Raw genomic sequence first — 115343 nt, 5'->3', positions numbered from 1 at the left:
CGCCGCCCGGGACGCGCCGACCACGCCGCCCAACGCATCAGCCAGCTCCTTGAGCATCGCGAAGGCCGCCGGTCCGCCCAGTCCGCGCCCGCCGGCGACAATCACCTCCGCCTCCGCCAGGTTGACCCGGTCCGTGGCGGCGATGAACTCCAGCACCTCCGTGGCGATGTCCTCCGGAGGAATCTGCGGCGGTACGGTGATAATCTCGCCGGTGCGCGAAGGATCCCGCGGCAGCGCTTCGAACACCCCGGCTCGCGCGGTGGCCATCTGCGGCTTGAACTGTTTGCACAGGATGGTGGCCAGCATCTTCTCTGAGAACGCGGGCCGGCTGGCCAACAGCAGGCGGTCCTCGTCCACGTCGAGCATCGTCGAGTCCGCCGTCAGCCCCGTCGGCAGGTGGGTTGCGATGGCGCCGGCGAGATCGCGCCCCGTGTAGGTGGCACCCATTAGGACAATCTCCGGCTTGAAGGTGCGGATCACGTGCAGACACACGCGGCTGTACGGCCGCGTGCGGTAGTCCCGGAGCTCGGGCGAATCGCACAGGTACACGCGATCCGCGCCGTAGCAGATGGCCTCCTCTGCGAGGTGCGCCACCTGGTGTCCCATGACCAACGCCAGCAGCGGCGCATCCAGCTTGTCGGCCAGCCGGCGTCCCTCGCCGAGGAGCTGCCAGGACACGGGCTTGGCGACGCCCGCCCGCTGTTCCACCACGACTAAGACGCCCCGGTAAGAGGACCAATCCACGTCTCCCTCCGGCTGCAAGCCGACCATCGGCTTGCGCCGTTTGGGATCCCGCCTCGGTTCGCCGCGCTGGAGTTCCGTCTGGGTTCCGTCGCTCATGCTCGCACCCCCTGCACCCAGCCCAGTTTTTCCGCGATGTCGCTTGCGAACAGCCGTTCCACCAGGGCTTCGGCGGCCGCCTCCGGCGGATCCGCCGGGATGTACTCGGTGTTGACCTTCCGCGGCTCGGGCACCCACGTCTTGGCGACGATGGTCGGGGACCCGCGCAGGCCGATCTTACTGCGATCCAGGTCCGGAAAGTCGTTGGTCGTCCACACCATCGGTTTGTACCGGGCCGCTCGCAGGACGCCCGGAAGGCTGGCCCGGCGGGGTTCATTCAGTTCGGCGAGCGCGGTGATGAGCACCGGCAACTTCGCCCGCACCCGCTCGACCCCGTCCTCCAGGTGCCGATGCACGATGATCTCCCGCCGCTCGAGGTCCAGGTGCTCGACCTTTTCGACGTACGTCAACTGCTCCAGGTCGAGGCGGCAGGCGACGCCCGGCCCCACTTGGCCCGTGTCCCCGTCGAGCGTCTGCTTGCCGCAGAAGACGATGTCCACCGGCCCCCACTCTTCCTCCGCTTTGCGGATGGTCATCGCCACCACGTACGAGGTGGCGAGGGTGTCCGCCCCCGCGAACGCCCGGTCACTGACCAGGACACCTTCGTCCGCCCCCATGGCGATGCACTGCTTGAGCGCCTTGTCCGCGGACGGCGGGCCCATCGTCACGACGGTGACGCGCGCCCCATGCCGGTCCTTGATGCGCAGCGCCTCCTCCAGGCCGTGCAGGTCGTAGTAGTTGACGATGGCCGGCACACCCTGCCGGATGAGCGTGTTGGTCTTCGGATCGATGCGGATCTCGCGGCTGTCCGGCACCTGTTTGATGCACACCACCAGGTGCAGCATTCGGTCCCTCCTCTCTCAGCGCTCCCCCATCGGAGATCCGATGCGGATCCGCTTCCATCGCGATGCCAGCGTAAGCGCCGGGTTCTATGATCTGAATCTTATCATAATTGCGCTTTGACAGACAGCTGGGCGCCCCATTTTCCCCGCGTCATCCGGCCAGGAGGTGGACACCGTACCCGAAGAGAATGAGCGCTCCCGCCAGTTCGCCGATGCGGCCGATGTGACCCCCCGCCTTGCCCCCGATGTAGAGGCCGGCCAGACACAGGATGCCGCCGGCGATCCCGAAGGCCCCCGCCGAGACCAACCCGTAAGCGGTGCTGCGCAGCCCGAGGCTGAAACCGACGGACAGCGCGTCGATGGAGACACTCGCGGAGAACGCGAGCAGGGCGATGCCGCCGGTGCCGGTCATCGCCACCTGCTGCGGGGCAAACACACTGGTGTACAGCATGTGCAGTCCCATCCCGCACAGCAACAGGGCGCCAAACCCCTGCGCGACCGCACCCAGCAGCCCCTGCATGGCCAATCCGATGTACAGGCCAGTCAGGGTCATCAGGACGTGAAACACCCCGATGGTCCCGGCCAACCGCAGGGCAGCCTGCCGCCGAATCCCGTGCAGGCCGATGCCGATGGACAGCGAGAAGGCGTCCATCCCGAGCGCCATGGACATCATCAGGATTTCAAACAAGTCGTGGATATGGTCAGCCACCCGCCCCCTCCTTCCGGCCCCTTCCTGAATCTATGCGCCTGTCCCGCGGGACATGATGGACCATCCGCTTGCCTCCCGCGGCCCGCGCTACATACCATGGAGACAAGAAGGTGGAAGGACGGGTGAAGGATGGACACGCAAGACGGCCTCACGACAGGAGACAGGACAGTCCGGAAACGGCATGGACGGACAGGCCGCGTGCGATGGCGGGGAAGGCGTGGCTGGCTCGGACGACTCGCCGCGGCCGGCATGATGGCCGGCGCCGTGTTGAGCGGGCCGGCGCAGCCCGCCTCCGCCGGTTCGGCCCCCACGCCGGCCCCAGCCCCCGCCCCCGCCAAGGGCGGCACCGGCCGCGCCCTCGCGCCTGGCCAGCGGCTGGTGGCTCTGGGCGATTCCATCCCGTTCGGGTACGGCCTGCCCGGCGCCGAGGCGTCTCCCGGTGCGCGGACACTGGCTGACCTGCACCCCGCCCCGGGCGCTTACCCGTTTCTCGTCGCCGGGGACAACGGCGCGCGGGTGACGGATTTGGCAGTGCCCGGCTGGACGTCGTCCAACCTGCTGAACGCGCTCGGAACGTCCTCGTTCCAACAGGCGCTGCGCACGGCGAACGTGGTGACCATCGAGATCGGCAGCAACGATCTCCTGAACGCCGTCCCCGATCTCGCACAGGCGGCGGCAGGCGGCACCGTGCAAATCAATCCCGCCCGAATCCAGGCGGGCATCCGGCAACTGAGCGCCAACCTGCCCCGCATCCTCGACGCGGTGCGGAAGCAGACGAGCGCCCCGGTGATCCTCTTCAACCTGTACGATCCGTTCCCCGCCACCACCCCTCTGCACGGCGAGGCGGAGGCGGCCATCCGGGCGGCCAACGACGCCATCGCGGCCACAGCCGCCCAGGCCGCCGTCCCGGTGGTGGACGCGTATCGGGTGATGGATGGGCGGCAGCAGGACCTCATCCGGATCCAGGCGCGCGACATCCACCCGAACGCCGCCGGCCAGCGGGCGTTGGCACAGGCGCTCGAAGCAGTGCTGATGCGACCCCTGTGGTACACCCCGGCGTACTTCGTGACCGCCCCCAAAGGCGCGCCGGTGTACAGCCGGCCGGCAGCCGGTCCCTTCGCCATCTGGTGGCTGCACGGGGACACCGCCCTGTTGGTGACGGGGCTGAACGGCGACTGGCTGCAGGTGGTGACCCCCTTGGGCCAGACGGGATACGTCCGGCGCGACCAGGTGTCTGCGGCGGTGCGCTGGCCGTGAGGCGAGGGAGGAGATGAGCGCGCGGAAGGCCTGACATGGGAAGCGCACCGCATGCCGCCATGGGCGGAACATCCTTTATAATAGTGCCATATTGAAGATTTGGCGCCTGGTTTGAACAGGAGGGAAACCACCATGTTGGTCGTGACCACTGAACGGATCCCGGGCTACGAGGTGACGGAGGTATTGGGTCATGTGTTCGGCGTGATTGTCCGCAGCCGCGGCCTCGGCGGCAACATCGCGGCGGGTCTGCGGAGCATCATCGGCGGGGAGATTCACGAATACACCGAAATGTTAGAGGATGCCCGCAAGGACGCCATCGACCGCCTGGTCCGCAACGCGCACGCCATGGGCGCCGACGCCGTCGTGATGATGCGGTTTGACTCCAGCGAGATCGGCCAGACGATGTCGGAGATCGTCGCCTACGGCACGGCGGTCCGGTTGCGCCGCGTGAGCCAGGCGTGATCCTCCTGTTCGGATGGTTGTTGATGACCGCCGTGGTGGCGGCGCTGGCCTTCGCGTACACCAGCCAGCGGCGGCGGGAACGCGTCCGCCGGCAGGGCGCCGTCCCGCACGGTTTCGTGCGCACGGACGAGGTGAACATCGATCCCACCACCGGCGTCCGCCAGCGTGTCTGGTACAACCCGTACACGGGCGAACGCTACTACGAGACGTTGGATGAATGAACCGCCGCGTCGTACGCATGCGTCCCCCCGTCCGCAGGGCTCGCTGGGACCCCGCGGGCGGGGGCTGAGGCGTGCTCCGGCGGGTCGCGTACCGCCGTGCCCGTACGATATACTGTGTCTATGGAATCCTCCGTCTCTTGTTCTGCAGCGTCGCAACCTTCCGATCCTCTGTGGCAGAATCGCGACTTTCTCAAACTGTGGATCGGACAGGCCCTGTCCCAGATCGGCTCCCGGCTGACCCGGGAAGGGCTGCCGATAGGGGCGGTGTTGGTGCTCGGCGCGAGTCCCGTCGCCATGGGCTGGTTGGAGGTGGTCGGCACCCTGCCGGTGACCATCCTCGGCCTGGTGACCGGTGCCCTGCTGGATCGCCTGCCGCGCCGGCCTTTTCTCATCGCCACCGACCTGCTCCGCTTCCTCATCCTGATGTCAATCCCGCTGACCGCCTGGTTCGGCGACCTGTCGCTGTGGCTCCTGTTCGTGGTCAAGCCGCTGGTGGACATCCTGTCCTTGATCTTCAACACGGCCTACCAGGCCTATCTGCCGCGCTTGGTGGGCCGCCATCACCTGCTCGACGCCAACGCCAAGCTGAACCTCACCCGCTCCTTCGCGGAGTTGACCGGTCCGGGCCTGGCGGGCGTCTTGGTGCAGACGCTGTCGGTGTCGGTCGCCATCTTCCTGGACGCCCTCTCGTACCTCGTGTCGGCCCTTTCCGTCCTGTGGATCCGGCGGCGGGAACCCTCCTCCACCAGCACGGGCCGGATGGAACCCGGAGACGCGCCGGCCGATGCGGGCGGCTTGTCATCCGAAACCGAGACGGGCGCGTCCCCCGTGCCACCTGCGGCACCTGCGTCCCCCGCGGCACCTGCAGCGCCGGTGAGACTGGACGCCGGGGCCATCGCTCGGGAGATCCGCGACGGGCTAAGGATGGTCTTCCGCCATCCCGTGCTGCGAGCCCTGACCCTGACGGTGGCCATGTCCGGGCTGTTTCAAGGCATCCTGTACTCAATGGACGTCCTGTTCGCGTTGCGCGTCCTGCACCTCAGCCCGGGGCTGTTCGGCATCACCGTCTGCTGCGGCGGCCTCGGGGCGATGATCGGGGCCGCGGCGGTGCGCCGCCTGGGCGAGCGGCACGGATTCGGCCGATGGCTGATCCTGTCGCGCTTCGGCTTCGGGGCGTTCAACCTGCTGCAGCCGCTGGCGCACGGACCCGCCTGGATGGCGGCCCTCTTCCTGATGGGCGCGCAGGTGATGGGCGACGGCTGCGGCGTCATCGCCGAGACCTTGGAGACGAGCCTGCGCCAGTGGACGGCGCGGGACGAGGAGCTGGGGCGGGTCAGTTCGGTCTACAACCTGCTCGAGAACATCCTGGCCTCTGTGGGAGCGGTGGCCGGGGGGTACATCGCGGCGAGCTTCGGTCTGCGCACCGCGATCGCGGTGGCGGCCGTCGGCATCACCCTGTCGGCGGCATGGCTGTTCACGGCGCCCATCTGGCGGATGACCTCGCCTGCGGCGGACGGGGGAGACCCCTAGGAAGGGAGTATGCGTATGTCGGTGGGGCGTTTGATGTGGTCGGTCAGTCTGACCGGTCTCTTGACGTTGGCGATTGGGTGCGCTCCGCAGGAGACCTCCGTGAACCGGGGCGAAGGATCCGCCGGCGTGGAGCCAAAGATGGCAAACGCAACAGCAGGAGGAAACGCCACGGGGAACGCTGAGGAGACGAACGGGATCGATTCCGCTGAAAACCCTCAAGCCCCTTCCCCTGGTGCGTCTGCAGCTTCCTTTTGGCCAGCGGACGAGCCCTTCACGGCGACCATCGAGGGAGTGGCGGGCGCGCTCTACACCACGGCCGGCTGGCTCACCGGCGAGATCGAGACCACGGCGCCGAGCGGTGGGAACGATGAGACGAGCGATGTGCGGACCGTGGCATTTACCTGGGACGGATTCACCCTGGCGGGCGTCCACTGGCGCTGGCCGTCGTCCGATCCGGATCCGGCCCACTACATCGTCACCCCGGCGGTAATCGACGGACAGCCGTACGTGGTGTGGTGTCACCTGGCCGCCGAGCAGCGATCGGCGGACGCCCCGCAGTTGGCGCTTCCCGGAGAATTGGATCTCTGGCTGCGCCCCACGGGTCCGGCGCAGCTGTGGATGACACCATGGCGGCGAACCGGCGGCATCCTGAGTGAACAAGCCGTCCTCATCACCGACGACGTGCCACCGGTGTGGGCGTACGGGCAGTGGTGGTTCTCCGCAGACATGAAGGATTCGTCCCCCGCCGCGTTGGCGGGCGGCGCGTGGACCGGCTGGTTCCACTGGGGCCATGTTTCATCCCCGTTCCACCCTTCTGTCGTCCCAAGCCCCAGTGCGCCGGTGGTCGCACGTCCGTCGCGGATGTATCCGGCCCCGGACGGCATCGTGATGGACATCCAGACGCATGTGCTGGGTGCGCCGCAGGGGTCGGCTTCCAATCTGTTTTACCTGGATCTCAGCCGGCATCGTGTGACGGGCCTGGCCAGCCTGTCGGAAGGCGGCGGGCTGTTCTGCGATGCGCGGGTCTTCCCCGGCGTGGTGCTGACGGGACAAGCCACGACCACGAATGCCAGTGTGCGGGGCGTCGCGTTCGCTTTCGATGAGGTGACCGGAGCTCGAGTAGCGGTGGCGGGGCCAGGATCCGGTGGTGCGGATACGGAATTCACCGGCCGATTCGATGGGTGGAGCGTCCGCGATGGGCGCGTCTATGACGGCCAGGGCCGAGCCGTGGCGGATTTCAAATGGAGGAACCAGGTGCCGTCGATGCCCTCGGCGGAATCGTTCGGGGGATGAGCGATCCAACGCGCCGAATCCCCCAGCCCCATGACCCACAAGCCGCGCCCGAACCCCTCACACCCGGTACACCCGCCCCTCGGCCGCCTTCTCCAGCCGGTTCATGACCGCCAGGCCGAGCCCTTCCGGGGGCACCCCTTCCACCAGGATCACATCCGCCTCCTGGCGATCGAAGGCGCGCAGCAGCCGGTACAGGTGTCGGCTGAGGGCCGCAGCGTAGCCGTCGCGCGCGCCCGCAAGGTCCGCCGGCCTCCGCTCCTCCGATGTCCGCTCCTCCGGCGTGCCGCCGGGATCCCCGTCCACCGCCGGCGTCCACACCCACGCCGGGTCCCACCCGGGCGGTACCGTCCCCGGCCGCGCAATCAGGGCGATCCGCCGGTCCCCGTCGTCTCCAACGGACGCCCCGTGTGCCGCTGCGAACCGCGCCACCTCCACGCGCACCCGATCCTCGTCGCCCCACCACACGTACACGCGGGCCCGCGGCGCGTAGTGGCGGTACTTCATCCCTGGCGACGCCGGCGCCTCCCCGGCCGCCGGCCCCGCCGCCACGCGCACCGGGAGACCGGTGACGCGCGCGAGATCGTCCGGCGTCACCCCGCCCGGCCGGTAGATGACCACCTCTTCCTCGCCAATCCGGGCCACCGTCGACTCCACGCCGATGCCGCACGGGCCGCCGTCGACGATGCCGTCAATCTGGCCGCGCATGTCCTCCGCCACATCCACCGCCGTCGTGGGGCTCGGCCGGCCGGAACGATTCGCGCTCGGCGCAGCCACCGGGCAGCCCGCCGCACGGATCAACGCGCGCGCCACCGGGTGCGCCGGCATCCGGACCCCGACCGTGTCCATCCCCGGCCGCACCGCCGGCGCGATGCGCGGGTTCGCCGGCAGAATCAAGGTCAACGGTCCCGGCCAAAAAGCGTCCATGGCCCGCCGCGCCGCGTCCGGCACATCCTGCGGACGGTCGATCACGCCGGCGAGATCGCCCACCTCCGCGATATGTACAATGAGCGGATTGTCCGCCGGCCGCCCCTTGGCCGCGAACACCCGCCGCGCCGCCTCGTCCAGCCAGGCGTTTGCCCCCAGTCCGTACACGGTCTCCGTCGGAAACGCGACGAGGCCGCCGCCGCGCAGCACGGCCGCCGCCTCCGCCAGCGCCTCCCGAAGGACCGCCTCCTCCGGCCCCTGTGCCGCTCCCTCCGCCGCGGACGCACCGCCCGCCGCACGGCCGGCCGCGACCACAGGCTGACCCATGCCTTCCGCCGGAATCCGCCACCACTTCATCCCAGAGCCACCCCGTCCATCCGATTTTTCACCCACCGCCACAGCTCCTCGCCGTAGTCCAGCGACGCGAGCCGCACTTGCACCTGGGCCGTGCCGCCGTCCATCGTCGGCATGTCGATGACCTCGAGCGGCGGCAGGTCCGGGAACTCGCCCGTGTTCGGCACCGCGTCTCCGTCGGCGATGTCCACAAAGCACAGCGGCGGGAACAGCACGCACCACCAATTCTGCCCCTGGCCCGCGCCGAGGGTGATGCGCAACGCCTCGTAGTTGCCGGCCGGGTACACCTGGTTTCCGTACAGCTTAGTCGGGAACGGCACCACCCCGACGTCCGCGCGCACCGGATAACCGTACCCGTGTTGGCGGGCGACGTCCGCGGCGGTGCGCTGGATGTCCGGCAGCGCTGCCTGCACCCGTTGACGCGCTTCGGCGGCGTCCTTCGATCCCGCCACCAGCCTCGCCACCTGCACCACCACGGCGTCCCGCACCTCGCGTTTGAGCGCCTGGTCCTGCGGGCTGTCGCTGTTGGCGAGGATGCGCAGCCGCAGGGCGTCCTGCGGAATGGGCGCCGCGTGCGGCTCGGCCGGGTTGTAGAGGGCCGACGTCACCAGATCGGCCGCCGTTGTCCCCGTCGCTGCACCCGGCGTCGCTTCGCCGGCTCCGAGCCACGCCCGGCACGCGCACACCACCACGGCCACCACTGCCAAAAAACCGAATATCCGCCTGACCACCGGTTGCCCCTCCCTGCCGTGCACCGATGTCCCGGTGCTCTAGCATGACTAGCAACAGTGTGGCCAGTAGGAGATAGAATTAAACCTCGCTCGACTCGCTCGTAAACGCCGCTGCCATCCGTCCGGGCAGCCGCCCGCAACCCGGCGTCCACCCCATGGCTGTCCGGGCGCCCCGCGGGCCGCCGGGGTCCGCCCGGTCCTCACGCCGGACGCTCCCCCCACACCACCCGCAGGACGCCGCGCAGATCCGGTTCTGCGCCAAACCGCCAACCCCGCCAGCGCCCGTCGTCCCGGAACAGCGCCATCACCGCCTCCGCCTGGCCCATGCCCACTTCCAAGAAGAGGGCCGCGGGGCCCGCCGGATGGAACACCCCCGGCCCGGCGCCCGCCAAGGCGCGGTAGTACGCCAGCCCGTCAGGGCCGCCGTCCAGCGCCTCGCGCGGCTCCCAGTCGCACACCTCCGGCGCCAAGCCGGCGAGGTCCGCGCTTGGGATGTAGGGCGGGTTGCTGACCAGGAGGTGCGGTGGCGGAGGGCCGGCTGCCCCCCGGAGCCACGCCAGGCCATCGCCGCGCGAGAACCGCACCGGGGCGCCCAGACGGCGGGCGTTTTCCTCGGCGATGGCGAGCGCGTCCGCCGACACGTCGATGGCCCACACCTCGGCCTCCGGCACTTCGAGAGCCACCGTGACGGCGATGACGCCGCTGCCGGCGCCGAGATCGCACACCCGGCCCGACGGGCGATGCGTCCGCAGCCACGCGACCGCCCGCTCCACGAGCAGCTCCGTCTCCGGGCGCGGGATGAGGCACCCGCGCCGCACCCTGAAGAGGCGGCCGTAGAACGGCGCCTCGCCCGTGATGTACTGGAGCGGCTCCCCCGCCGCCCGGCGCGACACCGCTGCCCGAAGCGCAGACTGGACCGCGTCGGGGAGCGGATCGGCGAGGCCGGTCAACACCTGCAGGCGGGTGCGGCCGCTCGCCCACAGCAACAGGGTCTCCGCCTCCGCGCGCGCCGCCTGGTCGCGCTCGGCCGCCGGGAGGGTCTGCCAGGACGCGCCTGCGGCGTGATCGCACAAAAACGAGGACACCCAGCGCAGGGCATCCCCGTACGTCTTCCATGGCACCGCCGTCACGCCTCCGCTGCCTCCAGCATCTGCGCCCGCTCCGCCACAATCAGGCCTTGGATGATCTCGTCCAGGTCCCCGTCGAGCACCGCTTCCAGGCGGTGCAGGGTGAGGCCGATGCGGTGATCGGTGACGCGGCTCTGCGGGAAGTTGTAAGTCCGGATGCGCTCGCTGCGATCCCCCGTCCCGACCTGGCTGCGCCGGTTCGCGGCCAGCTCCGCCTGCTGCTCCTGCTGGTACTTCTCGTACAGGCGGGCCCGGAGGACCTTCATCGCCTTTTCGCGGTTCTTCAACTGCGACTTCTCGTCCTGGCAAGAGACCACGATGCCCGTCGGCAGGTGGGTGATGCGCACCGCGGACTGCGTGGTGTTCACGCTCTGCCCGCCCGGGCCGGTGGAACAGAAGGTGTCAATCCGCAGGTCTTTCTCGTGGATCTCCACCTGGATGTCCTCCACCTCCGGGAGCACTGCGACCGTGGCGGTCGACGTGTGGATGCGCCCGCCCGACTCGGTCACCGGCACCCGCTGCACCCGGTGCGTCCCGCTCTCAAATTTCAACTGGCTGTACGCCCCACGGCCGGCGATGGACAGCGTCGCCTGTCTCAACCCGCCCATGTCGGTGTAGCCCGCGTCGATGAGTTCCACTTTCCAGCCGTGGCGCTCCGCGAAGCGGGTGTACATGCGAACGAGGTCGGCCGCAAACAGCGCCGCCTCCTCGCCCCCCGCCGCCGCGCGCACCTCCAGAAACACGTTTTTGTCGTCGTTCGGGTCCTTGGGCAGCAGCAGGATCTGAAGCGTATGCTGCAGGTCCTCGAGCTGGCGGGTCTTGTCCTCAATCTCGCTCTTCACCAGCTCCCGCAGCTCCTCGTCGAGCCGCTCCTGCAGCATCTCCCTGGCGTCCTGCAGCTCTTGGCGGACACGCTTGTAGGAACGGTACGCCTCGACCGTTTCGCTGAGGTCCGACTGCTCCTTGCTGTACACCCGCAGCTTGTCCGGGTCCCGGACGATCTCCGGCTGGCACAGCAGGTCTTCCAGCTGCCGGTACCGCGCCTCTATCGCTTCGAGTTTATCGAACATCGTCTCCAGCATGTCATCTCCACGCCCCTGTTCCTCCAGTATACACCGACGCGGGGCCGGATGGTCAGGCACGGAAGGCGGACCTGGAGAACGCCGGGCCGCCCGGGTGCGCAACACCCGGGTGCGAAACCGGCTTCAACGCCACGGCACCGGCTGCATCTGCTGCATCAGGGCGGCGATGCGATGTTGATAGGCACTGAGGGGCTGGCCGCTGCGCAGGCCGTCCGCGATCCGGTTGATCTCCCGCACCTGTTGCGGATCGCGCGTCACGTACACGTAGCGGAACTCGGGCGCCTGGGTGAGGATGCGGCGGCGGATCTCCTTCTGAATGTGCGTGAAATCCGGCTGCGGGGAACCGCCCGGCGCCTGCGTCCGCGCGAGCCCCACCCCCACCAGAATCACGCGGCCCGACGCCACGGCGGCCGATGACCCCACGTACGGGATGTTCAGCGCCAATTGCGCGACCCGATCCGCTTCCGCGTTGCCGGAGTACCGCCCGTGGGTCAGGTTGGTCCCCGCCCCGTGAGCGGGCGACACGCTGCGCGGGTCCGGCTGCGGGTTGTTGGTATCGTTGTATCCGGACAGTTTGGCGCGATCCGCGTCCCCGTCGACGTCCACATCGCGCCGATCCAGTTGTTGTTCGACGCTCCCGGCCGCTTGATTCGTCTGCAGCTTCGGATGCTCGCGGCAGCCGCCGAGGGCCAACAGCCCCAGCACCGCGAGCGCACCAATCCACCCCGTTCGCTTTCGCATGAACCCACCTCCCGAGGGTAGGTTCACCAACGGGATCGCGCTCCATGTACGATGAGTGGGGCGCTCCGCTCCGCTTGTGCTTTTGCGTGGGCATTTCACTTCGTTTGTGCTTCGCAAGACACTTCGTGAAATGCCCACGCGGCCTATGAGGATATGAAGCATGGCACTCCGTTGATGAAATGCCCGTCGTAGAACGCCAAACAGGTGAGGGAGTGGGGCGCTCCGCTCCGCTTGTGCTTCGCAAGCCGCTTCGCGGAGCGCCCCACTCCCATAAAAATAACGGCGCCTGCCCAATCGGCAGGCGCGGCGCTGCGTCTTCGGATCACTCTTGAGCCGGTTTGAGACCGTACTTCTTGTTGAACTTCTCCACACGCCCGCCGGCATCCACCAGCTTCTGCTTGCCGGTGAAGAACGGGTGGCACTTGGAGCAGATTTCAACGCGCAGGTTCTGCTTGGTCGAACCGGTTTCAAACGTTTCTCCGCAGGCGCAGGTGACGGTTGTCACATGGTACTCCGGATGAATCGCGGTCTTCATGTGGTTCACCTCGCTTTGCGGTGCAATGCGATGCACCCTGTTTCGACACTGTCGTCCAGTATATCATAAACCGCCCCGCGTGTCATACCGGACAGGTAATCTGCCACAAACCGGATTTACAGGGTGCCCGGGTCTCCATCCCTAAGTCCGCGGCGGGCGCGGCGTTGGGCCGGATTTTTTGTTGATGGCCCCGCCTGGTGGCTCGGTCGCGGAGCGGACGGTTGCCTCGTGTCAGCTCGGTCAATCCTGAAATAGATGGTGGCGTCGATGGATGGACATGTACACACGAGGTGGAGAAAGTGGAGCGAATCGCAAAGATACTGTTTTGGACATCCGTAGGGATTGGTGCGTTGTCCCTATTCCTCAACCCGGAAAAGACATATATTGGTGGAATGCTTTTGGCAATCTTCTTCATAGGATGCGGATGTTCCATGGTGTTCGCGTCGTTCAGTTATGATAAGGAATCCCACAAAAAACAAGAGTATGCCAAACGTTCCCTTCGCGCTGGCACACTGTCCGACTGGATTCTCGGCAAGATTTTGGACCTGACCCCGTGGTGGTTGTTGAAAATGGTTTATTTACTGCTAGGCGTTTTATTCATGTGCTTTGGGATTTTCTTGATGACCCTGAACTAGAACCGTCGCCCCGCCATGAATCTGTCGCCAGCGAGGCAAAGCCACCAGCACAGGGTCGATCCCGCCGAGCAGGGTGCGCATTCCCGCGAACAACGTCACCCTGCGGCTGGACAGCCAAGGCCGGGATCTACTGGATGCCCGTCCTCCATCCCTGCGTCCGCGGCCGGCGCGGTTCCACCCGCCGGTTGACCAGCCAGATGCTGGCGATGATCAGCACCAGCCCGAGCAGCAGGGACGTGTTGAAGGGTTCATGCAGGAACACCACGCCGCAGGCCACCGCGATGAGCGGCACCAGGAACGTGTTGGCCACCACCCGGCTCGCCTCCCCCGATTGCACGAGCCGGAACCAGGCGATCCACGCCAGGGCGACACCGAACACCGCGCCGTACAGCAGGCCGAACACATACTCAGGTGTCCAGTGGATATCCGTCCAACGCTCCGTGCACAGCCCGAGTCCGGTCAACACCCCGCCCCCCAGGATGAACTGGATGGCAATCAGCCACAACGGGTCCACCTTTCCCTGGATGCGCTTCAGGTACACCGTACCCACCGCCCAGCCGGCCGCGGTGATGAGCGCGATGGCGATCCCGGTGAACGACGCCCCCGCCCTCAGATTCCCTGCGCTGGCGGCGGCGACGCCGGCGAATCCCAGCAACAGCCCGACGATCTTCACCGCCGAAATCTGTTCACGCAGCCACAGCCACGCGAGCAGGCCGACCAAGACGGGCTCCAAATACACCAGGACGGTGAACAAGCCTTCCGGCAAAAAGGTCAATCCGACCGTCTGCAGGCCGAAGAACAGGATGACGTTGAACACGCAGGAGATCACGTACATCCCCCGGCACGCCCGCCACCGGATCTCCCGCCAGCGCGGCAACGCCACCAGCGCCAGGCCGATTCCGCCGAGCAGGGTGCGCATGCCCGAGAACAACAGGGGCGGCGTGTCGTTCAGGGCCAGTTTGTACACCGGCCAGGTGGTCCCCCAGACCAGGACGAGGAAGGCGATCAGCGCCAGCGATCGAAGCTGCGGTGTACGCATCCCACCCATCGCCTCCTTCGCACTCACCAAGTTGGATTCTTGCGCGTCGTCACCGCCTCATGCGACGGCCGGACCTGGAATGACAATCTGGAATGATATTGTAATCCACTCCCATCGTCCCTGGGGAGGGGGTCCTCTGAAAAAGATCCTGTCCACCCAGACGAAAAGCCGGGCGCGGCCGGCGGCCCGTGGCCGCGGTCACGCCCGGCGCCGCCATTCCGGCGGAGGCACGTGTGAGAACGACCCGATCTCAATCCCCGGGACCTCGGCGCGGAAGATGTCCATCACCGCGCGCATGCCGTACAGTTCCCCCCGTTGGGACGGGATGCGGCTGAGATAGTACTCGGGATCGATGTTGAGATTCCGCATCTGCACCAGATGGACTCCCGTCCGGCGCAGGAACGCCACCATCGCCTCAATCTCCTCTTCCCGGTCGGTCACCCCCGGGAATACAAGATAGTTGATGGAGGTGTACACCCCGTGGTCGGCCGCGTACCGCAGGGTCGCGGCCACGTCCTCCAGGGTATAGCCGCGCGGCCGGTAGTAGGCGTTGTAATGGTCGTCGATGGCGCTGATGATGCTCACGCGCATCAGGTCGAGGCCCGCGTCGACCACCACCTGCAGCGGCTTGGTCAGCCCGCCGTTGGTGTTGATGTTGATATACCCGTCTCGCGTCTCGGCGCGCACCGCCCGGATGGCGCGAACCATGTCCACCCAGCGCGTGGCGGGCTCCCCCTCGCAGCCCTGGCCGAAGCTGACGATGCCGTGCGGATTGCGGCGGATGTGCGTCATCATGACGTCCACGAGCTCTTCCACGCTCGGCCGGAAATCGAGCCGCACCTGCGGCGACGGGAACGGCGCATCGTCCGGCTGTTCCGAGATGCAGCCGACGCACCCGGCGTTGCAGGCCGACGAGACCGGCAGCGCAGCTTCCTGGCGGCCGAGAAACGTGTTCTTCGCCGTCATGCAGCCATAAGTCAGCGCGCAGTGGGACAGATGTTCAAACAGGCGGTTGTCCGGGTGCCACCGAAGCAACTCCCGGACCGCCCGTTCCACGTCCTCTTCCGGCACCGCGGCCGGGTTCCACATCGAGGGATCGTCGGTGGCGTCCGCAGCGACGTAAAACCGGCCGTCATACCACCCCACGGCGGTGTAGCCGAACAGCGGCAGCGGCTCGGCGCCCTTCCGTTTGACATAGCCGGGGAGCAACAGACGCGTGAAGCCCTGGGGTAACAGCGCGCCGACCGCATACGCGTCCCCGTCCAGATGGACCATTTCCCCCGACCCGGGATCCAGTCCGATGGCCCGCGTCCCCGGCAGCCAGACCAGGCTTGCCCCCTCCGGCAGCGGGATCCACTCCTCCGGGCGCACCTCGGTCAGGTACGATCCGGTTCTGCCCACCGGCTGCAGACGATGGTGATTCATGACCTGTCCCTGGTGATCGGCGAAGACCAAGAGAGGTTGGATGTCGGTGTTCAAACTTACGCCTTCTTCTCCTTGTGCAGCTCCAGGCTGTCGAGGAATTCCTGGTTGGTCTTGTAATGCTTGAACTTGCGGATGAAAAGCTCCGTGAAGTCGGGATTGTCCCCCATCGACTTGCGGATGGCCCACACCTTCTCCAGCGTCTCGCGCGGGAGCAGCAACTCCTCGCGGCGGGTGCCGGAGCGGCGGATGTCGAGCGCGGGAAACACCCGCTTTTCCGCAAGCCGCCGGTCCAGGTGCAATTCCAGGTTGCCCGTTCCTTTAAATTCTTCGTAAATCACGTCGTCCATGCGCGAGCCGGTGTCAATCAAGGCCGTCGCCAGGATGGTGAGGCTCCCGCCCTCTTCCACCTTGCGCGCCGCCCCGAAGAAGCGTTTGGGCCGGTGGAAGGCCGCGGGATCGATCCCGCCGGACAACGTCCGCCCGCTCGGCGGCACGACCAGGTTGTAAGCGCGGGCCAAACGCGTGATGCTGTCGAGCAGGATCACGACGTTGCGCTTGTGTTCGACCAGCCGCAGGGCGCGCTCCAACACCAGCTCCGCCACCTTGATGTGATTGTCCGGGACCTCGTCGAAGGTGGAGGCGATGACCTCTCCTCGGACGGAGCGCTGCATATCCGTGACTTCCTCCGGGCGTTCGTCAATCAACAGCACCATCAACGTGGCTTCCGGGTAATTGGTGGCGATGCTGTGGGCGATTTCCTTCAACAATACGGTCTTCCCGGCCTTCGGCGGGGCCACAATCAGGCCGCGCTGCCCGAACCCGATGGGTGCGAACAGGTCAATCAGGCGGGTTGCGATTTTGTCCGGAGTCGTCTCAAGAACGACGTGCTGTTGAGGAAACAAAGGAGTGAGTGCTGGGAAATGCAGGCGTTCCGCGGCTTCTTCGGGGCTGACTCCGTTGACGGCTTCCACGTGGAGCAGTCCGAAGTACCGTTCGTTTTCTTTTGGCGGCCTGACCTTGCCGGATACCAGGTCACCGGTCCGAAGGTCAAATCTTCGTATCTGGGAGGCCGCCACGTAGATGTCTTCGGCGCTCGGCAGGTATCCCACCGGTCTCAAGAATCCGTATCCGTCGGGCATGATTTCGAGAACGCCTTCTGCAAACATGAGTCCGTCGCGCTCTGCCTGCGCCTTGAGTATTGCGAAGATCAACTCGCGCTTTTTCATATTCCCGTAGGACGGGATCTGGAACTCACGGGCATACTTGTACAGCTCCGTGAGCTTCTTCGACTCCAATTCACGGATGTCCAATAGGCGTCCCCCACATTCTTCTTTCCCGCTTTGCGGGCGTTCGGCCCTGAAACCGTCTGCATTCGTGCCGTTTCCAAGACCGCTCAGGCTGAGCCCGGATGCGGTTTACCTCGGCCATTATAACATGTTTACCCGCTGGATCCTATCCTATGCTGGGTTCGGCGGTTCTTTCATAGAGGCGTGTGTGTGGCGTTCCCGCCGGCCCGTGTCCTCAGGACACGGGCGCGATGTCGGGAAGGGGCTTGCGGGAGAGATCATGTACCGCTTCGATGAAGCGGACCGTCCCGGTTTTCGCGCGCATCACGATGGAGTGCGTCTTCGCCCTGGACTTGCCGATGAAGCGGACGCCGCGCAGCAGCTCCCCGTCGGTGACACCGGTGGCGGCGAAGATGGCGTCGTCCCCTTTGACCAGATCATCCATCATCAGCACCTTGCGCACATCCTCAATCCCCATCGCCCGGCAGCGCTCCAGCTGCGCCTCGTCCTCGGGCATCAGACGGCCCTGCAGCTCGCCGCCCAGGCACTTGAGCGCCGCCGCCGCCAGGACGCCCTCCGGCGCCCCGCCCTGGCCGAACAGGATGTCCACGCCCGTCTCGTCGAAGGCGGTGTTGAGCGCCGCGGCCACGTCGCCGTCGGAGATCAGCTTGATGCGGGCTCCGGCCGCCCGCACCTGTTCGATGATGTGCTGATGCCGCGGCCGATCGAGGATCACCGCGACCACGTCGGAGATGTCCTTGTCGGTGGCCTCTGCCACTGCGCGCAGGTTCTCTTCGATGGACGCATCCAGATGCACCCGACCCTTGGCCTTCGGGCCCACGGCGATCTTGTCCATGTACATGTCCGGGGCATGCAACAGCGATCCCTTCGGCGCCACCGCGACCACGGCCATCGCATTCCACAGCCCTTTGGCGAGGATGTTCGTGCCTTCCAGCGGATCGACCGCCACGTCCACCGCCGGGGGCGCCCCGGTGCCGAGCCGCTCCCCGATGAACAGCATCGGCGCCTCATCCATCTCGCCCTCGCCGATGACCACGGTCCCGTCCATCTGCACCGTGTCGAACATCGCCCGCATCGCGGAGGTGGCCGCCTCATCCGCCTCGTGCTTCTTGCCCCGCCCCATCCAGCGGGCGCAGCTGAGAGCCGCCATTTCCGTCACGCGGACGATCTCCAGTGCCAATTCGCGATCCAAACGCATCCCCACCCCGCAGTGATCTTTGCCTTTAACAGTATAGCACGATGCGAGGAATGGGCCATACGAATACGGGCGTTTCCCCTCTTCCATGTTTCTCTTCCCTGCGGATAGATCCTATGCGCAACGTCATGGAGGGTGCCACCCTCCGGTATAATGGACTGGAACAACTCTCCGGAAAGCGGGCGAAAGCAGACCATGGAACACCTGTTGAACCCACGCGTGAAGAACATCCAGATCTCCGGCATCCGCCGGTTCTACAATCTGGTCAGCCAATACCCGGGCGCCATCTCGCTCACCATCGGACAGCCGGACTTTCCCACCCCGGAGCATGTCAAGGAGGCCGCCATCTCGGCCATCCACGCCAACCACACCAGCTACACGCCCAACGCGGGCATCCCGGCCCTGCGCCAGGCCGCGGCCCGGTTCGTGGCCGATCGATACGGTCTCCACTACCACCCGGACGATGAGGTGCTCGTCACCGTCGGGGCCAGTCACGCCATCGACATCGCGCTGCGGACGATTCTGACGGAAGGCGCCGAGGTGGTGCTGCCCGCCCCGGTCTATCCGGGGTACGAGCCGGTCGCGCGCATCTGCGGCGGCAAGGTGCTGTTCGCGGACACCACGCGCAACGGTTTCAAGCTGACAGCGCGCCTGCTCGAACCGTATCTCACCCCGCGCACTCGCTGCGTGATCCTGCCCTACCCCTCCAACCCGACCGGCTCCGTGCTGACGCGCGACGAGCTGGGCGAGCTCGCCGAGCTCCTGCGCCCGAGGGATCTGATTGTGCTCTCCGACGAGATCTACAGCGAGCTCGTTTTCGACGGGCAGCACGTCTCCATCGCCCAGTTTCCGGGGATGCGCGAGAAAACCATCGTCGTCAACGGCCTCTCCAAGTCCCACTCGATGACCGGGTGGCGCATCGGGCTGTTGTTCGCTCCGGCCGAGATCACGCGCCACATGGTCAAGGTTCTGCAGTACAGCGCCATGTGCGCGACCTCCATCAGCCAGTACGCGGCCATCGAGGCCTTGACGCAAGGGGCCGACGACGCCCGCCCGATGCGCGAAGAGTACCGCTGGCGGCGCGACTACGTGTACGACTGCCTCGCCGCCATGGGACTCGAGGTGACGCGGCCGCAGGGCGCCTTCTACATCTTCCCGTCGATCCGCCGGTTCGGCCTGTCTTCGCTGGAATTCGCGACACGGCTGTTGGAGGAGCAGCGGGTGGCGGTCGTCCCGGGCGACGCCTTCTCCCGTTTCGGCGAAGGATATGTGCGCATCTCGTACGCGTGTAGCCGGGAGGACCTGAAGGAAGGCCTGGACCGGCTGGAGCGGTTTGTGCAGACGCTGGAGGGGCGTCAGTGAGCGTCGTCGTGCCGGTCGGAGGCCTGGACTCCGCGCGGCTGAAGGCCGCCGTCGGTGAGCCCTTTGCGTGGTAAGAAAAAATTTGAGGTTATCATCCGGCGGCGACAGAACGATACGCACGATTTTTATGTTATGGAAATCGTCCACAAAGCGGGGGCCCGGCCTGGGCCCCCTGACTGGTTTGAGCGCGATCGCGACGGAAACCCCAACCGGGCCTCCTACCGCGCCGACTTCCACGTGATGTACTCCGTCACCACGCGAACGGCCACGCCGATGGCGTCCTCGCTCGGCTCGAGCTTGGCGTGGTGCAACCCGTACGGCGTGTCGACACCGAGCCAGAACATGAAGCCGGGAATCTCCGCGAGAAAATAGCCGAAGTCCTCGCCGGTCATCGCCTCGCGGCACTCCACCAGCTCGGCCGCCTGCCGCTCGCGCACGAAGGCCATGAACTCCCGCGTCAAATCCTCGTGATTGTACACCTGCATGTAGTTGGCCCCGTAGTCAATCTCCGCGCGGCACTGAAAACCTTCTTCAATCCCGCGCACCAACGCCTCGATGCGCGCCTTCACGCGCTGCATCGATTCGCGCGACAGGGTGCGGATGGTCCCCTCCAGGCGGGCGCGCTCGGCGATGATGTTCTGCTTCGTGCCGCCGGTCAGCTTGCCGATGGTGACGACCGCGCTGTCGAGCGGATCGACATTGCGGGCCACGATGCTCTGCAGCTGCGTCACCAGGTGCGCGCCGGCCACCACCATGTCGTTGGCCCGGTGCGGGTAGGCCGCGTGGCCCCCTTGGCCGATGAGATCGATGAAGAGCTCGGACGTGTTGGCGAAGAGGATGCCGGGCCGGGTGGCGATGGTGCCGACCGGGTACTCGGGCGCGATGTGCAGGGCCAGCATCAGGTCGGGCTGCCAGCGGCGGAACGCCTCGCTCTCCAACATCGGCAGCGCGCCGCCGGGGCCCTCCTCCGCCGGCTGGAACACCACCAGGACGTCGTCCGGGACCGGGTGACGGGCGAAGTGGTCGAGCACCGCCAAGGCGATGGTCATGTGCAGGTCGTGGCCGCAGGCGTGCATGTAGCCCGGATGGCGGGATCGAAACGGATACGACGTCTCCTCGGCAATCGGCAGCCCGTCCATGTCCGCCCGGTAACCGATGACGCGCGGTTTTTCCGCCGCCGATCCCGCCCGACGCCCCGTCCCCCGCACCCGCACGAGGATCCCGGTGCGCCACGTGGCGACCTCCAGCCGGTCCTGCGGCATCCGGGCGATTTGGTCCAGCAGGAACCGCTGCGTCTCGACCTCCTCGAAGCCCGGCTCCGGGATCTGGTGCAGGGCGCGGCGGATGGCCACCCACCTCGGGTCCGTGGTCACAGTTGGCGCAGCTCCTGCTTAATCTCGACCTTGGCCTGCGTCTTCTCGTCAATTTGCTTGATCACGCGCGCCGGCACGCCCGCCACGACGACGTTCTCCGGCACGTCCTCGATGACCACCGCGCCCGCCGCGACGACCGAGCCGCGTCCGACCCGCACACCCTCCAGGATGACCGCGTTCGCCCCGACCAGGACGTTGTCCTCGATGACCACCGGCTTGGCCGACGGCGGTTCGACGACGCCTGCGATCACGGCGCCCGCCCCGATGTGGCAGTTCTTCCCGATGGTCCCGCGCCCGCCGACGACGGCGTTCATGTCAATCATCGTGCCCTCGCCAATGACGGCGCCGATATTGATCACGGCGCCCATCATGATCACCGCGTTGTCGCCGATGGTCACCCGGTCGCGGATGATGGCGCCGGGCTCAATGCGCGCGCGGAGGTTCTTCGTGTCGAGCAGCGGGATGGCCGAGTTGCGCCGGTCGCTCTCGACGACAAAGTCCTGGATTTTGTCCTTGTGCTGCTCCAACACCGGCTGGATGTCCTTCCACTCGCCGAACACGACGCCCACGCCGCCCGTGGCGAACACCTTCGCCCCGGGGCCGAAGTCGATGCCGTCGAGATCGCCTTTCAGATAGACCTTCACCGGGGTCTTCTTCTCGCTCGTGCGGATAAACTCGATGATCTCGTGCGCGTCCATCTCTTTCACCTGACTCATTCTGCCACTCCCTACGATTTGTGGTGGGGGCGTGTCGCTCGTTGGGTGCGTTCGTGCTAACGCACGAACTGCTACGCTTCTTGCGCTAACGCGAGACGCTTCGCGCAACGCACCCAACCTCTATCACGTCTGCTCAATGGTGTGGACGCGTCGCGGAACGGCTCGCTTCAGCGCAGGAGTGGAGCGACGCGTCCACACCATCCTACTTCTTCGCCACCGTGCTCCAATCCGCCAAGAACCGCTCAATCCCCTGGTCGGTCAGGGGGTGTTTGATCATCCGATCAATCACGGCGTACGGACAGGTGGCGATGTGCGCCCCCGCCTTGGCCGCCTCCGTCACGTGCATGGGATGCCGGATGCTCGCGGCGATGATTTCCGTCTCGATGGCGTGGATGTCGAAGATCTCCGCGATGTCGCGGATCAACGTCAACCCGTCAAAGCTGATGTCGTCAAGCCGCCCGATGAAGGGGCTGACGAACGACGCGCCCGCGCGCGCCGCCAACAGGGCCTGGTTGGCGCTGAACACCAGGGTGACGTTGGTGCGTACCCCTTTTTTCGCGAACCGGTGGACGGCCTTCAACCCTTCGGCCGTCAACGGCACCTTGATGACGATGTTCGGGTGGATCTCCGCCAACCGCAGCCCTTCGTCGACCATCCCGTCGGCGTCGAGGCTGACCACCTCGGCACTGATGGGCCCGTCGACGATGGTGGTGATCTCCTTCAACACCTCGATAAAATCGCGGCCCTCCTTGGCGACGAGAGACGGGTTGGTGGTCACTCCGCTGAGGATCCCCATCTCGGCCGCGTTCCGGATCTCCGCCACGTTCGCCGTGTCGATGAATATCTTCAAGGCGCCATGCCTCCCTCCAGATTCCTCAAGGTCATCATACCATGCTCGCCGGCCGCAGGCGGCCACATCCCGGACGCCCGCCGGCCACCCGCCGCCGCGCGCCCGGCCCTGCCGGCGCCCGAGGGCGGTCCTTCCGCACCCGCCCCGGCGCCGTCCGCTGTCAGCCGGCCCGGCGCGGGATGCCGAGGATACGGCGGGCCTCGTCCGGCGTGGCCAAAGGCCGGTCCAACTCCCTGGCGATGCGCGCCACCCGAGCGACCAACTGGGCGTTGCTCTCCGCCAGCTCCCCTTTGCGATAGAAGATATTATCCTCAAATCCGACGCGCGCATGTCCGCCGAGGATCACCGCCAGCGCGGCCATGGGCAACTGGTGCCGCCCGATGCCCGCGACCGACCAGGTGGCGCCTTCCGGCAACAGCTCGGTCAAAAACAGCAGGTGTTTCGGCGTCGCCGGCATCGCCCCCGGGACGCCGAGGACGAAGTCGAAGTGAAACGGCGGCTCCACCAGGCCCTTGCGCCACAGGGAGAGGGCGTTTTGGATCATCCCCGCCTCGAAGATCTCGAACTCCGGCCGCACCCCGTACGCCTTGAGCTCGCGGGCGAACCGTTCGAGGTCACCCGGGGCGTTGAGAAAGACCGCGTCGCCGAAGTTGACGGTGCCGCAGGTCAGGGTCGCCATCTCCGGACGCAGCGACACGGGCTGCAGCCGCTCGTCCGCGGACATCCCGACCGCGCCGCCCGTCGACACCTGGATGATGATGTCACAGCGGCGCCGGATGGCCGCGATGGTCTCCCGGAATCGCTCCCGGTCCTGCGTCGGCATCCCGTCGTCCGTGCGCACGTGCAGGTGGCACACGCTCGCCCCCGCCTCCCGGCAGGCGTGCGCCGCCTCCGCAATCTCCTCCGGCGTCACGGGCAGATTCGGCTGCTGGGCGCGCGTGGTTTCCGCGCCCACCAGGGCGGCGGTGATGATCAACTTCTCCATCCGCCGTCCCTCCCGCGCTGGCGGTCCTTCGGCACCACGCAGGTCCCCTCGGCCTCACACACCAAGAGCGGAGGATTGAGGACCTGAGCCCGTGAGGGCGCAGCCGGATCCCGGCTCGCCGCAATCACTTTGTACGCGGCAAACACCATCCGGCGCGACGTGTCGCCGATCTTCGTGATGCGCCCGCGCGCCTCAATGTAATCCCCGGCGTACACCGGGGCCCGGAAGGCGACGTGGTGGTACCCCGCGAACAGTCCCTCGTCGCCATCGCAGCGAATCAACAGCTCCGTCGCCACGTCGCCGAACAAAGCCAGCATCCGCGCCCCATCCACCAGGTCGCCGCCATAGTGGGCGTCGTGCTGGCTCATCCGCACGCGGATCAGCGCTTCCCCTGCGTATGTATCCGTGCCATCCGTGCCGCCGCTTCGCAGCCCGTCCTCCGCCATCCTCATCCCTCCGGCCACATCAGGTGAGCGTTGACCGCCTGGCGAAGTTCGTCGATGTCGAATGGCTTCGTGAAATGCGCCAAGGCGCCCATCTCCATCGCCTCTTGAATGAGGTCCAGCTCGCCGTAAGCGGTCATCATGATGACCTTGCTCTCGGCGCCCATTTTGCGCAGGTTGCGTAAGATCTCTAATCCGTCCATGCCGGGGATCTTCATGTCGAGCAAGATGAGGTCCGGTGATTCCTGTTTCACAATCTCCAGGGCGGTGGGGCCGTTGGCCGCTTGGAACACCTGGTAGCCTTCTTGGAGAAGAACTTCTTGGAGCAGTACGCGAATGCCGAATTGGTCGTCAACGATGAGGACTTTTTTTGCCAACCTGGTACCCCCTCCCGCCGTCCGCCCCGGCGACAGATGCCAGGGCGGCGGCGACCCGCTGTCCGATCATGCCTGATGCCAGGCAAGAAATTCGCCGCGGGAGAGGGAAAATCCTGCTTGTTGGGCGGCGGCGTCAGCCGCGCCGGTGTCTCAATGTCGCCCGGACGAACTCGCGGAACAGAGGCTGTGCCCGATTGGGCCGGGAGGTGAACTCGGGGTGGAACTGCACTCCCACGAACCACGGGTGATCCGGGATCTCCACAATCTCCACCAGGACGCCGTCCGGCGAGGTGCCCGCGATGCGCAGGCCCGCCTCTTCCAGGCGCGCTCTGTAGTGGTTGTTGAACTCGTACCGGTGCCGATGCCGCTCGCGCACCTCGGTCCGTTCGTACGCCCGGGCGGAGATGCTGTCTGGTTTCAACACGCATGGATACGCACCCAGGCGCATCGTGCCGCCCTTTTGCTCAATCCCCTGCTGGTCCGGCATCAGGTCGATGACCGGGTGAGGCGTCTGCGGATCGATCTCGCTGCTGTGCGCCCCCGCCAGTCCGGCCACGTGGCGGGCGAACTCCACCACCGCCACCTGCATGCCGAGGCAGATGCCGAAGTACGGGATGCCCTGCTCGCGGGCGTATTTGGCCGCGACGATCTTCCCCTCAATCCCCCGGTCGCCGAATCCGCCCGGGACCAGGATGCCGTCCACGTTCGCCAACAGCTCCGCCACGTTTTCCTCCGTGACGTCCTCCGACAGCACCCAGCGCACGTCCACCTGGGTGCCCGTCTCATAACCGCCGTGCTGGAGCGCCGCGGTGACGCTCGCGTACGCGTCGGGCAACGATACGTACTTGCCGACAATGGCGATGGTCACCGATTCGCGGAGCCCCTTGATGCGCTCGACCATGTCCGTCCACTCCGCCAGGTCGGGCGCCGGCGCCTTCACGCCCAGGTGACGCAGCACGGTGTCGTCGAACCCCTCTTGGTGCAGCAGGAGCGGTACCTCGTACAGCACGTCCGCGTCTCGCGCCTCAATCACGGAATCCACGTCCGTGTCGCAGAAGAGGGCGATCTTCTTCTTGACTTCCATCGTCAGCGGCACCTCGGTGCGGCAGACGATGATGTGCGGACTGATGCCGATGCTGCGCAGCTCGGCGACGCTGTGCTGCGTCGGTTTGGTCTTGACCTCTCCGCTCGCGCGCAGGTAGGGAATGAGGGTGACGTGGATGTACAGGACGTTCTCCCGGCCGACGTCGCTCTTCAGTTCGCGGATGGCTTCGAGGAACGGCAAGCTCTCGATGTCGCCGACGGTGCCGCCGATCTCCGTGATCACCACGTCCGTCTCCGGCGTTGCGGCCTGGAGGATCCGTTCTTTGATCTCATTGGTGATGTGCGGGATCACCTGCACGGTGCCGCCGAGGTAATCACCGCGCCGCTCCTTGGAGATCACCGACCAATAGATCTTGCCGCTGGTGACATTGTTGGCGGCCGTCAGGTTGTTGTCGATAAAGCGCTCATAATGGCCGAGGTCGAGGTCGGTCTCGGCGCCGTCCTCTGTCACGAAGACCTCGCCATGCTGGTACGGGCTCATCGTGCCCGGGTCCACATTGATGTACGGATCGAACTTTTGAATGGTCACACGCAGGCCACGATCTTTCAACAGGCGCCCCAGGGACGCCGCGGTGATGCCCTTGCCCAGGCCGGACACCACACCCCCGGTGACAAAGATGAATTTCGTCATCGCCGTCCCCCCTAAAGCCAAGCATGGCACACAAAAACAGCGTTCCGGTGGGTGCACCAGAACGCGAAATGCGCGACCGGCGTTCGGCCGGGCATCAATACTCGTCTTCTTCGTCCGTGTCCTCCGGCTCTTCTTCCGCCAGCTCGTCGCCGAGAAGGTCCTCCTCCGGCTCCTCCTCGTCCACGAACGGGAGTTCCTCCTCTTCCTCGGTGATATCGCCGTCGAACTCCTCGTCCGGTTTGGCCTCTTCGTCGAGGCCCTCCTCGACGATGCCATCGAGCTCGGCCTCGTCGACATCCTCCTCGTATTCGTCCAGGTCGTCGTCGTCGGAGAAGGCGTCGCCGCTGGCGCGGACGAACCGCTTGCTGGTCTGGCTCCGCTCATCGGTCTTCTCCGTGCTGTACCACCGCTTGAGTCCCCAGACGTTGCGGCCGATGCAGACGAACCGCCCGTCGATGTTGATCTCGGTGTACAACCGGGCGATGACGTCCATGACCTCTTCGTCCGACATGCCCCGCAGTTCCTGGATCTCCTTCATGAGATCGCGAAAATAGTACGGTTCCCGGGTGGTGCGCAGGATCTCCCACGCCAACTCCACCAACGGGAGCTCGCGGATCTCCTCCGGCGTCTTCGCAATGGTGACCGCCATCTGGCGATATTCCCCCTTCGACCGGCACGATGCCACTTCTCAGACGCCGCCCGGCCGGATCCTGACCATGCGGCGTGGTTCCCATCATTGCCGTCCGTTACAAATACGAGGATTATATCACAACCCGCGGGCCGAGTCACATGTCAAGGCGAGGCAATCGAGCCAAGAGGCGGTCCGCGGCCTGATACGGATCCAACCCCCGGTGGTCAGCGAGCACGACCCGCCACTCCGGATCCTGCCGGGCGCGCCGCAGGAGCTGCTCCCGCACGGCGGCTTCCACCAACCGCAGGGTCTCCCGCTCATGCCGGCGGCGCCGGCGCGTCTCCCAGTGCCCGTGCGCCTGGATGTGCGCCCGATGGGCGGTGACCGCTTCCCACACCTCGGCGAGCCCCTCGCCCCGCGCGGCGCTCGCCTTGACCACCGGCGGACGCCAGTCTTCCCGAAACGCTCGTTTGTCGTGCAGCATCATCCAGATCTCCCGGACCACCGCGTCGGCACCGGGCAGATCGCTCTTGTTGACGACGAACACGTCGGCGATCTCCATGATGCCCGCCTTGGCGGTCTGCACCTGGTCCCCGGCACCGGGCGTCAGGACCAGCGCCACCGTGTCCGCCACGGACATCACGTCGAGCTCCGCCTGCCCCACGCCAACAGTCTCTAATAATACCACATCACAACCGTATGCCTCCAGGGCATACATCATCTCTCCGGTCGACTTCGCCAGCCCGCCGAGACTTCCCCGGCTGCCCATGCTCCGGATGTACACGCCCGGGTCGCCGCTGTGCCGCAGCATGCGCACGCGATCCCCGAGCAGCGCCCCGCCGCTGAAGGGGCTCGACGGGTCCACCGCCAACACGCCGACCCGCAGGCCCAGTCCTCGCACATGGGCGATCACGCTGTCCACCAACGTGCTCTTTCCGGCTCCCGGGGATCCGGTGAACCCGACCACGTGTGCCCGCCCCGCGTACGGGTACAGGCTCTGCAACAGCTCCCGCTTGTCCTCGGCGTCGTTCTCCAGCACGGTCAAGGCGCGCGCCAAGGCCCGGACGTCGCCGCGGACCAGACGTTCCGCCAACGGATGCACACGCTTCCCCCTCTGCCCCAACGGCCGGACGCCCGTTCGCCCGCCGGCCACGGCGGTCCCGCACACCGTCACCGCTGCGCCTGCAGAATGCCGCGGGCAATCACGAGCCGTTGGATCTCGTTGGTCCCCTCGTAGATCTGCGTGATCTTCGCGTCACGCATGTACCGCTCGACCGGATACTCGCGGATGTAGCCGTAGCCGCCGAAGATCTGCACCGCCTCCGTCGTCACCCGCATGGCGGTGTCGGACGCGAACACCTTGCTCATCGCCGACGCCTGCCCGTACGGCAGTCCCTGGGACTCCAGCCAGGCGGCCTTGTACGTCAACAGCCGTGCCGCCTCAATCTGCGTGACCATGTCCGCCAGCTTGAACTGGATGGCCTGCTGCTCCGCGATGGGCTTGCCGAACTGGCGGCGGGAGAGGGCGTAGTCGCGCGCGTGATCGAACGCCCCTTGCGCGATGCCCACCGCCTGCGCGGCGATGCCGTTGCGTCCGCCGTCGAGGGTCATCATGGCAATTTTAAACCCGAATCCCTCGTCGCCCAAACGGTTTTCCACCGGGACGCGGCAGTTGTCGAACACCAATTCCACCGTCGTCGACGCGCGGATGCCCATCTTCTTCTCCTTCTTCCCGATGGAGAACCCGGGCATCCCTTTCTCCACGATGAACGCGGTGACACCGTGCGCGCGCTTCTCGGGATCCGTCAGCGCGAACACCACGTACACGTCGGCGGGGCCGCCGTTGGTGATGAACACCTTGCTGCCGTTCAGGACGTAGTGGTCCCCCTCGCGGCGGGCCGTCGTGCGCATGCCGGCGGCGTCCGATCCCGAACCGGGCTCCGTCAAGCCGTAGGCGCCGAGCCAGCGGCCCTCGGCCATCGGGCGCAGGTACTTTTGCTTCTGCGCCTCGGTGCCGAATTTGTAGATGGGCCAGCCGGCCAGGCTGGTGTGCGCCGACAGGCACACCCCCATCGACGCGTCCACCCGGGAGATCTCCTCCACGGCGATCACGTAGGCCAGATAGTCCATCCCGGCGCCGCCGTACGCTTCCGGCCAGGGGATGCCCGTCAGGCCGAGATCGGCCATCTTGTCGAACAACGCGCGATCAAACCGCTCCGCCTCATCTCGCTCCGCAGCCCCCGGCGCCAGCTCCCGCTCCGCGAACTCGCGCACCAGCGCGCGGAGCTGTTCATGCTCCTTGTCCAACACAAAGTCCATGGATCCGCTCTCCTCTCCTGGAGGAGGGTGCGCCGCTCCCTTCCTGCGTCGAAGCGAGCCGCTCCCCGGTTGCCGTGAAGCGAGCCGCCGTGCGGCACGCCCCCCTCGTTATGCGCGCGGCAGATGGCGCGCGATGACCATCCGCTGAATCTGATTCGTCCCCTCGTAGATCTGGGTGACCTTGGCATCCCGCATGTAACGCTCGACCGGATACTCCTTGACGTAGCCGTAGCCACCGAACAACTGCACCGCGTCGGTGGTCACCTGCATGGCGGTGTCGGTGGCGAACAGCTTCGCCATCGACGCCTCCCGCGTGCATGGTTGCCCGTTCTGACGCAAAACTGCCGCGTGGTAGACCAGCCAGCGCGCCGCCTCAATCTTCGTCGCCATGTCGGCGAGCATGAACTGCACGCCCTGGAATTGGAAGATCTCCTGGCCGAACTGCCGGCGCCGCCGCACGTACGCGTGCGCCGCGTCGAAGGCGGCCCGGGCGATGCCGAGCCCCTGAGCGGCGATGCCGATGCGTCCGCCGTCGAGCAGGCGCATGGCGATGGAGAACCCCTCGCCTTCCTGGCCCAGCCGGTTCTCCGCCGGGACGCGCATGTCCTCGAACACCAGCTCGCAGGTGCCCGACCCGTTGAGCCCCATCTTCTCCAACTTCCGCCCGATGACGAGCCCCGGCGTCCCGCGCTCCACCAGAAACGCGGTCAGCCCCCGTTTTCCCCGGCGTGTGTCGGTGACGGCGAATACGCAGAACAGGTCGGCATCGCTCGCGTTGGTGATGAACACCTTGTTGCCGTTGATGACGTAATCGTCTCCGTCCCGCACCGCGCGCGTCCGGATGGCCGCCGCGTCCGATCCCGCGTCCGGCTCCGTCAACGCGAAGGCGGCCACCCATTCTCCGCTCGCCAGTTTGGGCAGATAGCGCTGGCGCTGCGCATCGGTGCCGAAATACAGGATGGGGAACGTCCCGACGGACGTGTGCACCGCCAGGATGACCCCGACGGCGGCCGAGGCGTACGAGATCTCCTCGATGGCGAGGACGTACGACAGGTAATCGGCACCCACCCCGCCGTACGCCTCCGGGATGGGCAGGCCCATCAGGCCGAGTTCCCCCATCTGCCGGATGAGATCTCGCGGGAACCGGTCGGTCCGGTCAATCTCCGACGCCCTCGGCGCGATGACGTCGCGGGCAAAGGAGCGCACCAGTTGCCGCATCTGCGATTGCTCGGCGGTGAGCGTGAAATCCACGAAGCCGCCCCCTTTCTCCGATGTCTGCACCGCGGTGGACGAATCCCAGAGGGGAGGGTGTCTGGCACGGACGCCCCCGCCGGTGGCTCAGGTGTATCCGCCGGACGCAGGTGTCTCCGGTGGACTCAGGTGTATTGGTAGAATCCTCGCCCGGTCTTCTTGCCCAGCCAGCCGGCCTGAACGTATTGGCGCAAGAGCGGGCAGGGCCGGTACTTCGGATCGCCGAAGCCCTCATAGAGGACCTCGAGGATGGCCAGACAGGTGTCGAGCCCGATGAAATCCGCCAGGGTCAGCGGCCCCATCGGGTGATTCATGCCCAGTTTCATCACCTGGTCGACATCTTCGACGGACGCCACGCCTTCGTACACGCAGTAGATGGCCTCGTTGATCATCGGCATCAGGACGCGGTTGGACACAAAACCCGGGAAATCCCGCACCTCGACCGTGGTCTTGCCCATGCGTTCCGCCAATGTCTTGACCGCCTCGTACACGGCGTCCGCCGTGGCGAGGCCGCGGATGACCTCGACCAGCTTCATCACCGGAACGGGGTTCATGAAGTGCATGCCGATGACCTGCTCCGGCCGTCCCGTCACCGCCGCGAGTTGCGTGATGGGCAGCGACGAGGTGTTGCTTGCGAGGATGGCGTGAGCCGGCAGGATCTCGTCCAACCGGCGGAACAGATCCAGCTTGACCTGCAGGTTTTCGGTGACCGCCTCGATGGCCATGTCGCACGCGGCGGCCTGATCCAGGTCGGTGGACGTCCGGATGCGGCCCAGCACCTCGTCCATCTCCGCTTGTGTCAACCGGCCCTTCTCCACGCTGCGGGCCAGATTCTTCCGGATGCCCGAGAGCCCCCGTTGGGTGAACTCCTCCGCGATGTCGTACAACAGGACCTCCAGGCCCGCCTGCGCCGCCACCTGGGCAATCCCGCTGCCCATCTGGCCAGCGCCCGCCACGAGCACGTTGCGAATGTCCATGCCAGCCGTCTCCTCCTCTTGCGCATGTCCTGACGAGCCCGGTCCTGGCCGCGCGGGCCGAGCCGGGGTCAGCCCGGCACCTCCACCAACACGGCGTCTCCCTGGGCCGCGCCGCTGCAAATGGCCGCGATGCCGCGGCCGCCGCCCCGGCGGCGCAGCTCGTGGATCAGCGTGGTGAGAATTCTCGCCCCACTCGCCCCGATGGGATGTCCCAAGGCGATGGCCCCGCCGTTGACGTTCACCTTGCTCTCGTCCCAACCGACCATCTGCCCCGATGTGAGGACGACCGCCGCGAAGGCCTCGTTCACTTCAAACAGGTCGATGTCCTTCAGCCGATAGCCGGTTTTGTTCAGCAATTTTTGAATCGCGAGCCCGGGGGTGGTCGCGATGTACGCCGCCTCGGCCGCCACCTCCGCGTAGCCGAGGATGTACGCCAACGGTGTCCGGCCCGTCTCCCGGGCGTAGTCTTCCGACATCACCACCAAGGCCGCGGCACCGTCGTTGACGCCAGGGGCGTTGCCGGCGGTGATGGTGCCCTCGGGATCGAACACGGGCGGCAGCGCCGCCAGCTTCTCCAGCGAGGTGTCCGGCCGGGGCGCCTCATCCTCGCGCACCACGTACGTCCCCTTGCGATCCTCAACGGTCACCGGGACGATCTCCTCCGCCAGCCGGCCCTCCTGGATGGCCGCCACCGCCCGCTGATGGCTGCGCAACGCCCAGGCGTCCTGCGCCTCGCGGGAGATGCCGTACTCCTTCGCCACCCGGCTGCCGAGGGCCGCCATATGCACCTGGTGGAACGCGCAGGTCAACCCGTCATGCGTCATGAGATCAATGACCACACCGTCGCCCATGCGCAGCCCCTTGCGCGCGCCCGGGAGCGCGTAGGGCGCGTTCGACATGCTCTCCATGCCGCCGGCGACGGCGGCGCGGATGTCGCCGGCCCGGATGAGCGCGTCGGCCAGAGTGACCGCTCGAAGACCCGAGGCGCACACCTTGTTCACCGTGATCGACGGCGTCTCCCAAGGCAGCCCGGCCAGGCGGGCCGCCTGCCGCGACGGGATCTGGCCCGCGCCGCCCTGCAGGACCATGCCCATCAGGACGTGGTCAATCTCGCCGGGATCCACCTGTGCCCGCTCCATTGCCGCCCGGATGGCGATGCCGCCCAGCTCCACGGCCCGCTTGGGCGCCAATACACCTTGAAACCGTCCAAACGGGGTTCGGATAGCGCTTACAATGGCCGACCTTGCCATCGTCCATTCCTCCTCCCCGAGGGGGGTGGGCGGCGGCTGCGCAGCCACCGCCTCTGGATCTTGTGCGGCCGCGCACGCGGCTCACACGGCCAGTGACTCTGCCAACAGCTCAAGGACGTCGAACGTCTGCAACCGGTCCTCGGCCCCGTTGGCCTTGGTGCCGTCAATCAACATGGTCATGCAGTACGGACAGGCGGTGCCGACGATGTCGGCCCCGGTGTCGAGGGCCTGCTTCGCGCGCATGACGTTGATGCGCGTTCCGGTCTCCTCCTTGAACATCCCGCCGCCGCCCGCGCCGCAGCACATCGCCTTGTTGCGGTTTCGTTCCATCTCCACCAGCTGGACGCCGGGGATGGACTGGAGGATGTACCGCGGCGCGTCGTAGATGCCGTTGTAACGGCCGAGGTAGCAGGAGTCGTGGTAGGTGATGGTCTTGTCGATCCGCTTGACCGGCTTGATCTTGCCTTCCTCCAACAGCTTGGCGGCGAATTCGGTGGCATGGTACACCTCGGCCTCGAAGCCGAAGTCGGGATACTCGTTCTTGAACGTGTTGTACGCGTGCGGGTCGGTGGTGATGATCTTCTTGACGCCGTACGTCTGGAAGATCTCGATGTTGCGCTGGACGAATTCCTGATACAGAAACTCGTTGCCCAGGCGGCGCGCGGAGTCGCCGTCGCTCTCCTCCTCGGCGCCGAGGATGGCGAAGTCGACCCCGGCGGCCAGCAGGATCTTCGCGAAGGCCTGGGCGATCTTCTGGTTGCGTTGATCAAAGGAAGCCGCCGTGCCGACGAAGTACAGGTACTCGGCTTGGCCGTCCACCTCGGCCATCGTCTTGACCGGCAGGTCCTTCGCCCACGCGGCGCGCTCGCGCCGGTTGATGCCCCACTCGTTGGACTGGCGCTCGAGATTGGCGAACACCTTGTTGACCTCCGGCGACGCCTTGCCTTCCGTCAGCACCAGATAACGCCGCATGTCGACGATGGCCTGCACGTGCTCGTTGGCCACCGGGCAAGCTTCCTCGCAGGCGCGGCAGGTGGTGCAAGCCCAGATCTCCTCTTCGCTGAAGGTATTCACGAACAGCGACTCAGACTGCACGTTCTCCGCGCCCGCAGCCATCTGCGCCAACATACCGGGACCCTGGGCGACCAGGGACTCTTTCATCTTGATGATCAGGTACTTCGGCGACAGCGGCTTCCCGGACAGGGTGGCCGGGCAGGAGACGTGGCATCGGCCACACTCGGTACAGGCGTACCCGTCGAGCAGTTGCTTCCAGGTGAACTGCTCGATGCGGCCCACGCCGAACTCCTCGACGCTCTCGTCCTCCAGGTCGAGTTTCCGGAGTTTGCCCGGGGGATCGAGCTTGCGGAAGTACCAGTTGAACATGGCGCCAATCATGTGCAGGTGCTTCGACCGCGGGATGAAATACAGGAACGTCGAGATGCACAGGATGTGGATCCAGAAGCAGACCTCGGCGATGGCCAACAGGGCGCCGGGAGACGACCCGGCCAGGCCGCCGGCGATGGCGTTGACAACGGGGGACCACCACCCCGGCGAGACGCCGTCCAGAACGAGATCCGCGGCCGTCGCCACGTAGTACGTGAGGACGATGGTGCCGATGAGCCCCAGGATGAGCCCCGCCTCGAAGGAAGCCTCGACGCGCATCGGGCGCATGGCATAACGGCGAATGAGGCCGAGCACGACGGCGACGAGGACGAAGGCGGAGAACATCTCCTGGATGAACAGGTACACGGGCGATGTGGCCCACGGCAGATGCCAACGGGTCAGATGAAAGACGATGAAATCGAGATCGCCGAAGACGAGGACGAGAAAGCCCCAGAAGATGAAGAAGTGGGCAATGCCCGACGGTTCGGCCAACACCTTGCGCTGGGCGAGCACGAATTCAAGAAACCCGGCGAACCGCCGCCCCGGATCCTGGGTGCGGGACTCCTCTTTCGCCCCCAACCGCAAAAACCGGTAGCGATCCCAGATGGCTTTGCCGAACAGGTAGAGCGCGGTGCCGAAAACCAGGACGAACACCACACCCTGCACAATATACCCAGTGGTCGACACTCTCCGTCTCCCCTCCCCAATCCACCGGCCCGCAACAACCTCACCACACGAACGCCGGTGACACGTACCGTCCCTACCGACCGGTCGGTACGATGAGCTTTACAAAGAACGCGTGTGAGAGACTTCGGCATCCCGTCATGCGTTCATTCTACCATGAGGGCCTTGCGGTCAACCATATCTGGTTTTTCCTGATCTTCCGTACCGCCGCTTCAGTGTAAATTCCGTACTGCCGGTCAGTGCAAAATCGTCGCCCTCATGTCGTCCACCATCTGGCTTGGCAGCTGCGCCCGCTGCGCGATCCACTCGATGCGGCGCGCAAACGAAGGATGCGTCTGCAGCCGCTCGTCCCAGCGGTGCAGGCGTACAGTCGCCTGGTTGAGCCGGGCGAGCTTGAGCAGCGCGGAGATGAACACAGGCGCAGGGATGCCCAACTGCAGCACGTACGCGTCCGCCTGCCGCTCCTGAACGCGGCTCACGTAGCGGACGGTGAACCCGAAGTAGACGAAAAACAAGAGCAAGAGGACCCCCACCGCAGCCCAGTCGGGTGCATCCGGCGCGTAGGTGTCCCCAAGCCATCCGATGGCCTCCACCAGCGGCACCCAGCCCACCACGAGCAACAGGCGAATCCACAGGTGATGCCGCTTCACGTGCCCAATTTCGTGGGCGATGACGGCCTCCACCTCCTCCTGGGTCAGGTGATCCAGCAGGTAGTCGGCCAGGTAGATGTGCTTGTGAAGGTAACCCGACACCAGGGCGTTGGCCTGGCGTCCCCTGCGGGAGGACCAGACAAACAGCCCGACCTTGCCCAGGCCCGCCCGGAGGGCGAATGCCTCCAGCGCGTCGCGGAGCCCCGAAGCGGGCATCGGGCGGGCGCGCAGCGTCCACCTGAGGAACAACGGAAGCAACAGGTTCAGCGCCGTCACGAACACCAACGGCAGCAGCAGGCTCATCAGGCGATTGTTGTCGAGCGCGTTCTGAATGGAATCGGGAATCCACACCACGGCCAGGTTCCACAACACCACCGGCACCAGGATCAGCGCCAGCCAGCGCAGCGCCTGCCCCGCCTGCTCTCTGCGCGTCTCGGCTGTCTGCCGGATCTCGCGCAGCACCGGGTGTTGGATGGCCTGGTGCGCCAGCGTCAATCCAACCACGACGAGGGCCGACAACACCACCGCGATGGCGCCGCCCGCATGGCCAAGCGGCCGCAGATAGCGAACCATCGACAGCGGCGCGGCGATGCACGTCGCCAGCATGACGACGCCGAACACGTACTGCGACAGCAGCCGGTGCCGGTACAACGCCTGCTCGGCAGACCCCAGACGCCGGAACAAACGCCGCGTGTGCCGGGCAATCCACACGGACAACCCGAGATTCAGCGCCACCAGTCCGATCCCGCCCACGACCGTCATCCATCCCGTCCACATACGCGCCCATCGCTCCGTTCCGTGTGTTCGATCCGGCTCTCCGCCCGCTCCCAGCCCAAACGCCCGGCGCGGTGCTCCCGGCCCAATCCCGATCCGGCCGGGAGCGAAGCACCTGCTCCTAACGATAGAAGGCTTGTGCCGTTCCATCAAGCCCCATTTCAAGCTGTGGTATTCTGGAAGTGAAGACGGGAAGGGGTGCGTACCATGCCCGAATTGGCAAGACCAAGAGCCCAAGAATCCCGGCATGGCCTGCGTGTAACGGCGGGATCGAGCGTCACGGTGTTCGATCGGACGGGGCGCTTCCTGTGGTTGTCGGACGGCAAAACAGTGATTCGGCGTGGTCTGGACAACCGGTTCGTACGAGTGGATGCGCACCCGTCCGCTCATCCGGTGGACCGCCAGTACCGGAGGCTCACTGAGACGGAAGCGCAGTCCACGGTGGAGGCCGCGTACGAAAACGCCCGAAGGGCGCTGGCGAACGAGTTGGAGCCGACGCGATCGCGTTGGCAAGAGAGGCTGGCCTCGTGGACATGGGATCGGCTGGCGGAGGACGGGCCGCGCTTTCGGGCGGTGTACCGGCCAGTCAGCATCCTGCCACCGGACGCGTATCGGACCGTCGTGGTGCAGATCGCGGAGGGATGTTCTTACAACCGGTGCCTGTTCTGCGACTTCTACCGGGATCGGCCGTTTCACATCAAGAACCAAGAGGAGCTGGACCGGCATCTGCGCGAGATCCGCGCGTTCTTCGGCGAACGCCTGATGGACCGCACGGGGGTCTTCCTGGGAGACGGAAACGCGCTGGTGATCCCCACGCGGAGAATTCTGTCGGGGATAGAGCAGATTCGGTCCCATCTGGGCGATTGGGTTGAGGCGTCCGGGGAATGGTCGACGTTCATGGACACCTTTCATTCGGACACCAAGGACGTCGAAGAACTGGCCGCGGTGCGCCGGGCGGGTCTGTCGACGGTGTACATCGGGCTGGAATCCGGGGACGACGAGCTGCGGGCCTTCTTGGATAAGCCGGGCAAGGCGGCGGAGGCGATCCGCGTGATCGAGCGGTGCAAAGAAGCCGGCATGCGCGTGGGCGTGATTCTGTTGGTGGGCGCAGGCGGCCACCGGTTTGCTGACCAGCATCTGGAACACACCGCCGAGACACTGGCGGCCCTGCCGCTAACGGAGGGCGACGTGGTGTACCTGTCTCCCTTCGTCGATCCGCCGCATCCGGCCTACCGGGAGCGCCTGCTGGCGGCGGGCTCTGCGTCGATGACCCGAGACGAGCTGAAAGCGGAGTTAAATCGGTGGATGCGGACGCTCTCCTTCGTGAAACCGGCGAAGGTGACGTTTTACAACATCCAGGAACACCTGTACTGATGCAGGCAAGCAGGCGGGAGCTGAGGCTGCGGATCGACCAGTGCGACGTGGTCCGCACCGTCGGCGTGGCCTCCGTCCCGCTTCAAGAGGGCCGCGGGCGGAGCCTGCGGATTGACGGCGGCGTACCGGAGGCAAAGCGAGCACTTGGGCTGCTTCAATGGAGCCGCAGGCTGCGCCTGCGGATCGACAGTGGATATCGTGTACGAGAGCGTCATCACACCAGGCCCGCTTCAATGGGGCCGCAGGCTGCGCCTGCGGATCGACTTGGCAGCTTCGCGCACCGTAGCCGCCTTCTGTGCGACGGCTTCAATGGGGCCGCAGGCTGCGCCTGCGGATCGACGCCATGTATCTGTTCGAGCACATGCGGACGCCTCGGCTTCAATGGGGCCGCAGGCTGCGCCTGCGGATCGACAAGACTGGGCAGTTGGTGTATGTCGGTGAGCGTTCGTTCGTGCTTCAATGGGGCCGCAGGCTGCGCCTGCGGATCGACTGGAAAATGCGTGGAAACCGATCATCCTCGAGGAAGGAATGCTTCAATGGGGCCGCAGGCTGCGCCTGCGGATCGACGTCGAAATGATGTCATCCGAGGAACGCCGTCTCCTTGCTTCAATGGGGCCGCAGGCTGCGCCTGCGGATCGACTCGTGCGTATCTGGCCAACATTGAAGCCGGGCGAAGCTTCAATGGGGCCGCAGGCTGCGCCTGCGGATCGACCTTATATATTGTCCGGTCTGACCAGTGCGGGACGTGTCCGCTTCAATGGGGCCGCAGGCTGCGCCTGCGGATCGACTCTTCCACCTTCAGCCCTGCAGCCGCGTGAACTGATTTCATTTTTGTGCGAACCAGGCAGAACCGCCATAGCATCCACGTTTTCCAGTGCTTCCATTTTAATCTGCAAGGCGGCGGAAATCCAGATGGGACGCGGGTTCCATGAGATGCGCGAACCTCCTGGGATGTGACCATCACATGGGGTTCGCGCAGCAGATGGATTCGCCGCCCGAGACCGGAGCACCGAGCACTGCGGGTGTCGCCGCACCGAACATCCGGTGCGACGAACATACGCGCCGCAGGTTCCCCGACGAAAACCGAGTTCCATCAACGCGTAGAGGAGGCCACCTCTTCCTCCGCCTTCTTCAGGAATTTCATGAGATCGTGTTTCTCGTCACCGCGCGGAAGACCGGTGACATGAATGTGCCCGCGCAGACGGGTGTCGACCAAAGCGGCAATCTGGAGATCCGCAAAACGCACGCCAGGCTTGCACACGCATGCGGCCACCTGCGCTGCCAAACGGGGCTGCGTTTCCATGGTGATGGTGACCACGGGTTCGTACCGGCGTTCCGTGGCCTTGCTCACGACCCGGGTCGATCCCGTCCACGTGAAACGGGGACCGTCTTGGGTGAATGGTTCGGGGTGATCACGCAAAGCCCGCTCGATGATGGTCTTGAGCACATCCAGACGAAGCACGCATTCGGGGTCTCGGTTCGTGGCCGAACCCCTTCCTCCTTTGCACGCAATCTGTGGTCACCGGGTTGCCGGAGACACCAGCCGTCTTATTCTAGCAGGCTTGGCACCGTTCATCCAATGGATCGAACCGCTTTTCCGGAACGTGAGCGCGAAAACCCGCATCGACGCTTCCCGGTCGTGGCGGACAGCAGGTGGCCGACGACGGTAACATACGTTTTGTACTCAATTCATCCCTGAGCTCATGGATTGCGACCGAATTGCATCTAACGATCGCCCCCAGCGACGAATTACTGTCAATTTTGCATTCAGTGAGCCGTTGGATGGGGGCCCCGCCTCGGATTAAACAAGCTTCTGATGCTATCCAATCCATCGGGGATGCCGATACTCCCAATTTTGCGTCTATGGTTCGGATTCCGAGTACAGTAACGACAATTTTGCATTAAGGCCCCGAAGCACCCTCGAACCACTCCCGAACCAACCGCCCATTAGACGCAAAACCCGGGTAAACGCGCGACGCAAACGGCCCCCGCCCCACCCTGCACAGCCACCGGGCCCCGCCATCCCGCACAGCCTCGCCACCGCGCCTCCCGCAGAGCCCACCGGGCCCCCGAGCCGCCACACCCCACACCACCCCTCGCCCCCACGACCCACCTCACGCCAACCCCCGCCGCACCATCTCCTGCACGATGAACGACGCCACGTCCGGCGCCAGCGTGCCCGGGCCGAAGCCCGCGTCGTAGCCCAGCTCCAACGCCAGCTCGTGCGTGATGCGAGGACCCCCGCACACCAGCACCACCCGCTCCCGCAGTCCCTCGGCCTCCAACAGGTCTGCCAACGCCGCCAGGTTGTGGATGTGCACGTCTTTCTGCGTGACCACCTGTGACACCAGGATCGCGTCCGCCCCGACCTCCACGACTTTGCGCAGCAGATCCTCGTTATCCACCTGGCTGCCCAGGTTGTACGCCTGGATCTCCGGGTAGCGCTCCAGCCCGTACTCGCCGTGGTAGCCCTTCATGTTCATGATGGCGTCGATCCCGACGGTGTGCGCATCCGTCCCGGTACATGCGCCGACGACCGTGATCTTGCGGCCAATCCGCTCGCGGATGAAGCGGTTGATCTCGTCGAACGTCATCCGCGGCGCGTCCACTTTCGGCACCTGTATGTGCGCGTAGTCCACCGTGTGCGTGCAGCGACCGTACAGGATGAGGAACGTGAACCCCTCGCCGATGTCCTCGTGGTGCACCACCACCGGCTCCGCCAGCCCCATTTTGGCCGCCAGCTGGCGTGCCGCCTCCACTGCCTCCGGCCCGTCCGGTACCGGCAGCGAGAAGCTCAACTGCACCTTGCCGTCGTCCATCGTGTCTCCGTAGGGGCGTACCCGTGTCAGGTCCACCTTGGCGATCTCGCTGCGCCAATTCCCCATCACACCTGCACCTCCAGCCCCAGCCGTGCCCGCAGCAGCTCCTCGAACGGGTTGAAGTACGTCGGCCCGCGCATCACCACGCCCGAGAGACCGCGGCCTCCCGCCGGCGTGCGCCGGACGTCGGCGAACACCCCATCCGCCAGCGCCTCCAAGAACCCCATCCGCTCGATGCGCTCCAACAGATCCACCGCCTCCCGCAACACTTCCCGGGCGCGCCGGGCGATGCGCCCGTCCGGGCGGAAGACCACCTCATCCCCCAGGTGCCTTGCGTTGCGGAAGATGTACTTCGCCGCCTCCAGCGACAGGTGCCGGTCGGAGAGGAGCGGCGTGTGGATCTGCTCCGTCATCATGCCGAGCAACTGAATCCCCTGCTGCGTCAGGATCCCCGCCAGGTTGAAGAGCGCGTCCTGCACGTGGCCGCGGAAGATGTTGCCCGTCATGTGCTTCGTGGGCGGCATGTATTTGAGCGGCGCCCGCGGGAAGATCTCCCGCGCCATCTGCGCCTGGGCCACCTCCAGCAGGAAGCCGTCCTCCAGCGCCGGGTCCATCTCAAAGGCGTGCCCGAGCCCCATCTGTTCCTCCCGCAGCCCGGCGCGCAGGGCGAACTGCTCGTTGATGAACTGGGACGCGAGCACCGTGTGGGCCGCCTGCACCGCATCCGCGGTGGTCAGGTAGTTGTCCTCGCCGGTGTTGATGATGACGCCCGCGTACGCGTTGATCATGCGGGAGAACATCTGGTCTACCAGCGTCCGCTGCGGGTTGATGTCGCGAAACAGGATGCCGTAGAGGGCATCGTTGAGCATCACGTCGAGCCGCTCCAGGGCGCCCATCGCCGCGATCTCCGGCATGCACAGCCCGGAGCAATAGTTGCACAGCCGGATGTAGCGGCCGATCTCCTCGCCCACCTCGTCGAGCGCCTCGCGCATGATGCGGAAGTTCTCCTGCGTCGCGTAGGTGCCGCCGTACCCTTCCGTCGTCGCCCCGTAAGGCACGTAGTCGAGCAGGCTCTGGCCCGTGCTCCGGATGACGGCGATGATGTCCGCCCCTTGGCGCGCCGCCGCCCGCGCCTGCACCACGTCCTCGTAGATGTTGCCCGTCGCGACGATCACGTACAGCAACGGCGCCGGCCCCTCGTCGAGCCGCTCCAGCAACGCCTCTCTGCGCCTGCGGTTGGCGGCGATGCGATCGAGCGCCCCCTCGGCCCACCGCAAGCCCGCCTCCCGCACGGCCGACTCATCCATATCCGGCAGCTCGTCCAGGCGGACGCTGCCGTCCGCCACAGCTTCCGCCAACGCTTGCGCCGACAGCCCTGTCGCGAGCATGCCGTTCACGAACGGCCGCGCGATCCCGCCGGCCAGCCCGCCCGCCGCCTGCACCGCGTCGACGATCACGTTCGGCAACGGCACCCCTTCCGCATTCACGCCGTCCACGCCGAACAGGCGCAGCACCGTCCGCTCCACCGCCACCGTCGTCCGGGCGGACGTGAACGCCTCCATCCAGTCGGCGATCCGCCCGGCTGCCGCGCGCCCCCTCGCAATCCATGCCTCATCCAGGTGCAGTTTGGGGGTCATCCTCGTCCCTCCTCGCCCTTCGGCACCGGCCCCATGCGCTCTCCCGCCGGCGCGTCCGCCGGACCCTCCGGCGTCATCCGTTCCCTCGCCAACGCCGCCCGCGCCCGCCGCAACACCTCATCCGGCAGCCCCAGCCAGGCGGCCACCGCAATCCCTTCCTCCGGCACACCGCCGCCCTCGACCCGCTCGATCCGGTAATCGATGGCCTCCGCCAAAGCGCGCAGCCCCGCCTCCGAATCGCCGCCCCGCGGCTGGTCAGCCGGCGGATCGCACCCCTGCGGACCGCCTGCCGGCGGCGGCAACCGGTCCAGCCGCACTCCCCGCACCCGGTGATGCGCCACCCCCGGCAGCGCGGCCACGCGGCTGAAGTGGCTCGCCATCACCGCCGTCACCCGCGCCGGCCCGGCTTCGCGCAAGGCCTCCGCCCACGCGACGGCCATCGCCTCCCCCTCGCGCGGGTTGGTGGTCCGCCCGGGCTCGTCGAGCAGGACGAGCGCAGGATGCGGGGCCATCGCCCGCATGTCGTGCCAGATCCGGGTCAACCGCGCCACCTCCCGCCCGAACGCGCTCAGCCCGTCGATGTCCGGCCGCTCCGGCTCCGGCCCCCAACGGACACACGCGAAGAGGCGCGTGCGAAACCCGGCCGCCGGCACCGGCAACGCGTGTTGTGCAAGCGCCTGGCACAGCGCGACAAGCTGCACCGCCGCCGTCTTGCCGCCCATGTTCATCCCGGCGATCACGTTGACCCCCGCCGCCACCTCCACATCGATGGGGGTCACCCGCCCACCGCGCGCGGCCAACCGCTCGCCCAACCCCGGGTGCACGCCCTGGCGCAGTTCGATGGACGGGAGATGCCCGGACGCTCGGCCGCCCGCGGGCCCCGTGTCCAAATCGCCATCGGCGCCGGCCGCCTCCGGCGCGCACCCGCCCCAGCGGCGGGCCAGCGCCACGCGCGCGAGGCGCAGATCCAGCGACGCCACGTCGTCCACCAACCTCCGCCACACAGGCCCCTCCGCCCGCAACCCTTCCGCCAGCCGGGCCATGCACCGCTCCTCCGCCTCCGCCAGCGCCGCGCGGCACGACGCCACCTCGGCCGTCCAACGGACGACGTCTGGCCCAGGCAGGCACTCGAACACCGACTCAAACGGCGTGTCCTGCCGCCAGCGCACCCCAGGCTCCGCCTTCAACCGCTCCGCCACTGCCCGTCCCGCAGGCACCGGGATGCGAAGCAGACCGCTCGCGTCGGGGCGCACCCCCGCCTCTTTCCGCCAGCGCTCAGCTTCCCTCTGCCGCTCGCGCGCGAGGCAGACCGACGCCTCCGCCAAGCGACGGCGCAGGAGACGGTACGTGTCGTCGGCGACGGAATCGACGGAAAAGGACGCGCCCGCGTCTCCGAAGGGCTCGAGCAGGCGATGCCAGGCCGCCGCGTGCGTCCAGCGCAGGCGCTGGAGATCCGGGTCGCGGGCGAGATCGCCCCCGACGCGCAGGAAGGTCTTGAGCGCCAGCGCGGCACGGGCGGCCAGCGGCCGGCCCCGCAGCAGAATGTCGAGGTCGGCCGCCACGTCCGGAAGCGCCCGCAGCCCCTCCCGTGCCCGCCGCAGCGGATCGTCCGCGACGGCCGTGAGGTCGGCCGCCAGCTCGGTCAAGGCGGCCTGCCACGCCTCCTCCTCGCCGGGCAGAAACGGCCTGTGGGCCGCTTTCGCCCGCAGCCCGTACGGGGTGACCGGCGCCCACGCCGCCCACACCGCAGGCCAGCCGATGGAGGACGCGGTGATGTCGTCGAGAAACGGGATCGTCCGCATCGTCACGCCTCCTCCGCACACGCGTCGATCACGGGCACATCCCCTGCCACGGCCTGCAGCGCCTCGATGAGCGCCGCGCGCGGCAGGTCCCAGCCGAGGATGTGATGCGGATTGGCGGCGATGGCCAGCAGCGGGAGCGGGGTCCACACGCGCAGCGCGTGCCCGGCGGCGTACCAGGCCGCCACAGCGCGGGTGGTCGCGAACAAGTGCGCCGGGTGATCCGCCACGAGGTAGAGCGGCGCGGGGTGTCCCCGCAGCCCCTCGAGCAGCCGGTCGGTGACGGCTCCCGGCACGTACACCACGCGCGCCCCGGCGGGCCAACCGGGCAGCGCGGAAATGAGCCGGTGCATCGCGGCCCGGGCGGGATACCCCCGGGTCTCCCCATTCAGGCACCACGCCCCGATCTCCCCTCGGTCCCGAACACCCGTGAGCGCGGCCCGCGCCGCTGCCTCCCAAGCCTCACGTGCCTCGGCCTCCGCCGCTTCCCCCGCCAGGGCGGGCAGCGCGAACCGCGCCACCATCGGCGCCACCGCCTCCGCCACCAGCGCCGGCGTCCGGCCGAGCACAGGACTCACCGCCAGCACGGCTGCGTCCACGAGGCCAGGGATGGCGGCAGCAGCGCGATCGAACGCCCCGTCCACCAGGCAAAGCTGCGCGCCGTGCGCGGTCAGCCGATCGAGCACCAGGCGCACGTGCACCCGCTGGCGGACGCCGGCCAACATCACCCGCCCAGGCTCCAGCACGCGCACGATGGCCACGTCCCCCAACGGCGATCCGATGGGCAGCACCTCCAGCCACTCCAGCGGCGCGTCCGACTGGGCAAGGGCCTCTTCGGCAGACGCGACCAGGGCACCGGCCGGCACCACGATGTCCGGTTTCGGCACGCCGAGGACGGTGTCCAACCGCTCCCCGTCGAGGCCAATGCTGCACAGGCCGACGGTGAGCCCCCCGGCCCCGGTGTGGCGTTCCTCGAGAGTCGCCGGGTCCCGCCCGGCCGCCTGCGCCTGGCGGATGACGAAGTTCACGGCGGTCGTCTTGCCGGCGTGCTTGCTGGCGCCGATGAACGCGATGCGCCTCCAGCCCCGCATGAGCGCGCGTCCGACCAGATCCACGGACATCCCCTTTCCTCACCGCCGCTTCCGCTCGGTCCGCTTCAGCCCCTTCGGCTCAAGCGAGAGCTGGACGTCGTTCAACAGCCGGGCGACGCCAATCAGATTCTCCGCGTCCTGCGACTTGTCGTGGGTGCAGCTGGGCGGACAGCCCTGGTCCTCATAGATGGGCTCGTGGTAGGTGGAGATGACGCCCTCGAAGTTGCGCAGCACCACCTTGCCGTGCCCCTGCGAAATGAGGTACTGCGGCCCGACCGGGATCTTGCCGCCCCCGCCCGGACAGTCGACGACGAAGGTCGGGATGGCGTAGCCGGAGGTGTGCCCGCGCAACTGCTCCATGATCTCGATGCCCTTCGCGACGCTGGTGCGGAAATGCTCAATGCCCTCCGACAGGTCGCACTGGTACAGGTAGTACGGGCGGACGCGGATCTTGACCAGCTCGTGCATCAACTTCTTCATGATGTGCGGGCAGTCGTTGACTCCGCGGAGCAACACGGTCTGGTTGCCCACCGGCACGCCGGCATCGGCGAGCTTCTCGCAGGCCGCGGCCGCTTCCGGCGTGATCTCGTCCGGGTGGTTGAAGTGGGTGTTGAGCCAGATCGGGTGGTACTTGCGCAGGATCTGGCACAGGTTGTCGGTGATTCGCTGCGGAAATACCACGGGCGCGCGCGTCCCGATGCGGATGATCTCGACGTGCGGGATCGCGCGCAGGTTGCTGAGGATGTACTCGAGAATGCGGTCGTTGACGAGCAGCCCGTCGCCACCCGACAAGAGCACGTCGCGCACCTGGGGTGTGCGACGGATGTAGTCGATGCACGCGTCCAACTGCGGCTTCGGCACGGCGTGGCCAACCTGGCCGGAGAAGCGCCGGCGCGTGCAGTGGCGGCAGTACATGGAGCACTGGTTCGTGATGAGGAACAGCACCCGATCCGGGTAGCGGTGCGTCAGCCCCGGCACCGGCGCGTCGCCGTCCTCGTCGAGCGGGTCTTCCATGTCCCACGGGGATCGCTGCATCTCGTTGGAGAGAGGCACCGCCTGCATGCGGACGGGGCAGCTCGGGTCATCCGGGTCCATCAGCATGGCGTAGTAGGGCGTGATGCGCAGCGGAATCGACTCCCGGACGCGCGCCACCCCCGCCTCCTCCTCCGGCGTCAGGTGGATGACCTTCTTCAGGTCCTCCAGCTTGTTGACCGTATGCGTCAACTGCCACTTCCAGTCGTTCCACTGCTCGTCGGTCACGTCTTTCCACAGTTCGATCTCGCGGAAATGCCGCTGCTTCTTCCCGTACCGATGGATCAGTTGAGATTCCGCCACGCTCATGGATGATCCCTCCTCGATTTCCATTGACCCCGTCCTCAAGCGCCGCCGTACCGATCGCGAAACCACACCATCAGTTCGGGGGTCTCGCGCAGCAGGTGCAGCGCGTGCTCAGCGTGCCCGCGGCAGTACCCGTTGCCGATCTCCATCCGCACATCCTTGCCCACGCCCTCCGCCCCGAGGGCCGCCGCCGTGAAGCTCGTCGCCATGCCAAAGAAGTAGACCGTCCCGCCTTCGCGGGCGCACAGGATGGACGCCAGCTCCGTACCGGGAACGCTCGCGCAGTTGATCACGACGTCCGCGCCGGACGCCGCCCCCGCCGACTTGCACAGGGGACCCGACGCGAGCACCGCCTGGACCTCCTCCATGACCACCAGCGGATCGCGCGCGTCCAGCGGCAGTACCGCGTCCGCCCAGCCCCACGCCCGCAGCCGCTGGCACGCCCCTTCGTCCGGCTCCACCGCGATGACCCGGCCGGAACCCGCCGACAGGCGGGCCTGGCGCAGCACCAGCGCCCCCGACTTGCCGCCGGCGCCGAGCACCACCACCGTGTCCCCCGGCCGCACCAGGCGCGCCGTCTGCGCCGGCGCCCCGCACACATCCAACAGCGCGAGCGCCACGCGCTCCGGCACGTCCTCCGGCATCCGGGCGTAGAGACCACTTTCAAACAGCACCGCCTGGCCCGTCACGTCCACCTGGCCCGACCCCAGGTCGACCCGGTGCACCCGCTCCAGCCACAGCGGCGTGAGCGACAGCGACACGAGCGTGGCGATCCGCTCGCCCACCCGAGGCCCCCGCCCAGACTTGGCCAGCGCCTCGCCCACCTGGGCCACCCGGCCGATGAGCATTCCGCCCGATCCGGTCACCGGGTTGTGGAGTTTCCCCCGCTCCCGCACGATGCGTTCCACGATGGCCGCGACGCCCGCCGCGTCCCCGCCCGCCTCCGCCCGCATCTGGGCGAAGGACGCGGCGTCGACGTTGAGCGTCTCGACGTCGACGAGGATCTCGTCCTCCCCGCAGACGGGCGTGTTGTCGACCCGCCACGCCGGCTGCGGCAGCGCCCCCTTTGGCTCAAGCACCCGATGCGCTCCGTAGGATCGCCCGCGCACCCCGCTCACCTCCGTCCATCCGGGTTGCGATCCCGCCGCCCCTCGTCCCCTCGCATCGGGACCGTCCACGGCCCCGCCGGGTCGAATCGCGTTCGGGTCCGCGCCACCCTGTTCTCGTATCTGCATGGAAACCAACAGCAATTGGTGTGCCAACTGGAAATCCGGGGCGGCAGACGCGAACGGACCTCCGTACGGCGCTGTTCCGGACCCGGCGTGCCGACTTTTCGGCACAAACAGAAAACGGTGTGCCCACATCTCGGCACACCGCTGTGCTGAATTTTCGGCACGGACTGTTCTGTAGTCAGGTGGATATAATAGACTTGGAAGATATCAACGTCCTCCCAAGGGAGGGAAAGCTTTGTTCACCGAACTGCACGTAAGAAACTGGAAAAACTTTCAACAAATCCATGTTCGGAACCTCGGCGCACGGATCTTCTGTGTCGGCCCGAATGCCTCCGGGAAATCCAATCTGTTGGACGTCTTCCGATTCTTACACGACCTGTGCCGGACAGGGGGCGGATTCCAAAGCGCCGTGCTCAACCGAGGCGGCGTGTCCAAGGTGAGGTGTCTATCCGCACGGCGCCATTCCGACATCGAGATAGACGTGCGCATGGACCTCAAGGGCGTACAATGGGAATACTTCCTGTCTTTTAACCAAAACAATAATCAGATTCCGGTTATCCGGCACGAACGAGTGTGGCGGGATGGGGAAATGCTCCTGGATCGCCCGACGGAGACGGACCTGGAAGATCCCGTTCAACTCACGCAGACCCAATTGGAGCAGCTGACGGCCAATCGCGCCTTTCGCGATGTCGCCAATTTCTTGGATTCCATCGAGTATCTGCATATCGTTCCCCAATTGGTCCGCGAACCGGAACGTTCCGTCGGACGCGTGCAGGACCCGTTCGGAGGCGACTTTTTGGAGCAGGTGGCGAAGACCCATCAACGGAACCGGGACATGCGGTTTCGCCGCATTGAGACCGCACTAAAGGTCGCCGTGCCGCAGTTGGAGGAACTTAAGCTGGACCGGGACGCCAAGGGGACCCCACACCTGTTCGGGCGATATGTGCATTGGCGGAAGAACGCGGGTTGGCAGACGGAAGACCAGTTTTCGGACGGCACCCTGAGGCTCTTGGGGCTGCTGTGGGCCATGCAAAGGGGATCGGGGCCCCTGCTTTTGGAAGAACCGGAACTCTCGTTGCATCCCGCGGTGATTCAACGCCTACCGCAGATGTTTGCCCACGTCGTCCGGCAACGTCGGCAGGTGATCATCAGCACGCACAGTCCCGACCTTCTGAGCGACACCGGCATCCGGCCAGAGGAAGTGTTGGTTTTGGAACCTTCCCCGGAAGGGACGACGGTAACCCACGGCAGCGAGGATGAAGCGATTCGCATCCTGGTCGATTCGGGGGCCACGGTGGCGGACGCCGTCTTACCTCGCACCAAACCCAAGCACGTGGAGCAGATCAGCCTGTTCGGGGCGGATCTTCCGTGAAACGGAACGCCTGGATCCTTCCCGCAATGGTAGTCGTGGAAGGAATCGCGGACGAAGCCATCGTGAACCGGCTGCTCGCGCACATCGGGTTAACCGACGGTTGGTACCGGTTATGGAACACTGGGGGAAAAACCAAGATCCTGAGCAAGCTTCAAGCGTACAATCTCGCCGCCCGAAGACAACCGTGGTTCGTTTTGTTGGACTTGGACTCTGCGGCGTGTGCACCGACCTGGCTGAGCGAGACACTGCCCGTCCGTAGCGAAGGCATGTGCCTGCGCTTGGCAGTTCGACAGGTGGAATCCTGGCTCCTGGCGGACAAAAGAGGTGTCTCGGAGTATCTCGGCGTCCCGAGTGACGTCATCCCTGAACGCCCGGACGATTGTGCCCACGCAAAACGAGAGATGTTGGCTCTTGCTGCTCGGGGAAAACACCGACGCTGCAAGGAAATGATCATCAAAAGGCAGGGCGCGATTTTGGAAGGACCATTGTATACGTTTCATATCCAACAGTTTGCCACTGACCATTGGGATATTGATCTCGCCTCAACACGCTCCGAAAGTCTTTCCAGAGCCCTTGCGGCACTTCGCCGGTGGGTGACCCTCTGGCACCTGGAGACGGGGGTATGACAGCGCTCTCCACCCGGGCACTAAAGCCTCCGGGTCCCGGCCAACCCGAGCTGGCGCAGCCGGTACTGCAGCGTCTGGCGCGGGATCCCGAGCCGCTGCGCCGCCAACTTGACATTGCCTCCGCTTCTCGCCAGCGCCCGCTGCAGGACGATGCGCTCAAACGCCGCCTGGATGGCCGGCCAGGCGAGCGCCCCCGTCCCCCCGTCCAGTCGCGCCCACAGCCCGTCCATCCCCGCCTCCCGCAGCGACGACACCCAGTTCGTGTCCGGCCGTTCCCCCTGCCCCGCATCCTGAGGAACCCTGGGGGTGGCCCGCACCCCCGCGTCGAGTCCCCGCGCATCGGGCGCCCCCGCATCGCGCACTGCCTCATCGCGCACCTCCGCTGCCGTTCCGGCCCGCGGGGACAAGCCGATCCCCGGCTTGGTCCGTTCGCCCACGCCGGCCCGCTGCCCTCCGCACCACTCGCGCAAATGGGCAGGCAGCGCATCCATGGGAATGTCGCCGCTCGTAACCAGGTTCATCGCCGCCTCAATGGCGTTCTCCAGTTCCCGCACATTCCCCGGCCAGGGGTACTCCGCAAAACGCCTGGACACCTCGGCCGTCACGCCCGTCACCTGGGTCCCGAAGCGCCCGTTCCACTTCTCGACGAAGTGCGCCACCAACAGCGGCAGATCGCCCCGCCGATCCCGCAGGGGCGGCAGGTCCAGGCGCACCACGTTGATCCGGTAGAACAGGTCCTCGCGCAACCGCCCTTCCGCCACCTCCTGCTCCGGCCACCGGTTCATGGCGGCCATCACGCGGACCTGGACGTGCCGGACGCGGGTGTCGCCCACGCGCATGAATTCGCCCTCTTGGAGGGCGCGCAACAGCTTCGCCTGCAGTTCCAGCGGCATCGACTGGATCTCGTCCAAAAACAGCGTCCCGCCGTCGGCCAGCTCAAACAACCCCGGCCGATCCTCCGCCCCCGTGAAGCTGCCGCGCACTGTGCCGAACAGAATCCCTTCCAACAGGGGCGCCGGCAGCGCCGCGCAGTTGAGCGCGAGAAACGGACTCCCCCGCCTGGGCCCCGCGTTGTGGATGGCCTGCACCAACAGCTCCTTACCCGTCCCCGTCTCCCCGTACACCAATACCGGAGACGTGGTGGTAGCCGCGCGCTGCGCCCGCCGCTTGATGTCCGCCACGCGCGGGTCCTGGCTGATGAAATGGGAGAATTGGTAGACGGCGCCGCCCGGGCGCTCCCCGGCGTCCCCTGCGCGCCCGGCGCCACCCGGCGCACGCGACCCGGGGTCCCTCCCGGCCCCCCGGGTTACGGCCCGCCGGTGGCCGCTCGCCACCTGGGCCTGAAGGTCCAACACCTGTTCCGATAGCCGCTTGACCTGTGTCAGGTCCTTGGCGATCTCGAGCGCCCCCACCACCTCTCCGCCGGAGACGATGGGCAGGGTGGTGTTGACGGTGTGCACCTTGAATCCCAGGTAGTTGGTGTAGGTCTGGGCGCGGTTGCGAATGGCCCGGCCCGTTTCCAGGACCTGCAGCAACGTGCTGGTGTCGTGCCCGAGCGACGGAAACGCTTCCAAGACGTGTTTGCCCAACACGTCCTCGGGCGCCAAACCGTCCAACCGGCCCGCCGCCCGGTTGTAGAGGATGGTGATCCCGTCGCGATCGACCGCGTGGATCCCCTCGTCGATGGTCTCGAGGATGTGCAACAGCCACTCGTGCGTCAGCGGACCCGCGGGCATGAGCGTTCCTCCTCGCCGCCGGCGGCGCCGGCCCATGCGTTCCCATCCGGATCTTACACCGGAACCGGATATGGACACAATTTTCTGTCGGATCGATCCGCCCCCGGGCACGTGCGCCGCCCGCCGCCAGCGGCGTCCATGCCGTCACGCGCGCCAGGTGATCAACAGCCGCACCGATTGCGTCCACCCGCCCAGGCTGAGACGGTACCGGCAGCGCACGGCGCCCCCCTGTTCTCCGATCCTCACCAGGAGGCGTTCGGTGTGCACCTGTAAGGGTATGTGCCCCGAACCCGCGTGGATGGAGGAAGCCGTCTCCCGCCCGGAGGCAAAGGTGTGATGCCACGCGATCTCGCCGAAGCGCGACAGCACCACCTGGTCCGGCTTGAGGCGCAGCGTGGTCTGATCCGGGCGCCTACCGTCCCCGGGCCGGTCGGCGGGATCGGCGTAGGTGAGAAAATGGGTGCCGGCGCGCTGTACCCAGACCCCGTCCGCCTTGCAGCGCTCCACCTGCACCTCAGCCGTCCCCAAGTCCTCCGGGGACGCCACGGAATCCACCTCGGACACCCGGCGGACCCAGGACACCGTCACCGGCTTGCGGAAATCGTCCGCGGCCAACCAGTACATGTCGCCCCTCCTCCGCAAACCGGGGCGGCCATCCGGCCGCCCCTCACCGCGCCTTCACCGCACGAACGCAAGCAACGCCTCGCGCACCAGCTTCGCGGCCAGGATCTGCGACAGCTCGCTCGGGTCGATGACCGGCGCCACCTCGACGATGTCGAAGCCGACCACGTTCAGCCGGCTCAGTAGTTGCATCGCCCGGAACCCTTCATGCGGCGTGATGCCCCCGTGCTCCGCTGTACCCGTCCCCGGGGCGTACGCGGGATCGAACACGTCGATGTCCCAGGTGACGTACACCGGACGGCCCTCCAGCTCGGGCAGCACCCTCTCCAGCGGCTCCGCCACGTCGAACGGGAAGAAATGCGTGTGCTGGCGCGCCCAGGCGAACTCCTCCCGGGTCCCCGAACGGATGCCGAACTGGTACACCCGGTCCGGGCCGATGGCGTCGCACACCTTGCGGATCACGGTGGCGTGGGAATACGGCTCCCCTTCATAGTGTTCGCGCAGGTCCGTGTGGGCGTCGATGTGGACGACGCAGAGGTCGGGATACTTCTCCCACGCCGCACGCATCGGCCCCCACGAGGCCAGGTGCTCTCCGCCCAGGCCGAGCGGGAACTTGTCCGCCGCGAACAGCTGCCGCACGAAGGTGTACAGGGCCTCCACGCTCTTCTGCGGGTTGCCGAACGGCAAAGGCACATCCCCGGCGTCGTGGTAGCGGATGTCGCGCAGGTCCCGGTCGAGGTACGGGCTGTACTCCTCGAGGCCGATGGACACCTCGCGGATGCGGGCCGGTCCGAGCCGGGTGCCGGCCCGGAAGGACACCGTCCAATCCATCGGCATGCCGTAGATCACCGCCTGGGCGCTGGCGAAGTCGGCCGTCGCCCCGATGAAGAGGTCGCCGCTGTAGGCGCGATCGATCGCGGGGATCCAGCCCCCGGCCGCCGCCGCGCCGGCACCCCCCGCCCCGCCGCCGGTGCCATCGGGGACGCCGCGCAGTACGCCGGACCGCCTCATCCCTTCAAGAGCTCCTCGACGAAGCGGGGCAACGTGAACGCCGCCTCATGCACCGCCTCCGTGTAGTACCGCGTGTCCGCGGTGCGTGCCGGCTGGCGATCCCGCAGGGGATGGTACCGCTTGCTGCCCATCGTGAAGCTCCACATGCCCGTCGGATACGTCGGCACGTAGGCCAGGTACAACTCGGTGATGGGGAACACGCTCTTCACGTCCTGGAAGACGCCGCGGACGAGGTCCTGGTTGACGAAGGGGGACTCCGTCTGCGCCACGAACAGCCCGTCCTCCTTGAGCGCGTTGTACACGGCCTGGTAGAAATCGCGCGCGAAGAGGCCCGCCGCGGGCCCCACCGGATCGGTCGAATCCACGAGGATGACGTCGTACTCCCCGGGATGCTCCTGCACGTGCCGGATGCCGTCCGTCACCTGGATCTCGACCCGCGGATCGGAGAACCCCTGCGCAATCTGCGGGAAGTACCGCTTGGCGTTCTCAATCACCCGCTCATCGATCTCCGCCAACACCGCCTTTTCGACGCTCGGGTGTTTCACGACCTCGCGGATGGCGCCGCCGTCTCCGCCGCCGACCACGAGGACCTTCTTCGGGTTCGGGTGCGTGTGCATCGGGACGTGGGCAATCATCTCGTGGTACACGAACTCGTCCTTGTCGGTCGTCATCACGCACCCGTCGAGCACGAGCAGGTTGCCGTACTGCACCGTCTCGACCACGTCCAGCGTCTGGTATTCGGTCTGTTCCGAATGAAGAATCTTGCGGATCCGCAAGCCAATCGTCAGGTTGTCGTTCTGCCGCTCGGTGAACCAAAGCTCCGCTGGCACCAACTGAATCACCTCCGAGTCTCCACAAACACGCTGTATTATACCAAACCAACCGCATGGGTAAACGAGAGCGCATCCCCATCCGGCGCCCTGCATTTCTATGGATGTTCCGGTGCATACTACCGGAAAACATTGGGCAACCGCCCAAATCAGCCCTGCCAGGAGGGAAGCGGATGGCCTTCGAGCAGACGCCCGCCGGACGCGCGCAAGCGGGCGGGGGCGCAGCGCACTGGTGGCGAAAGACCCCGTGGTGGACCAAGTACCTGGCGATCCCGCTGGTCGGCGGCTTCGCCGGCATGACCGGGCTTTTGCTGATCCTCCGGACGGCTCCGCTGCCGGACCAGAGCTTCGTCCACCCCACGCACATCGACGCGGCGGACGGGACGCGCCTGGCCGAGTGGACCCCCAAGGGGGCCCGCGCCGGCCACGTCCTGCTGCAGGACATCCCCGCCGCCCTGCAGGAGGCGACCCTCGCCGCCGAGGACCAGAAGTTCTACCAGCACCACGCGTTCAATCCGAAGTCCCTGCTGCGCGCCACATGGGTCAATCTGCGCCACGGGAGTATCGTCCAAGGCGGGTCGACCATCACCCAGCAGTTGGCGAAAAACCTGTTCCTCACCCAGGACCGGACCCTCGGGCGCAAGGTGCGGGAGGCCCTGTACGCCCTGCAACTGGAGCTGCACGAGAGCAAGTCCGCCATCCTGGAACAGTACCTGAACACCGTCTACTACGGAGAAGGCGCCTACGGCGTCGCCGCGGCGAGCGAGGTGTATTTCAACAAGCCCGTCCGGGACCTGTCCGTGGCCGAATGCGCCCTGCTCGCCGGACTTCCGAAGGGCCCCGGTCTGTACTCCCCCGTCGCGCACCCGGAGGCCGCCGTGCGCCGCCAGCGCGAAGTGCTCGACCGCATGGTGCAGGCGGGCTTCCTCACCCGGCAGGAAGCCGAAGCGGCCGCGCGGGAGCATCTCTCCATCGCGCCGGTCCAACGCCGCCCGCTCGCCGCCCCGTACTTCACGGCGGCGGCGGTGCGGGAGGTGGAGCGCCGTTTCCACCTGGCCCCCGAGGATCTGGATCAAGGCGGCATCCAAATCACAACGACCCTCGATCCGATGCTGCAGCAGGCCGCCGAACGGGCCATCGCCAGCACGCTGCCACGGGGAAGCGGCATCCAGGCGGCGCTCGTCGCCCTCGATCCGCAGACGGGCGCCATCCGCGCGCTGGCCGGCGGCCGCGACTTCGCGCAGAGCCCTTACAACCGCGTGTTTGCGGAGCGCCAACCGGGATCGACCTTCAAGGCGGTGCTGTACGCGGCCGCCCTCGAGCACGGCTGGACGCCCGACCGGCAGGTCGCGAGCGAGATGACCACCTTTCTGTACGACCAGGACAAGACCTACACGGTGCGCGATTACGGCGGCATCTACGCACACCGGCCGCTCACCCTGCGCGAGGCCCTGGCGAGATCGGACAACGTGTACGCGGTCACGGCCAACCTGGAGCTGGGGCCGGAGGCCGTCATCGAGACGGCGCGGAAGATGGGCATCTCCACACCGATGCAACCCTACCCGTCGCTCGCCCTCGGCGTGTTCCCGGTCAGCCCGCTGGAGATGGCGGCGGCGTACGCCGCCCTCGCCAACGGTGGATTCGCGGTCACGCCCTACGCGGTGGAAGCGGTGCACGACGGCCGCCAGGGGCGCGACTTCGCCACGGCGCCCAGCCGCCGGCGGGCGGTGCCGGAAGCGGTGGCGTTCCAGATGACCGACCTGATGCGCAGCGTCCTTGAGCCGGGCGGGACCGGCTACAGCGTCCGCCACTACCTGCATGGGACGGCGGCAGCCAAGACGGGGACGACCAACACCGACGCCTGGATGGTCGGCTACACGCCGCGCCTGGTGTGCGCGGTCTGGGTGGGTTACGACGACAACCGGCCGCTCGGCCTCGCCGAGTCCCACCTGGCGGCGCCCATCTGGGCCAAATTCATGGGCACCGCCCAGCAGCGGCTGCCCGGCCCCTGGTTCTCGGCGCCGGCGGGCCTCGTCCGGCGCACCATCGATCCGGTGACCGCCAAGCTCGCCACCAGCGCCTGCAGCACCACGGAGACGGACTACTTCGTCCCGGAGACGGAGCCCTCGGCGTTCTGTCCGCTGCACACTCCGGTCCCGGACCGGCCCGGCGCGGCCGGAGCGCAGTGGTGGCGGCGGTGGTGGCCGAACAAAAGATGAGCCGTGCCGGGGTTTGGGCGGTTGTGATACAATGGCCACAACAATGGATAAGGAGCGTGGCACATGGAACAGCGACTGTCCAGCCGCGTGCGGGCCATCGCGCCGTCGGCGACGATGAGCGTGGACGCCAAGACCAAGGCCCTCATCCGCGAGGGGCGTCCGGTCGTCAACATGAGTGTGGGCGAGCCGGATTTCGACACACCGGTCCCGGCGGCGTTCGCGGGCATTCGCGCCATCACCGGCGGCAACACCCGGTACACCCCGTCTGCCGGGACGCTTGAGCTCCGGCAAGCCATCGCGGCGAAATTGATGGAAGAGAACGGGTTGCCGTACAAGCCCGAGCAAATCGTCGTCTCGAACGGCGCCAAGCACTCCCTGTTCAACGTGTTTCTGGCCCTGTGTGACCCGGGAGACGAGGTCATCCTGCCTGCGCCCTACTGGGTCTCCTACCCGGAGCAGATCCGGCTCTCCGGCGCCACACCGGTGATTGTGCCCTGCGACGAATCGACCGGATTCAAGATCACGCCGGAGCAGCTCGAGCGGGTCATCACCCCCCGCACGCGCGCCTTCCTGCTCAACTCCCCGAGCAACCCGACAGGAGCGGTCTACTCGGAAGCGGAGTTGCAGGCCCTCGGCGAAGTGCTGCTCCGCCACGACATCTACGTCGTCGCCGACGAGATCTACGAGCGGCTGGTCTACGGGGTGAAGCATGTCAGCCTGGCGGCCGTCGTGCCCGAGCTGATGCCCCGCACCATCGTCGTCAACGGATTCTCCAAGGCCTTCGCCATGACCGGCTGGCGCCTCGGGTACATCGCGGCGCCGCTCGACATCGCCAAGGCCGTCGACAGTCTGCAGAGCCACAGCACCGGCAGCCCGTCGACCATCTCTCAGGCCGCGGGCGTGGTCGCTCTGCGGTCCTTTGACCCGCAGATGGTGGCCGAGTTCGAACGCCGCCGCAACCGCCTGGTGCAGGGATTGCGCGAGTTGCCGGGCGTGGAATGCCTCATGCCCGACGGTGCGTTTTACGTCTTCCCGAACGTGTCCAAGCTGCTCACCGCCCGTTGGGAGGGGCAGGAGATCGGCACCACCACGCGCCTGTGCGAGCTGCTGCTCGAACAGGAATTGGTCGCGACCGTCCCCGGGGAGGCCTTCGGCGCGCCGAACAACATCCGCCTCTCCTACGCCACGGCGTACGAGAACATCGAGACGGCCATCGAGCGCATGCACCGCTTTGTGCAGCGGCTGCTGTGACCCGTGAACCGCCGGACCTGGCGCACGGCGCATGTGCCGTGGCACAGGTACCCGCAAGGGGCCCCGGAGAACCGGGGCCCCTTGTCTGCATTCGTCAGCCGAGACGCCTTGCCGCCATCCGGATGAATCCCCGCACGCGCCTCCTTTGCACACGGAGCACGGCGCACCCATATGATACGTCAGGTACGCACACCGCAAGGGAGGTGTGACCACACATGGGGACGAACCCATCTGCGCAACGCCAGGTGTACGCCAAGCGCCTGCGCCGGCTGCGCCACCGGCTGCAACACCTGGACAAGAGCGCATCCAGCTACCCGCGCCAGCGTGAGGCGCTGTTGCGAGACATCCAATTGGCACAAGCGCAGTGGCAACGGGCAAGCCGTACCGGGTCCCGCCGGCCGGCCAAAGCAGCCACCCGCCCCAGATCCGCTGCGCCGGCCCGCAAAGCGCAGGCGCGGCGCGGCAACCGGGCGCCAAGCACCCCCGAAATGGCCGGGCGGCCCCCAGGCCGGCGAAACTTGGCCAACCTGTTGTCGCCGCAGGGCATCCAGCAGACGCTCAAGTCCGTCACGAATCTGAGATCGATGGTCAAGAATTGGCTGGGCTACCTTCAGCAGGCGGATCAACTGCTCGACACGCTCCACTCCACCACCCATTCGCTGCGCGAGACGGGTGTGCTCGACAAGTTGATCAAATACAAGGGCAGGAACCTGACGACGGACGATTACACCAACATCCTGATTGCCTTGATGAACTCGCCCCTCGGCAACCAGCTCCTCAAATCGGCCGGTGGCGGGAACCAGGACACCACGCCCCCCGCGGCCCCCTCTCCCGAGCCGAACCCCGTCCCGGCCCCCGGGCCCATGGGCGGACCGGGACTGCAGCAGCCCAACTGAACAGACAGCCTCCACGCGGTACGCGTGGAGGCTGTTCCCTGCCAGGTCACTTGGTCTTTGGGACGAATTTCTTGATCTCCTTCAACGTCTCGTCGTCGACATGATGGCCGTACTTCTTAACCAGCTCGTCGACGTTCGGGTTGGGCCCGTTTTTGGTGGCGTCCTTGTACGCGGCGACGAACTGTTTTATCCGCTGGTCCGGGACGGGCAGGCCCAGTTTTTGGGCAAACCCTTTCGCCAACTGCTCCACCTGATTGGGGTCCTGCCACTGCTCCGGCTTGACCTTCTTGACCTCGTCGAGGATCTCGAAGATGGCCTTTCGCTTGCCCGCGAGGTTATGCTTCAACGTGTTCAGCGGGGAGCCCCCGCCCTTCGGCGCAGCGACCGGAACCGGATTGGCTGCGGGCGGCGACTGCTCCGTGGCCGCCGGCTTGGAAGCGCGGTCCTGGCGTTTTCCGGCACTCTTCTTCAACGTCTGTTTGCGCACGCGATTCCCTCCCTTGCCGAAAACACTCCTTGCGGAGCCTCACCATACTGTATGGCCGAGGAGGGACGGTTGCGCCTCGCAGGAAGGAAAACGGGCACCCGAAACCGCGTTTTGGGTGCCCGTCCCGCCTCAACCGCCAATCAACCGGATGTACCACTGCATGTTGTACTGCACGAAGGTCACGTGATACTGGTGGTGTTCCACCGGCTGGCCCTTGTACTGGATGTCCGCCTTGACCAGCGCCGTAAAGTTCTTGTTGTCAATGGGCTGGACCTTCTGAACGTCGATGGTGTAGTGCTCCACCGGGTGCGCGAAGTCCACGCCTTGGGTCGCCATCTGGCCCACCACGGACGACAGGCCGGGCGAGAAGAACCGGTTCAGGTCGGCCTTGTAATCCGTCAAGCTCTTGTCATTATGAGACTGGATGTACATCTCGACCAGGTCGTAGGCGGTCTTTTTCATGTCGGCGTCGGTCGGCGCGGCGTCTGTGTCGTCCCCCGCCGTGTTGCCCGCCGCTCCGTCTGCACCCGCCGCGTTGGCTTCCACCGCGTTGAACGGTGTGGTGGTCGCCGCCGGGGCAGTCGCCTTCGGCCCGCATCCCGTCGCGAGGATGAGCAGCGCCGCCATCCACCAAATTCGTTTCAAAAGGCTCACTCCCTCTTCGTGACGTGGACCGCTGCCTATGTCCTATAATGTATCACAGACTCCGCATTGCGCTCTTGCACAATGTCTAGCAATCGGGTTTCCGGGTGATCCGAAGATTTCGCCGTACGGGAGGTCGTGTATGTCCGCCGTCATCGCCCGTCATGCGCCGAATTGGGCCGCATGCCTGCTCAGATCGTCCGTCTACGCCGCGGCCGCCGCCTTGCTGACGGGACCCGTGCTGCGCCACTTCGGCGACTGGTACATCGGTTGGCCGGGCGATCCGCAACAGTTCATGTGGTACCTGGGCTGGGTTTGGCACGCCCTGCTGACGGGCCAAAACCCCTTTTACACGCAGCTCATCAATGCGCCCGCGGGCCAGAACCTGATGTGGAACACGTCCATCCTCGCCGAGTCTGCGTTGTTCGGTTGGCTCATGACCTGGCTTCCCGGTGCGGCCCTCTACAATCTGCTGTGGCTGATCAACTGGATGGCGACGTGCCTCCTCGGCGACGCGCTGCTCCGCCACCTCGGTGTGCGGCCCTGGCTGGCCGCCGCCGGGGGGCTCTTTTTCGGCGGCATGCCGTATTTTACCGCGCAGAGCCTGTACCACTTGCATCTGTGGGCGACGAGCGTCCCCTTGGCCCTGGCGCTGGTCCTCCTGCGCGCGCTGCGCCACCTGCCCCGCCGTCCCGCGGCGTGCGGGATCCTCATTGGCGGGCTGGCCGCTTTCCAGTTCTACACCTCCATCGAGATCGCAGCGACCTTTGCGCTCACGCTCGCCATCGGCGCGCTGTTTCTGATCCTCACGTTGCGATCCCGCGCACAGCAGGCCTTCCGCCTCCCGTTACGCACGGTGGCGACGGCGCTCCTGACCGCCATCGTCCTCGCCGCCCCCGGGATCTGGACGCTTCTCCACGGCTCCGCCCGTCCGCAGGGCAAGCTGTTGCCCTCCGAGGCCTATGTGAACGATCTGCTGAATTTCGTGCTGCCCACGCCGGTGTACGCGCTGCACAACGCGTGGACCACGAATCTATCCCTTCAATACACAGGAAACTTCTGGGAAAACAACGGGTATCTCGGCATCCCCGGGCTGCTGTGGCTGGTCTTTGCCGCCGCACGGCTGTGGCGAATCGCCGAAGCCCGCGCGGCGGCGTACACGTTCGCGGCCATCGCCGTGCTGTCCATGGGGCCCAATCTGCACATCGCCGGCCGGGTGACCCATGTCCCTCTGCCGTGGCTGCTGCTGGAACACGTCCCTTTCATCGACAGCGCGCTGCCCTCGCGGTTGATGCTGTATGGCGACGGGATTGCCATCGGACTGGGGTTCCGCGCCTTGGAGGAGCAGTTGCGACGGTCCTCACGGCCAGCCGCGGCGCGGGCGCTGGCGGGCGCCACGCTGCTCTGCGTCGGTGCGGCCTGGTGGCCGGTGACCCCGTACTTCCATTCGCCCACGCCGGCCGCCGCCCGGGCACTCACCCAACCCGGACCGGTGCTGGACGCCGTGGCCGGCCGCCCGACCTACTTCCTGTCCACCGACACGCCGGACGTCATGCAGGCATTGGCAGACGGAGGATATCGCGTGCCCATGGTCAACCCGTACGGCTACACCGGCAACCCGCCGCCGCGCCGCACGGCGTTGGCCCAGATGACATCCGTCCTCAACCCGAATGTGCCGGAATCCGACATCCGGGCCGCCGCCGCTCGAGCGCTCCCGATTCTCGGCGCCGAGCGCTTGGTGTATTATCCGGTTCAGGACGGCCAACGCCTGCCTGCCGCCGCGGAACGGGCGCTCACCGCGCTCCTCGGTCCCCCGGTCGCCGAGGCGGACGGCGTCCAGGTGTGGCAGGTGCCAAACCCGCTGCCGCATCCCTGAGAAGGACGAGCCACCGGCCCGTGGATTGCCTTCGGAGATCCCGCCGTCCGATACCGCCTGAAAGGAGAACGCCCATTGCCCCACGTGGACCTGGCATCCGCACCGACCCGAGGCCGCAGGAGCTGGCTTGCGTGCGCCGGCGTGATTGCCGTCGCGCTGCTGGTCCGGCTCGCCTGGATTCAATTTGTCCACCCCATCCCGGCCACCGACTTCGCTTGGTACCAGAGTCAGGCGGTCCATCTGCTGCGCGGGGAAGGGTACCTGGTGGACGGGCACCCCACGGCGTATTTCCCGATTGGTTACCCGCTGTTTCTCGCGGGGGTGTATGCCATCGCCGGGGTGCACTGGCTCAGCGGCGTTCTGGCGAATGTGCTGCTCAATGCGCTGACGGCGGGATTGGTTTGCCGGATCGGGGAACGGCTGCACGGACTGGGGACGGGGATCTGCGGGGGACTGGCCTTGGCCCTCTACGTGCCGCACGCCGCCTGGTCGAGCGTCCTGTGCAGCGAGATGTTGTTCACCTTCCTGTTCACGCTGACGGCCCTCCTGTGGGTGAGCCGGCCAGGGGCGCGCTGGGGATGGCCGTTGGCCGCTTTGTCCGGCGCGGTGACGGGGCTCGCCTGCATCACGCGCCCGGTGGCGCTGCTGCTGCCCGGCGCGCTGTGGCTGTACCTGCTGTGCGCACGGGCCGGCTGGCGGCGGGCGACGCTGTGGACGGTGACGGCAGCGGTGGCGATGAGCCTGGTCATCGCGCCGGTCACGGTACGCAATTGGGTGCGCCTGCACGCCTTCATCCCGGTGTCGACCAACGGCGGGGTCAACCTGTGGCAGGGCAACAACCCGCACGCCAACGGGGCGTACTTCTGGCCGCTCGACCCGCGCGACAACCCGTTTCTCAACTACGTGCATGACGAGGTCAACGAAAACCGTGCCGCGCAGCACATGGCCGTTCAGTACATCGAACAGCATCCCGGCCGGACCCTTCAGCTCGCCCTCGTCAAGTGGCGCAACCTCTTTCGCGGCGTGGACAACGCCTTCTTCTGGTCCGTGGGCCACGCGCAGCCGCCCGTGTCCGAGCGATTCCGCCGCACCGCGTACGCCGCAGGATTGTGGGAGTACCGCGCCATGCTGCTGCTGGCGCTCCTCGGGGTGATCCGCCAAGCCGTGTGGATCCGGCGCACCGGGGATCGGCGTCCGCTGGCCCTGTGGTGGATGTTCGCGTATTACGTCGGCCTGTTCTTCTTCTTCCCGGCGTGGGATCGCATGCGCGTCCCGATTGATCCGTGGCTCAGCCTGTGGTCGGGCGTGGCGCTCACGGCGGGCCTTCGGCGCCTCCGCACCTGATGAGATCCTACGGCATCCACAGATTTTTTGTCCCACTCTCGGGTTCAGGCCTCCGCCGCCCGCGAAGAAAGTGGCGCCCCCGCACGGGCCCGGACAAACTGGACCAGCCGCACGGTCAGGTCGTAGCGCAAGAACGGCGTGACCAGGTAGATGCCGTTGAAACAATGCATCGCCTCATCCAACAACGTCTCCGCGATGGAAAGCCCCTCTTCGGCCGCCGCCTCCGGCGCCGCGGCCTCCATCCGGCCGAGGATCTCGTCCGGGATGCGGATACCCGGCACCTCGTGATGCAAGAAGCGCGCGTTGCGGGCGCTCGTGAGCGGCATGACCCCCGCGAACACGGGCGCGCCGAACGGCTCCGCCGCACGGGCGATCCGCTCGAACATCCGCACGTCGAACAGCGGCTGCGTCAGCACGAAGTCCGCCCCCGCGTCGAGCTTGCGGCGCAGGCGATCCATCGCCTTGTCAAAATTCGCCACGTGCGGATTGAACGACGTGCCGACCACGAACCGGGAGGGGTGTTTCATCGGCTGGCCGGAGAACGCGATCCCTTGATTCAGACGCTTCACCATCTTCGTCAGCTCGATGGAGGAGACGTCGTACACGGAGGTCGCCCCCGGCAGGTCGCCGAAGCGGGACGGATCGCCCGTCACCAAGAGTACGTGGTGAATGCCCAGCACATGCAGGCCCATCAGGTGGGACTGCTGGCCAATCAGATTGCGGTCCCGGCACGTGACGTGCACCAGCGGCTCCACCCCCGCCTGCTTAAGCAGACTCGCGACGGCCATGTTGCTGACCCGGACCTGACCCAGGGAATTGTCCGCCAGCGTGATGGCGTCCGCCCCCGCCCGCTGCAGGGCGAGCGCCCCCTCCAGATACCGGCGCACGTCCAGGGTGCGCGGCGGGTCCAGCTCCACCACCACCGTCCGGCCGCGCTTCGCCCGTTCGGCGAGCGATCCCGCCGGTGCCCACGGCCCGGCTTGGACGCCGCGCTCCGCGGCTTCGCCCCGCCCGGCAGGGTCCCCCGCGCCGACGGGCGTCCGCCCCGGCCGCCCGTCCTCGGCGGTCTCCCCAGACGGGCGCGCCCGGACCTGCACCCGCTCGGGCGCCTTCAGCCCCTCCTGAGCTCCGTCCGGTCCCGCCGCTTCCCGCGAACATTCCCGCGAACATCCGTCCGGGTCACCGGCTGCGGCCCCTGTCCATTCGGCGGCCTGAAGCCGTTGCTTTACCTTTCGGATATGCGCCGGGGTCGTGCCGCAGCATCCCGCGATAACGCGTACCCCCCAGCGCACGAGTTGTTCGCCCACGGCCGCGAAGTAGTCCGGATCGCCTGTGTAGGCGATGTCCCCATCCACCAGGTGGAGCATGCCGGCGTTCGGCGCCGCCGAATACACGACCCCGGGCTGTCTCGCCACCCCTTCGTAGGTGCGCAGGACGCCGTTCGGGCCCAGGCGGCAGTTCAATCCCACACCGTCCGCCCCCGCCTTCAGCAGCGCCGTGAACGCGTCCTGCACCGGGACGCCGTCCCGGGTGATGCCGACGGCATCGGGGGACAGGTGGGCCAGCACGGGCCCTTCGGTGAGCCGGCGGACCGCCTCCAGCGCCAGCAGGAGCTCCTCCAGGGCCGGGAACGTCTCCAAAAGCAGGCCGTCCACCCCGGCCGCCAGGAGAGCTTCCGCCTGCTCCTCAAACAGCCCGCGCAGCCACGCCCGGTGGCCCGCCTCCATGCCGCCGGGGGCGACGAGATCGAGCGCCGGACCGATGGTGCCGAACACCGCCACGGGCCCGGTACGCCCCGTGCGATGGGCACCGTCCACACCGCCGGCATCTGCACCGACCCTTGCCTCCGCGGCGTGCTCCACCGCCCGTCGCGCCACGCGGACCGCCGCACCGTTGATCTCGCGCACCTGGTCCTCCATCCCGTACCGGGCGAGCGCGGCCCGGTGCCCACCGAAGGTGTTGGTCTGGATCCAGTCCGCGCCAGCCACCAGGTACGCGCGGTGCACCCGCTCCACCAGCTCCGGGCGGGAGACACAGAGCGCCTCGCAGCAGGCGCGAATGGGCACCCCCATCTGATGCAGTTGGGTGGCCATCGCCCCGTCGCCGACCAAGACGCCCGCGCGGGCTCGTGCCCGCCACGACTGTCCCACCGGTGTCATCCGTGCCCCCTCCTCACTCGACATTGAAATAGCGCGCTTCCGGATGGGCGAACACCATCGCCGACACGCTCGCCTCCGGGTCCATCATGTACCCGTCCGTCAACCACACCCCGATGTCCTCCGGCTCCAGCAGCCGGAAGAGCGGCGCCTGGTTCTCGAGGTCCGGGCAAGCGGGATACCCGAACGACACCCGAATCCCTTGGTAGCGGGCGATGAACCGCTCGCGCATCGTCATGTCCGGCGGATCCGGGAAGCCCCATTGGTCGCGCAGGATCTGGTGCAGCCGCTCCGCGAACGCCTCCGCCATCTCCAGCGCCAGCGCCTGCAAGGCGTGGCTGCGCAAGTAATCCCCGTCCCGCTTCCACTGCTCCGCCCGTTCGCGCACCCCCCGCCCAGCGGTGACGGTGAAAAACGCCACATAATCGAGGACGCCGCTCTCCTTCGGCCGGACGAAGTCGGCCAGGCACAGATAGGGCGGCTTCTGCTGGCGCGGGAACGGGAAGCGTTCGAGGACGCGGGCGGGATTGTCCGGATCGAAGACGAGAATGGCATCCCCGTCCGCCTGCGCCGGGAAAAACCGGTACACGGCGTGGGCCGTCAGCCACCCTTCGCGATCGCACTGGTCCAACAATTCCTCCACCATCGCGAGCAGCGACAGAGCCTTTTCGTCTCCCTCGGCAATCCGCTTCTCCACGTTTCCGGGAAGCCCCAGGTGTTTCCCGAGGAGCATCTGCAGATTCAGGTACGGCCGGATGTGGGACAGCGGGTAGTGGCGCAGCACGTGCCTGCGGCAGTCGGGCGGCACGAACACGGGCGCGTCCCGGCGCACGCCGGACACACGGCGCCCCTGCCCCGCATCGAGGTCGGCTTTGGGCGCCGCGCCGGCCTGCATCTGCGCCTGCACCTGCGCCAACTCCTCCCGCAACCGGTCCCGCTCCGCACTGCCCGCGGCCAGGCGGTTGGCATACTCCAGCCCCTCCATCGCGTCCTTGGCGTAGATCACCGTCCCCTCGTACGCCGGCTGGATCTTCGTGTACGTGAACTTGCGCGTCAGCGCCGCCCCGCCCACCAGAAGCGGCACGTCGACACCCGCGTGACGCAGGTCTCCGGCGGTCAACACCATCTGCTGGGCGGATTTGACGAGCAGGCCGGAGAGACCGATGATGTCCGGCTTCACCTCCCGGTACGCCTGAATCAACTGTTCCGGCGGCACCTTGATGCCCAGGTTGACGACGCGGAACCCGTTGTTCGACAGGATGATCTCGACCAGGTTCTTGCCGATGTCGTGCACGTCCCCTTTGACGGTGGCCAGCAGCACGGTGCCCTTGGTCGCCGTCTCCTGCTTCTCCATGTGCGGCTCCAGGTAGGCGACGGCCGCCTTCATGACCTCCGCGCTCTGCAGAACCTCGGCGACAATCAATTCGTTGTTGTTGAACAGGCGCCCGACCTCGTTCATCCCGTCCATCAGGGGCCCGTTGATGATGTCGAGCGGCGCGTACTTCTGCAGAGCCTCGTCCAGGTCGGCGTACAGTCCCTCCTTGGAGCCGTCCACGATATGCCGGACCAACCGTTCCTCCAGGGGCAGCGACGCGGCGGGCGGCTTCTCCGCCGACTTTTTGGACCGGTAGAACGCCGTGAACTCGGCCACCACCTCATCGCTCGTCTCAAACAAGAGCCGCTCGCACAGCGCCCGCTCCTCGGGCGGGATGGAGGCGTAGCGCTGCAGCCGCTCGGTGTTGACAATCGCGTAGCCGAGCCCCGCCTTGGTGCACTCGTAGAGAAAGACCGAGTTCAACACTTCGCGCCCGGCCGGAGGCAGGCCGAAGGAGACGTTGCTGATGCCGAGGAGGGTCGGGCACTCCGGCAGGTGTTGGCGGATGAGCCGGATGCCCTCGATGGTCTCCTTTGCCGATCCGATGTACTTCTCGTCCCCCGTGCCGACCGGGAAGGTCAACGGATCGATCACGATGTCCCGCGCGGCCAACCCGTACCGGTTCACGAGCAAATCGACGCTGCGCAGAGCGACCTCCAGCTTGCGCTCGCGGGTCACGGCCATGCCCCGCTCGTCGATGGTCCCGACCACCAGCGCCGCCCCGTAGCGGCGTGCCAGCTCGGCGAAGCGGGCGAGGCGCGGCTCGCCGTCCTCCAGGTTGGTGGAATTGATGATGGCCTTGCCCTGCGAAAACTTCAACGCGGCCTCCACGACCGCGGCGTCGGTGGAGTCAATCATCAGCGGCACCTTGACCTTTTTCACCACGTGCGGCAGGAACCGGACCATATCCGCCAACTCGTCCCGGTCAGGGTCGGCCAGGCAGATGTCCACCACCTGCGCCCCGGATTTCACCTGCGCCCGCGCGATTTCCGACGCCGCCTCGTACTCGCCCGCCGCAATCAACTGGCGGAACTTGCGCGATCCGATGACGTTGGTACGCTCGCCGACGAAGATGGGCCGGTTGTCCTCCTCGAGGAACACGGCCTCGAGGCCGGAGACGGCGTGTCCGTGCGGCGGCGCAAGACGGCGCGGCGCCCGGCCGTCGACCACCTGGCGCACGGCGCGGATGTGCTCGGGCGTGGTGCCGCAGCAGCCGCCGACGATGTTGAGCCATCCCTGGTCGATGAAATCGGCCAGCTTCGCGGCGAAGCTCGCCGGGGTCTCGTGGTAGTGACCCTCCTCGTCGGGCAGGCCGGCGTTCGGGTAGCAGCTGACTCCGCAGGATGCGAGCGAGGCGAGGGCGCGAACGTGATCGCGCATGAACTCGGGACCCGTCGCGCAGTTGAGCCCCACCGCCAGCGGCTGGAGGTGCTCGACGGCCAGGTACAACGCCTCGATGGTCTGCCCCGCCAGGGTGGTGCCCATCGGCTCGATGGTGCCGGAGATGAGAATGGGTACCTCCCGCCCGGTGTCGGCGAACGCCTGCCGGATGCCGAGGCTGGCCGCCTTGACGTTGAGCAGATCCTGCGCCGTCTCGACCAGGAGCACGTCGACACCGCCTTCCAGGAGGCCTCGCGCCTGCTCGGCGTACGACGCGACCAGCTCGTCGAACGTCGCCCCGCCGGTGACGCTGAGGCTCTTGGTCGTCGGCCCCATGGAACCCGCCACAAACCTCGGCCACGCCTCCGTGCTGAACCCGTCGGCGGCCTGGCGGGCCAGCGCCGCGGCTGCCCGGTTGATCTCCCGGGCCCGGTCCGCCAATCCGTACTCCGCGAGCACCAGCGGCGTGCCGCCGAACGAGTTGGTCTCGATGATGTCGGCCCCGGCCTCCAGGTAGGCGCGGTGGATGGAGAGGATGACATCCGGCCGCGTCAGACACAGGTACTCGTTGCACCCGTCGTACGCCCTGCCGCCGAAGTCGCGTTCTGTCAGGTTCTGCTGTTGAATCATCGTCCCCATGGCCCCGTCGAGCACCAGGATGCGTTCCTGCAGGGCACGCTGAATGCTTCGTGTCATGGCGCCTCCCCCATCCACGGAATGGAAACGAAAAGCCCTTCTCACCTGAGAGAAGGGCACATGGCATCCAGGTCTGCGATGCTACATGCTTCTCATCTTCGGATCCGCTTCCGCGTTCCTCTGAAATTGGCACCGGGCAGCCCGCCCGCCGCATGGGTGATGGCCGCTGGTTGCCGAAGCGTCACAGGGTCAGTCCCTCAGCTTCTCTCGATAAGAATCACGTGAGCCGCTATGAAATTTACGACTAGTGTAGACAGAGGCGCTCTGGTTGTCAATGGCCGGGACCTTCCATGAGCGCCTCACGCCCGCGTCCGGCCACGCGGGAGACGCCAGCTCATCCAGAACACCCACGCCGCCAGCGCCGCCAGCACGACACCGAGCACGCGCAGCCGTCCGGTGGTCGGCGAGGCCCCGAACACCAGGCCGAGCAGAATGGACGAGAGGATGGTGCCGAGGTATCGGGCGGTCATGAACAGTCCCGAGGCGGTGCCGATGATCTCCTTCGGCGCGCTGGCGAACAGGGCGGCCTGGAGGCCCACGTTGTTGAAACCGTTCGCCAGCCCGAGCACCGAGAACACCACCACCAGCCAGCCCACCGGAGAGGCCTCGTGCACCGTGGTCAACAGGATGGATCCGGTCGCCATGATGACCCCGGCGAGCATCAGCGGGGGGCGCGAGCCCGCGTGATCGATCCAGCGCCCCGCCAACGGCGACACGACGACGCCGAAGCCCGCGATGCAGAGCATGAGCAGGCCGGTGGTGCGCGCGTCGAAATGGCAGACTTCCTCCAGGTAGGTCGGGATGCCGAAGAAGACGCTGTAGAAGATGATGTTCACCACGACGAACTGGATGTGCACCCAGGTGAACATGCGGTTGCGGGCGAACAGGCGAAGGTCGATGAACGGCCGGCCGGCTTTTCGCTCCCATACCGTGAACAGCGCCAGAGCCGCGATGCCCGCCGCCCCCGGGACCCAGCGCACACCCGTGCGGATGGACAACAGCCCCATCAACAAGCCGACGATGCCTATGGAGAAGAGCGCAACGCCGAGGGGATCGATGGCCCGGAGCACCTCACCGGCCCGAGCGCGGGCCTGCACCCGGTTCGCCGCCCCGCCCGCTCCCGGCAGCACCCACAGCGCCAGGAAGAAGCTCGTGAGGATGAAGGGAAAGTTCACGAAGAAGATGGCGGGCCAGTCACGCCAGTGCAGCAGCAGGCCGCCGATGGTCGGGCCGAACGCGGCCGATCCGGAGGAGAACACGGCCAGAAACGCCAGCGCCCGGGCCTGCCCCTCGCTGACCGTGCGGCGGATGATGGCCATCCCCGCCGGGTAGATGGCGCTGGTGCCGAAGGCCTGCACGATGCGAAACGCAATCAACCAGCCGAACGACGGGGATGCCGGCGCCAGCAGACACGACACCGCCACGACCACCAGGCCGGTCAGGAAGCTCCGTTTGGGGCCGAAGAGATCGGCCAGCTTCCCCATGACGGGCTGTCCGATGGCACTGGCCAGATAATACGTGGAGATGATCCACGACACTTGCTCGAAGCTGAGCCCATAGACGTCCTGGAAACGCGCGATGGCCACCGAGATCATCGACGAGTTCAGCGGATTCAGCAGCATGCCGAGGGCCAGGGTGACCAGCAAGAGGTACCGGCGCTGTGCCAATGACGTCCCTCCCCCGCCGCAATTTGACGCCCCCTATGATACCCCTCGGAAGCCGGCACCACAAACCCTGCCTCCGGCATAGGCTGCCATCCAGGAGGATTCAGCGCATGGATGGAAAGTGGATGAACACCGCGCATGACATTGCAAAACCGGCCGCCCGGCGGCCCTGCGTCGGCCTCGCCCTGTGCGGGGGAGAGCTGTTGGCCACCGTGCACGTCGGCGTCCTGCAGGCGCTGCACGACATGGGCGTCCAGCCCGACCTGGTGGCGGGCACCAGCGCAGGCGCCTTGGTGACGGCCCTGTACGCGCACGGGTACAGCCCCGGAGCCTGCCTGCGCCTGGCGGCCCGCTTCCCCGGGATCCGCCTCTTCGATTACGCCTTTCCCATCACGCGCAGCGCCTGCCACGCCGTGCTTCGGCGCGTGCGGCCCGATCCCGATTGGATCGCACCCGGTCTCTTCCACGGGCGGCGGCTGCAGCGGTGGTTGGCAGAATTGCTCCGGGATCGCACCCCGCGCATGCCCTTTGCCGTGGTGGCGGCGGATCTGGTCAGCGCGGAGCCCGTCGTCTTCAGCACCCACCCCGCGCTGTGCCAGTCGGGCGTCGCCGTTCGGCCGCCCCACCTCGACCTCGCCCTGCTCGCAAGCTGCGCCATCCCGGGCGTCGTCACGCCGGTGCGCATCGCGGACTGGGTGTTGGCCGACGGCGGCCTTCGCGATCTCATCCCGGTCCGCGTCCTCCGCCAGGCGGGCTGCGACCGCATCCTCGCGGTCAACCTGCACCGCCTCCCCCCCGGCTGGCGGCCGGATTCCGTGTTCCGCGTCCTGCGCCGCTCCGTGGAGGTGATGCTGCAGGAGTCGGTGGATGCCGATCTGGCGGGCGAGGATGTCCTGCCCCTGCAGCCCGCCTTTGGCCCGGCCACGTGGTGGTCCAAACGAGGACTGCTGGCCAACGCCGCCATGGCGCGGGCCGACGTGTGGGCGCATCGGGATGAGATTCGGGCGTTTCTGGCGGCGTCCGCATGGATTCCCCGAGGGGCTCCGCCAAGGAATAACTTCCCAGCGAGCGGGTCATAACAGGAGGTGGAGGTGGCCCGTGTGAACGATGCACAGCGTGCGGCGAACCGTGGATTCAAGCCTGCGTCGCTCCGCCCCGACCTGGTGGAGCGCATCCGCGAATGGGAACGTCAACTGAGTGCGGAGACGGCCGGGGAGATTGTGCTCGTGGCGTACGACCACGAGAACCGGAACCGCACCTAGGACACGGACGGGCGCCCGCCACGGGCGCCCGTGCGCTTCAGATGAAAGCAAACTCTCCCGCGTCGCGCCACTCGGCGACGAACTCCTCCAGCACCTGGTGTAGCGCCCGGCCGATGGTGCGATACGCGCCGTCGTCCAGGTTGGCCAAGGAGACGCGCACCGACCAGCGCGGTCCGTAAAATCCCCCGCCCGGCAGCAGAACGATGGCCGAGCGCTCGGCGAGCCGACAAAGCACCTCCTGGGGCAGGTGACGTGAGGTCAGGTACTGCGTGAACGCCCGCCCGTAGTGGCGGTTCGACCACTCCTCCAGGTCGAACTCCGTGTAGTAGTCCGCGTCCAGCGGCAGCATCGGCTCCGGCATCCCCAGCCCCTCGTACAAGAGGCGCATGCGCCGTCTGCAGATGGCCTGGGTCTGACGCTTGTATGTGTCGTCCTCGTCCAGGAGCGCGAAGACCGCCATCAGCGCCATCTGCACCTGCTGAGGCGTCGACAGCCCCGCTGTGTGACGAAGAGCCACCTGGCGACTATCGGCCACCAGGCGATCGACGAAGCGAAGCTCGTCCACACACGGCGTCAAGGAAGCGTACCGCGCAGCCAGTTCACGTCGGACCTCCTCCGGATGCGTGCGGAGAAGGCGGTCGAACACATTGTCCCGATGCACGGCGATCACCCCCAGGCGCCAGCCGGTGACCCCGAAATACTTCGACAGCGAGTACACCACCGCGGTGTTGTGCGGCAGCACGGCGAGCAGCGAGCGGAACCCATTGACGAATGTGGCGTACACGTCGTCGGTGATCATCATCAGGTTCGGGCGATGCTCGTGCACCAGCTTCACGACCTGGCGAACCGTCTCTGGCGCCATGGCCACCGACGGCGGATTGCTCGGGTTGACGAGGAAGAACGCCTTGACCGAGGGATCGGCCAGTTTCTCCACTTCTTCCGGCGGGTACTGCCAGGTGTGGAGTCCTTCCTCGTCCCTGCCCGTGGCGCGGACCTCCACCACATCAAAGTGATAGCGACGGAGTTGCGGGATCTCGACGTACGGCGGGAAGATCGGTACTCCGACCGCCACCCGGTCCCCCCGCCTGAGCAGCCGGTTGGCCACCAGAGTGTCAAACAGGTAGCACATGGCGGCCGTCCCGCCCTCGGTCGCGAAGAGATCGAACGGCCCGCAACCTTCGTCCCCCTGGCAGAGCTCCTGGATGAGGTACTGGTGCATCACCCGTTCCACCAAGGGCAAGATGCGGCCCGGGGTCGGGTAGTTGTCCCCGACAATCCCGTCGACGAGCTCATACAACCATTCCTCCTCCGAAAATCCGCAGCGGTCCACACCCCACTGCACGATTCGACGCAGCAGCTCGACCCCGGGTGTGTCCCTGTGTGCAGCGGCGAACGCCTTAAAGCGCGCCCCCATCCCGTCGCAGCGGGGTTTGCCCGCCAGATCCCCCTCGTTGCAGACGCGCCGGCACTCCGTCATGGCGAACTGTCCGAGTGCAAAAAACGCCTCGCGTGGTGCAGCGGCCACCCAGTTCGGGTTGCCCCGCCCGGCGTCCAGCATCACCCGCATGCTCTTGCGCTCGTATTCCCGCGCCAGTTGAATCAGTTGGTCCTTCAGTTCAAACGGACTGATGTCCGGCTCCGCCCGAACCTGACCGGGCCCGGCCGGTACCTTCGGTTCCTGGGTGCGCTCCATCCCCACCGCCTCCTTGAATTCCTTGTCATCCTCCATGATGGGCGGCGGCAGGGATTGTATGCGCCAAGATTTCATCCAACCGAGCGCCCCGCCGCCCACCACCGCCACAGGACCCCGATGGCGAGAATGACCGACGCCACGGCCGCCCGCTCGGCCAGCAGCGGCAGGTCCTGCGCCATCAGGTGCCAACGGATATCCGGCAGAATGAGCCCCGCGGCGGCCCAGGCCATCATGCCTGCGCCGAGGACGAGGATCCACCGGTGCCGCTCACATTGGGCCGACAGAAACAGGGCGGTCACGATGAACAACGGGAGGGTCGCGACGGAGAAGAAGACCAGCCACAAGGATTGCCCTTTCCACTCCGCACCCAACCAGATCATGTTGTCGAGATTGCCGACCACCGTGTAGAGGAGAACGCGCCAGACCTGACCCCACGCGGAACGGCCGCGTGCAGAGGACGGCATCATCGCCAGTGTCCGTGCACACATCCAGATCAGCATCAGGGTCACACCGATGCGAAACGCGGGCTGCTCCAGCAGGTGGCCCACGCCGATGGCCAGCAGGATCTGCACCATGGCGAGCGCCATCCCCGCCGCGGTGATGATGACGGGTTTTTGCCGCTCCGGCGTCCAGGGCACAATCATGCCGGCCAGCAGCGCGTTGTCGATGGCCACCACGGAGCTGACCAGCGCGAGCGAAATCAGTTGGCTGTCCATCGGCCACCTCCACAATGAGACTCCCCCCGGCGGATGACCATGGCGGCGCGCCGCCGGGCAGGAGTCATCAGTCTGTCTGGCAGACGGTTGTGGCGAGCCTCATCGCCGATTCGCGTGGATCTTGTTACACGGTATGCGTGCGCGGGACGAGGTATGTCGTGCGTCACGGACCTGCGTCGGGCGTCCCCGGCGACACGGCGGGCACGGCCGCCTGGTCCGGGGATTCGGACGCGGGTTTCCCGGGAAAGAAGAACGTCTGGGCGATGAAGGTGGGAATGAGCGCGCTGAGGATGGCGACCGTGACCAGGGCGGTGTCCTGCGCCTCGGTGATGATGGGGTGGTTCAATCCGTACAAGGACGCAATGGTCCCGAAGGTGGACTCCACGGTCACCGGAGGCACCGTGACGCCCCGGACGCCCGGATCACTTGTGATACGGAGCACCTGAGGCAATCCGGATGCCGCGGTAGATCTGTTCCAATACCATGATACGCGCCAGTTGATGCGGAAATGTCGCGGGACCGAAACTCCATCTCAAATCCGCGCGGGCCAGCAGGCGCGGATGCAGCCCGTAGGAACCGCCGACGATGAACACGAGCCGCCCGAAACCGGATTGCAGCAGGCGCGTGTACTCGCCGCTCCACTGCTCCGACGACAGCATCCGGCCGGCGATGTCCAGCACCACCAATCCGTCCCTGTCCCGAAGGTGCCGTTCCAAGCGCGACGCCTCGCGATCCAGCGCGGCCAGCCGCTGCGCGTCGCTGGCCGAATCGGGAGCGGGTTCATCCTCGACCTCGCGGATCTCCAATTGGACCGTTCCCGAAAGGCGCTTGGCGTACTCCGCCTGCGCCTCCCGCCAATACCGCTCTTTCAGCCGGCCGACGGCCAGGAGGATGAGCTGCATGGCCGCCCCTCAGTCCCCAAATGGATTGGGCAGCCCGAACGGGGTCTCTGCGACGGCACCGCGCCCGTCCTCGCCCGCCGCGCTGCTGTTCTGGGACGGCATCTCCCCCAACTGCACCGTCAGGTCCAGCTGGCGGCTGCCGCGGTACACCCGCAGCGTCACCTTGTCCCCCGGCTTCTTCTGAAAGAGATGGGTCCGCAGGTCGGCCATGTTCTTCACGGTCTTGCCGTCTATCCCGACGATCACGTCTTGCGGCTGCAACCCGGCCTGCTTCGCGCCCGCGCCGCTGACGCTGCGCACGAACACCCCGTAGTCGACGGGCACATCGGGCCACCACTGTTGAGGAAGCGAGGACAGGGAATAGCCGCTGATCCCCAAGGCCGGATGGGACGCGTGCCCCGTCTTCATGATCTCCTGGGCGGTGGCGCGCACCGCGTTGGCGGGAATCGCAAAGCCCATCCCTTCGAAGTTCGGCGCCACAATCTTGCTGCTGTTGATCCCGATGACGTCCCCGTGGATGTTGACCAGCGGGCCGCCACTGTTGCCCGGGTTGATGGCGGCATCCGTCTGAATCACCGCTTGATAGTCGAGCGTCTGGTGCGTCTGCGGCTCTTCCACGGGCATGATGCGCTGTTTCGCGCTCACGATGCCGGCGGTGACGGTATCCGCGAAATCCAGCCCCATCGGCGTCCCGATGGCGATGGCCGGTTCCCCGACCTCCACCTCATCGGAGTTCGCGAACTGAGCGGGCTGCACGTTCTGGAACGGCGCCAGCGGCACACGCAGCACGGCCAGGTCCGTGTACGGGTCGGTGCCGACGACGTTGGCCAGCACGTGTTTGCCTTGCTCCAGCACCGCCTCCACCTTCGCCGCCCCTTCGACGACGTGATTGTTCGTGACGATGAAGCCGTACTGAGCGTCCTTGTGAAACAGCACGCCCGTGCCGACACCAGTGGCTTCCAATTTCGACGTCTGCGTGAAAAAGTCGGACACGCGCGCGTAGTTGACCACACCGACGACCGCCGGCTCGACCCTCTTGACCGCCTCGGTGATGCCATCGGCCACCGACACGCTGACCGAAGTCACGGTTTGCCCGACGGGGCTGGGGGCCGGTTCCCGTGACACCGCTGGAACCGCCGGCTGATCCAGGCCCGTGCGCGCCAACGCAGGCAGGGCGGCGAGCGTCGCACCGGCACCGGCCATTGCGGAGACCACCACGGTGGCCACCCACCGCAGGGCGCCTTGGGCACGGGGTTTCCCGGGGGTGTCGGGGTTGTAGTATCCCATTCGCCTCGACCGTCCTTTCTGTGTCAGGTGTAGCATTGCCAGATCCCGGCACCCGTATGCCGGAGGCGGCAGACCGTCCACCTGGCGCTCAGACACCGTCACAGCGCGGTCAACGGAGTCGGCTGGGTCCGGCTCGTTCGGTGCAGACGGACCAGTTCGCCGTACAAGGGACGGCATTCTTTCAGAATGGTGTGGACCGTGAGTTCCGCCAGATCGGGCAGGTTGTTCTCTTCGCTGAGGTGGGCCAGATACACGTCGATGGCACTGTCCCCGACGATGTCCGCCAACGCCACGGCCGCGTCCTCGTTGGACAGGTGGCCTTTGTCCCCGAGGATGCGCCGCTTGAGATGCCAGGGATAGCGCCCGGTGCGCAGCATCTCGACGTCGTGGTTGGCCTCCCAGACGTACGTCTGGCATCCCTGGACAACGGATTTGATGGCGTCGCTCACGTAACCGAGGTCGGTCAGCACGGTCAGCGCGGACCCGCCCGCGTCAAACCGGTATGCCACCGGCTCCTCGGCGTCGTGCGAGACGGCGAAAGGCGTCACTCGAATGTCCCCGATGGTGAAGGGCTCCCCTGCCCTCACGGTGTGGTGCCGTTCCGCCGGCATGTGATCCGCCACCGCGCGGGCCACGTGATGCCAGGTGCCCTCCGTGGCGTACACGCGCGCCTCCGTCTGTTTGACCACCTGCGGAAAGCCGCGAATGTGATCGACATGCTCGTGCGTCAGCAGCAGCGCGTCGAGGTCGTGGAAGACATCGGCGCCCGCCGCCCGCATGCGATCCCGGATCTGCCGGGCGCTGATTCCTGCGTCGAGCAGGAGGCGCGTGGTCTCGCTTTGTATGTATACGGCGTTGCCAGAACTGCCGCTGGCCAGAATGCTGAACTGCAACACGGCGTCCTCCCGTAAACGCGGGCGAAGCCTACGATTCCGCGGCGACCTCGCCCGTAAATGCGTTGATATAGTAGGTGTGATGGATGGTGACGACTCGCCAGACCGGGAACCAGTAGTTGGGCGCCGGCATCTCCTGCGCGCCCGCCGGCGATTTGGGGACCTTGTGCACATACCCCAGAGTTACACTCAGAATTTTATTATCCGTGCCGCTGGTCGATTTGTCCACCGCGCTGGCCAGACTGTCCAACGCGTCCATCGCGCTGATGGTCGGCTTGGCGTCCCCCACGGGGCTGATGCCCGTCAGCCATGTCTGCGTAAATCCGGTGGCGCGGCCCGCGGCGACATCCACTTGCACCTGTGCGTCGAACACCGGGAAGCCCGCCGCGGTCTGCACGAACACGCGGACGCCATTCGCGGAACCGCCCGTTTTCCCGGCCGCGCTGGCCGGGGTATGCCCGGCGTCCGGCTGGTACTGTCCAGCCTGCCACACGCCCGGCAGGTTGGACAAGCCTTGGTCTGAAATCGGCACGGGAGTGGCGTAATGGACCTGCCATTGCCCTTGGCCGAGGGTACGGATCTCCCCTTGGGTGCCGCGTACCACCCCGGCCTGCTTATCCACCTGCAGCGAATTCGACTGTGGGAACGCCGCCTGCCCGAGATCCGCCAGGGGGACGCTGCCGAATTCCGCCCGGACGAACGCCATGTTGGGGTGTTCCGAGGGAACATTGGTGTCCAAGATGAACCCGTGCTCGGACAGGATGGTCTTCGTGTTGGCCAGCCGGTCGGAGGCGGAGGCCACATAGCCCAGCATCTCCCGCCGGCTCTCATACACCTGCCAGCCGAGGAACAGATCCAGCAACAGAAACGCCGCCAACAGCCAGTTTTTCGCCACTTCCCAGTTCATTGCGCACCCATCCCCTGCAGCACCCGCCCGTTCACCGCATCAATCACCCACAGGGACAGCCCGCTCTGGGTGACGAAGAAAGCCGGCACAAGCCGCGCCTCTCCGCCCGTGGCGGAGGACAGCGCGTAGCCGAGCCGCACCTCCAAGGTATCCACGGGCGTCGTCGGCATCAGATTGCGCAACACCTTTTCCAGCCTGTCCGCCCCCATGGTGGTCACCGTCCCCTCGGGTTTCGGGGTGTCCAGATTCGCCAGCGGCCGCCGGTAAGAGACGACGCGTCCGCCCTGCAACTCCAGTTCGCTGGCCTCCCGGTCCGTGAGAACCGGAAACCCGTCCACATAAGGGTGCATCTGGTAGACGTCGGTCTCCCCCGCCGTATCGCTGCCGTCGATCATGCAGAACGGTTCGGCACCGCCGTGGCCGCGAACATACTGCAGGACCATCGAGACGTCCTGAATGTCCCCGTCCGCCTGCGGTGGCGAGTTCGGATCGGTGTACGAGAGTGTGTTGTTCCCTTGGTCCCACCACACCACCCGGCTGCCGTCGGTCCACAACACCGTGTGGCGATCTTCGTCAATTCGGGTGAGCGCCATGGGATTGACGAAAAACGAGTGCACCAGCGGGATGGTCTGCGCCGGTTGCCAGCGGACGCTGAACGTGCGCATGTGCTCCCCGGCGCGGGGGACGTAGCTGCCCGCCGCGTCGTTCCAGACCACCCACTCGTCCCCTGCCACCGCCGCCTCCAGGTCCTTCTGGAAGGCTGCGGGATCGACATCCGTGTCCGCTCCGTACACGCTCGATCCACTCGCCAACAACAGCCGGACCGGTTTTCCGGAAGGCGGGGTGTAGAAGGTCACCGTCTGCGCCGCACCGAGCATGCCCAGGCTGCTGAGCCCGGGCATCCAATGGGACAGGATACGAAACGGCAGCGCGGTCCCGAACTCGACGCGCGCAGCCAGGCCGCTGGTCTGGGGCGCAGCGGAGAGCGGGTGCAGATTCTCCACGCGCACGGAGCGAAGCAGTTGCTGCCAGTGCGTGTACGCGGCGCTGCCGGGGACGAAGACCGAGACCCGTTCGGGCTTGGGGGTCATGAGGACCCAGCGGACGGGGGACAGCGCCGTCTCCAGACGGGGATCGTCCGCGTTCGTCAGGGTATCCCCCTCGCTGTACGCGACCTCGCTCGTCTGCTGCCAACGCCCGCTCCACAACAGATAGCTGAGGACCATGCTCAGGGCCACCAACACCGCCAGCAAGGCGGTTTTCAACCTCGATCCGGTCACAAGCATCCCCCCTCCTCCAGCGGGAGGGACACCACCACGGTGGTGCCTTCACCGACGCGGCTGTCAATTCGAATCCTGCCGCCGTGCCGCTCCGCGATCTCGCGCGCCAGCGCCAAGCCGAGCCCCGTGCCCCCCCGGCGCCGGGAACGGGCCTTGTCCACGCGGTAAAACCGTTCAAAGACGTGCGGCAGGTCCTCCGCCGGAATGCCGATGCCGGTGTCCGCGACCGTGACCCGCAGACACCCACCGTCCCGTTCGGCGCACACGGTCACCCTTCCGCCGCTCGGGGTGTATTGCAGGGCGTTGCTGACCAAATTGTCGAGCAGCCTGTCCAGCAGATCCGCGTCTCCCCACAGGCAGCCGCGCGCGCGGGCCTCCACCTGAAGCTGGACGCCCTGGGACTGGGCTGATAAGGCGAAGCGCCGCTCGGCGCGGTCCAGCCACTGGACGATATCGACCTGCACCTCCTGGTACGAGCGTTCCCCCGACTCCAGGCCCGACAGTTGCAGCAGGTCCTCGGTCAACCGGACCATGCGGTCCGCCTCATGCTCCACCACGTGCAAAAACTGTTCCCGCGTCTCGGGATCCTGCTCGCTCATCAACAGCGCCTCCACGTACGACTTGATGGTCGTCAAAGGCGTCCTCAGCTCGTGCGACACGTTCGCCACGAAATCGCGCCGCGCCCGCTGCAGTTTCTCCTCGCGGGTGACGTCGCGAATGAGCGCCACGTAACCGTCGATGGCGCCGTGCCGGCGGATGGCGGTCACATGCACATGGATGAGGGCATCGTCAAACTCCCGAATGTACGTCCGCTCGCCCGCCCCCTCGGGCAACGGACCGGGAATGCCCAGCAGCTCGGCTACATCCTGCTTGGCCACCCCGGACAGCAGGCGTTGCGCGGCGTCATTTTCGAACAATGGCTTCAGGTGGGCGTCAAAGGCGACGACTCCGTCTCCCATGTACTTGAGGATGGCCTGCAGGCGATCCCGTTCGCGGGCGTTCGCCGCGATGGCGTCCTCCAGCTTCTCCGTCAGGTCGTTGATGGCCGCCGCCAGGTCCCCGATCTCATCGTCGCTCTTCACGTCCAAGCGCTGGCTGTAATCGCCGGATGCCAGCTTACGCGCCTGGCGGGTGACCGCCACCACGTGACCGGTCAACGTGCGCGAGAGCGCGATGCCGAGCAGAGCGGTGAGGACGAGGACCAGGACACTCGAAGTGTAGTAGATGGTCGTCACTTGGCGGATGGTGTCATAGGTCGATTGGATGGGCACGACGTTTTCCACGATGCCCATGAACTGTCGCTGCCGAAACACGGGCACCGCGACGGCGAGGAGGTGCTGTTGAGTCAAGGGATCGAACCGAATGGCCGTGGTGGTCTTCCGTTCGACCAGCGCCTGGGTGGCCACGGAATCCACGCGTTTCTGCCCAATGAGCGCGCTCCCGGCGGTGGTGTCCTTGACCACGCCCTGCGGATCGAGGACGTACACCGCCCCGTTGAACAGGCGCGGCAGCGAGCCGAGCACGGACGGGGCGTCACCCGGCTTGCGATCCTGGGCGTCGAGCTCCGGCGCGACGATGGTGGCGGTGAGCTGGGCCTGGTTCTGGACGGCCTCCGTGTTGGTCCGGATCAGGGACGCCGTCAGGGTGCGCACGAAATACGCCCCGATGAGCTCCAGCGCGAACAGGATCAGGAGCACGAAGAGGACCACCAGCTTCGTTCGGATGCTGTGCACAATACCGCTACCGCGTGGCAAAGTACCCCACACCCCGCCTGGTCAACACGTACACCGGGTTGCTCGGATCATCCTCGAGCTTTTCGCGCAGGCGCCGGATCGTCACGTCGACGGTGCGCTCGTCGCCGCCATACGCACTGCCCCACACCTGACGCAACAGCTGTTCGCGCGTGAAGACCACGCCGGGATGGGAGGCGAGGAAGGAGAACAGTTCGAACTCCCTGTGCGTCAGCGGGATGATGCGTCCCCGCTTGGAGACGGTGTACGTGTCGAGATCGATGATCACGTCGCGGACCTGCAGGGAACCTCGCGCCCCGTCCGGTTGGGCCACCTCCTCCAGCGCGGTGCGCCGCAGATTGGCCTTGATGCGCGCGAGCAATTCCCGCGTGCTGAACGGTTTGGTGACGTAGTCGTCCGCACCGAGTTCCAGTCCGAGCACCTTGTCGACTTCCGCATTGCGGGCGGTCAGCATGATGACGGGGGCGGTGCTGAACGACCGAATCTCGCGGCAGACCTCAAACCCGTCCTTTTCGGGCAGCATCACGTCCAGCAGGACCAGGTGCGGGTTGAGCCGACGCGCCAACCGCACCGCCTCCACCCCGTCGAAGGCGGTGTGCACCTGGTACCCCTCCCGTTCCAAGGCGTATTTGAGAATGTTCGCAATCGGCTCCTCGTCTTCCACCACGAGGATGGTGGCCACGGCGCATCCCTCCCCTTCCGCGCTCCCCTTCCGCGCGCCTGGCGGTGGCATGAGCGAGCGTGTGATCGTCCACACTAGGGACCAAGCCGGAGGTGGTCACATGGCGGAACGTACCGTGTTGTCCTCGTTTTACAGTGAAGCGGACGCCAAGCGGGCGGAACAGCAGATCCGGTCCCTCGGCATCGAGGTGACGCAGGTGTCCGAACTGCACGCGTATCCCGGCGACAGGCCGGACGTGCGCGCGTTTCCTGTCAGTGGCAAGATTCCGGGTCTGGCGTCCCTGACGCTGAACACCGACCCGTCTTCACGCGACGCCAGCGTGCTGTTGGCCACCGATCCCGCGGCCAGCGGCATGACGGACGGCGCCGGCAACGTCACCGGGCGAAACTTCCTGCTGACGGTGGTCTGCCCGGAGGCGCAGGTGGAACCGGTCGTGGGCATCATCCAAGATTGCGGAGGCTATACCTGAGATCACGGCGATTTTTCGACCCACACAATCTCCGGATGCACCACGACGTCCTGATACCGGCCGAGTTGGGCGATCATCCGCTGCCACGGGTTGGCTTCCCACAAATCCGGCTCGGACGCCGGCGGGCCATAGGCGCCCAAGTCAAACAGGGGCGGGCCAAACCACCACGGTTTGACCGTGACGTACGCCCTGACCCCGGTGAGCACCCCCTGCTGCGCGTAATCCGGGATGTCGTAGACGAGGGCAAACTTCGCCCAGAACGCCGTTGCGGCCAGGCCTGCGAACACCATGCCTGTACGCGTCCAGAAGCGCAGGCTGAGCAGCGTTCGCAGCAGACGCAGGCGCCGGAGCCGGGCCCGGCGCCGTTTGCGGCGCCGCCTCCGCTCACGGGCCAATCGCTCCTGATGGCGCCGGCGGTTCCCGTCGGGGCGGATGACCGGCAACTCGCTGGATACGCCGGTCATCCTGCATCATGCACTCTTTCCAGGTTCACGAATTTGTTGAAGTTCTTCAAGAAGACCAGTTCCACTTTGCCCGTCGGGCCGTTCCGCTGCTTGCCAATCAGGACCTCCACCACGTTCTTCTTCTCCGTCTCCGGATCATAATAGTCGTCTCGATAGAGAAACGCGACCACGTCCGCGTCCTGTTCGATGCTGCCCGACTCACGGATGTCCGACAGCATCGGCCGCTTGTCCTGGCGCTGCTCGACCGACCGGCTCAGCTGGGCGAGCGCCATCACCGGCACGTCCAACTCCCGGGCCAACTGTTTGAGGGAACGGGAGATGTCCGAGATCTCCTGCTGGCGGTTCTCCGATGCCATGCGCCTGCCGTGGATCAGCTGAAGGTAGTCGATCACGATGAACGACAGGCCCACCTCCGCCTTCAACCTGCGCAGCTTGCTGCGCATCTCCGCGACGGTGATGCCGGGCGTATCGTCGATGTAAATCGGTGCATTGCTGAGCGTGCTGACGGCCATCGACAACTTCGGCCAATCGTCGGCGTCGAGCGTCCCGTTGCGCAACTTGTGCCCGTCGATGAAGGCCTCCGCGCACAGCATCCGCTGAACCAACTGTTCCTTCGACATCTCGAGGCTGAAGATGGCCACCGGCAACCCCGCCCGGACGGCCACGTTCTGCGCGATGTTGAGCGCGAACGCCGTCTTTCCGACCGACGGCCGGGCCGCGACGATGATGAGATCCGAACGCTGCAACCCGCTCGTCATCCGGTCCAGTTCGCTGTATCCGGTGGGCACACCGGTCAGCTTCCCTTCGCTCTCGTACAGTTGCTCGATTTTCTCGAAGGTCGCCTCGAGGACCTCGGAGATGTGGGTGAAATCTCGGACGCGCTGATTTTGTGCCAACTGCAGGATGATCCGCTCCGCCTCCGCCAACACCTCGGCCGCAGCCACATCGGCGCTGTATGCCAACTGCGCGATCTCGCCCGCCGCCTGAATCACCCGCCGGAGCGTCGCCTTCTCCCGGACGATGGAAGCGTAGTGCTGGACGTGCAGCGCGGTCGGCATCGCTGCTGCCAGATTCGCCACGTACTCGGCGCCGCCGACGCTCTCCAACGCGCCGTCTGCGGCCTGCAGCGCGGCTGTGGTGGTGATGACGTCCACCGGCTGCCCCTGCTCGTACAGATCCGCCATGGCCTGGAAGATCACCTGATGCGGCCTGCGGTAGAAGTCATCGGCCGTTAGAAGCTCCGTCGCCAGCGCCACCGCGTCGGGCGAGATCAACATGGCGCCGAGCACCGCCTGCTCCGCCTCGATGTGTTGGGGCGGAAGCCGGAACTCCGCCCCCGGTGCGGAACCCCAATCCGGCTTCACGTCCTCCCGCAATGTTCCCTGCGCTTCCATGATGGAAGCCACCTGCCTCCCGTCTTCTTCCACGGCTTCTTCGGTTGCAGGCGCCTCAGGGCGACTGCTCGACGAACACGGTGACGGTCGCGGTCACCTCAGGATGGAGTTTGATGGACACGCGGTACCCGCCGAGCGCCTTGATGGGTTCGGGCATTTGGATTTTGCGGCGATCCAGGTCGAATCCCAGTTTCGCCAGCGCCTCACCGATGTGTTTCGTCGTCACGGCGCCGAACAGACGCCCGCCTTCTCCGGCCTGCGCCCGGATGGACACCTTGAGATTGTTGAGTTGTTCCGCGAGCCGGCGGGCGGTGGCCAACTCTTGAGCCTCCTTGCGCGCCTTCGCGTCCTGCTGGGCCTTCAGTTGGTGAAGATTGGCGTCGTTCGCCTCCACCGCCAGCTTGCGCGGAAAGAGGAAGTTGCGCGCGTAGCCTTCCGACACGTTGACGATGTCGCCCTTTTTCCCATGGCCTTTCACGTCGGCCATCAGGATGACCTTCACAAGACCCCCTCCTCTCGACTGTCAACCCAGCCTCCGCCGGGAATGATTCATCACGTCAATCACGCCGAGCACGATGTAGATGCTGCTCACGGGCCGCAACAGCGATCCGGCCAGCATCAACACCAGCCACAGGTGCTGGCCCGTCCGCCCACGCACGCGGCGCCAGAGAAACGCAACCCCCTGGACGCCGAGAAAAAAGCCCGCCAAAAACGCGGCATTGTTGACCAACTGCCACCCGAACGGGATCTCCTTTGGCCAGCCCAACAGCACGGCGGCCAGCGCCAGCACGTAGACCAGAACGACCGAGCTCGGCAACCGCACTGCGGACAACAGCGGTTTCGGCGCGATCCGGTGGCGAAGCAGCCAGCGGGCCGCGACCAGATTCACGCCGGCCAACAGCACGGAGACGACGCTGATAACCGAGGGGAACATCAGGCGGATCCACTGCGCCACGTCGGCCGCCAACGTCCGCACCGCCGCGTCGTCGAGCCCCATCATCCCCTGCTGTTGGCGAAGAGAATCCTCCAGGTCGTGCACCAATGCGTCGAAGATGTCGATGCCGCTCCAACGAATGAGCGCCAGCACCACCAGCTCCATCATGATGAACACCAGCGCCCCGGTGATGATGGCGGCAAACGGGGACTCGACCGTGCGCATGGACTCGGCCATCACATAGGAGACGAACCCCACGCCGAGCGCCATGAAGACGCCCGCCAGGCCCATACCGCCAGCCCACAGCGCCAACGCGACAATGCCCGTCAGCACCATGGCCGCCCGCCTGTGGCCGAGCCGCCAGAAGACAATCAAGGGAACCGGCAAGAGCCAGGCTGTCAACAATGTGAACGGCGGCACCAGGGTCATCCCCAGGAGGACGAAAAAAACCACCGCGGCCGTCCTGGCCTCGCGGCTGAATTGCCCGCCTTCGTTCATCCACTCACCTCGAGCTACTTGAAGCTCAGGTACCTCTGTACGTGTTCGAAACCGGCCGCGTGGTCCGGGTCTTCTCCCAGCGCACGGGGCAATGTGGTGCATGCGGCGCGGTCGATGCCCGCCAGGTCCACACCCAACTGTTGGCCGAGCAAATACGCGACGGCGACGACCCCGCCCAGCGATTCGGCGATCTCCCGCTCATTGCCGCTCTGGATGACGCGGAACACCTCCGCCACCTGGTACACCAACGCCGTCTTCGCCGTCTCGATGGAACGCAGCTTCCGGGCGATCCGCATGGGTCCATCCGCCTGCGGCATCGCGCAGCCCCCCTTTCGCCAGGCGCCGCCGCGCCGCTCGCTGTGCTGTCTGATGATATTCCACGCCTGCCGGAAAGAATCCTGCCCCAGGGTATGGCAAAAAGCGAGAGACCCCCGTCTCCCGCTTTTTGCCCGTCACCGCCCCGCCGCCGGGGCAGATTCCGCATGCTGTTCGCGCATCCCGGCCGGAGATGCCGGCCGGCGGTCACTCGGTCGTGTAGGCGAGCAACGCCATCTGGCGCGCACGCTTGATGGCCACCGTCACCTGACGCTGATGGCGCGCGCAGTTTCCGGAGATGCGCCGCGGAATGATCTTGCCGCGGTCCGTGAGAAACTTGCTCAGGCGCGCGACGTCCTTGTAGTCGGCCTGATCGATCTTCTCCACACAGAACTGGCAGACCTTGCGACGCTTGCCGCCACGTCCTTTGCGAGGCATGTCCATCCCTCCTCGTCGTATGCTGAAAACCGGCAGTATCGCGGAAAGGGTCAGAACGGCAAATCGTCATCGGAGATGTCGATCATCTGACTGTCATCCGCGAATGGATCGTCCTCAAAACGAGGGGCAGGTGCCCGCCGAGATTCGGGTGCGGCAGCCGGCGCCGGACGCGCCGCCGGAGCTGTCGGTCCTGCAGATGCGCTCTGGTCACCCCGGTCCAAGAAGCGGACCGTCTCCGCCACCACTTCCGCGACGCGGACCTTCTGGCCTTCGCGGTTTTCATAGGTGCGGATCTGCAAGCGGCCATCCACCGCCGCCAGACGGCCCTTGTGCAAATACTGGGCGCACAGTTCAGCCTGTTTCTGCCAGACGACGATGTTGATAAAATCCGTCTCGCGTTCCCCGGCCTGGTTCGGACGCGGGCGATCGACCGCCAATCCAAACGACGCCACCGCAGTCCCAGAATTGGTGTAGCGCAACTCCGGATCCTGCGTCAGCCTGCCGATGAGTACCACCCGATTCAACATGGGCACTCCCCCCAGACGGTTCTATTCGCCTACGCGCACGGTGAGATACCGAAGCACGTTGTCATCGATTCTCATCATGCGTTCCAGCTCGCGGGTAAAATCCGTGTTGGCGTTGTACTGCATCAACACGTAATAGCCTTCGCGATGGTGATTGATCTCGTAGGCCAGACGCCGCTTTCCGATCTCCTGGAGCTGGGTGATCTCACCGCCGTGCTCGGTCACGGCCGCTTGGTACTTCGCGACCAACTCCGCAGTCTTCTCCGGTTCAAGGTCCGGCTTGAGGAGATACATCGTCTCATACTGGCGCATTCCGGTCACCTCCTTTTGGTCTGAGGCCCTGCTTCTGGCAGAGCAAGGGGTGCGCATGTCTGATAAAAACATGCCAAGTACTGATGTTACCATGAAGCGCCCGGATGCACAAGAGACGCGCGCCATCACGCGGCGGTACGCTCACACGTTGAAGCGAAAGTGCATCACGTCGCCATCGCGGACCACATAGTCTTTGCCTTCCAACCGCACCTTTCCTGCCTCCCGCGCGGCCGCGTAAGAGCCTGCGGCGACCAGGTCTTCATAGCTGATGACCTCAGCTCGGATGAAGCCGCGCTCAAAATCCGAGTGTATGACGCCGGCAGCCTGCGGGGCTTTTGTCCCCTGGCGGATGGTCCACGCGCGCACCTCCGGCTCCCCTGCGGTGAAGTAGGTGATGAGTCCGAGCAGTCGGTACGCGGAACGGATGAGCCGGTCGAGGCCAGACTCATGCAGGCCGAGGTCGCGCAGGAACGCCTCGCGATCCTCTCCTTCCAATTCAGCGATCTCCGCCTCCAGTTGAGCGCTGATGACGACGACCTCCGCCCCTTCCGCCGCCGCCTTGGCGCGGACCGCCTGCACATGCGGATTCCCGTCGGGGTCCGCTGCGGAAGCCTCGTCCACATTGGCAGCATACAACACCGGTTTGGTCGTCAACAGGTGCAGGTCGCGCAGGAGCTCCCGGGCCTCCTCAGGGAGCGCCACGCTGCGCGCTGGGCGACCGGATTCGAGGGCCGCCTGCAGGGACTCCAGCGCGTCCACCTCGATCGCAAACCGCTTCTCGCCCGACTTCATGTTGCGCCGTGCCTTTTCCAGCCGCCTTTGCACAGACTCAAGATCGGCGAGGATCAGTTCGAGATCGATGACCTCGATATCCCGAGCGGGATCGACGGAACCGCTGACGTGCGTGATGTCGTCATCCTCGAAGCAGCGCACGACGTGAACAATGGCGTCGACTTCCCGGATGTGGCCGAGAAACTGGTTCCCCAACCCCTCGCCTTTGCTGGCACCGGCCACCAGTCCCGCGATGTCGACGAATTCGAAGGTGGTGGGTACGATTCGACGCGGATGGACGATGGCGGCGAGCCCTTGCAACCGTTCGTCCGGCACCTCCACCACACCGACATTTGGATCTATCGTACAAAATGGATAATTCGCCGCTTCCGCGCCCGCACGGGTAATGGCGTTGAACAACGTGGACTTGCCGACATTCGGCAGACCCACGATCCCAGCCTGCAGTGGCATGTGGACACCTCTCTCCATGTGCTTGCGGCCTCATTATAGTGGAACGTGCGACCGAGCAACAATGACGTTCAGAAAGAAAACGTGTGATTTTGCAAGCGCCGTCCATCTTGGCGCGACCCTCGGGCCGCTCCCGGACGATTCGCCGTCAGACCCGCGTCTTCCGGCGTGGATAGTTTGACGCGTTTATGGCACACTAAAATCGGTTCCCGAATGTGAACGAGGAGGTGTACCCGATGCTCAAGCGACTGATGCGCAAACTCAAGGTGCGCAAACTGTCGACCAAGGCGCTGGCCATCGAACTGATGCCGCATCAGAAGTCTTCCCACCTTGCGATGTCCGCGTAAGAAAAACGGCGCGGCATGCAGCCGCGGCCGTGCATGATTGTGCCACTCGGCATTATGGATCTCATCCCTAAACCAGCCCGTCCCGGGCTTTTTTTATTGGCTGTCGGACGCCCAGCGGCTGGCGCGGAAAGGGGAGAGATCATACGGGATCTCCTCGTGTTCCACCATGCGGGCCAATATGTCTCCCATCACGATGGCGAACTTGAACCCGTGACCTGAAAATCCCGCACCCACCGCGACATGTGCATACTCTGGATGCGTGTCCACCACGAAGTGTTCATCCGGAGTCATCGTGTACAGGCACACGCTGCCGCGCTGAAACTCGTTGGCGTACGGCAGGAAGCGCCCGAGGAAATCGCGCAGCACCTGTTGATCCTGCGGGCGGGCGTGAAAATTCCGGTTGACGGATTCCATGTCGCACGGCTCTCCGCCATCGTGCCGGCCCACCTTCACGCCTTCTCCAAAATCAGGAAACCCGTAGTACGTCCCTTCGTCGGTCTCCACCAAATAGCCCGGGAACCCGTCCGCTCGGTAATACGGCGCATCTGACGGGCCGCGATGGGAGCAGCGAAACCAGGCCACCGTCTTGCGAATCGGCTGCACGGGGATGCGCCACTCCGGAAACCACCGTCTCAGGAACGTGCCCGCGCCGGCCCCAAGGGTGATGACGAGATTCTCCGCTACCAACCGGCGCCCTTCCCACTCCAAGACCACTTCACCAGGTCGCACCTGCAACTCCCGAACCGGACCACCGATGAGCAACGTGGCTCCCTGCCTGAGGGATGCCGCCTTCAGCGCCTCCAGACAGCGCTCGCTGAACAACACGCCCCCGAGCGGGTCAAACAACGCCGCATATTCATCCGGCAGGCGCAGGCCCGGCCAACGCTCCGCTGCCTCGGCGGCCGTCAACCAGTGGTGCGGGATCTAGTACCGGATCAGGCTCTCGCGCACCCCGCGCAGCAGGTTCGCATCCGGTCGAGCCGCGTTCAGTACCCCGGTCTGGGCGAACAACGGCAACGCCCCGCGACCGGACTCCGAAGACGTACGGGCCTCCAGCTCCAACCACATTTGCCGCGCGTCCTGCAACAGCGGAACGTATGCATCTCCTTCCGCATACGCCATCCGAAACAGGCGCGTCTCTCCGTGATGGCTGCCAAACGTATGCGGTGGCATGTGCCGATCCAACAGCGCCACCTTCCGCCCCCGCCGGGACAGAGCATAGGCTGTGGCGAGTCCCATGCTGCCGGCCCCCAGGATCACCGTGTCAATACGGAAACTCCCGTCAACGTGAACCCCCGTCGTCCAGGATTCTTGGGTCTTTTGTGCCATTGTCCTCCCCCTGCCTTTCGAAGCCGCGCCCGGCTCACTCGTGCCCACAGTGCGAGAGATGACATCATCGCCTGTTCCCGCTCTCTGTGTCTCTCGGACGCCATGCGGGTCCAACATCAGGATATCGCCACTTCCCCATGACATCTTAACCTTCCGACTTCTTTCTCGCCCATACACCCTGATCTCACTCAGCGCCGGGATGATGAAGCGCATCCCAAGCCGGGGATGGCGGCACCGCAAGCGCCGGCCATCCCCGCTCACGCCGTCTCTTCAGGCTCCCGCCGGGCCAGATAAAGGAGCGATGCTGCACACACAGTCGTATTGAGCGGTCTGACGGCCAAAATCAGCCTCGTGGGCCTTGGTCAGGTGGTTGATGGTGATGCCCTGCCCCCACCATCCGGAATCCAGCCGGATGGTGCCGGGGTGGCCGCCCGGCCTCACCTTCACCCGCACCACCAATTCGGCCTGGTCGTTCCAGATTCGCGCCAACTGTCCATCCTGCAAACCTTCGCGGTCAGCGATCTCCGGCGGCAATTCGGCGACCGGGTGCTCGGGAAGACGGGGAGCATCCCGGTGCTGAGAGTTTTGCGACAGCCGGGGATGAATGGTCAACAGGGAGTACGCCTGCGCCGAGGGCGTCTCCTGCCTCGGGATGTAGACCGCGTGACCTGGGTGGCCCTCCGCGACTGCCGTGGCCGAGAAGAATTCATACTTGCCGCTCGGCGTGAGGAAGCGCCGGTCCGCCCATGGCACCTCTGGCACAGGCAAGCGGACCGTCCCCTCCTCGCGAAGCCGCTCCAGGGTGACTCCGTGTTTCTCCGCGGGGGCCAGGGCCAGCCGAAACCATTCGTCAATCGGTTTCCGCATCTGGTCTCCAAACCCGAGCCTGTCCGCCAGTCGCGCGAAGATCTCCCAGTCTGGCAGGACGTCTCCCTGCGGCGCCACAACCCGATGCATGTAGGTGACGTACCCGTGCCACATGGAGGAGTACACCAAATCCTCATCCTCCAGGGCGTGCGTGCAGGGCAGGAAATAATCGGCCATTTCCGCTGTCCTCGTCAGAAACTGATCCACCACCACCTTGCACGGGATGGTGGCGTACGCCTTTTCCAAGGCCGCTGTGTCCGGCACTTGCGTCAAGGGGTTGGTCCGTGTGACGAACAGCATCCGAATGGGCGGGTCGGCCGACAGGATTTCCTGTGCCTGCGTCCCGCGCGAAAATTCTCGAACCCGTGCGCGGCTGCGGCCGGTCATGGCGTCCACGTCGAAGAACTGCGACATCGCCCGGTTGGCATACTGCACACCGCCGCCAGGCAACCCAATCTGGCCCGTGGCCGCGCACAGGGCGTCGATGGCCCGGATGGTGTTGCCTCCACCGGGATAGCGCTGCATGCCGAGGCCCAACAGGGTGGACACGGGGCGGGTCTGACCGTAGAACGCGGCCAACGCGCGGATGGTCTCCGCCGGAACGTCCGTCATGGCCGCGACCGTCGGGAGATCGAACGCGTCCAACGAAGCCGCCAAGCGCTCCCATCCGACGCTGTGTTCGGACAAAAACTCGACATCCAGCCAACCTTCATCACGGCAGACGCGGAGCGCGCCGAGCGCCAACGCCCCGTCGCTCCCTGGCCGCGGATGGACCAACAGATCCGCCCGGGTGTCGAGGTCGGTGGGCAGCGGATTGACGACGGCCAGCCGCGCCCCCTTCGCCAACGTCCGTTTGAGGAACGGCATCATGTGAATGTTCGTGACGCTGACGTTGCGCCCCCACACGACCACCGCCGCGGCATTCTCCAGGTCCTCCGGCGCGTTGCTGCGCGCCTGCCCGAAGTCGTACCGCTGCGCCTCGATCCCCGCTTCCCAGCACAGGCTGCCCACCGTCTCCGTGCATCCGCCGAGCAGGTAAAAGAACCGCTGGTTCAGGTTCTTGAGCAGCGTTCCCGAGCCCCAGTCATACGCGTGCAGGATGGCGTGGTGGCCGTGATGGTCCAGGGTGTCCCGGATGCGATCCGCAATCTCGTCCAGGGCCTGCTCCCACGTCACCCGCTCCCAGCGGCCATTCACTTTCTTCAGCGGCTGGCGCACGCGATGCGGCGCGTACAGTCGCTCGTGCAACCGGCGCCCTTTCGTACAGAGGAATCCTCGCGTGATGGGGTGATCCGGATCCCCGTCCAGGCGCACCACGCGCCCGTCCTCCACTTCCGCGAGAATGCTGCAGGTGTCCCAACAGTCCAGCGGGCAAGCCGTTTTCACCTTCATGTCGTCGTCCCTCCCGTCTCCGGCCGGGCCAGGACTTTGCGGACCAGCCGTTCAAACCGGCTGCGCGGGATCAACACGCTGTGTCCGCAGCGGGCACATTTGACCCGGATATCCATGCCCATGCGGATGACGACCCACTCATTGGCACCGCACGCATGGGGTTTCTTGAGTTGCACGGTATCTCCCAACTGAAACGGGATGGTCACTGTGGACGCCCTCCTTCCGTCTCACGGGCGGCGGTGCCCACGCCACTCCCCGCGGACATCGGGTTGTGCACCTAGATCTCGCGCTGCGACGAGGCCAGGGGGATGCCGGCGCGATCAAACGCTTCCTTGATGCGCAGCCGACACAGCCGTTCCACCCCAAATTGGTTCATCGGACGGCATTCGGCGGTCGCGCGCAACGTCACCTCGGTCTGCGTGATGGCCTGTACACCGAGCACCTGGACCGGGCCGACCACGTCCTCGCTCTCGGAGGCCACGTCCCGCATGACCGACTCCATCACAGCCATCGCCTGCTGAAGGTCGGCGTCGCTGCGCACGCCGACATCGACGACGGCGAGGGAATTGTTTCTGGAATAATTGGTAACCTGTTGAATCTTGCCGTTCGGGATGATTTCGATCTCGCCGGTCCAGGCGCGGATCCGGGTGACCCGCAACCCGATGCTGTCCACGGTCCCCGTGAAGTTGTTGATCTTCACATAGTCGCCGACCCCGTACTGGTCCTCGAAGAGGATGAAGAGACCGGTCAACACGTCCTTGATCAGGCTCTGCGCACCGAGACCTACGACCAGACCGGCCAACCCCGCGCCGGCGAGCAACGTCTGCACGTGAAAGTTGCACAATTCGAGAAAGATGAGAAAGTAGATGAAATACAGCGTGTACCGGACGACGTTGTCCAGCAGCGAGGTCAAAGTGCCTCGTCTGCGTTCGTCCATCTTGACAGCCGGTGAATTCAGCAGTCGATGCACCGTCCGCACGCCGATCCGGATGGCGATGCGGGTGAGGATGAAAAACCCCACGATGCCGATGATCCGGCCGGCCACCGTCCGCGCCGCTCCAGACAGGAACAGGTCCCTGGCGGCGGATTCCAACGTGTGAATCATGATCCCCACCTTGTGGCCAGAATGCGCCGACTCCTATGATAGCACAGGCGCATCCCGGACGCCGCACCGCAGGTATGCCGGAGGCGCGGCGCCAGGAGACCGTGGCCCCGGGGGACGATTCGATCACGTGTATCTTCGGAGACCCGGAAAGCTCAGGACAGCCCCCGCCAATCGGCCATCGCTGCGAGAAGACGCACCGCCCACGATTGCTGCATCTCCACCCCCACCCAGTGAAACGCGTCCAACCACGCGAGGTTAGCCAAGGTAACCGCGAGCAGACCCGCGACGTAGACGCCACACAACGCCGCGCAACCGGTGGACGCCAGGCGCTCCCGCCATCGGGCAGCAGCCGCGCGCCGGTCCCACAGCGCATCGGACAACCGGGCGCTGACGACAAACAGGGTGAAGACCGCGCAGGTGACGCAGGCCGTGAACACCACCTGCACCACGTGCCCGGCGATCCATTGCGTGTGCGTCAGAGTGGCGCTGGCCGGTTCCGGAGGGAGCCATGACGCGAGGGCCATCACGCTGTCAACGGGGTTCCGGATGTGCCGCTCCACCCACAGCATGGCCGGACTGGCCGGGGAGAGCCAGTGGGTCATGACCCAGCCGGAGGTCTGCATGCCCGCGTAACCGCCCGCCAACACACCACCGGTGTAGGCGAGCACCTCGTATATCCCGCGCCCCGCCAACAGCAACGTGCACCAAGCGGCCACCGCCAACAGGGCGACGTCGACCATCGTCCTCCCCCTTCCTGCCGAGACGTCCAGGTATAGTCCAAGGTACGCCTACGTATACTAGGAATATTCCGGTTTAGGAGGATTTCCTGTGCGCGATGACGCGTCTCGACACAACGCATGGACGAGGTCGTTCCCGGGCTTCCGAATCCCCTTTGATGACGAACTGGCCGTTCCACGCTTGAGCGCGGCGTTGGACCAGATGTTTGAGCGCGCCGATGGCCGCGAGATTGTGGTGGTGTGCGTGGGGACGGATCGGTCCACCGGAGACGCCTTCGGTCCCATCATCGGTACAAAGCTCCTGCACGCCACCGATGTGACGGTATACGGAACCCTTGACGAGCCCGTTCACGCCGTCAATCTGGGCGCCACCTTGGAGCGGGTGCAAAAGAAGCACGGCCGGCGGCCGTTCGTGCTGGCCGTCGACGCGTGCCTTGGCAGATTTGATCACGTCGGTCAGATCATCCTCGAAGAAGGCCCCCTTCGCCCCGGGGCGGGAGTCAAGAAATCGCTGCCGGAGTTCGGCGACTTCACGTTGACCGGCGTCGTCAATGTCTGCGGGTTCATGGAATACTTCGTCCTCCAGAACACCCGCCTCGGTGTGGTGATGCGGATGACGGACACCGTCGTCGAGGCACTCCGCAACAGCCTGTACCGGCTGCGCACCCGACAGCGGATCATCGAGTCGGTGCAGGGTCATTGAGTTTCGCGGGGCAGGCAGACGCGCAACAGGTCCGACCGGCATTCCATCTCGACCGGCCCTCGCCCGGACACCTGCTCCCCGTCGAATTGCCCCCGATACGTGTCTGCGTCAAAATCGAGCACGATGCGCTTTGCCCGGCCCATGAACACCCCGGGCAGTCGGACATGCGTCCCTTTGTAGATGGTCGGAAAGACCCGCAGCAAGCCGGGTTTGCTGAAGCCGTGCGCGACGCACACGTCGAACATCCCGTCGAACCGGCTCGCCTCCGGCGCAATCTTCATCCCGCCCGCCAATCGCGGACCGAGGGCGACCACGAGGATGGTGACCCCTTCGAAGTGCATCTGATCCCCGTCCAACTGCACCCGTACGTTGTAAGGCCGATGGCGAAAGAGTACGACGGGGAAAGCGACCGCGTACCCGAAGGTGCCGCGTTGTTTGACCCAGGGATGCCCTTCGACGAAGTGAACAATGTCGGCGTCGATCCCGAATCCTCCTGCGTTGATGAACATCCGCTCCCCGACCTGAGCCACGTCCACCGGCCTGAGCGCGCCGGAAAGCAAGACGTCAAGCGCACGGGACGGGTCTTCCGGAATGCCGAGCGCCGCGGCAAAGTCGTTGCCCGTGCCGGCCGGAATCACCCCGAGAGACAGCCCTTCCCGGACAGCGATGGCAGCGGCGTAATGCACGGAGCCGTCGCCACCCACGGCGACCAGCACGGTATCTTTGGACAGTTGGTCGAAGGGAAACGGCTGCCCCGCCTGCGAAGAGGTGTATATCAATTCTGGATGAAGTTTCGCATGTTCTTCGAGCCTCGCCCGCACGCGCTCCCAGGCCTTGGCCGCGCGGCCTCGGCCGGCAATTCGGTTTACCAAGAAATGAAAATGAGTCGGCATCCGTCACACCCGCATCGGAGATTTTCGCTCTGGATCCGGCTGAAGCCCCGTGATCACCAGTCGCTCTTCATCCGTGAGCGGGTAGGCGGATTCGCCAGCCTTCACCGGTTTTGCGTATGTACGCGACTCTTCGCGGCCGTAGATGGACGAGATCACGACGCCGTCCGCGTGATCGTCGAGCAGCGCAATGGAAAAGCTCAAATCGCTGCCCGTGTCGGCAAAGGCGTTGTACCGGATCACGCGGGCCGTGGAGATCTTGCGCTCCAACTGAGCCCGGAGCGCTTCGATCTCGGCACGGGCCGATTCCAGCGCCTGCTCGAGTTCCGACACGCGGTCCAGCGTCCGTGCGTACACCTCTTCCAGGTCGGCCGTGGCGTGAATGCTCTTCCACTTGCGAAACCGTCGGTTCAAACGCGTCACTGTCCAGCACGCGACACAAGAGAGGATGAAGGCAATCAGGGCAAGAAGGCATGCGGCCAAGGATCCCCATTCCAAGACGGTCCAGGTGTCCGGCATGTTCGCTCTCCCTTTCTGGCCGGAACCCGCTGTCGCAGATCCCGGATTTTCTCACATCATGTTGCCCACAGCATCCGAACACGTTGCAGAGGACGGCGGGTATCACATTTTGGTATCCGCGGTCGGAACGACCTCCCTCATCCAAGTTGCCACCAGGCATGCAGGGCGTGATTTATGTGAGGCGCCAGTCCTTTGAGCACCGCGGCGACGAGCATCGCCGGAAGCAGATTACCGACCGCAATCTTCTTCACCCCCAGGAGGGTGAGGCCGATGCCGACAATCAACAACCCGCCTGTGGCAGTCAGGCAGGCGATGACCGCCTGGTTCGCCAACGCCGCCCCGATGACATGTGCGGCCAAGGCGATGGCGCCTTCATAGATCAAGACCACCGGGGCCGACAGATAGACGCCGGGGCCGAAGGTGGATGCGAAAAGGATGGCCGTGAACCCGTCCAGCATCGACTTGACGTAGAGCGTGTTGTTCTGCCCCTGTACCCCGCTCTGAATCGCGCCCACGATGCTCATGGAGCCAACGCAAAACACCAGGCTCGCCGTGACGAACGCCTGTGCCACGCGCCCGGTGCTTCCGGTTTTGAATCGCGATTCGATCCGCTGGCCAACGCGGTCCAACCACGATTCAATGCCCAACCATTCGCCCAGCGCTCCACCGATGGCCATGCTGACGACAACGATCAGTAGGTCTGCGGTGTCCGCCAACGCCATGCTCAATCCGATGAGGACCACCGCCAGGCTGAGTCCTTGCAGAATGGCCGTCTTTGTGCCGTCCCGGATGCCCGGAATGCACCTGCCGAGGGTCGTCCCAATCACGATGGCCACCGCGTTGACGATGGCGCCCAACAACACCAATCGTCCCCACCGTCCTACTCGACTCGCGCTGAGAACAAGCCAAGAATGCGCTCCAAGTCCTCCTGGGAGAAGTATTCGATCTCAATCTTTCCGCGCTTTTTCCCGTGGCGAATGTGGACCGGCGTCCCGAGAAACGCTCTGAATTGGTCTTCGTAGTGCCGGATGAACACGTCCGCCGGGTTCGGTGAGCTGGTCTTTGTCCCCCGAGTTGTCTGTTTTGTTTCACGTGAAACATTTTTCTTCTGCGGATAGATCAAAGACTCCAGTTCCCGAACGCTGAGCCCCTCCTCCGTGACCTTGCGCACCAGCTCCGCCAACCGTCCCGTGTCCTCCACCGCCAGCAGGGCTCTCGCATGTCCCATGGTCAACTTCCCCTTGGACACCATCTGGCGAACCTCATCCGGCAGCTGCAACAGACGCAACATGTTCGCCACATGGCTCCGGCTCTGCCCCACCCGCCGTGCCAACTCCTCCTGCGTCATCCCCGCTCGCTCCATCAAGCTCTGATACGCCTCGGCGATCTCGATGGGATTCAGGTCCTCCCGCTGCAGATTTTCGATGACCGCAATCTCCATCAATTCGACGTCAGACAGGTCCCGAACCACCACCGGTACGGTCGTGAGCCCGACCATCTGCGCCGCCCGGAAACGCCGCTCTCCCGCCACGATATCGTAGCCCCGAACGGCGCTGCGCCGCACAATCAACGGTTGAATGATGCCATGTTCACGGACCGACTGCGCCAGTTCTTCCAGCTTCTCTTCGTTGAAGTCCCGGCGCGGCTGATACGGGTTCGGCCTCAGATCGCGGATATCCACCGAGGACACGGTGTCGTTCTCGGTCACATTGAGCGGGATCAACGCCTCCAACCCTTTTCCGAGTCCTCTCTTACTCAATTCTCAACACTTCCTTGGCGAGATCCATATAAGTCTCGGCGCCCTTCGACTTCGCATCGTAGACCACAATCGGCAGGCCATGGCTCGGCGCTTCGCTCAACCGGACGTTGCGCGGGATGATGGTGCGATACACCTTATCCCGAAAATACTTCTTCACATCCTCAATCACCTGCAAACCCAGGTTCGTACGCGCATCCAGCATGGTCAGCAGCACCCCCTCCACTTCCAGAGAGGTATTCAGGTGCTTTTGAACGAGGCGCACGGTGTTCAGCAGTTGGCTCAACCCTTCCAGGGCATAATACTCGCACTGAATGGGGATCAACACCGAGTCCGCGGCCGTCAGCGCGTTGACCGTCAACAATCCCAGAGACGGCGGGCAGTCGATGATGATGTAGTCGTACCGGCTCCGCAGCGGTTGCAAAGCCCGGCGCAGCCGGACCTCCCGTGAAATCGTGGGCACCAACTCAATCTCAGCCCCGGCGAGCTGGATGGTCGCTGGCAAGACCCACAGGTTGTCCACCGCTGTCGGCAGAATCGCCTCCTCCACCGGGACGTCATTGATGATCACGTCATAGACACAGTAGCGCACATCCGCCTTATTGATTCCGATCCCAGACGTGGTGTTGCCCTGTGGATCGATGTCTATCAGCAGCACCCGCTTGCCGAGACAGGCCATGCAAGCGCCCAGGTTCACCGTCGTCGTTGTCTTCCCTACGCCGCCCTTCTGGTTGGCCACCGCTATCACTCGACCACTGGACACCAGCGCGACCTCCTTACAGACATCCAAATGCATAAAGCAATTCCCATTGTACTGCAAAACGATTCCGCGGGGGACGCATTCTCGCACGCGTTGATCCCGATGGAACAATCCGGATCACGCCGAAGGCGCCACCCGGCCCGTCCCCGCTCACGGGGTTGCGCCGGGTAGCTTGAGCGGCTTCGGAAGAGGAGATGACGAGGAAAGAGATTCAAGAGGACTTCTTGGGAACGCGGATCACGAACTCGTAGAATTGCTCGCCGTCCTTTTCCTCGCACGTGACCGTCAGACCGGATTTTTCAATCATCTGCAAGGATTGCCGGATGGTGTTCACCGCGAGGCGAACGTCCCGAGACAGCCCTTTCCGCCTCGGTTTCCGCTTCGGTTCCGTCTGCAGGGACTCGAGGACCGCCTTCACGCGTTCCTCCATCTGCTTGACGTTCCATCCCCGCTGCATGCACTCATGCAACAGCTTCACCTGCAGTTCTTCCGAAGGCAGAGCCAACAGGGCGCGGGCGTGCCGTTCCGTGATGCTTCGTTTCAACAGGGCATCCTGCACTTCCTGAGGCAGATTCAGCAAGCGCAGCTTGTTGGCGATGGTGGACTGGCCCTTACCCAACCGCTGTGCCAAGCTCTCCTGCGTCAGTCCGTGCAGTTCCAAGAGCTGCTGGTAGGCGACCGCTTCTTCAATCGGCGTGAGCCCTTCGCGCTGCAGATTCTCAATCAGCGCCGCCGAGGCCGTCTGCGCATCGTTGAGCTGGCGGACAATCGCCGGAATCGTCCTCCACCCCAACGACTTCACCGCTCGCAGGCGGCGTTCTCCGGCAATCAGTTCGTACTTTCCCTGATGCCGGCGCACCACGATGGGCTGGATCACCCCGTGCGTCTGGATGGTCCTCGCCAACTCGGCGATGCCCTCCTCATCGAAGACGGTCCGCGGCTGATACGGATTGGACACGATCTCGTCGACCGCGATGTCCATCACCGCCGTATCCTCTGCCTGTTCGCGCACACCAAGCAATCGACCCCATGTCTCTCTCATACCCGGTGTCCCCTCATTCTGTTTCAGTCTCCCGACCATCCGTATTCCTCATGTTGACTCAGAGTACGACTCTTGCGGGCCGATTCCTGCCGCTTCGACAAAAGTTCCCTCTCTTCGCCAACCTCCGACGGCATCTTCCCCCTCGGCCACCCTCCGAAGGCATGAGGACAATATTACCTAACATCCCATCGACCAGGAAAACCTTCTGCTCGCCTGCCGAGCCCTGGTTCAAGCCAACGGGTGCCGCTGCGGAGTGCCCGCCTTACGCGGGTAGCGCGCAGGAACCTGGCTGCGCTGTTCCACCACCACCAAGCTTCTGCGCCCGGCACCGCCCGGCAATTCCAGATCCATCACCGCCCGGACAGCACCGCCCATGAGATGCGCCGCCCGCTCACCGGAAGCCAGCTCATCCACCACGCCGGGTCCCTTCCAAGCGATGGTCACCCCGCCCGGCCGGATGAACGGCATCGTCAATTCGAGCAGCACGGCGAGGTGCGCCACCGCACGGGAGACGGACGCGTCGAACCGTCCCCTCAGGCCTTCCTGCCGCGCCAAGTCCTCCGCCCGCCCGTGCACCACCTCGACGTTTCGCAGGCCCAACCGCTGCGTGACCTCCTGCAAGAAACGCACGCGTTTCTGCAGCGCGTCCAGGAGCACGAACTTGAGATCGGGAAAGCAGATGGCCAGCGGCAGGCCCGGGAATCCCGCACCCGTGCCGACATCCACCACCCTCGCCCCCCTGGGCAGGGACCGCCACTCGTCCAACCCCGCCACCGTCACGCTGTCCACGAAATGCTTCACGAACACCTCGTCCCGGTCCGTGATCGCGGTGAGATTCACGCGTTCGTTCCATGCCACCAGCGTCTCATAATACACCGAAAACGGCCCGGCATGTGCTGCGACCAACGCCTCCGCCTCGCGCACGTCAAGCATTGGCCACCTTGCCCTTCCGCTGTTCGAGATACACCAGGAGAATCGAGATGTCCGCAGGCGTCACCCCCGGGATCCGCGCCGCCTGGCCGACCGTCTGCGGCCGGATCTTCGACAGTTTTTCCCGCGCCTCGGACGACAGGGCGTGAATGTCGGCGTAGACCACGTCGGCCGGGATCCGGCGCTCCTCCAGTTTCCGCATCCGCTCGATCTCCTGCTGCTGCTTCTCGATGTACCCGGCGTATTTCACCTGGATCTCCACCTGTTCCGCAACCTCCGCGGGCACCGCCTCCTCGGCTGGACGCATCCGGTTCACATCCGCGTAAGAGACTTCCGGCCGGCGGAGCAACTGTTCCAACGGCACCGCCTCCTCCACCGGCCTTGACCCGATGGCCTCCAACACCGGATTCGCCTCCTCGGGATGCACCCGCGTGCGGCGCAGCCGCTGGATCTCCACCTCGATGCCGGCGCGCTTGCGCATCATCGCATCGTAATACCGTTCCGGCAACAGCCCAATCCGGTAGCCCGTCTCCATCAGGCGCAGATCCGCGTTGTCGTGCCGCAACAGCAGACGGTACTCTGCCCGCGACGTCAGCAGCCGGTAGGGTTCGTTGGTTCCCTTGGTCACGAGATCGTCAATCATCACGCCGATGTACGCATCCGATCGCGCCAACACCACCGGCTCCTCGCCCTGCACCTTGCGCGCCGCGTTGATGCCCGCGATGATGCCCTGCCCGGCCGCCTCCTCGTAGCCAGACGTTCCGTTGATCTGCCCGGCGGTAAAGAGCCCTTCCACCGATTTGCTCTCCAGGCTCGGCCACAACTGCGTGGGCACAATGGCGTCGTACTCGATGGCGTACCCCGGGCGCAGCATCTCCACGTTCTCCAGGCCAGGGATGGTGTGCAACAGCCGGACCTGCACATCCTCCGGGAGACTCGTGGACAACCCCTGCACATACCATTCCGACGTGTTGCGTCCCTCCGGCTCCAGGAACACCTGGTGGCTGGGGCGATCCCGGAAGCGCACGACCTTGTCCTCAATCGACGGGCAGTACCGGGGGCCCGTCCCCTGAATCTGGCCCGAGTACATCGGCGCCCGATCCAGATTCTCCAGGATCAATTCATGGGAGTGTTCATTCGTATAGGTCAGCCAACACGGCACCTGTTCGCGCGGCGGGATGTCGGGATCGTACGAGAAGTGCTGCGGCTCCGGATCGCCCGGCTGCGCAATCAGTTTGTCGAAATTGATGGTGTTCCGGTTGACGCGCGGCGGTGTACCGGTCTTGAACCGGACGAGATCGAACCCCAGATCCGACAGGCTCTCGGTCAACTTCACGGCCGGCATCTGACCGTTGGGCCCGCTCTCGTAGGACACTTCACCGATGAAGATGCGCCCGCGCAGATAGGTCCCTGTCGTCAGGACGATGGCCTTGGCATGATACTCGGCGCCCGACTTGGTCACCACGCCCTTCACGCGTCCGTTTTGCGTCAGGATCTCCTCCACCATGCCCTGCTTCAACGACAGGTTGGGTTGACTCTCGAGCGTCCATTTCATCGTCAACCCGTACAACGCTTTGTCCGCCTGGGCGCGCAGGGCCTGGACCGCCGGACCCTTGCCGGTGTTGAGCATGCGCATCTGAATATACGTCCGGTCGATGTTTCGAGCCATCTCCCCACCCAGGGCGGCGATCTCCCGCACGACGATCCCTTTGGCAGGCCCCCCGATGGAAGGGTTGCACGGCATGTACGCGATGGTGTCCAGGTTGATGGTCAGCAGCAGCGTCCGGCAGCCCATCCGCGCGGCCGCCAGCGCCGCCTCGCATCCAGCGTGCCCCGCCCCAATGACAATGACGTCGTACGATCCGGCAAAAAACCGCATCCCGTCCCCCCCTTTTTAGGCCTCACTTGCCGAGGCAGAACTGAGAAAAAATCGCATCGAGGAGATCCTCCCCGGCTTCCTCCCCGATGACCAAGCCGAGCGACCCGTACGCCGCCTGCAACTGTACCGCCACCACATCCAGCGTGGCGCCGACGGACGCCGCGTGCACCGCTTCCTCCAGGTCCCGGCGGGCACGGCGGAGCAGATCCGCCTGCCTCGCGTTCGTCATGTAAGCCGCCTCGGCTGTCCGCACCTCGCCCCCCAGGACCGCGCGTTCCATCTCCTCCTCCAGTCCACCGAGGCCGCTCGCCGACTTCGCAGACACGTGCACCACCGGGTCCCCGTCCGTCCACGCCCGGATCTCGGCGTCCTCCCACGCCGACGGCAGGTCGGACTTGTTCACGACGACCACCCGCGGCCGGCCGCGCGTCTCCGCCAGCAGCCGGATATCTTCTTCCGTCAGCGCCTCGCTGCCGTTCAGCACCAGCAGCACCAACTCCGACTGGACGACCATTTCCCGGGAACGTTCCACGCCGATGCGCTCGACCACGTCCTCCGTCTCGCGAATGCCCGCCGTGTCCACCAACCGGAACGGAATCCCGCGCAGGTTGACATACTCTTCAATGACGTCGCGGGTCGTTCCCGGGATGTCGGTGACGATGGCCCGCTCCCTGCGCAGGAGGGCGTTCAACAAAGACGATTTCCCGACGTTCGGCCGGCCGGCGATGGTGGTGACGACGCCCTCGCGCAGGATCTGGCCGACCCTCGCGTCCTCCAGCAGACGGTCGATCTCCGCCACCAACGATTGGCCCACCGCCACCACCCGTTCAGCCGCCACGGCCTCCACGTCGTGCTCCGGGTAGTCGAGCGTGACCTCCACATGGGCCTGCAATTCCAGGAGGCGCCGACGCAATCCGCGCACCACCTCGCTGAAGCGGCCCTGCATCTGCGCCCAAGCAGACCTGCGGGCCAAGTCCGTCTTCGCCCGAATGAGGTCCATCACCGCCTCCGCCTGGGACAGGTCCATGCGGCCGTTCAAAAAGGCGCGCTTCGTGAACTCCCCCGGCTCCGCCAACCGCGCCCCAGCTTGCAGAACGGCCTCCAGCACCGCCTCCACCACGCGTATGCCTCCGTGCACCTGCAACTCCGTGACATCCTCCGCCGTGTAACTGCGCGGCCCCGGCATCCAGAGCAGGATGCACTCGTCGATCGGCCGTTCCTCAAACGGATCAATCACCGTTCCATAAAACAACCCTCTGTGCTCCGGCAGGCGTGCGTGCCGCCCGGAAGGCAGGCGGAACACCCGGTCCACGACATCGCGCGCCTGTGCACCGCTGACGCGCACCACACCGATTCCCGCCTCGCCGAGCGCCGTCGAGATGGCCGCAATGGTGTCCGACTGCAAGTTGCTTCCCTCCTTCGCGCCCCGCACTCGTCCGGAGCGCCGCCAAGCGGGTAAAGCCCTTCACTCCATCCATGCCGGACAGAGGAAGGGCGATGCGAAGCATCCAGGCACGCCTTGTCGAGTTTGCCGCACGCGTCACCGGCTGTGGCGCCGCGTTCGTACCGACCTCGCCGGCTCGGAGGAGACGACCGGGATGATCACGACCTTCCGGTGCGGATCCGACCCCTCGCTCGTGGTGGTGACGTCCGTCCTGCCCTGGAGGTATGTGTGGATGATCTTCCTGTCCGAGGCCGGCATCGCCTCGAGCCAAACGGGGCGTTTGGTCCGGACAGCCCTCTCCGCGGCCCGCTCCGCCTTCTTCTCCAGGCTTTCCCGCCGCCTCCGCCGGTAATCGCCGCAATCCAGCGAGATTCGAATATACCCTTCCCGGCCTTGGTTCGCGATCACGTTGACCAAGTATTGCAGCGCATCGAGAGTGCTTCCCCGGCGTCCAATGACCAGCGCCGCATCCTCCTCGGCGCAATCGACGTACAGGGACAAACCGCCGTCCTCGGAGCGCCCCGTTCGGACATGGACCTCCGCGCGTATCCCCATCCGTCTCAATACGCCTTCCACAAACTCCTGGCAGATCTCCTCCACCGTCGGGATGACGGACACCTCAACCCGCGCATCCCGTCCGCCGAAAAACCCGAACCTGGGTTTCACCGGCTCTTGCAGAACGCGTACCTGCACACGTTCCTTTGGCACGCCCAAACGCACCAGAGCGGACCGGACCGCGTCTTCCACGGTGCGACCAGTCGCCACCACCGTCTTCACGTGACCATTTCCCCTCTTACCGGCGCCGCCGGGATCAACGCCCGCCCTGGGTGCTTGCGGCGTTGGCCGGCCGGACGCGGATAAAGTACGTCTGCACGGTTGTGAAGATATTGCTGTAGATCCAGTATAACGCGAGCCCGGAGGCGAACCGGCTGCCGATGAAGAAGATGAACACCGGCATGATGAACAGCATCATCTTCTGCTGCGGATCGCTGCTCGTCATCATCACCTTCGACGACAGATAGGTGGTGATGGCGGCGAGGAGCGGCAGAATGTAATAATGATCCGGCTGACCCAGGTGGAAGATGCCCAGGAAGGTGCTGCTGTTCAACGCGGGGTTTCCTTCAATGGCGCCGAACAGCGCATACAGAATGGGCAGCTGAATCAGCATCGGCAGACATCCCGCCATCGGGTTGACCCCGTACTTCTGATACAGCTTCATCATCTCTTCCTGCGCCTTTTGCGGGTCACCCTTGTATCGTTCACGCAGCTTCTGCATCTCCGGCTGAATCTGCTGCATCACCTTCGAGAACCGGATCTGGCGCACCATCAACGGGAGAATCAACAACCGCACGAGCACGGTCACAATCAACAACCCGACGCCGTAACTGCCGCCCGTATACTTGGAGAAAAAGTCAATGACGGCGGAAACCGCCTTCAGGATGTCGCCCCACGCGTTCTGCGGCCAGTCCCCGGGATGCGTCGGATACATCGCGCAGCCGGACAAGGACAGCATGGCGACGGCGCCGACCACCCACTGCCACGCGCGATTCCTGCGAGTTTTTGAAGCCAACAGACGATTCCTCCTATTTTTGCGTTGGCACAGGGTCAAAACCGCCAGGATGCCACGGTCCGCACTTCACCAGCCGCCGCAGGGCCAGCAGACCGCCTTTCCACGCGCCGAAACGCGTGATGGCCTCCAACGCATATTGTGAACAACTGGGAACAAATCGACACCGAGGCGGCGTCAAAGGGGAGATGGCCACTTGGTAGAACCGGATGAGCTTCAACATCATCCAACGCACCACGAATCCTCTTCCGCCCCCATTCTATCATCGTCCCCATCATACCATGATTTTGGCCCGTTTGAGCAATTTCATGAGGTCTGCGTGCAGATCGGCAAACGATGCCTCCGCTGCCGCCTGCCGGCACACCACGACCAGGTCGACCGGCTTTGGCGCCAGCTCCGCCCTGAGCATCAGGAAACAGGCTCTCAGGCGCCGCTTCACGCGGTTGCGCACCACCGCGTTTCCAACCTTCTTGCTCACCGAAATCCCGGCGCGGCAGTGCCCTTCCCGGTTTTCCAGCCAGTACAGGACGAGGCGGGCGGTCGCAGCCGACTTGCCCCGCTGGAAGACCCGCCGAAAGTCCCTGTTTTCCCTCAACCGGTACTCCCGCTGCACCATGCGCCACCCTTTCCGCCCCCCGGATCTGACACGATCACGATGGCACGATATGAAAAAAGGCCACATCGCGTGGCCCTCTATCCCCTGTTATGCGGACAATACCTTGCGTCCCTTGCGACGGCGAGCAGCCAGCACTTTGCGGCCGTTTTTCGTGCTCATGCGCTTGCGGAACCCGTGCACTTTCTTGCGCTTGCGCACGTTAGGTTGATAAGTCGGCTTCAAACAGGCCACCCCCTTTTTCACAAGAAAAACACTGGCGACCATTATACCCAACCCCGCGCCCCGCTGTCAATCAAACAAAATCCTTGCGCACGGCTGCCTGCACCGCCTGGCCTTCTCCTCGGCGCCCCACCCCGGGCACATGTCCCCAGCTCAGGGTTTCCACACCTCGCCCACAGGTTGTCCACATGTGTACAACCTGTGGAAGCCATCCCTTGCATACAGGGGATCCTGTGCATAACTCACGGCCCCGATTGCAGATGCGTTGCGAGATCTGATATGATTAGACACGCTACGACAAAGCGGTCTTGTGGATAACTGCGGACATCCACAATCTTATCCACAACCTGTGGATAAGATTGTGCACAACCTCAACACCCATCCACCTCCCCATCGTGGCCATCTTCACCACGCCGTTCAGGAGGCTTTTCTTTTCATGAGTCCTGTGAGCAGCGCGTTTGACGCGGTCTTCTTTCAAAACCTGTGGGACAAAGTCCTCGACATGCTCGGGGAACAGATGAGCGGCCCCTCCCTCCAAACCTGGTTCGGCGGCACGCAGATTGTCGACTACAACCCGGAGGAGAACGCCATCACCATTTTCGTGCCAACCACGTTCGCGCGGAATTGGATCTATAACAATTACAGGGATGTCATCCGTTCGTTTCTCACCACGCTGACCGACCAGGAATACACATTGAAATTCACCACCAGCCTCGATCCCACGCCGGATGCGGAGAAAGCGCCTTCAGAAGCTGGCGCGGAACCGGCTCCCGCTGCCGACGATACGGTCAAGGCCGAGGCCCTGCCGCTAAACCCGCGCTATACCTTCGAAACGTTCGTCATCGGTAACAGCAACCGGTTCGCCCATGCCGCATGCCTGGCCGTCGCCGAACGTCCGGCCGAAAGGTACAACCCGCTGTTCATCTACGGCGGCGTGGGCCTCGGCAAGACCCATTTGATGCACGCCATCGCCCACCACGTGATGCGCCGAAAGCCGGAACTGAAAGTCCTGTATCTCAGTTCCGAGCGGTTCACCAACGAATTCATCGCCGCCATCCTCGACAACAGCACGGGCGACTTTCGCAACCGCTACCGGAACATTGACGTCTTGCTCATCGACGACATCCAGTTCATCGCCGGCAAGGAGTCGACGCAGGAGGAATTCTTCCATACCTTTAATGCGCTGCACGAGGCACACAAACAGATTGTGATCTCGAGCGACCGGCCTCCGAAGGAGATCTCGACGCTGGAGGACCGGCTTCGTTCCCGGTTCGAGTGGGGCCTCATCACCGACATCCATCCGCCGGACTTGGAGACGCGGATCGCCATTCTGCAACGAAAGGCGAAAGCCGACGGGATTGACCTCCCGGAGGAGGTGGCATATTTCATCGCCACCCAGATTGACTCGAACATCCGTGAACTGGAGGGCGCCTTGGTCCGCCTCATCGCGTACTCGTCGCTCGTCAACCAGGACATCACGCTCGAACTGGCGGAACAAGCGCTTCAGGAGATGATCGCCCACCACAAGCCGCGTACCGTCACGGTCGAGCAGATCCAAAAGGTGATCAGCGATCACTTCGGCCTCAAACCGGACGACCTGAAGGCCAAAAAGCGGACCAAGAATGTCGCCTTCCCGCGCCAAATCGCCATGTATCTGGCACGTGAACTCACGGATCTCTCCCTGCCGAAGATCGGCGAATCGTTCGGCGGCCGCGACCACACCACCGTCCTGCACGCGTGCGAGAAAGTCAGCCAAGAACTCGCGCGCGACCCGCAGTTGAAGTCCACGGTGGAACGGCTGGCGGAAGCCATTCGAACGCTGTTCTGAAGACCTGCCAACGGACACAGCCAACCGGGTTGTCAACAGCCCGGTGGAGAAGCGGCGCCGGACGGCACGGCTTGTCCACAGGTTATCCACATGTGGATAACCTTTCATTTGCAAGGATCTGAGCCACATATCCACAAGTTCCACAGGACCTATTGCTGTTTTTACTTCTTGAAGAGGATATGATCAGATCCTGATCCTTATGCCTCGGCGCCGCGATTTCACCGCGCGCCGGCCGGATTTGTGCGGCACCTCTCTCGCCAGACACTAGAGCCTATGCAGAAGGGAGCTCACCCATGCCATGAAATTCACCATTGCCCAACCGGCGCTGCTCAACGTCCTGCAAACCGCCTCCAAAGCGGTCGCCGTCCGGACCACCAAACAGGTGCTCACCGGCATCCTCCTGCAGGCGGAAGCCGGCCGTCTCATTGCCACCGCGTACGATCTCGAACTCGGCATCCGCGTCGAAGTCCCGGCTGACGATGTCAACATGCTCTCCGTCCAAGAGCCCGGCGCCATCGTCCTGTCCGCCCGTTATCTCGCGGACGTCGTGCGAAAGCTGCCCAACCGCGAAGTCTCGGTCGGGGTGGGTTCCAACTACATGACCGAGATCCGCTGCGGCGAGGTGGAATTTCATCTGCATGGCATCGATGCCGCGGAATTCCCCCTGCTACCCGTGTTCCAGTCCAGCCAGTCGCTCCAGGTCACCAGCGAACACGTCCGCGAACTGGTGCGCGCCACCGCGTTCGCTTCGGCGACATCGGAGGTCCGGCCCATCCTGACCGGTGTGCACGTTGAACTTGGCACCGGCCGCCTGCAGTTCACGGCGACCGACGGGCTCCGCCTGGCCACCCGGTGGATTGGCTCTGCGGAAGCCGGGGAATCCGCATGGAACGTCATCATTCCCAGCAAGTCCCTTGTCGAGCTGGCGAAAATCCTGCCAGACGACGATGTGCCCGTCCAGCTGTACGTGTCGGACAGCCACAGCCTGTTCGTCGTCGGCACCACGCACTTTTACACGCGGCTCATCGAAGGCACATACCCGGACACCACCCGGATCATCCCGAGCACGCACCGCACGGAGGTGGCCATCGACGCCGACCTGATGGCCGATGCGGTCGATCGCGCGGCCCTCATCGCCCGCGACCGCGAAAACCACATGGTGCGTTTCGAGATCAGCGGAACCTCCATTCAGGTGTCGTCGAGCTCCTCGGAGATCGGCAACGTTTCCGAACGCATTCAAGCCAACCGCATGGAGGGGGATGACCTGTCGATCGCGTTCAACGCCCGGTACGTCCTCGAGGCGCTGCGCGCGCTGGCCGCCGACGAAGTGGTGCTGCAGTTCAATGGCCCCAACCAACCGTTCACCATCCGGGAATCCGGCGCCGAAAACGGTCTCCAGCTCATCTCGCCGATTCTCTGGAGGTAACCTTCCACCGGCGGAACCGACGATGCATATCGAATGGCTGGAACTGACGCAGTACCGGAACTACACACACCAGCGGATCGAATTCTCCTCCGGGGTGAATGTATTCATTGGCGAGAATGCCCAGGGAAAGACGAACGCCCTGGAGGCCGTGTATCTCCTGGCCATGGGCAGGGCGCACCGCACATCCCGCGACGCCGATTGCATCCAATGGGGAGCCGACGGCGCCCGCGTCAGCGCGCAGGTCGTTACCGCGGGCCGGCCGCGGACCCTCGCGGTCGAGCTGCACCGCGGCGCCAAGCGCGCCGAGGTCAACGGGGTTCTGCAGGCGAAGATGACCGATTTCGTCGGCCACTTTCAGGTGGTTCTGTTCGCGCCGGAAGACCTCCAACTGGTCAAAGGAGCGCCGGCGGCACGCCGGCGGTTTATCGACATGGAGATCGGCCAGACGCAGCCCAAGTACCTCTACCACCTGGCCCAGTACCAGCGCGCGCTTCAGCAGCGCAACGCGCTCCTGAAGCAGGACCGGGTGGACAACACCTACCTGGAGGTGCTCGAGGCGCAAATGGCCGACCACGGCGCCGAGGTGGTGGTGCGGCGCCACGGGTTTCTGACGCGCCTGCACACCATCGCGCAACGAATCCACGAGGAGATTTCCGACGGACGGGAGCGCTTCACATTCCAATACCGAAGCCCACTCGAAGGGTTGGGGGAGGCGGAACCCATCTCGGTCGCCGAGGTCCGTGAGGCCCTTCTTCAGGCCTTGGCGGTCCGCCGCGCGGCCGATCTCCAAACCGGCCACACGTCGGTGGGGCCGCACCGGGACGACCTCTTGTTCTTCATCGACGGACAACCGGTGCAGTCCTTCGCAAGCCAAGGCCAGCAACGGACCATCGCCCTGTCCCTCCGCTTGGCCGAGATGGACCTGATCCGGGACGAAGTCGGCGAGTACCCGGTGCTGTTGCTCGACGACGTGCTGTCGGAGCTGGACAATACGCGCCAACAGCGGCTGGTGTGGTCGATGAGTGAAAAAGTGCAGACCATCCTCACGACCACGGCGCTGTTTCCCATTCAAGGCAACCTCCGTCTGGCTGCGCGTTTGTTTCAAGTGCGTTCTGGTATAATACAGAAGGAGGGGTAGGTGTTTCTGTGTTTATACATCTTGGCGGAGACACCGCGGTGCGCGCGAAAGATATTGTCGGCATCTTTGACATTCGCGGAAAAGCCGACTCGGCCAACGAGGCCTTTCTGAGCCAGGCCGCCGAGGGCGGCCGGATTGTGACCGTGGAAGCGGGTCCGTACAAGTCCTTTGTGGTGACCGTGGACCAGATCTACTATTCCCCCATTTCTTCTGCCACCCTGAAACGACGGGCACGCCAGACCGGCGTGTGATCCGTCCGCGCACTGATTCGGCTTGACACCGTCTAGGACGACATACGCTGGAGGGAACGGTATTGCCAGAACCGCAGGTCTACGACGAAACACAAATTCAGGTGCTCGAGGGTCTGGAGGCGGTGCGCAAGCGGCCCGGCATGTACATCGGGTCGACAAGTTCGCGAGGATTGCACCACCTGGTCTGGGAGATCGTCGACAACGCCGTGGACGAGGCGCTGGCCGGGCGGTGTACCCGAATCGTGGTTCAGGTTCACCCGGACAACAGCGTCACCGTGATCGACAACGGCGCGGGTTTCCCCGTCGGGATTCATCCGAAGACCGGCCGTCCGGCCGTGGAGACCGCATTGACCGTGCTGCACGCTGGCGGAAAGTTTGGCGGCGGCGGGTACAAAGTCTCTGGTGGACTGCACGGGGTTGGGGCGTCCGTGGTCAATGCCCTGTCGGAGTGGATGAAAGTGGAGGTCCACCGGGACGGGAAGATCTACGTCCAGGAATACCAGCGCGGCGAGGTCATGTACGACCTGAAGGTCATCGGAGAGACGGACAAGACCGGCACCAAGGTCTCCTTCAAACCGGATCCGGAGATTTTCACAGAGACCACCACGTTTGACTCCGAAGTCTTGCAGAACCGGTTGCGCGAGCTGGCATTCCTGAACGCAGGCCTCGAAATCGTTCTGGAGGACGAACGGGAGGACAAGCGATACGTCTACCATTACACGGGCGGTGTCGCCGAATTCGTCAAGTTTCTCAACCGGACGAAGGACGTCCTCCATTCGGAGCCGGTGTTCGTGTCCGGTGTGAAGGACGAGGTGACCGTCGAGATCGCCCTGCAGTACAACGAAGGGTACTCGACGACCCTGTTCTCGTTCGCGAACAATATTCACACACACGAGGGCGGCGCGCACGAGGCCGGCTTCAAGACGGCGCTCACGCGCGTCATCAACGACTACGGGCGGAAGATGAACCTCATCAAGGAAAACGAGAGCAACCCCACGGGTGACGATGTGCGCGAAGGCCTCACGGCCATCGTCAGCGTGAAGGTGCCCGAACCGCAGTTTGAAGGCCAGACGAAGACCAAGCTGGGCAACAGTGAAGTTCGAGGTATTGTCGACGGGTTGTTCTCCGAACGGTTCCAGGCGTTTCTGGAAGAGAATCCGGCGGTCGCCAAGCGGATCGTCGACAAGTGCCTGACGGCCGCGCGCGCCCGCGAGGCAGCCCGAAAGGCACGCGAGCTGACGCGCCGCAAGAGCGCCCTGGAGGTCAGTTCACTGCCCGGGAAATTGGCGGACTGCGCGTCCAAGGACGCGTCGGTCTGCGAGCTGTACCTGGTGGAGGGCGACTCCGCGGGCGGATCTGCCAAACAGGGGCGTGATCGCAATTTCCAGGCTATCCTGCCGCTGCGCGGAAAGATCATCAACGTGGAGAAGGCGCGCCTCGACAAGATCCTGTCCAACAACGAGATCCGTGCCATCATCACCGCACTCGGCACCGGGATCGGCGACGACTTCGACATCACGAAGGCGCGCTATCACAAGATCGTGATCATGACAGACGCGGACGTCGACGGCAGCCACATTCGAATCCTGCTGCTGACCTTGTTCTACCGTTTCATGAAAGACCTGATTGATCACGGCTACGTGTACATCGCTCAACCGCCGCTGTACAAGGTGCAGAAGGGAAAGCAGGTCCGCTACGCGTATTCGGACGCAGACCTCGAACGGGTCCTCCAGGAGGTCGGCCGCAACGGCGTCAACATCCAGCGGTACAAGGGTCTCGGCGAGATGAACCCGGAACAGCTGTGGGAGACCACGATGGACCCGGAAAACCGGACGCTCCTGCAGGTGACGATGGAGGACGCGGTGGAGGCCGACATGATCTTCAACATCCTCATGGGCGACAAGGTGGAACCGAGGCGGGAGTTCATCGAGGAACACGCCCGCTTCGTACGCAACCTCGACATCTAGGGATGGGAGTTGAATCCGTTTGCCGGAGGATTTTGCGAGCAAGGTTTTGCCTATCGATCTCAGCCAGGAACTGAAAAACTCGTTTCTGGATTACGCGATGAGCGTGATCGTCAGCCGGGCCATCCCGGACGTCCGGGATGGCCTCAAACCGGTTCACCGGCGCATTTTGTACGCGATGTACGAGGTCGGCATGACGCCCGACAAGCCGTACAAAAAGTCTGCCCGCGTGGTCGGCGACGTGCTGGCGAAGTATCACCCGCACGGCGATGCGGCGGTGTACGACGCGCTGGTGCGCATGGCGCAGGATTTCTCGACGCGCTACGTGCTGGTCGACGGCCACGGCAACTTCGGCTCCATCGACGGCGACTCGGCGGCGGCCATGCGGTACACGGAAGCCCGGATGTCGCACATCGCGATGGAGTTGCTGCGGGACATCAACAAGGAGACGGTCGATTTCGGCCCCAACTACGACGGCAACGAGCAGGAACCGCTCGTCCTGCCCTCCCGGTTTCCGAATCTGCTCGTCAACGGGTCGTCCGGTATCGCCGTCGGGATGGCGACCAACATCCCGCCGCACAACCTGGGCGAGGTCATCGACGGCGTGGTGATGCTGATTGACCGGCCAGATGCGACGGTCGATGACCTGATGCGGGTCATCAAGGGGCCGGATTTTCCCACCGGGGGCATCATCCTCGGCCGGGACGGCATCAAGAGCGCGTACGAGACGGGCCGGGGCTCCATCGTGGTGCGCGCCAAGACGCAGTTCGAAGAGATGGGCGGCGGAAAGACGCGGATCGTCGTGACGGAGATCCCGTATCAGCAGAACAAAGCCCGGTTGATTGAGAAGATCGCCGAGTTGGCGCGGGAGAAAAAGATCGACGGGATCACGGACCTGCGCGACGAGTCGGACCGCAACGGGATGCGCATCGTGATTGAACTGCGCCGAGACGTCAAACCCCAGGTCGTGTTGAATAATCTGTTCAAGCATACCGGCCTGCAGAGTACGTTTGGCGTCATCACCCTCGCCCTGGTGGGCAACCAACCCAAGGTGCTGAGCCTCCGGGAGGTGCTGTCCCTCTATCTCGATCACCAGCGCGAGGTGGTCACCCGGCGCACGCAATACGACCTCAACAAGGCGGAGGCGCGTGCGCACATCCTCGAAGGTCTGCGCATCGCGCTCGAATTCCTGGACGAGGTCATCGCCCTGATCCGCGGATCGGCGGATACGGACACGGCGAGAGACGGACTTATGTCGCGCTTCCAGCTTTCCCACGAACAGGCACAGGCCATCCTCGACATGCGCCTGCAGCGGTTGACGGGGTTGGAGCGAGAGAAAATTGAGAGCGAGTATCGGGAACTGCTCAAGACCATTGCCGAACTCCGCGCCATCCTGGCCGACGAGAAGTTGCTGATGGGCGTGATCCGCAAGGAGATCCTCGAGATCAAGGAGAAATACGCGGATGATCGCCGTACGACCATCGTCAACGCGGAAGGGGACATCACGGAGGAGGATCTCATCCCCGTCCAGGACGTCGCCATCACCATCACGCACGCGGGCTATGCGAAGCGGGTGCCGGTGACGGCGTATCACAGCCAGCGTCGCGGCGGGCGCGGTATGACCATGATTGGGACGCGGGAAGAGGACTTCGTGGAGCACATGTACATCACGTCGTCCCACCATCACCTGTTGTTCTTTACGAACAAGGGGCGGATGTACAGCCTCAAGGCGTACGAGATCCCGGAGTACGGCAGGCAAGCCAAGGGGCTCCCGCTCATCAACCTGCTCAACATCGACGCGGATGAAAAGATCTCCGCGGTCATCCCGGTCCGCACGCTGACGCCGGACGACGCGGACCAGGTGTCGCTGTTCTTCGCGACGCGCAGCGGGATCGTCAAAAAGACACCGCTGGCGGAGTACGCCAACATCCGGAAGACGGGTTTGATTGCGATTCACCTCAAGGAAGAGGACGAGGTCATCGGGGTGCACCTGACGGATGGCAACCGCGAGGTCATCATGGCGACGAAGCAGGGGATGTCCATCCGCTTCCACGAGTCGGACGTCCGCCCGATGGGACGCGCGGCGACCGGTGTGAAAGGCATCCAGCTCGCGCCCGACGACGAGGTCATCGGCATCGATGTGGTGGAGCCGAACACCGAGGTGTTGGTGGTCACAAGCCGAGGCTATGGCAAGAAGACCCCCGTCACCGACTATCGCATCCAAACGCGCGGCGGCAAGGGCATCAAAACGGTCAATGTCACCGAGAAAAACGGACCCGTGGTCGGGCTGAAGATGGTGCGGGATGAGGACGACCTCATGATCATCACGAATGCCGGGGTGGCCATCCGCATCCACGTGGACAGCATCTCCACCCAGAGCCGCTACAGCCAGGGAGTGAAGTTGATCAACGTCCCCGAAGGGGAAGAGGTGGCGATGGTGGCTCGGGTGGTGCAAAATGAGGACGACGAGGGTTGAACAGCGAGGGTTCAATGGCGTCCCGGCCGGTGCCAGCCTGGCCGGCGCCATCTCGTCTGGTGTGTCGGGCGAATGACCGTTACGCGTACGGATATGTCAGCAAAAGGATGGTGCGGGGCATGAGTGGACTTGAGGAACTCCTGATTCGCCAGGGCGCGATGTTCCTTGGATTCATCGTACTGATTGGCGTGTCATACATGGTCTGCAATGCGCTGGTAAAAAAGGACTGAAGAAAGGTGGTACTTCGATTTTGCGTTTGTGCGTCCCGGCTCGTTCAGCATCCCGGGTGGAAACGACTGGGTGGGACGATGATCCTGATTTTACCCTGTTGATCTCACGGCCCAGGCGTGGTATATTACTCGACGTCGCTGCTGCGACGGCTTCGTCGCATCGGCCACAGCGCCGCTTCCCTTCGGGGTTGCGGTGTGGTAAGATGAATGGCGCCGCTTGACGGCAGAGAAAGCGACTGGTTCCTTGAAAACTGAACACGCCCTGAGAGCGAACGTACGAAGTGATTCGCAAGAGTCACAGGATAGGTTTGAGAGTTTGATCCTGGCTCAGGACGAACGCTGGCGGCGTGCCTAATACATGCAAGTCGAGCGGGTTCTGGGAGGCTTGCCTCCTGGAATCAGCGGCGGACGGGTGAGTAACACGTGGGCAATCTGCCTGTCAGACCGGAATAACGCCTGGAAACGGGTGCTAATGCCGGATAGAGCA

General features: G+C 65.5%; 106 protein-coding genes, 1 rRNA gene, 1 pseudogene, 1 CRISPR repeat array and 2 riboswitches (1 of these 111 running past the window's edge). Of the genes and pseudogenes, 26 read left to right on the top strand and 82 right to left on the bottom strand.

Annotation, left to right across the window (positions count from 1 at the left end):
• From BM357_RS06080 to BM357_RS06070, 3 genes are all read right to left on the bottom strand, one after another.
• Nucleotides 1–744, bottom strand: partial view of an electron transfer flavoprotein subunit alpha/FixB family protein gene (locus BM357_RS06080; protein WP_217647674.1) — the 5' portion only. The gene continues 339 nt to the left of window position 1, outside the view; only the first 744 of its 1083 coding nucleotides appear in the window; the start codon lies at nucleotides 742–744; its stop codon lies beyond the left edge, outside the window.
• Nucleotides 745–836: 92 nt separating this feature from the next.
• Nucleotides 837–1685 carry an electron transfer flavoprotein subunit beta/FixA family protein gene (locus BM357_RS06075; protein ID WP_175511462.1) on the bottom strand — a complete coding sequence of 283 codons (849 nt, stop codon included), beginning with the start codon at nucleotides 1683–1685 and terminating at the stop codon, nucleotides 837–839.
• Nucleotides 1686–1833: 148 nt separating this feature from the next.
• Nucleotides 1834–2391 carry a manganese efflux pump MntP gene (locus BM357_RS06070; protein ID WP_245783868.1) on the bottom strand — a complete coding sequence of 186 codons (558 nt, stop codon included), beginning with the start codon at nucleotides 2389–2391 and terminating at the stop codon, nucleotides 1834–1836.
• Between the two features lie 129 nt (nucleotides 2392–2520).
• On the opposite strand from BM357_RS06070, the gene BM357_RS06065 reads away from it, so the two are divergent.
• From BM357_RS06065 to BM357_RS06045, 5 genes are all read left to right on the top strand, one after another.
• On the top strand, nucleotides 2521–3648 hold the full coding sequence (locus tag BM357_RS06065; protein WP_139234589.1) for a GDSL-type esterase/lipase family protein: 1128 nt from the start codon (nucleotides 2521–2523) through the stop codon (nucleotides 3646–3648).
• Nucleotides 3649–3780: 132 nt separating this feature from the next.
• Entirely contained in the window at nucleotides 3781–4110 is a 330-nt protein-coding gene (locus tag BM357_RS06060; RefSeq protein ID WP_074950650.1) for a YbjQ family protein, read from the top strand.
• A gap of 23 nt (nucleotides 4111–4133) precedes the next feature.
• A complete protein-coding gene (locus BM357_RS06055) occupies nucleotides 4134–4331 on the top strand; it encodes a hypothetical protein (protein ID WP_074950797.1) in 198 nt (65 codons plus the stop codon).
• A gap of 120 nt (nucleotides 4332–4451) precedes the next feature.
• Nucleotides 4452–5861 (top strand): MFS transporter, encoded by a 1410-nt coding sequence (locus tag BM357_RS06050; protein WP_074950648.1) that lies wholly within the window; start codon nucleotides 4452–4454, stop codon nucleotides 5859–5861.
• A 15-nt stretch (nucleotides 5862–5876) separates the two neighbouring features.
• Complete coding sequence (locus BM357_RS06045; RefSeq protein WP_074950646.1) at nucleotides 5877–7154, top strand: hypothetical protein; 1278 nt, start codon at nucleotides 5877–5879, stop codon at nucleotides 7152–7154.
• Nucleotides 7155–7211: 57 nt separating this feature from the next.
• On the opposite strand, the gene BM357_RS06040 is transcribed toward BM357_RS06045, so the two are convergent.
• The 6 genes from BM357_RS06040 to rpmE all read right to left on the bottom strand — a co-directional run bounded on the left by BM357_RS06040 (nucleotide 7212) and on the right by rpmE (nucleotide 12648).
• Nucleotides 7212–8435 (bottom strand): L-threonylcarbamoyladenylate synthase, encoded by a 1224-nt coding sequence (locus BM357_RS06040; RefSeq protein ID WP_245783867.1) that lies wholly within the window; start codon nucleotides 8433–8435, stop codon nucleotides 7212–7214.
• Complete coding sequence (spoIIR, locus tag BM357_RS06035; protein ID WP_425426522.1) at nucleotides 8432–9043, bottom strand: stage II sporulation protein R; 612 nt, start codon at nucleotides 9041–9043, stop codon at nucleotides 8432–8434. The genes BM357_RS06040 and spoIIR overlap by 4 nt, the downstream gene beginning before the upstream one ends.
• A gap of 320 nt (nucleotides 9044–9363) precedes the next feature.
• Nucleotides 9364–10293 carry a peptide chain release factor N(5)-glutamine methyltransferase gene (gene prmC / locus BM357_RS06030; protein ID WP_083430237.1) on the bottom strand — a complete coding sequence of 310 codons (930 nt, stop codon included), beginning with the start codon at nucleotides 10291–10293 and terminating at the stop codon, nucleotides 9364–9366.
• On the bottom strand, nucleotides 10290–11360 hold the full coding sequence (prfA, locus tag BM357_RS06025) for a peptide chain release factor 1 (RefSeq protein ID WP_074950791.1): 1071 nt from the start codon (nucleotides 11358–11360) through the stop codon (nucleotides 10290–10292). Before prfA ends, prmC begins: the two co-directional genes overlap by 4 nt.
• Nucleotides 11361–11495: 135 nt before the next feature.
• A complete protein-coding gene (locus BM357_RS19750; protein WP_074950643.1) occupies nucleotides 11496–12113 on the bottom strand; it encodes a YhcN/YlaJ family sporulation lipoprotein in 618 nt (205 codons plus the stop codon).
• A 322-nt stretch (nucleotides 12114–12435) separates the two neighbouring features.
• Nucleotides 12436–12648 carry a 50S ribosomal protein L31 gene (gene rpmE / locus BM357_RS06015; protein WP_074950641.1) on the bottom strand — a complete coding sequence of 71 codons (213 nt, stop codon included), beginning with the start codon at nucleotides 12646–12648 and terminating at the stop codon, nucleotides 12436–12438.
• 299 nt (nucleotides 12649–12947) lie between these two features.
• Between rpmE and BM357_RS06010 the strand changes: the two genes are divergently transcribed.
• Complete coding sequence (locus BM357_RS06010; RefSeq protein ID WP_074950639.1) at nucleotides 12948–13283, top strand: hypothetical protein; 336 nt, start codon at nucleotides 12948–12950, stop codon at nucleotides 13281–13283.
• Between the two features lie 127 nt (nucleotides 13284–13410).
• On the opposite strand, the gene BM357_RS06005 is transcribed toward BM357_RS06010, so the two are convergent.
• The 4 genes from BM357_RS06005 to glpX all read right to left on the bottom strand — a co-directional run bounded on the left by BM357_RS06005 (nucleotide 13411) and on the right by glpX (nucleotide 18246).
• A complete protein-coding gene (locus BM357_RS06005) occupies nucleotides 13411–14322 on the bottom strand; it encodes a DMT family transporter (protein WP_074950637.1) in 912 nt (303 codons plus the stop codon).
• A gap of 198 nt (nucleotides 14323–14520) precedes the next feature.
• Nucleotides 14521–15747, bottom strand: a complete 1227-nt coding sequence (locus tag BM357_RS06000) for a radical SAM family protein (RefSeq protein WP_074950789.1) — start codon at nucleotides 15745–15747, stop codon at nucleotides 14521–14523.
• Between the two features lie 56 nt (nucleotides 15748–15803).
• A complete protein-coding gene (gene rho, locus BM357_RS05995) occupies nucleotides 15804–17057 on the bottom strand; it encodes a transcription termination factor Rho (protein ID WP_074950635.1) in 1254 nt (417 codons plus the stop codon).
• Nucleotides 17058–17268: 211 nt separating this feature from the next.
• Nucleotides 17269–18246, bottom strand: coding sequence for a class II fructose-bisphosphatase (gene glpX / locus BM357_RS05990; RefSeq protein ID WP_074950633.1), 978 nt, complete (start codon nucleotides 18244–18246; stop codon nucleotides 17269–17271).
• A gap of 198 nt (nucleotides 18247–18444) precedes the next feature.
• On the opposite strand from glpX, the gene BM357_RS05985 reads away from it, so the two are divergent.
• Nucleotides 18445–19611, top strand: coding sequence for an aminotransferase A (locus BM357_RS05985; protein WP_074950787.1), 1167 nt, complete (start codon nucleotides 18445–18447; stop codon nucleotides 19609–19611).
• 218 nt (nucleotides 19612–19829) lie between these two features.
• On the opposite strand, the gene BM357_RS05980 is transcribed toward BM357_RS05985, so the two are convergent.
• The 15 genes from BM357_RS05980 to BM357_RS19745 all read right to left on the bottom strand — a co-directional run bounded on the left by BM357_RS05980 (nucleotide 19830) and on the right by BM357_RS19745 (nucleotide 35997).
• Nucleotides 19830–20984, bottom strand: a complete 1155-nt coding sequence (locus tag BM357_RS05980) for an N-acetyldiaminopimelate deacetylase (RefSeq protein ID WP_074950631.1) — start codon at nucleotides 20982–20984, stop codon at nucleotides 19830–19832.
• Complete coding sequence (gene dapD / locus BM357_RS05975) at nucleotides 20981–21700, bottom strand: 2,3,4,5-tetrahydropyridine-2,6-dicarboxylate N-acetyltransferase (protein ID WP_074950629.1); 720 nt, start codon at nucleotides 21698–21700, stop codon at nucleotides 20981–20983. Before dapD ends, BM357_RS05980 begins: the two co-directional genes overlap by 4 nt.
• 202 nt (nucleotides 21701–21902) lie before the next feature.
• On the bottom strand, nucleotides 21903–22550 hold the full coding sequence (gene fsa / locus BM357_RS05970; RefSeq protein WP_074950627.1) for a fructose-6-phosphate aldolase: 648 nt from the start codon (nucleotides 22548–22550) through the stop codon (nucleotides 21903–21905).
• A gap of 160 nt (nucleotides 22551–22710) precedes the next feature.
• Nucleotides 22711–23535 (bottom strand): 3-keto-5-aminohexanoate cleavage enzyme, encoded by an 825-nt coding sequence (gene kce, locus BM357_RS05965; RefSeq protein WP_074950625.1) that lies wholly within the window; start codon nucleotides 23533–23535, stop codon nucleotides 22711–22713.
• Complete coding sequence (kal, locus tag BM357_RS05960; protein ID WP_245783865.1) at nucleotides 23523–23981, bottom strand: 3-aminobutyryl-CoA ammonia lyase; 459 nt, start codon at nucleotides 23979–23981, stop codon at nucleotides 23523–23525. Before kal ends, kce begins: the two co-directional genes overlap by 13 nt.
• Nucleotides 23982–23983: 2 nt before the next feature.
• Nucleotides 23984–24355 (bottom strand): response regulator, encoded by a 372-nt coding sequence (locus BM357_RS05955; RefSeq protein WP_074950623.1) that lies wholly within the window; start codon nucleotides 24353–24355, stop codon nucleotides 23984–23986.
• Between the two features lie 133 nt (nucleotides 24356–24488).
• A complete protein-coding gene (locus tag BM357_RS05950; protein WP_074950621.1) occupies nucleotides 24489–26090 on the bottom strand; it encodes a CTP synthase in 1602 nt (533 codons plus the stop codon).
• Nucleotides 26091–26184: 94 nt separating this feature from the next.
• Nucleotides 26185–26739: a DNA-directed RNA polymerase subunit delta gene (gene rpoE, locus BM357_RS05945; RefSeq protein ID WP_074950619.1), complete on the bottom strand. Its 555-nt coding sequence runs from the start codon at nucleotides 26737–26739 to the stop codon at nucleotides 26185–26187.
• 136 nt (nucleotides 26740–26875) lie between these two features.
• Nucleotides 26876–27895, bottom strand: coding sequence for a methylmalonyl Co-A mutase-associated GTPase MeaB (gene meaB / locus BM357_RS05940; protein ID WP_217647673.1), 1020 nt, complete (start codon nucleotides 27893–27895; stop codon nucleotides 26876–26878).
• Nucleotides 27892–29040 carry an acyl-CoA dehydrogenase gene (locus BM357_RS05935; RefSeq protein ID WP_074950615.1) on the bottom strand — a complete coding sequence of 383 codons (1149 nt, stop codon included), beginning with the start codon at nucleotides 29038–29040 and terminating at the stop codon, nucleotides 27892–27894. Before BM357_RS05935 ends, meaB begins: the two co-directional genes overlap by 4 nt.
• A gap of 108 nt (nucleotides 29041–29148) precedes the next feature.
• Nucleotides 29149–30291, bottom strand: coding sequence for an acyl-CoA dehydrogenase (locus BM357_RS05930; RefSeq protein WP_074950613.1), 1143 nt, complete (start codon nucleotides 30289–30291; stop codon nucleotides 29149–29151).
• A 125-nt stretch (nucleotides 30292–30416) separates the two neighbouring features.
• Complete coding sequence (locus BM357_RS05925; protein ID WP_074950611.1) at nucleotides 30417–31268, bottom strand: 3-hydroxybutyryl-CoA dehydrogenase; 852 nt, start codon at nucleotides 31266–31268, stop codon at nucleotides 30417–30419.
• Between the two features lie 68 nt (nucleotides 31269–31336).
• Nucleotides 31337–32518 carry an acetyl-CoA C-acetyltransferase gene (locus tag BM357_RS05920; protein ID WP_074950609.1) on the bottom strand — a complete coding sequence of 394 codons (1182 nt, stop codon included), beginning with the start codon at nucleotides 32516–32518 and terminating at the stop codon, nucleotides 31337–31339.
• A gap of 81 nt (nucleotides 32519–32599) precedes the next feature.
• Complete coding sequence (locus BM357_RS05915; RefSeq protein ID WP_245783864.1) at nucleotides 32600–34588, bottom strand: (Fe-S)-binding protein; 1989 nt, start codon at nucleotides 34586–34588, stop codon at nucleotides 32600–32602.
• A gap of 233 nt (nucleotides 34589–34821) precedes the next feature.
• Nucleotides 34822–35997: a M48 family metallopeptidase gene (locus tag BM357_RS19745; protein WP_175511461.1), complete on the bottom strand. Its 1176-nt coding sequence runs from the start codon at nucleotides 35995–35997 to the stop codon at nucleotides 34822–34824.
• A gap of 219 nt (nucleotides 35998–36216) precedes the next feature.
• Here BM357_RS19745 and BM357_RS19740 point away from each other — a divergent pair, with 219 nt between their 5' ends.
• Nucleotides 36217–37383: a radical SAM protein gene (locus BM357_RS19740; protein ID WP_175511460.1), complete on the top strand. Its 1167-nt coding sequence runs from the start codon at nucleotides 36217–36219 to the stop codon at nucleotides 37381–37383.
• A 79-nt stretch (nucleotides 37384–37462) separates the two neighbouring features.
• Nucleotides 37463–38171: a CRISPR direct-repeat array (repeat unit 37 nt; unit sequence GCTTCAATGGGGCCGCAGGCTGCGCCTGCGGATCGAC).
• A 305-nt stretch (nucleotides 38172–38476) separates the two neighbouring features.
• Here BM357_RS19740 and BM357_RS05900 read toward each other — a convergent pair.
• The 7 genes from BM357_RS05900 to kdd form a co-directional block, all read right to left on the bottom strand.
• Nucleotides 38477–38845 carry a hypothetical protein gene (locus BM357_RS05900; protein ID WP_074950603.1) on the bottom strand — a complete coding sequence of 123 codons (369 nt, stop codon included), beginning with the start codon at nucleotides 38843–38845 and terminating at the stop codon, nucleotides 38477–38479.
• A gap of 652 nt (nucleotides 38846–39497) precedes the next feature.
• Nucleotides 39498–40268 carry a lysine 5,6-aminomutase subunit beta gene (kamE, locus tag BM357_RS05895; protein WP_074950601.1) on the bottom strand — a complete coding sequence of 257 codons (771 nt, stop codon included), beginning with the start codon at nucleotides 40266–40268 and terminating at the stop codon, nucleotides 39498–39500.
• A complete protein-coding gene (gene kamD / locus BM357_RS05890; RefSeq protein WP_074950599.1) occupies nucleotides 40268–41839 on the bottom strand; it encodes a lysine 5,6-aminomutase subunit alpha in 1572 nt (523 codons plus the stop codon). Before kamD ends, kamE begins: the two co-directional genes overlap by 1 nt.
• Nucleotides 41836–43641 (bottom strand): MutS-related protein, encoded by a 1806-nt coding sequence (locus BM357_RS05885; protein ID WP_074950597.1) that lies wholly within the window; start codon nucleotides 43639–43641, stop codon nucleotides 41836–41838. The genes kamD and BM357_RS05885 overlap by 4 nt, the downstream gene beginning before the upstream one ends.
• A gap of 2 nt (nucleotides 43642–43643) precedes the next feature.
• Nucleotides 43644–44759, bottom strand: a complete 1116-nt coding sequence (gene kamB, locus BM357_RS05880; RefSeq protein ID WP_074950595.1) for a lysine 5,6-aminomutase reactivase subunit KamB — start codon at nucleotides 44757–44759, stop codon at nucleotides 43644–43646.
• 9 nt (nucleotides 44760–44768) lie between these two features.
• Nucleotides 44769–46070, bottom strand: a complete 1302-nt coding sequence (kamA, locus tag BM357_RS05875) for a lysine 2,3-aminomutase (RefSeq protein WP_074950593.1) — start codon at nucleotides 46068–46070, stop codon at nucleotides 44769–44771.
• Nucleotides 46071–46105: 35 nt separating this feature from the next.
• Nucleotides 46106–47329 carry an L-erythro-3,5-diaminohexanoate dehydrogenase gene (gene kdd / locus BM357_RS05870; protein ID WP_245783863.1) on the bottom strand — a complete coding sequence of 408 codons (1224 nt, stop codon included), beginning with the start codon at nucleotides 47327–47329 and terminating at the stop codon, nucleotides 46106–46108.
• 205 nt (nucleotides 47330–47534) lie between these two features.
• Between kdd and BM357_RS05865 the strand changes: the two genes are divergently transcribed.
• Together BM357_RS05865 and BM357_RS05860 are read left to right on the top strand one after the other, a co-directional pair.
• Entirely contained in the window at nucleotides 47535–48671 is a 1137-nt protein-coding gene (locus BM357_RS05865; protein ID WP_074950589.1) for an AAA family ATPase, read from the top strand.
• Complete coding sequence (locus BM357_RS05860; RefSeq protein ID WP_074950587.1) at nucleotides 48668–49297, top strand: hypothetical protein; 630 nt, start codon at nucleotides 48668–48670, stop codon at nucleotides 49295–49297. Before BM357_RS05865 ends, BM357_RS05860 begins: the two co-directional genes overlap by 4 nt.
• A 20-nt stretch (nucleotides 49298–49317) precedes the next feature.
• On the opposite strand, the gene BM357_RS05855 is transcribed toward BM357_RS05860, so the two are convergent.
• The 4 genes from BM357_RS05855 to speE all read right to left on the bottom strand — a co-directional run bounded on the left by BM357_RS05855 (nucleotide 49318) and on the right by speE (nucleotide 53498).
• A complete protein-coding gene (locus BM357_RS05855; protein WP_074950585.1) occupies nucleotides 49318–51033 on the bottom strand; it encodes a sigma-54 interaction domain-containing protein in 1716 nt (571 codons plus the stop codon).
• A 144-nt stretch (nucleotides 51034–51177) separates the two neighbouring features.
• A complete protein-coding gene (locus tag BM357_RS05850; protein WP_074950583.1) occupies nucleotides 51178–51657 on the bottom strand; it encodes a YwiB family protein in 480 nt (159 codons plus the stop codon).
• Nucleotides 51658–51711: 54 nt separating this feature from the next.
• A complete protein-coding gene (gene speB / locus BM357_RS05845; protein WP_083430234.1) occupies nucleotides 51712–52665 on the bottom strand; it encodes an agmatinase in 954 nt (317 codons plus the stop codon).
• Nucleotides 52662–53498 carry a polyamine aminopropyltransferase gene (gene speE, locus BM357_RS05840; protein WP_074950778.1) on the bottom strand — a complete coding sequence of 279 codons (837 nt, stop codon included), beginning with the start codon at nucleotides 53496–53498 and terminating at the stop codon, nucleotides 52662–52664. The genes speB and speE overlap by 4 nt, the downstream gene beginning before the upstream one ends.
• A gap of 170 nt (nucleotides 53499–53668) precedes the next feature.
• On the opposite strand from speE, the gene BM357_RS05835 reads away from it, so the two are divergent.
• From BM357_RS05835 to BM357_RS05825, 3 genes are all read left to right on the top strand, one after another.
• Nucleotides 53669–55714, top strand: a complete 2046-nt coding sequence (locus BM357_RS05835) for a transglycosylase domain-containing protein (protein WP_083430232.1) — start codon at nucleotides 53669–53671, stop codon at nucleotides 55712–55714.
• Between the two features lie 63 nt (nucleotides 55715–55777).
• Nucleotides 55778–56965: a pyridoxal phosphate-dependent aminotransferase gene (locus BM357_RS05830; RefSeq protein WP_074950580.1), complete on the top strand. Its 1188-nt coding sequence runs from the start codon at nucleotides 55778–55780 to the stop codon at nucleotides 56963–56965.
• 215 nt (nucleotides 56966–57180) lie between these two features.
• Nucleotides 57181–57861 carry a hypothetical protein gene (locus tag BM357_RS05825; protein ID WP_074950579.1) on the top strand — a complete coding sequence of 227 codons (681 nt, stop codon included), beginning with the start codon at nucleotides 57181–57183 and terminating at the stop codon, nucleotides 57859–57861.
• A 46-nt stretch (nucleotides 57862–57907) separates the two neighbouring features.
• On the opposite strand, the gene BM357_RS05820 is transcribed toward BM357_RS05825, so the two are convergent.
• The gene (locus tag BM357_RS05820) at nucleotides 57908–58348 is read right to left on the bottom strand and encodes a hypothetical protein (protein ID WP_245783862.1); all 441 of its coding nucleotides are present in this window, start codon (nucleotides 58346–58348) and stop codon (nucleotides 57908–57910) included.
• Nucleotides 58349–58477: 129 nt separating this feature from the next.
• Nucleotides 58478–58993 carry a hypothetical protein gene (locus BM357_RS05815; RefSeq protein WP_074950577.1) on the bottom strand — a complete coding sequence of 172 codons (516 nt, stop codon included), beginning with the start codon at nucleotides 58991–58993 and terminating at the stop codon, nucleotides 58478–58480.
• A 139-nt stretch (nucleotides 58994–59132) separates the two neighbouring features.
• Between BM357_RS05815 and BM357_RS05810 the strand changes: the two genes are divergently transcribed.
• Entirely contained in the window at nucleotides 59133–60866 is a 1734-nt protein-coding gene (locus BM357_RS05810; RefSeq protein ID WP_074950575.1) for a DUF6311 domain-containing protein, read from the top strand.
• Nucleotides 60867–60941: 75 nt separating this feature from the next.
• Complete coding sequence (locus BM357_RS05805; protein WP_074950573.1) at nucleotides 60942–62210, top strand: ArnT family glycosyltransferase; 1269 nt, start codon at nucleotides 60942–60944, stop codon at nucleotides 62208–62210.
• 44 nt (nucleotides 62211–62254) lie between these two features.
• Here the strand turns inward: BM357_RS05805 and BM357_RS05800 are convergent, their stop codons facing one another.
• The 3 genes from BM357_RS05800 to BM357_RS05790 all read right to left on the bottom strand — a co-directional run bounded on the left by BM357_RS05800 (nucleotide 62255) and on the right by BM357_RS05790 (nucleotide 69484).
• Nucleotides 62255–64369, bottom strand: coding sequence for a bifunctional homocysteine S-methyltransferase/methylenetetrahydrofolate reductase (locus BM357_RS05800; RefSeq protein WP_074950571.1), 2115 nt, complete (start codon nucleotides 64367–64369; stop codon nucleotides 62255–62257).
• A 13-nt stretch (nucleotides 64370–64382) separates the two neighbouring features.
• Nucleotides 64383–67817, bottom strand: coding sequence for a methionine synthase (metH, locus tag BM357_RS05795; protein ID WP_074950569.1), 3435 nt, complete (start codon nucleotides 67815–67817; stop codon nucleotides 64383–64385).
• An 89-nt stretch (nucleotides 67818–67906) separates the two neighbouring features.
• A riboswitch (SAM riboswitch) is annotated at nucleotides 67907–68034 on the bottom strand.
• Between the two features lie 82 nt (nucleotides 68035–68116).
• Complete coding sequence (locus BM357_RS05790; RefSeq protein WP_074950567.1) at nucleotides 68117–69484, bottom strand: MFS transporter; 1368 nt, start codon at nucleotides 69482–69484, stop codon at nucleotides 68117–68119.
• Between the two features lie 107 nt (nucleotides 69485–69591).
• Between BM357_RS05790 and BM357_RS05785 the strand changes: the two genes are divergently transcribed.
• Together BM357_RS05785 and BM357_RS19735 are read left to right on the top strand one after the other, a co-directional pair.
• The gene (locus BM357_RS05785) at nucleotides 69592–70560 is read left to right on the top strand and encodes a patatin-like phospholipase family protein (protein WP_074950565.1); all 969 of its coding nucleotides are present in this window, start codon (nucleotides 69592–69594) and stop codon (nucleotides 70558–70560) included.
• Nucleotides 70561–70581: 21 nt separating this feature from the next.
• Nucleotides 70582–70743 carry a hypothetical protein gene (locus BM357_RS19735; RefSeq protein ID WP_175511459.1) on the top strand — a complete coding sequence of 54 codons (162 nt, stop codon included), beginning with the start codon at nucleotides 70582–70584 and terminating at the stop codon, nucleotides 70741–70743.
• A gap of 37 nt (nucleotides 70744–70780) precedes the next feature.
• Here the strand turns inward: BM357_RS19735 and aspD are convergent, their stop codons facing one another.
• From aspD to BM357_RS05735, 10 genes are all read right to left on the bottom strand, one after another.
• Complete coding sequence (aspD, locus tag BM357_RS05780) at nucleotides 70781–72511, bottom strand: aspartate 4-decarboxylase (protein WP_245783861.1); 1731 nt, start codon at nucleotides 72509–72511, stop codon at nucleotides 70781–70783.
• A complete protein-coding gene (locus tag BM357_RS05775) occupies nucleotides 72508–73152 on the bottom strand; it encodes a TerC family protein (protein WP_074950563.1) in 645 nt (214 codons plus the stop codon). Before BM357_RS05775 ends, aspD begins: the two co-directional genes overlap by 4 nt.
• Nucleotides 73153–73203: 51 nt before the next feature.
• Nucleotides 73204–73268, bottom strand: a riboswitch (Fluoride riboswitch).
• A 47-nt stretch (nucleotides 73269–73315) separates the two neighbouring features.
• Nucleotides 73316–73594, bottom strand: a complete 279-nt coding sequence (locus BM357_RS05770) for a hypothetical protein (RefSeq protein WP_074950561.1) — start codon at nucleotides 73592–73594, stop codon at nucleotides 73316–73318.
• Entirely contained in the window at nucleotides 73575–74054 is a 480-nt protein-coding gene (locus tag BM357_RS05765) for a 23S rRNA (pseudouridine(1915)-N(3))-methyltransferase RlmH (protein WP_074950559.1), read from the bottom strand. The genes BM357_RS05770 and BM357_RS05765 overlap by 20 nt, the downstream gene beginning before the upstream one ends.
• Before the next feature lie 9 nt (nucleotides 74055–74063).
• Nucleotides 74064–75341, bottom strand: a complete 1278-nt coding sequence (locus BM357_RS05760) for a S1C family serine protease (RefSeq protein ID WP_074950557.1) — start codon at nucleotides 75339–75341, stop codon at nucleotides 74064–74066.
• A gap of 98 nt (nucleotides 75342–75439) precedes the next feature.
• Entirely contained in the window at nucleotides 75440–76237 is a 798-nt protein-coding gene (locus BM357_RS05755) for an MBL fold metallo-hydrolase (RefSeq protein ID WP_245783860.1), read from the bottom strand.
• A 28-nt stretch (nucleotides 76238–76265) separates the two neighbouring features.
• Nucleotides 76266–77141 (bottom strand): two-component system regulatory protein YycI, encoded by an 876-nt coding sequence (gene yycI, locus BM357_RS05750; protein ID WP_074950553.1) that lies wholly within the window; start codon nucleotides 77139–77141, stop codon nucleotides 76266–76268.
• Nucleotides 77138–78421, bottom strand: a complete 1284-nt coding sequence (gene yycH / locus BM357_RS05745; RefSeq protein ID WP_074950551.1) for a two-component system activity regulator YycH — start codon at nucleotides 78419–78421, stop codon at nucleotides 77138–77140. Before yycH ends, yycI begins: the two co-directional genes overlap by 4 nt.
• On the bottom strand, nucleotides 78418–80154 hold the full coding sequence (locus tag BM357_RS05740) for an ATP-binding protein (protein ID WP_245783859.1): 1737 nt from the start codon (nucleotides 80152–80154) through the stop codon (nucleotides 78418–78420). The genes yycH and BM357_RS05740 overlap by 4 nt, the downstream gene beginning before the upstream one ends.
• Nucleotides 80155–80161: 7 nt before the next feature.
• A complete protein-coding gene (locus BM357_RS05735; RefSeq protein WP_074950549.1) occupies nucleotides 80162–80905 on the bottom strand; it encodes a response regulator in 744 nt (247 codons plus the stop codon).
• A gap of 49 nt (nucleotides 80906–80954) precedes the next feature.
• On the opposite strand from BM357_RS05735, the gene BM357_RS05730 reads away from it, so the two are divergent.
• Nucleotides 80955–81323, top strand: a complete 369-nt coding sequence (locus BM357_RS05730) for a hypothetical protein (protein ID WP_074950547.1) — start codon at nucleotides 80955–80957, stop codon at nucleotides 81321–81323.
• A gap of 2 nt (nucleotides 81324–81325) precedes the next feature.
• Here the strand turns inward: BM357_RS05730 and BM357_RS05725 are convergent, their stop codons facing one another.
• From BM357_RS05725 to BM357_RS05660, 14 genes and pseudogenes are all read right to left on the bottom strand, one after another.
• Nucleotides 81326–81787: a hypothetical protein gene (locus BM357_RS05725; protein WP_074950546.1), complete on the bottom strand. Its 462-nt coding sequence runs from the start codon at nucleotides 81785–81787 to the stop codon at nucleotides 81326–81328.
• On the bottom strand, nucleotides 81784–83181 hold the full coding sequence (dnaB, locus tag BM357_RS05720) for a replicative DNA helicase (RefSeq protein WP_083430250.1): 1398 nt from the start codon (nucleotides 83179–83181) through the stop codon (nucleotides 81784–81786). Before dnaB ends, BM357_RS05725 begins: the two co-directional genes overlap by 4 nt.
• 55 nt (nucleotides 83182–83236) lie before the next feature.
• Nucleotides 83237–83683 carry a 50S ribosomal protein L9 gene (gene rplI, locus BM357_RS05715; RefSeq protein WP_074950544.1) on the bottom strand — a complete coding sequence of 149 codons (447 nt, stop codon included), beginning with the start codon at nucleotides 83681–83683 and terminating at the stop codon, nucleotides 83237–83239.
• Between the two features lie 21 nt (nucleotides 83684–83704).
• Nucleotides 83705–84613 (bottom strand): DUF2232 domain-containing protein, encoded by a 909-nt coding sequence (locus BM357_RS05710; protein WP_074950542.1) that lies wholly within the window; start codon nucleotides 84611–84613, stop codon nucleotides 83705–83707.
• 14 nt (nucleotides 84614–84627) lie between these two features.
• A complete protein-coding gene (locus BM357_RS05705; protein WP_074950540.1) occupies nucleotides 84628–84930 on the bottom strand; it encodes a MazG-like family protein in 303 nt (100 codons plus the stop codon).
• A gap of 205 nt (nucleotides 84931–85135) precedes the next feature.
• Complete coding sequence (gene rpsR / locus BM357_RS05700; protein WP_029422190.1) at nucleotides 85136–85366, bottom strand: 30S ribosomal protein S18; 231 nt, start codon at nucleotides 85364–85366, stop codon at nucleotides 85136–85138.
• A gap of 50 nt (nucleotides 85367–85416) precedes the next feature.
• Entirely contained in the window at nucleotides 85417–85893 is a 477-nt protein-coding gene (locus BM357_RS05695; RefSeq protein ID WP_074950537.1) for a single-stranded DNA-binding protein, read from the bottom strand.
• A gap of 21 nt (nucleotides 85894–85914) precedes the next feature.
• Nucleotides 85915–86202, bottom strand: coding sequence for a 30S ribosomal protein S6 (gene rpsF, locus BM357_RS05690; protein ID WP_074950535.1), 288 nt, complete (start codon nucleotides 86200–86202; stop codon nucleotides 85915–85917).
• Nucleotides 86203–86343: 141 nt separating this feature from the next.
• Nucleotides 86344–87444, bottom strand: coding sequence for a redox-regulated ATPase YchF (gene ychF / locus BM357_RS05685; protein ID WP_074950533.1), 1101 nt, complete (start codon nucleotides 87442–87444; stop codon nucleotides 86344–86346).
• Nucleotides 87445–87881: 437 nt separating this feature from the next.
• Nucleotides 87882–89117, bottom strand: a pseudogene (gene solA, locus BM357_RS05680) (N-methyl-L-tryptophan oxidase).
• A gap of 270 nt (nucleotides 89118–89387) precedes the next feature.
• Nucleotides 89388–91376 (bottom strand): molybdopterin-containing oxidoreductase family protein, encoded by a 1989-nt coding sequence (locus BM357_RS05675; protein WP_074950531.1) that lies wholly within the window; start codon nucleotides 91374–91376, stop codon nucleotides 89388–89390.
• On the bottom strand, nucleotides 91373–91582 hold the full coding sequence (locus BM357_RS05670; RefSeq protein WP_029422181.1) for a DUF951 domain-containing protein: 210 nt from the start codon (nucleotides 91580–91582) through the stop codon (nucleotides 91373–91375). The genes BM357_RS05675 and BM357_RS05670 overlap by 4 nt, the downstream gene beginning before the upstream one ends.
• A gap of 71 nt (nucleotides 91583–91653) precedes the next feature.
• On the bottom strand, nucleotides 91654–92481 hold the full coding sequence (locus tag BM357_RS05665) for a mechanosensitive ion channel family protein (RefSeq protein WP_074950529.1): 828 nt from the start codon (nucleotides 92479–92481) through the stop codon (nucleotides 91654–91656).
• Between the two features lie 152 nt (nucleotides 92482–92633).
• Complete coding sequence (locus tag BM357_RS05660; protein ID WP_074950525.1) at nucleotides 92634–93221, bottom strand: hypothetical protein; 588 nt, start codon at nucleotides 93219–93221, stop codon at nucleotides 92634–92636.
• Between the two features lie 88 nt (nucleotides 93222–93309).
• On the opposite strand from BM357_RS05660, the gene yyaC reads away from it, so the two are divergent.
• Nucleotides 93310–93921 carry a spore protease YyaC gene (gene yyaC, locus BM357_RS05655; protein ID WP_074950522.1) on the top strand — a complete coding sequence of 204 codons (612 nt, stop codon included), beginning with the start codon at nucleotides 93310–93312 and terminating at the stop codon, nucleotides 93919–93921.
• Here the strand turns inward: yyaC and BM357_RS05650 are convergent.
• From BM357_RS05650 to rpmH, 14 genes are all read right to left on the bottom strand, one after another.
• On the bottom strand, nucleotides 93915–94814 hold the full coding sequence (locus tag BM357_RS05650; RefSeq protein WP_074950520.1) for a diacylglycerol/lipid kinase family protein: 900 nt from the start codon (nucleotides 94812–94814) through the stop codon (nucleotides 93915–93917). The genes yyaC and BM357_RS05650 overlap by 7 nt on opposite strands.
• Nucleotides 94815–94817: 3 nt before the next feature.
• Entirely contained in the window at nucleotides 94818–95330 is a 513-nt protein-coding gene (locus BM357_RS05645; RefSeq protein WP_074950518.1) for a DUF4446 family protein, read from the bottom strand.
• A 137-nt stretch (nucleotides 95331–95467) separates the two neighbouring features.
• Nucleotides 95468–96193, bottom strand: coding sequence for a DUF554 domain-containing protein (locus tag BM357_RS05640; protein ID WP_245783873.1), 726 nt, complete (start codon nucleotides 96191–96193; stop codon nucleotides 95468–95470).
• 17 nt (nucleotides 96194–96210) lie between these two features.
• The gene (locus BM357_RS05635) at nucleotides 96211–97089 is read right to left on the bottom strand and encodes a ParB/RepB/Spo0J family partition protein (RefSeq protein ID WP_074950514.1); all 879 of its coding nucleotides are present in this window, start codon (nucleotides 97087–97089) and stop codon (nucleotides 96211–96213) included.
• Nucleotides 97082–97849 (bottom strand): ParA family protein, encoded by a 768-nt coding sequence (locus BM357_RS05630; RefSeq protein WP_425426519.1) that lies wholly within the window; start codon nucleotides 97847–97849, stop codon nucleotides 97082–97084. Before BM357_RS05630 ends, BM357_RS05635 begins: the two co-directional genes overlap by 8 nt.
• Before the next feature lie 208 nt (nucleotides 97850–98057).
• Entirely contained in the window at nucleotides 98058–98888 is an 831-nt protein-coding gene (noc, locus tag BM357_RS05625; RefSeq protein ID WP_074950510.1) for a nucleoid occlusion protein, read from the bottom strand.
• 228 nt (nucleotides 98889–99116) lie between these two features.
• A complete protein-coding gene (rsmG, locus tag BM357_RS05620) occupies nucleotides 99117–99821 on the bottom strand; it encodes a 16S rRNA (guanine(527)-N(7))-methyltransferase RsmG (protein WP_074950508.1) in 705 nt (234 codons plus the stop codon).
• Nucleotides 99814–101697 carry a tRNA uridine-5-carboxymethylaminomethyl(34) synthesis enzyme MnmG gene (gene mnmG / locus BM357_RS05615; RefSeq protein ID WP_074950506.1) on the bottom strand — a complete coding sequence of 628 codons (1884 nt, stop codon included), beginning with the start codon at nucleotides 101695–101697 and terminating at the stop codon, nucleotides 99814–99816. The genes rsmG and mnmG overlap by 8 nt, the downstream gene beginning before the upstream one ends.
• 22 nt (nucleotides 101698–101719) lie before the next feature.
• Nucleotides 101720–103102, bottom strand: a complete 1383-nt coding sequence (gene mnmE / locus BM357_RS05610; protein WP_074950504.1) for a tRNA uridine-5-carboxymethylaminomethyl(34) synthesis GTPase MnmE — start codon at nucleotides 103100–103102, stop codon at nucleotides 101720–101722.
• Nucleotides 103103–103237: 135 nt separating this feature from the next.
• Complete coding sequence (gene jag, locus BM357_RS05605) at nucleotides 103238–103918, bottom strand: RNA-binding cell elongation regulator Jag/EloR (RefSeq protein WP_074950502.1); 681 nt, start codon at nucleotides 103916–103918, stop codon at nucleotides 103238–103240.
• A 34-nt stretch (nucleotides 103919–103952) separates the two neighbouring features.
• Nucleotides 103953–104711: a YidC/Oxa1 family membrane protein insertase gene (locus tag BM357_RS05600; protein WP_245783857.1), complete on the bottom strand. Its 759-nt coding sequence runs from the start codon at nucleotides 104709–104711 to the stop codon at nucleotides 103953–103955.
• Between the two features lie 13 nt (nucleotides 104712–104724).
• Complete coding sequence (gene yidD, locus BM357_RS05595) at nucleotides 104725–104934, bottom strand: membrane protein insertion efficiency factor YidD (protein ID WP_425426521.1); 210 nt, start codon at nucleotides 104932–104934, stop codon at nucleotides 104725–104727.
• Nucleotides 104935–104982: 48 nt separating this feature from the next.
• Complete coding sequence (gene rnpA, locus BM357_RS05590) at nucleotides 104983–105321, bottom strand: ribonuclease P protein component (protein WP_074950763.1); 339 nt, start codon at nucleotides 105319–105321, stop codon at nucleotides 104983–104985.
• A 90-nt stretch (nucleotides 105322–105411) separates the two neighbouring features.
• Nucleotides 105412–105546, bottom strand: a complete 135-nt coding sequence (rpmH, locus tag BM357_RS05585; protein ID WP_029422165.1) for a 50S ribosomal protein L34 — start codon at nucleotides 105544–105546, stop codon at nucleotides 105412–105414.
• Nucleotides 105547–105979: 433 nt separating this feature from the next.
• Between rpmH and dnaA the strand changes: the two genes are divergently transcribed.
• The 7 genes from dnaA to BM357_RS05550 form a co-directional block, all read left to right on the top strand.
• Entirely contained in the window at nucleotides 105980–107371 is a 1392-nt protein-coding gene (gene dnaA / locus BM357_RS05580; protein ID WP_074950498.1) for a chromosomal replication initiator protein DnaA, read from the top strand.
• Nucleotides 107372–107669: 298 nt separating this feature from the next.
• Nucleotides 107670–108797: a DNA polymerase III subunit beta gene (dnaN, locus tag BM357_RS05575; protein WP_074950496.1), complete on the top strand. Its 1128-nt coding sequence runs from the start codon at nucleotides 107670–107672 to the stop codon at nucleotides 108795–108797.
• A 22-nt stretch (nucleotides 108798–108819) separates the two neighbouring features.
• On the top strand, nucleotides 108820–109935 hold the full coding sequence (recF, locus tag BM357_RS05570; RefSeq protein ID WP_074950494.1) for a DNA replication/repair protein RecF: 1116 nt from the start codon (nucleotides 108820–108822) through the stop codon (nucleotides 109933–109935).
• Nucleotides 109936–109943: 8 nt separating this feature from the next.
• Nucleotides 109944–110186: an extracellular matrix regulator RemB gene (remB, locus tag BM357_RS05565; RefSeq protein WP_074950492.1), complete on the top strand. Its 243-nt coding sequence runs from the start codon at nucleotides 109944–109946 to the stop codon at nucleotides 110184–110186.
• A 62-nt stretch (nucleotides 110187–110248) separates the two neighbouring features.
• Nucleotides 110249–112153, top strand: a complete 1905-nt coding sequence (gene gyrB, locus BM357_RS05560) for a DNA topoisomerase (ATP-hydrolyzing) subunit B (protein WP_139234586.1) — start codon at nucleotides 110249–110251, stop codon at nucleotides 112151–112153.
• 19 nt (nucleotides 112154–112172) lie between these two features.
• Nucleotides 112173–114626: a DNA gyrase subunit A gene (gene gyrA, locus BM357_RS05555; RefSeq protein WP_074950488.1), complete on the top strand. Its 2454-nt coding sequence runs from the start codon at nucleotides 112173–112175 to the stop codon at nucleotides 114624–114626.
• A gap of 534 nt (nucleotides 114627–115160) precedes the next feature.
• A 16S ribosomal RNA gene (locus BM357_RS05550) occupies nucleotides 115161–115343 on the top strand; the annotation flags it as partial.

The organism is Paenalicyclobacillus macrosporangiidus (assembly GCF_900116805.1).
GTDB lineage: Bacteria > Bacillota > Bacilli > Alicyclobacillales > Alicyclobacillaceae > Alicyclobacillus_H > Alicyclobacillus_H macrosporangiidus.
This window is presented reverse-complemented; position numbering and strand designations above follow the sequence as displayed.

Coding starts and splice junctions, on each gene's coding strand:
- BM357_RS06075 (WP_175511462.1), bottom strand. CDS start 1,685: ATGCTGCACCTGGTGGTGTGCATCAAACAGGTGCCGGACAGCCGCGAG.
- BM357_RS06065 (WP_139234589.1), top strand. CDS start 2,521: ATGGACACGCAAGACGGCCTCACGACAGGAGACAGGACAGTCCGGAAA.
- BM357_RS06060 (WP_074950650.1), top strand. CDS start 3,781: ATGTTGGTCGTGACCACTGAACGGATCCCGGGCTACGAGGTGACGGAG.
- BM357_RS06055 (WP_074950797.1), top strand. CDS start 4,134: ATGACCGCCGTGGTGGCGGCGCTGGCCTTCGCGTACACCAGCCAGCGG.
- BM357_RS06050 (WP_074950648.1), top strand. CDS start 4,452: ATGGAATCCTCCGTCTCTTGTTCTGCAGCGTCGCAACCTTCCGATCCT.
- BM357_RS06045 (WP_074950646.1), top strand. CDS start 5,877: ATGTCGGTGGGGCGTTTGATGTGGTCGGTCAGTCTGACCGGTCTCTTG.
- BM357_RS06040 (WP_245783867.1), bottom strand. CDS start 8,435: ATGAAGTGGTGGCGGATTCCGGCGGAAGGCATGGGTCAGCCTGTGGTC.
- prfA (WP_074950791.1), bottom strand. CDS start 11,360: ATGTTCGATAAACTCGAAGCGATAGAGGCGCGGTACCGGCAGCTGGAA.
- BM357_RS19750 (WP_074950643.1), bottom strand. CDS start 12,113: ATGCGAAAGCGAACGGGGTGGATTGGTGCGCTCGCGGTGCTGGGGCTG.
- rpmE (WP_074950641.1), bottom strand. CDS start 12,648: ATGAAGACCGCGATTCATCCGGAGTACCATGTGACAACCGTCACCTGC.
- BM357_RS06005 (WP_074950637.1), bottom strand. CDS start 14,322: ATGCGTACACCGCAGCTTCGATCGCTGGCGCTGATCGCCTTCCTCGTC.
- BM357_RS06000 (WP_074950789.1), bottom strand. CDS start 15,747: ATGAATCACCATCGTCTGCAGCCGGTGGGCAGAACCGGATCGTACCTG.
- BM357_RS05985 (WP_074950787.1), top strand. CDS start 18,445: ATGGAACACCTGTTGAACCCACGCGTGAAGAACATCCAGATCTCCGGC.
- dapD (WP_074950629.1), bottom strand. CDS start 21,700: ATGAGTCAGGTGAAAGAGATGGACGCGCACGAGATCATCGAGTTTATC.
- kce (WP_074950625.1), bottom strand. CDS start 23,535: ATGGAGAAGTTGATCATCACCGCCGCCCTGGTGGGCGCGGAAACCACG.
- kal (WP_245783865.1), bottom strand. CDS start 23,981: ATGGCGGAGGACGGGCTGCGAAGCGGCGGCACGGATGGCACGGATACA.
- BM357_RS05950 (WP_074950621.1), bottom strand. CDS start 26,090: ATGACGAAATTCATCTTTGTCACCGGGGGTGTGGTGTCCGGCCTGGGC.
- rpoE (WP_074950619.1), bottom strand. CDS start 26,739: ATGGCGGTCACCATTGCGAAGACGCCGGAGGAGATCCGCGAGCTCCCG.
- BM357_RS05935 (WP_074950615.1), bottom strand. CDS start 29,040: ATGGACTTTGTGTTGGACAAGGAGCATGAACAGCTCCGCGCGCTGGTG.
- BM357_RS05925 (WP_074950611.1), bottom strand. CDS start 31,268: ATGGACATTCGCAACGTGCTCGTGGCGGGCGCTGGCCAGATGGGCAGC.
- BM357_RS05920 (WP_074950609.1), bottom strand. CDS start 32,518: ATGGCAAGGTCGGCCATTGTAAGCGCTATCCGAACCCCGTTTGGACGG.
- BM357_RS19745 (WP_175511461.1), bottom strand. CDS start 35,997: ATGACGGTCGTGGGCGGGATCGGACTGGTGGCGCTGAATCTCGGGTTG.
- BM357_RS19740 (WP_175511460.1), top strand. CDS start 36,217: ATGCCCGAATTGGCAAGACCAAGAGCCCAAGAATCCCGGCATGGCCTG.
- kamE (WP_074950601.1), bottom strand. CDS start 40,268: ATGGGGAATTGGCGCAGCGAGATCGCCAAGGTGGACCTGACACGGGTA.
- kamD (WP_074950599.1), bottom strand. CDS start 41,839: ATGACCCCCAAACTGCACCTGGATGAGGCATGGATTGCGAGGGGGCGC.
- BM357_RS05885 (WP_074950597.1), bottom strand. CDS start 43,641: ATGCGGACGATCCCGTTTCTCGACGACATCACCGCGTCCTCCATCGGC.
- kamB (WP_074950595.1), bottom strand. CDS start 44,759: ATGTCCGTGGATCTGGTCGGACGCGCGCTCATGCGGGGCTGGAGGCGC.
- kamA (WP_074950593.1), bottom strand. CDS start 46,070: ATGAGCGTGGCGGAATCTCAACTGATCCATCGGTACGGGAAGAAGCAG.
- BM357_RS05855 (WP_074950585.1), bottom strand. CDS start 51,033: ATGCCCGCGGGTCCGCTGACGCACGAGTGGCTGTTGCACATCCTCGAG.
- BM357_RS05850 (WP_074950583.1), bottom strand. CDS start 51,657: ATGTACTGGTTGGCCGCGGACGATTTCCGCAAGCCGGTGACGGTGTCC.
- speB (WP_083430234.1), bottom strand. CDS start 52,665: ATGAGGCGGTCCGGCGTACTGCGCGGCGTCCCCGATGGCACCGGCGGC.
- BM357_RS05835 (WP_083430232.1), top strand. CDS start 53,669: ATGGCCTTCGAGCAGACGCCCGCCGGACGCGCGCAAGCGGGCGGGGGC.
- BM357_RS05830 (WP_074950580.1), top strand. CDS start 55,778: ATGGAACAGCGACTGTCCAGCCGCGTGCGGGCCATCGCGCCGTCGGCG.
- BM357_RS05825 (WP_074950579.1), top strand. CDS start 57,181: ATGGGGACGAACCCATCTGCGCAACGCCAGGTGTACGCCAAGCGCCTG.
- BM357_RS05810 (WP_074950575.1), top strand. CDS start 59,133: ATGTCCGCCGTCATCGCCCGTCATGCGCCGAATTGGGCCGCATGCCTG.
- BM357_RS05800 (WP_074950571.1), bottom strand. CDS start 64,369: ATGACACCGGTGGGACAGTCGTGGCGGGCACGAGCCCGCGCGGGCGTC.
- metH (WP_074950569.1), bottom strand. CDS start 67,817: ATGACACGAAGCATTCAGCGTGCCCTGCAGGAACGCATCCTGGTGCTC.
- BM357_RS05785 (WP_074950565.1), top strand. CDS start 69,592: ATGGATGGAAAGTGGATGAACACCGCGCATGACATTGCAAAACCGGCC.
- aspD (WP_245783861.1), bottom strand. CDS start 72,511: ATGAAATCTTGGCGCATACAATCCCTGCCGCCGCCCATCATGGAGGAT.
- BM357_RS05775 (WP_074950563.1), bottom strand. CDS start 73,152: ATGGACAGCCAACTGATTTCGCTCGCGCTGGTCAGCTCCGTGGTGGCC.
- BM357_RS05765 (WP_074950559.1), bottom strand. CDS start 74,054: ATGCAGCTCATCCTCCTGGCCGTCGGCCGGCTGAAAGAGCGGTATTGG.
- BM357_RS05760 (WP_074950557.1), bottom strand. CDS start 75,341: ATGGGATACTACAACCCCGACACCCCCGGGAAACCCCGTGCCCAAGGC.
- yycI (WP_074950553.1), bottom strand. CDS start 77,141: ATGAACTGGGAAGTGGCGAAAAACTGGCTGTTGGCGGCGTTTCTGTTG.
- BM357_RS05735 (WP_074950549.1), bottom strand. CDS start 80,905: ATGCCACCGCCAGGCGCGCGGAAGGGGAGCGCGGAAGGGGAGGGATGC.
- BM357_RS05730 (WP_074950547.1), top strand. CDS start 80,955: ATGGCGGAACGTACCGTGTTGTCCTCGTTTTACAGTGAAGCGGACGCC.
- BM357_RS05725 (WP_074950546.1), bottom strand. CDS start 81,787: ATGACCGGCGTATCCAGCGAGTTGCCGGTCATCCGCCCCGACGGGAAC.
- dnaB (WP_083430250.1), bottom strand. CDS start 83,181: ATGGAAGCGCAGGGAACATTGCGGGAGGACGTGAAGCCGGATTGGGGT.
- BM357_RS05710 (WP_074950542.1), bottom strand. CDS start 84,613: ATGAACGAAGGCGGGCAATTCAGCCGCGAGGCCAGGACGGCCGCGGTG.
- BM357_RS05705 (WP_074950540.1), bottom strand. CDS start 84,930: ATGCCGCAGGCGGATGGACCCATGCGGATCGCCCGGAAGCTGCGTTCC.
- rpsR (WP_029422190.1), bottom strand. CDS start 85,366: ATGCCTCGCAAAGGACGTGGCGGCAAGCGTCGCAAGGTCTGCCAGTTC.
- BM357_RS05695 (WP_074950537.1), bottom strand. CDS start 85,893: ATGTTGAATCGGGTGGTACTCATCGGCAGGCTGACGCAGGATCCGGAG.
- rpsF (WP_074950535.1), bottom strand. CDS start 86,202: ATGCGCCAGTATGAGACGATGTATCTCCTCAAGCCGGACCTTGAACCG.
- ychF (WP_074950533.1), bottom strand. CDS start 87,444: ATGCCACTGCAGGCTGGGATCGTGGGTCTGCCGAATGTCGGCAAGTCC.
- BM357_RS05675 (WP_074950531.1), bottom strand. CDS start 91,376: ATGAAGGTGAAAACGGCTTGCCCGCTGGACTGTTGGGACACCTGCAGC.
- BM357_RS05665 (WP_074950529.1), bottom strand. CDS start 92,481: ATGATTCACACGTTGGAATCCGCCGCCAGGGACCTGTTCCTGTCTGGA.
- BM357_RS05660 (WP_074950525.1), bottom strand. CDS start 93,221: ATGGTCGACGTCGCCCTGTTGGCGGTGGCCGCTTGGTGCACGTTGCTG.
- BM357_RS05650 (WP_074950520.1), bottom strand. CDS start 94,814: ATGCCGACTCATTTTCATTTCTTGGTAAACCGAATTGCCGGCCGAGGC.
- BM357_RS05645 (WP_074950518.1), bottom strand. CDS start 95,330: ATGCCGGACACCTGGACCGTCTTGGAATGGGGATCCTTGGCCGCATGC.
- noc (WP_074950510.1), bottom strand. CDS start 98,888: ATGAGAGAGACATGGGGTCGATTGCTTGGTGTGCGCGAACAGGCAGAG.
- rsmG (WP_074950508.1), bottom strand. CDS start 99,821: ATGCTTGACGTGCGCGAGGCGGAGGCGTTGGTCGCAGCACATGCCGGG.
- mnmG (WP_074950506.1), bottom strand. CDS start 101,697: ATGCGGTTTTTTGCCGGATCGTACGACGTCATTGTCATTGGGGCGGGG.
- yidD (WP_425426521.1), bottom strand. CDS start 104,934: ATGATGTTGAAGCTCATCCGGTTCTACCAAGTGGCCATCTCCCCTTTG.
- dnaA (WP_074950498.1), top strand. CDS start 105,980: ATGAGTCCTGTGAGCAGCGCGTTTGACGCGGTCTTCTTTCAAAACCTG.
- dnaN (WP_074950496.1), top strand. CDS start 107,670: ATGAAATTCACCATTGCCCAACCGGCGCTGCTCAACGTCCTGCAAACC.
- recF (WP_074950494.1), top strand. CDS start 108,820: ATGCATATCGAATGGCTGGAACTGACGCAGTACCGGAACTACACACAC.